The organism is Streptomyces flaveus, assembly GCF_014647675.1.
Classification (GTDB): Bacteria; Actinomycetota; Actinomycetes; order Streptomycetales; family Streptomycetaceae; genus Streptomyces; species Streptomyces flaveus.
This window is the reverse complement of the sequence record NZ_BMPQ01000003.1, coordinates 493,438-585,268: the sequence shown is the minus strand read 5'-3', so window position 1 is coordinate 585,268 and position 91,831 is coordinate 493,438. Positions and strand designations below refer to the sequence as shown.

Genomic DNA, 91,831 nt, shown 5'->3' with positions numbered 1-91,831 from the left:
GCGCCCCGCACGGTCTCGCGCTGACCCGTCAGGGCGTACCGACGTACGAGCCCAACGAGGAGGCCGCGCGCGGCGGTTATGTGCTCTTCGACGCCGAGGGCGTCGAGCCGCAGGTCGTGCTCATCGCGACCGGTTCCGAGGTGCACGTCGCCGTCGAGGCGCGCGAGCAGCTGCAAGCCGCCGGGGTGCCGACGCGGGTGGTGTCCATGCCGTCCGTGGAGTGGTTCGAGGAGCAGGACCAGGGGTACCGGGACAGCGTCCTGCCGCCGTCCGTCAAGGCGCGTGTCGCGGTCGAGGCCGGGATCGGTCTGACTTGGCACAAGTACGTGGGGGACGCCGGACGCATCGTTTCCCTGGAGCACTTCGGTGCTTCGGCCGACGGCAAGGTCCTCTTCCGCGAGTTCGGCTTCACTGCCGAGAACGTCGCATCCGCCGCCCGGGAATCGATCGCCGCAGCCCAGCGCTGACGCTGACATACGACACGTAGGAGATGCATTTTCCATGACAGACGCACTGAAGCGCCTCTCCGAAGAAGGCGTCGCGATCTGGCTGGACGACCTGTCGCGCAAGCGGATCACGTCCGGCAACCTCGCCGAACTGATCGACCAGCAGCACGTAGTGGGCGTCACGACCAATCCGTCGATCTTCCAGAAGGCCATTTCGAGCGGTGACGGTTACGAGCAGCAGGTCGCCGACCTCGCCGCCCGTGAGGTCACCGTCGAAGAGGCCATCCGCATGATCACGACGGCGGACGTCCGCGACGCCGCCGACATCCTGCGCCCGGTCTTCGACGCCACCGGCGGCCAGGACGGCCGGGTCTCGATCGAGGTCGACCCGCGCCTCGCGCACAACACGCGGGCGACGGTCGCCGAGGCCAAGCAGCTCGCCTGGCTGGTGGACCGTCCGAACACGCTCATCAAGATCCCTGCCACCCGGGCGGGCCTCCCGGCGATCACCGAGACGATCGGCAACGGCATCAGCGTCAACGTCACGCTGATCTTCTCGCTGGAGCGCTACCGCGAGGTCATGGACGCGTACGTGAGCGGACTGGAGAAGGCCAAGGCCAAGGGCCTGGACCTGTCCAAGATCCACTCCGTGGCGTCCTTCTTCGTGTCCCGCGTGGACACCGAGATCGACAAGCGGATCGACGCCCTGGGCACCGACGAGGCCAAGGCCGCCCGCGGCAAGGCGGGCGTCGCCAACGCCCGGCTCGCCTACCAGGCGTACGAGGAGGTCTTCTCCTCGGCTCGCTGGCAGGAGCTGGACAAGGCGCAGGCCAACAAGCAGCGTCCGCTGTGGGCCTCGACCGGCGTCAAGGACCCGGCCTACAAGGACACTCTGTACGTCGACGACCTGGTCGCGCCGAACACGGTGAACACCATGCCGGAGGCGACCCTCTTCGCCGCCGAGGACCACGGACAGATCACCGGCAACACCATCGCCGGTACTTACGAGCAGGCCCGTGCCGAGCTCGACGCGGTCGAGAAGCTCGGGATCTCGTACGACGAGGTGGTCCAGCTTCTGGAAGACGAGGGCGTCGAGAAGTTCGAGGCGTCCTGGAACGACCTGCTCAAGTCGACCGAGGCGGAGCTCAAGCGCCTCGCCCCCTCGGAAGGCTGAGATCTTGACTCCTTCTCCCGGCACCGGAGCGAATCCGCTTCGTGACGCCGCAGACCGACGGCTCCCGCGTATCGCGGGGCCGTCGGGCCTCGTCATCTTCGGCGTCACGGGCGATTTGTCCCGTAAGAAGCTGATGCCCGCTGTCTACGACCTCGCCAACCGCGGCCTGCTGCCGCCGGGTTTCTCACTCGTCGGCTTCGCCCGCCGCGAGTGGGCGAACGAGGACTTCGCTCAGGAGGTCCACGACGCCGTCAAGGAGCACGCCCGCACCCCCTTCCGCGAGGAGGTCTGGCAGCAGCTCATCCAGGGGATGCGGTTCGTCCAGGGCACCTTCGACGACGACGACGCGTTCGAGCGGCTGCGCGAGACGATCGGGGAGCTGGACAAGGCGCAGGGCACGGGCGGCAACTTCGCCTTCTACCTCTCCGTACCGCCGTCCGCCTTCCCCGTGGTCATCCAGCAGCTGAAGAAGCACGGTCTGGCCGACCAGTCGAGCGGTTCCTGGCGGCGCGCGGTCATCGAGAAGCCGTTCGGCCACGACCTCAAGTCCGCCGAGGAGCTCAACGCGACCGTCGAGGAGGTCTTCGCCCCGGACCAGGTCTTCCGTATCGACCACTACCTGGGCAAGGAGACCGTCCAGAACATTCTGGCGCTGCGCTTCGCCAACCAGATGTTCGAGCCGATCTGGACCCGTTCGTTCGTCGACCACGTACAGATCACGATGGCCGAGGACATCGGCATCGGTGGCCGTGCCGGCTACTACGACGGAATCGGCGCCGCCCGCGACGTCATCCAGAACCATCTACTCCAGCTGCTCGCGCTGACCGCGATGGAGGAGCCCGCCTCCTTCGACGCGGACGCGCTGGCCGCCGAGAAGACCAAGGTGCTGGGCGCGGTGAAGCTGCCCAAGGACCTCGGCCGCGACACGGTGTTCGCGCAGTACGCGGCCGGCTGGCAGGGCGGCCAGAAAGTCATCGGCTACCTCGAAGAGGACGGCATCGACGCCAAGTCGAAGACCGACACCTACGCGGCCGTCAAGCTGGAGGTGGACAACCGGCGTTGGGCGGGCGTCCCCTTCTATCTGCGCACGGGCAAGCGCCTGGGCCGCCGCGTCACCGAGATCGCGGTCGTCTTCCAGCGCGCCCCGCACTCCCCCTTCGACCACACGGCGACGGAGGAGCTGGGCCAGAACGCGCTGGTCATCCGCGTCCAGCCGGACGAGGGCGTCACGGTCCGCTTCGGCTCCAAGGTGCCCGGCACCTCCATGGAGGTACGGGACGTGTCGATGGACTTCGCGTACGGCGAGTCCTTCACGGAGTCCAGCCCGGAGGCGTACGAGCGGCTGATCCTCGACGTCCTGCTCGGCGACGCCAACCTCTTCCCGCGCACCGAGGAGGTCGAGCTGTCCTGGAAGATCCTCGACCCGATCGAGGAGTACTGGGACAAGCACGGCAAGCCCGCGCAGTACCCGTCGGGCACCTGGGGCCCGGCCGAGGCTGACGAAATGCTCGAACGAGATGGACGGAGCTGGCGCCGGCCATGAAAATCGACCTCACGGACACCACGGCCAGCAAGATCAACAAGGCGCTGGTGCAGGGCCGCCGGGACATCGGCACCCCCGCCGTCGGCATGGTGCTCACCCTCGTCATCGTCACCGACGAGGAGAACGCCTACGACGCGCTGAAGGCCGCCTCCGACGCGTCCCGCGAGCATCCCTCGCGCACCCTCGTGGTCATCAAGCGCATCTCCCGCTCGCCCCGCGACCGCACCGCATCCCGGCTCGACGCCGAGGTACGGGTCGGCGCGGACGCGGGCACCGGTGAGACGGTGGTGCTGCGGCTGTACGGCGAGGTGGTCGACCACGCTCAGTCGGTGGTCCTCCCCCTGCTGCTGCCGGACGCGCCGGTCGTCGTCTGGTGGCCGGTGAACGCGCCGCTCGACCCGGCCAAGGACCCGCTGGGCGCCCTGGCGCAGCGCCGCGTCACCGACACGTACGCCGCCGAGCAGCCCGTACGGGAACTCGGCGCCCGCGCCGACGCCTACACCCCCGGCGACACGGACCTGTCGTGGACCCGCATCACGCCCTGGCGTTCGATGCTGGCCGCGGCCCTGGACCAGGTCACCTGCGAGGTCACCTCGGTCGAGGTGGAGGGCGAGGAGTTCAACCCGAGCTGCGAGCTGCTCGCCATGTGGCTCGCGGACCGGCTCGACGTCCCGGTCAAGCGCTCGCTGTCCTCCGGGCCAGGTCTCACCTCCGTCCGGATGGCCACCAGCTCCGGACCGATCGTCCTGGACCGCGCCGACGGTTCCCTGGCGACGCTGTCCATCCAGGGCCAGCCCGACCGTGCGGTGGCACTGAACCGCCGCGACACGGCCGAGCTGATAGCGGAGGAACTGCGACGACTGGACCCGGACGACACGTACGCGTCGGCGCTGCGGTTCGGCGTGGAGCGGCTGGGCAGCGGGGGCTTCAAGTCCGGTTCGCTCGCGGGGGGTTCCGCGGGCGGATGGGCTGAGGGCTCCGGGAGCGCGGCTGCTACGGCGGCGGGCTCCCGGGCTGCGGCCTTCCGGGCCGGGGTCTCCGGATCCGGTGCTTCCGAGGCTGACGCTTCCGGGACCGTGGATTCCGCGAGTTCTGCGGATTCTGCGGCGAGGACTTCCGAAGCTGGAGGTTCCGATGCCGGGGCTTCCGCTGCGGAGTCGTCGCCCGAGGCGTCCGCCAAGGAGTCGGCGAAGGAAACCGACAAAGCTCCGGCCACACCCGCCGACCTGGCCAAGAGGGTGGCGTCCAAGTGAGCACCGCGCCGCAGCTCGTCGTCCACCACGACAAGGACCTGATGGCCCAGGCCGCCGCGGCCCGGCTCATCACGAAGATCGTGGACGCGCAGGCCTCCCGGGGCTACGCCTCGGTGGTGCTCACGGGCGGGCGCAACGGCAACGGCCTCCTCGCGGCGCTGAGTTCGGCCCCCGCGCGGGATGCCATCGACTGGGGCCGCCTGGACCTGTGGTGGGGTGACGAGCGGTTCCTGCCCGAGGGCGACCCGGAGCGCAATGTCACCCAGGCCCGCGAGGCGCTCCTGGACTCGGTACCGCTGGATCCGCACCGCGTGCACGCCATGCCCGCGTCGGACGGCCCGTACGGCAAGGACGCCGACGCGGCGGCGGAGGCGTACGCCGCCGAACTGGCCAAGGCCTCGGGCCCCGAGAACCACGGCCCCGTCCCCACCTTCGACGTCCTGATGCTGGGCGTCGGCCCGGACACGCACGTGGCGTCACTCTTCCCTGAGCTGCCCGCCGTACGGGAAACCGAGCGCATGGTGGTCGGCGTACACGGCGCGCCCAAGCCCCCGCCGACCCGTATCTCGCTGACCCTGCCCGCTATCCGGGCGGCTCGCGAGGTGTGGCTGCTGGCCGCGGGCGAGGACAAGGCGAAGGCCGTGACCATCGCCCTCTCGGGCGCGGGCGAGATCCAGGCCCCAGCCGCGGGCGCGTACGGCCGCTCCCGCACCCTGTGGCTGCTGGACGCGGCAGCGGCATCCCAGCTGCCCCGCTCTCTGTATCCGCCGGCGTCGCCCTGAACACCCGTTCCGCACACGTCGTAGCTCCGCCGGATGACATCCGGCGGAGCTACGACTGCCCACGGCTTAGAAACCCGCACCCCGACGAACCCCACACCCTCCCTCCGGCGGGAGGGGTCGTGGGCCGGTGCGTCGTATGCCCGTCGCGTAGCTCCGGTCTCGGAGAACCCGCACCCTGTACCAGCCCAGAGCCGTACGCCCACCCTGCGACGGGCTGACGCACCGGCCCACGACCCCGACCCACCACGCACCTAAGGGGCGCGGGGAACGGCGCGACCAGCCACAACGAACCCGCAGCTTCAAACCGCACCCAGCGGAGCGCTCAGGCGGCCGCCACGCGATAGACGCTGCCGTCCCGCTCACGTACGAGCAACCCGTTCTCCACGCAATAGCGGCGCAACGCCGACGTGTCGTCGTGCACGGTGCGGAACGCCTCGTTGACCTCACGCTCGGAGTAGCTGCGCTCGGTCTCGAAGAGGGTGCCGGTGAGATGAGTGAGCAGCTCACGGCGTACGGCAGGGCGCACCGGAATCGCGGTCAGCCGCCCTTGCGCGAAGAACCCCACGAGGCGACGGGGCACACCGGGGTGCGCCTCCTCCGCCACGGGCCGGGCACGGCGAAACACGGCGGGATCGGCCCGCAGGGACCCATCCGCCGTCCGCTCGACGAGCCCCGCGGCGACCAGGCGCCCCAGGTGCTTGCGCATCAGGGCGGAGTCCTGCTCGCGCGGGGGCAGTTGGTCCAGCACGATGCGGGCGTACAGCTTCTGGCGTTCGGGATCCGCGAGTGCGGCGAGCAGCTGGTCCATGACATCCTCCCGGCGGGTGACAGCGCCGGAGCAGTGTCACCCGCCGAGCGGGGGCCGCGCATCCGATTAACGGTGCCGCGACCCGAGGCCCCTGCCTGAGCCGCCTGGGCTCAACGCCCGCGCAGCTCCCGGTACTTGGCGACCAGCGCCTTCGTCGACTCGTCAAGGCCCGGCACCTCGGCCCCCTCGGTCAGCGCCGGCTCGACGCGCTTGGCGAGCACCTTGCCCAGCTCGACGCCCCACTGGTCGAAGGAGTCGATGTTCCACACGGCACCCTGCACGAACACCTTGTGCTCGTAGAGCGCAATCAGCTGGCCGAGCACCGACGGAGTGAGCTCGCGGGCGAGGATCGTGGTCGTCGGATGGTTGCCCTGGAACGTCTTGTGCGGCACCAGTTCCTCGGCCGCCCCCTCCGCGCGCACCTCGTCCGGCGTCTTCCCGAAGGCCAGCGCCTGTGTCTGCGCGAAGAAGTTGGCCATCAGCAGATCATGCTGGCCCACAAGACCCGGCAGCAGATCCGCGACCGGCTCGGCGAACCCGATGAAGTCGGCCGGGATCAACTTCGTACCCTGGTGGATGAGTTGGTAGTACGCGTGCTGCCCGTTGGTCCCCGGCGTACCCCACACGACGGGCCCGGTCTGCCACTGAACGGGCTCGCCGTCCCGGCCCACGGACTTGCCGTTGGACTCCATGTCCAGCTGCTGCAGGTACGCCGTGAACTTGGACAGGTAGTGCGAGTACGGCAGCACCGCGTGCGACTGCGCGTCATGGAAGTTGCCGTACCAGATGCCCAACAGGCCGAGCAGCAGCGGCACGTTGGACTCGGCGGGCGCGGTACGGAAGTGCTCGTCGACCAGCCGGAAACCGTCCAGCATCTCGCGGAACCGGTCCGGACCGATCGCGATCATCAGCGAAAGGCCGATCGCCGAGTCGTACGAGTACCGGCCGCCGACCCAGTCCCAGAACTCGAACATGTTGGCCGTGTCGATACCGAAGTCCGACACCTTCTCGGAGTTCGTCGACAAAGCCACGAAGTGCTTTGCGACCGCGTCCTGGTCCGCCTTCAGCTCGGTCAGCAGCCAGTTGCGCGCCGAGGTCGCGTTGGTGATCGTCTCGATGGTGGTGAAGGTCTTCGAGGCGATGATGAACAGCGTCTCGGCCGGGTCCAGGTCCCGTACCGCCTCGTGCAGATCGGCCCCGTCCACGTTCGACACGAAGCGGACCGTCAGCTCGCGATCGGTGAAGGCCCGCAGCGCTTCGTACGCCATCGCCGGACCCAGATCCGAGCCGCCGATGCCGATGTTGACGACAGTGCGGATGCGTTTGCCGGTGTGCCCCGTCCACTCGCCCGAGCGGACGCGGTCGGCGAAGCCGGCCATCTTGTCGAGCACCGCGTGCACACCCGGCACGACGTTCTCACCGTCGACCTCGATGACCGCGTCGCGTGACGCGCGCAGCGCGGTGTGCAGCACGGCGCGGTCCTCGGTCGTGTTGATCTTCTCGCCGCGGAACATGGCGTCCCGCAGCTCGAACACATCGGCCGCGGCGGCCAGTTCACGCAGCAGCCGCAGCGTCTCGTCGGTGACCAGATGCTTGGAGTAGTCGACGTGCAGATCGCCGACCTGAAGTGTGTATCCGGCGCCGCGCCCCGGGTCCGCGGCGAACAGCTCACGCAGCCGCACCTCGCCGAGTTCCTCGCGGTGCTTGGCCAGAGCGGTCCACTCGGGCTTCTGGTTGAGCCGGGTACGGCTATCTGCGTTCATCTCGGACTTCAGCCTTCTTTCGTACCTGTCCTGCTGCGTACGTTGCCCCGCTGCCGGTCCCAACTTAATTGATCAGGGCTCGACGTGAGCCGTCGTCCCACCGTCATCCGGCCCAACAACAAATGCGTCTCAACAACAGATACGTCCGACGTGCGCACAGGTATCAGGTCCCGAAGCCCGAAAGGCCACGAAGCACACGAAACAGCTCCGGCCGCACACCTGTGAGTGCCCGGCCGGTTTTCAAGTCCTAGATTTCGCCTCGCAGTTTGGCGAGCGCCTCGGCGAGAATCGCCTCGCCGTCCTCGTCGCTGCGCCGCTCCCGTACATACGCGAGGTGCGTTTTGTACGGTTCGGTGCGCGGCGGGTCCGGCGGGTTGTCCCGGTCCTGTCCGGCCGGAAAGCCGCAACGCGGGCAGTCCCAGGTTTCGGGAACCTGCGCGTCGCTGGCGAAGCTCGGCTGCGTCTCGTGCCCGTTGGAGCACCAGAAGGAGATGCGCAGCCGCGGCGCGGACTCGCCGCGCTCGGCCTCGCCCATCGGCCCCGCCCCGACCCGGCTTCCACGGATCGCGTTGCCACTTGCCACGGTCGTAACTCCCTGCCTAATGGTGCCGCGAAGCGAGTCGGCATGACGCTTCGCTGCGAGCGCCTCAGTCTACGTAAGGCCCAACGCGCGTCCAGTGATTGGAGTTACACCCCGCCCAAAGACGCAAGCCCCATGATAGGCCGCGCCCGCGGGCGCGTACCGGACATGGGGCTTTATGCGAAAGATGCGCTGTCGTACCGACGTCAGCCGCTGGTCAGTTGGTGACCTTCATCAGGATGCCGAGCACGACAATGCACGCGAACCACAGCAGACCGACCACGACGGTGATGCGGTCGAGGTTGCGCTCGGCGACCGAGGAGCCGCCGACGGACGACTGCATGCCGCCACCGAACATGTCGGAGAGGCCGCCGCCCTTCCCCTTGTGCATCAGCACCAGCAGCATCATCAGCAGGCTGAAGACGATCAGGGCGATCGAGAACCCCATAACCACGGCTGGACCAACTTCCTCGGATCTGGATGACGACGGGGGTTCAGCGGGTATCCGCTGAACCCCCGCAAGGGTACGACGTATCGCCGCTACCGCATACTTACTGGTCGCGGAACCGGTACCTACTGGTCACGGAACCGGACGATCTTGACGAACTCGTCGGCGTCCAGCGAGGCGCCGCCGACCAGAGCGCCGTCGATGTCGGGCTTCGCCATGATCTCGGCGACGTTCCCGGCCTTCACGGAGCCGCCGTACTGGATACGGATCTTGTCGGCCACGTCCTGCGAGTACAGCTCGGCGAGCTTGCCACGGATCGCCGCGCAGACCTCCTGGGCGTCGTCGGCGCCGCAGACCTTGCCGGTGCCGATGGCCCAGACCGGCTCGTACGCGACCACGATGGACTCGACCTGCTCGGCCGGGACGTCCTTGAGGGCGCCCTCGACCTGGGCGAGCGTGTGCGTGACGTGGTTGCCCGCCTCGCGGACCTCCAGTTCCTCACCGACGCACAGGATCGGCGTGAGGCCGTGCTTGAAGGCGGTCTTGACCTTGGCGTTGCAGAGCTCGTCGCTCTCCTTGTGGTACTGCCGGCGCTCGGAGTGGCCCACCGTCACGTAGGTGCACTTCAGCTTGGCCAGCATCGGGGCGGAGATCTCGCCGGTGTAGGCACCGGAGTCGTGCGCCGAGACATCCTGGGCGCCGTACTTGATCTTGAGCTTGTCGCCGTCGACCAGGGTCTGCACGGAGCGCAGGTCGGTGAAGGGCGCCAGGACGGCGACCTCGACGGCCTCGTAGTCCTTGTCGGCCAGGGCGAAGGCGAGCTTCTGGACGTGGGCGATGGCCTCGAGGTGGTTGAGGTTCATCTTCCAGTTGCCCGCCATCAGCGGCGTACGAGTGGTCATACGGGGTCAGTCCTCCAGTGCGGCGAGGCCGGGGAGCGTCTTGCCCTCGAGGTACTCGAGGGAGGCGCCGCCGCCGGTCGAGATGTGGCCGAATGCCGTCTCGTCGAAGCCCAGGATGCGAACGGCCGCGGCGGAGTCGCCGCCGCCGACGACCGTGAAGGCCGGGGAGTCGAGAAGGGCCTGGGCGACCGCCTTGGTGCCCTCGGCGTAGTCGGGGTGCTCGAAGACGCCCATGGGACCGTTCCAGAAGACGGTGGCGGCGTCGGCGAGCTTCGAGGCGTACAGCTTGCGGGACTCAGGGCCGATGTCGAGGCCCATCTGGTCGGCCGGGATGGCGTCCGCGGCGACGGTGGTGGGATTGGCCGGGGCCTTGGTCTTCAGGTCCGGGAACTCGGACCCGACCAGTGCGTCGACGGGCAGGACCAGCTCGACACCAGACTTCTCGGCGCGCTCGATGTACTCGATGACGACCGGGATCTGGTCCTCCTGAAGGAGGGAGCTGCCGATCTCGTACCCCTTGGCCTTGAGGAAGGTGTACGCCATGCCGCCGCCGATCAGCAGCCGGTCGGCCTTGCCCAGGAGCTGGTCGATGACGGCGAGCTTGTCGGAGACCTTGGCGCCGCCGAGCGCGACGACATAGGGGCGCTTGACGTCCTCGGTGAGCTTCTTCAGGACACCGACTTCGGTGGCGATGAGGTGGCCCGCGTAGTGCGGAAGGCGTGCCGGAAGGTCGTACACGGAGGCGTGCTTGCGGTGCACCGCACCGAAACCGTCGCCTACGTAGACATCGGCCAGGGCCGCGAGCTGGTCCGCGAACTCGCCGCGCTCGGTGTCGTCCTTCGATGTCTCACCGGCGTTAAAGCGCAGGTTCTCGATGACCGCGACCTGGCCGGGCTGCAGGCCGCTCACGGCGTCGTGGGCGGCGGGGCCGACGGTGTCCTGGGCGAACGCGACGGGCGCGCCGAGGAGTTCACCGAGCCGCTCGGCGGCGGGCAGCAGCGAGAACGCCGGGTCCGGGGCGCCCTTGGGGCGGCCCAGATGCGAGGCGACAACCACCTTGGCGCCCGCCTCTGTGAGGGCCTTGACGGTGGGCAGGACGGCGCGGATGCGACCGTCGTCGGTGATGCGGCCGTCGGCCAGCGGCACGTTCAGGTCGGCGCGCACGAGGACCCGCTTGCCGTTCACGCCTTCGGAGAGGAGTTCGTCGATCGTTTTCATTGAGTGACTCCTGAGTGGGACTCTGAAGTATTTCCCCGCGAATAGATCAGCCATCAATTGAGGAACCACGACGGCGAGCAACCAGGTCCGCGAGAGCGGCGCCGGTTTAGGCGCAAAAGAGCCGGCCCGGGCAGCGCGGCGTCGCGCTGCCCGGGCCCTGTGCTCACATCGAGGTGCCTTGCTCTGGGACTTAGAGCTGGCCGCCGACGAAGACCGTGAGGTCCACGAGGCGGTTGGAGTAGCCCCACTCGTTGTCGTACCAGCCGAGGATCTTCACCGAGTTGCCCTCCTGGACCATGGTCAGGGAGGAGTCGAAGGTGCAGGAGGCCGGGTCGCCGACGATGTCCGAGGAGACGATCGGGTCCTCGGTGTAGGTCAGGTAGCCCTTGAGGTCGCCGTCGTCGGAGGCCTTCTTGAACGCGGCGTTGACCTCGTCCTTGGTGACCTCGCGCTGCAGCGTCACGACCAGGTCGGTGGCCGAGCCGGTCGGGACCGGGACTCGCATCGCGATGCCGTCGAGCTTGCCCTTGAGCTGCGGGAGCACCAGCGCGGTGGCCTTCGCGGCACCAGTGGTGGTCGGGATGATGTTCTCGGCGGCGGCGCGGGCGCGGCGCAGGTCCGAGTGCGGGAAGTCCAGGATGCGCTGGTCGTTCGTGTACGCGTGCACCGTCGTCATCAGGCCCTTGACGATGCCGAAGTTCTCGTCGAGAACCTTGGCCATCGGGGCCACACAGTTGGTGGTGCAGGAGGCGTTCGAGATGACGTGGTGGTTGGCCGCGTCGTACTTGTCCTGGTTGACGCCCATCACGATGGTGATGTCCTCGTCCTTGGCCGGAGCCGAGATGAGGACCTTCTTGGCGCCGCCGGCGATGTGCTTCTCGGCGTCGGCCTTCTTCGTGAAGATGCCGGTCGACTCGATGACGATGTCGACGCCCAGCTCGCCCCAGGGGATGTCGGCGGGGTTGCGCTCGGACAGCACCTTGATGGTGCGGCCGTCCACGGTGATGGTGTTCTCCGTGTGGGACACCTCGGCCTTCAGGCGGCCCAGGATGGTGTCGTATTTCAGCAGGTGAGCGGTGGTCGCGGTGTCACCCAGGTCGTTGACAGCCACGATCTCGATGTCTGCACCCTGCTCCAGCAGCGCGCGGAAGTAGTTACGACCGATGCGGCCAAAGCCGTTGATGCCTACGCGGATCGTCACGAACCGATCTCCTCGTTGGTACGCCGGCTTTCGATGCCGGCGAGTTGTATGGGATGTCCCCGACCGCCTACGACCCTACCCCCCTTGAGGCCCCCAGAGTGACATCCAGAGGGCCCGTACACGGCACCACGGTCCATACCCACCAGTAGGGGTACGGACCGGCCCATGCACCGAGGTCCGTAGGGGTGTGACGGGCGGAGCGGTCAGCCGACGAGGTTGTCGGCCAGTTCTTCGGAGAAGCTGGACTCCGTTCCCGGGATGCCCAGGTCCTGGGCCCGCTTGTCCGCCATGGCGAGCAGCCGGCGGATGCGGCCGGCTACGGCGTCCTTGGTCAGCGGCGGGTCGGCGAGCGCGCCCAGCTCCTCCAGGGAGGCCTGCTTGTGCTCCATGCGCAGGCGTCCGGCGGCGGCGAGGTGTTCGGGGACCTCGTCACCGAGAATCTCCAGGGCACGCTGCACGCGGGCTCCGGCGGCGACGGCGGCGCGGGCGGAGCGGCGCAGGTTGGCGTCGTCGAAGTTGGCGAGACGGTTGGCGGTGGCGCGCACCTCCCGCCGCATCCGGCGTTCCTCCCAGGCCAGCACGGCTTCGTGGGCGCCGAGGCGGGTCAACAGGGCGCTGATCGCGTCACCGTCACGGACGACCACCTTGTCCACGCCCCGCGCCTCACGGGCCTTGCTGGCGATCTGGAGCCGCCGGGCCGCGCCGACCAGCGCGAGCGCCGCCTCGGGTCCCGGGCAGGTCACCTCCAGCGAGGACGAGCGGCCCGGCTCGGTCAGCGAGCCGTGCGCCAGGAACGCCCCGCGCCAGGCCGCCTCGGCGTCACAGGTGGCACCCGAGACCACTTGCGGGGGCAGCCCGCGGATCGGTCGGCCCCGGCCGTCGACAAGCCCCGTCTGACGGGCCAGCTGGTCGCCGCCCGCGACCACACGGACGACATAGCGGGAGCCGCGGCGCAGGCCCCCGGGAGCCATCACGATCAGCTCGGAGCTGTGGCCGAAGATCTCCAGGATGTCCCGCTTGAGGCGGCGCGCCGCCATCGCCGTGTCCAGCTCCGCCTCGATCACGATGCGGCCGCTCACCAGGTGGAGGCCGCCGGCGAACCGCAGAAGGGAGGAGACCTCCGCCTTTCTGCAGCAGGTCCGGGTGACGGGGAGCCGGGAGATCTCATCCTTCACCGCTGCCGTCATCGCCATGGGCCGATCCTTCCATGCATCCGAAAAATACGGTCGTACGCGGCCGCCAACAGCTCCGGGTCGTGCCTCGGAGTTCCGTCGGTGCGGGCCACCGGCGCCAGCTCGACCGCGGCCCCGAACCGCTGGGCGGCTTCGGTGAGCAAATCGCGGTCGGGCACGGCGGCCTCGTCGGCGAGTACCACGTCCAAGGCGAGTTTAGGGGCGTGTCGTCCCAAAACCTCCAAATGACGCTGCGGGGAGAAGCCCTCGGTTTCTCCCGGCTGCGGGACGAGGTTCAGCGAGAGCACCCGGCGCGCCTTCGTCTCCGTGAGGGCGTCGAGCAGCTCGGGTACGAGGAGATGCGGGATCACCGAGGAGAACCAGGAGCCGGGGCCGAGGACCACCCAGTCCGCGTCGAGGACCGCTGCCACGGCCTCGGGGACGGCGGGCGGATCGTGCGGCACGAGGTGCACCGACTGCACCTCGCCGCACGTGAGGGCGACGGTGGCCTGGCCGCGCACCGTTTCGATGCCCTCGGGCCGCTCCGGATCGTGGCCCTTGACGAGGGCCTGGAGCTCCAGTGGCACGGCGGACATGGGCAGCACGCGTCCGTGCGCGCCCAGGAGCTTGCCGACCAGGTCGAGGGCCTGGACATGGTCGCCGAGCTGCTCCCAGAGGGCGACGATCAGCAGATTGCCGACCGCGTGCTCGTGCAGTTCGCCCTGGGACTGGAAGCGGTGCTGGATGACGCGGGCCCAGGTCTGGCCCCAGTCGTCGTCGCCGCACAGCGCGGCGAGGGCCTTGCGCAGATCGCCGGGCGGGAGTACGCCCAGCTCGTCCCGGAGGCGGCCGCTGGAGCCGCCGTCGTCGGCGACCGTGACGACCGCGGTGAGGTCACCGGTGATACGGCGCAGGGCGGTGAGCGAGGCGGACAGACCCATGCCGCCGCCGAGCGCGACGACCTTGGGCTGCGTGCCGCGGCGGCGTGGCTTGCCGCCGCGCGCCTCGGCGGGCCTGCCGCCCTGGCCTTCGGTGCCGACCCGGCGCAGCCTGCTCAGTCGCAGCGTACGACCCGTCATTCGCGGCCCATGTCCCGGTGGACGACGACCGTCTCCACTCCCTCGGACACCAGACGGGCGGCGAGCTTCTCCGACATCGCGACGGAGCGGTGCTTGCCTCCGGTGCAGCCGACGGCGATGGTCACATAGCGCTTGCCCTCGCGGCGGTAGCCGGCCTGGACGAGGCGGAGCAGCTCGGCGTACCGGTCGAGGAACTCCTTGGCGCCGGGCTGGTTGAAGACGTACGCCGCGACCTCCTCGTTGAGGCCGGTGTACTGGCGCAGCTCCGGGACCCAGTGCGGATTGGGCAGGAACCGCATGTCCACGACCAGGTCGGCGTCGACCGGCAGGCCGTACTTGAAGCCGAAGGACATCACGGTGGCCCTCAGCTCGGGCTCCTCCTCGCCGGCGAACTGGGCGTCCATCTTGGCGCGCAGCTCGTGCACGTTCAGGCTGGAGGTGTCTATCACCAGGTCGGCGTCGCCGCGCAGTTCACGCAGCAGCTCGCGCTCGGCGTCAATGCCGTCGACGATGCGGCCGTCGCCCTGGAGGGGGTGCGGGCGGCGTACGGACTCGAAGCGGCGCACCAGGGCGTCGTCGGAGGACTCCAGGAAGACGATCCGCCGGGTGACGCTCTTGGCCTCCAGGTCGGCGAGGGACTCGCGGAGGTTGTCGAAGAAGCGGCGGCCCCGTACGTCGACGACGACCGCGATCCTGGCGACATTGCCCTGGGAGCGGGCGCCGAGCTCCACCATGGTGGGGATCAGCGCGGGCGGGAGGTTGTCGACGACGAACCAGCCGAGGTCCTCCAGACACTTGGCGGCGGTCGACCGGCCCGCGCCGGACATACCGGAGATGATCACCAGCTCGGGGATGGCCGCCTCGGGGACCCCGGCTGTTTCGATGCCCGTACTCACTTCTGCTCCGTCTTGCCGGCCCGCTTCGGACGGCGACTGGTCTTTGCTCGCCGTCTTCGGCTGTTTCTTGTGTTCCGCCGTGCGCCCGGCTTCCTGTCCGGCTGTGCGCTCGGTGTCTTGTCCGTCCTGCTCGTTCATGGTTCCTGCCCCCGTCGCTCGTTCGAGGCGCCCGCGGATACGGGCTCCTCCGTGGAGCCCGCCGTCGTCTCGGGCGCCGCTTCTTCCTCGTCTTCCATGATCTCTCCAGTCGCCGTGTTCACGGCGGGTGCGGCCGGGGTCGCCTGGGCGAGGGCCACAGCGATCACCTCGGCCGTCTTTCGGCCTATGCCGGGGACCTCACAGATCTGCTCGATGGTCGCGGATCGCAGTTTCTTCACCGAACCGAAGTGCTTGATCAGCGCCTGTTTGCGCGTCTCGCCGAGGCCCGGCACATCGTCCAGCGGGCTCGACCTGAAACGCCTGGCCCGCTTGGTGCGCTGGTAGGTGATCGCGAAGCGGTGCGCTTCGTCGCGTACACGCTGAAGAAGATAGAGCCCTTCGCTGGTGCGCGGGAGCACCACCGGGTCGTCATCGCCGGGCAGCCAGACCTCTTCGAGGCGCTTGGCCAGGCCGCACACGGCGATGTCGTCGATACCGAGCTCGTCCAGGGCCTTCTGGGCGGCCGCGACCTGAGGCTGCCCGCCGTCGACGACGACCAGCTGCGGCGGGTACGCGAACCGCTTGGGCCGGCCGTCGTCCTCGGTGAACGTGTTCTCCCCGTCCGCCCACTCGCCGGTCTTCTCCTTCTCGGCGAGGTAGCGCTTGAAGCGGCGGGTGATCACCTCGTGCATGGAGCGGACGTCGTCCTGCCCCTCGAAGCCCTTGATCTGGAAGCGGCGGTACTCGCTCTTGCGCTGAAGGCCGTCCTCGAAGACCACCATGGAGGCCACGACGTCGTCCCCCTGGAGGTGCGAGATGTCGTAGCACTCGATCCGCAGGGGCGCGCTGTCCAGGTCGAGGGCCTCGGCGATCTCCTCCAGGGCGCGCGAGCGCGTGGTCAGGTCGGAGGCGCGCTTGGTCTTGTGCAGCACGAGCGCCTGCTGGGCGTTGCGCTCCACGGTCTCCATGAGGGCCTTCTTGTCGCCGCGCTGCGGGATGCGCAGAGAGACGTTGGAGCCCCGGCGCGTGGTGAGCCACTCCTGGACAGGCTCGACGGGATCGGGCAATGCCGGGACGAGCACCTCCTTGGGCACGGAGTCGCCTCTCTCCTCGCCGTACAACTGCTGGAGGGCATGCTCGACGAGATCCCCCGTGGTGACGGCCTCCACCTTGTCCGTCACCCAGCCGCGCTGACCGCGCACCCGACCGCCCCGTACGTGGAAGATCTGCACGGCGGCTTCCAGCTCGTCCTCGGCGACCGCCATCAGGTCGGCGTCGGTCGCGTCGGCGAGCACGACCGCGTTCTTCTCCATGGCCTTCTTGAGGGCCTCGATGTCGTCGCGGAGGCGGGCCGCCCGCTCGTACTCCATCTCCTCGGCTGCGTCCTTCATCTGCCGCTCCAGACGACGGATGTACGTCCCTGTGCGGCCGGCCATGAAGTCGCAGAATTCCTCGGCCAGCTGACGGTGGTCCTCGGCGGAGATCCGCTCGACGCAGGGGGCCGAACACTTGCCGATGTAGCCGAGCAGGCAGGGGCGGCCCGTGCGCTCGGCGTTCTTGAAGACGCCGGCGGAGCAGGTGCGGACAGGAAAGACGCGCAGCAGGAGGTCCACGGTGTCGCGGATCGCCCACGCGTGCCCGTACGGGCCGAAGTAGCGCACGCCCTTGCGCTTCTGGCCGCGCAGCACCTGCACGCGCGGGAACTGCTCGTTCATCGTCACCGCGAGGTACGGGTAGCTCTTGTCGTCGCGGTACTTGACGTTGAACCGGGGGTCGTACTCCTTGATCCAGGAGTACTCCAGCTGCAGCGCCTCGACCTCCGTGGACACCACCGTCCACTCCACCGACGCGGCTGTCGTCACCATGGTGCGCGTACGCGGGTGGAGGCCCGCCAGGTCCTGGAAGTAGCTGGCCAGGCGCTGGCGCAGGCTCTTCGCCTTTCCGACGTAGATCACCCGGCGGTGCTCGTCGCGGAACCTGTAGACCCCCGGCGAGTCGGGGATCTGCCCCGGCTTGGGGCGGTAGCTGGAGGGGTCGGCCATGCCTCACACCCTACTGGCGCGGTGTGACACCGCGGCGGCCCTGTGGACGGAGCCCCCGCGCCCCTGTGGACAGGACTCTGCCGGGAGTTGCCGAGTTTTGACCGCTGGGCGCCAAGTGTTGCCCGGCCATGATCAACACGCTTCAATGCGGGGTGACTTGGGGCCGTAAACCTCGGCATTCACAGAAGGGCTCCTGCATGCGGCACGGCATACAGCACGCGGACGTCGCCACGGCCGAACTGGAGACCGCCCTGCGGGACGGCCCCTTCCATGCGGCCCTGCGCGCCGCGATCACCGCCCGGGGACTGCCACTGCAGCGCGTCCAGCACCATCTGTCGCGGTACGGGGTCAAGGTCGGCGTGACGAGCCTGAGCTACTGGCAGCAGGGCGCCCGCCGCCCGCAGCGCCCCGAGTCGCTGCGGGCCGTACGCGCCTTGGAGGAGATCCTCCAGCTGCCCGACGAGTCGCTGGTACGACTGCTCGCCCAGGCCGAGGAGCGCCCCGGTCCGGCACACCCCGCGGCCCGTTCATACCGCTCCCGGGTGGAGGCGTCCGGCGCCCTGGAGAAGCTGCTCGCCGAGCTGGGAGCGTCGCTCGACGGCGGGCTGCACACGCTCAGCCACCACGAGAGGGTGCGGATCGGCTCGCGCCGGGAGCTGTCGGGGCGTGACTCGCAGTACATCGTGCGCGCCCACAAGGACGGCATCGACCGTTATGTGGCCGTTCACCACGGCGACCCTGAGTGCGCACCGGAACGCATGACGGTGCACGCCCTGGAGAATTGCCGTACGGGACGCGTGCGGTGGCACCACGACACCGGGGTGCTCGTGACGGAGCTGCTCTTCGACACACGGTTGCGGATCGGCGACACCTGCCTGTTCCGCTACGGCGTCGAGGACGGCACGGCCGGCGCGTCCAGGGAGTACGTCCGCGACTTCGGCTCCCCGGGCGGGCAGTACGCCCTCGAGGTGCGGTTCGCCGAGGACGCGCTGCCCGTGCGCTGCCACCGGTTCACCCAGCACTCGGCGGCGGCGCCGCGCAGCGGCCGTCAGGAACTGACGCTGAGCGGGCGCCATCGGTCGGTGCACATGGTCGAGCCACGGGTGCGGTCGGGGCTCGTGGGGATCGGGTGGGACTGGGAGTCCTGACGGTGAGGGGCTGAGGCGGGGCTTGGAGCGGGTGGCGTAGGGCTGGACGTAAACGCCGACGTTAAACGATTGCGTAAGCGCTCGCGTAAAGGCTTGCGCAAACGCTTACGTAATCGTTTGCGCAAGCGTTTACGTCTGCCGTCCCGTGAGGTACGGTCCGTCCAGACAGCGCCCGGCCGGTCGGCCGGAGCGAGGGCGAGGGGAGGAACCGCATGGCGACCATGGTCGACGTGGCCCGCAGCGCGGGCGTTTCCGTCGCGACGGTCTCGCACGTCCTCAACAACACCCGCACAGTGCGGCCGGCCACCCGCCAGGCCGTGCTCGACGCCATGGACGAGCTCGGCTACACGCCCAACTCGCTGGCGAGATCCCTGGTCACGGCGCGTACCCGGTCCATCGGGCTCGCGGTGTCGGCGATCAGCAATCCGTACTTCACGGAGATCCTGCAGGGTGTCGAGGCCGGTGCCCTGGAGCAGGGGTACAGCCTGCTGATCGCGGACCCCCACGACGATCCGGAGCACGAGCGCAAGGTGGTCCAACTGCTGCACGAGCGGCGGGTGGACGGCATGATCGTCGCGCCGTCGGTGCGTCCGGGCGAGCTCATCGGCTACCTCGGGCGGCATGACGTACCGACGGTGTTCCTGGACCGGCTGGTCGACGAGTCCGCGGCGCCCGGCTTCACGTTCGACCAAGTCTGCGCGGAGAACGCCGAGCCCGTCAGGCATCTTGTGACCCATCTCGCCGAGCTGGGCCACAAGAGGATCGGCCTGGTCGGCGGTCTGCCGGGGCTCAGCACCACGAGTGAGCGGATCTCGGGTTACCGGCACGGGCTCGCGTACGCGGGGCTCCCGTTCGACGAACGTCTCGTGGTCTGTGGCAGCTCGGAGGCGGAGGGCGCCGAGCGCGCGACCGGCGACCTGCTGTCCCTCCCGGCGCCGCCGACGGCACTCGTCACCGCGAACAACGCCATGACCATCGGTGCGCTGCGAGCCCTGCGGGAGCGGGGTCTGTCCGTGCCCGGTGACGTGGCCCTGTGCTGTTTCGACGACTTCTCCTGGGCGGACCTCTTCTCGCCCCGGCTCACCGCGATCTCCCAGCCCAGCAAGGAGATCGGGGCCCAGGCCGTACAACTGCTCCTGGAACGGCTGGCCTCCCCCGACCGTCCGGCCCGTACGCTCCGGCTGCCCTCCGCCTTCGTTCACCGCACCTCGTGCGGCTGCCCCGAGAAAGGACCCGACTCGTGATCGTCGTCGCCGGTGAGGCCCTGATCGACCTGGTGCCGCAGGAGGCGGGCGCGCTCGCGGGACTCGATCCGCGCCGCGGCGGCGGCCCGTACAACACGGCGGTGGCGCTGGGCCGCCTCGGCTCCCCCGCCGCCTTCTGCTCCCGGGTGTCGTCCGACGCCTTCGGCGAGGCCCTGCTCGGCGGGCTGCGCGAGGCGAATGTCGATGTGTCGTCCGTGCAGCGGGGCGCGGAGCCGACGACCCTCGCGGTCGCGTCGATCGGCACGGACGGCTCGGCCCGTTACTCGTTCTACGTCGAAGGCACGGCTGACCGGCTGTTCTCGGCTCCGGACCAACTCCCGCCCGGGACAAGGGCGGTGTCCTTCGGTACCTGTTCGCTGGTGCTGGAACCGGGCGCGAGTGCGTACGAGGAGCTGATGCGGGTCGCGTCCGCGCAAGGTGTGTTCACCGCGCTCGACCCGAACATCCGCTCGGTGCTGATCTCCGACGCGGACGCCTACCGGGCCCGGTTCAAGAGCTGGCTGCCGTCGGTGTCGCTGCTCAAGCTGTCCGAGGAGGACGCGGACTGGCTCGGCGGCACCCCACGCGAGTGGCTGGCGTCGGGCCCGGCGGCTGTCGTGATCACGCGCGGCGGCGACGGCCTGACCGTCTTCACCCGCGACGGCGCGGAGTACGCCGTGCCGGGCGAACGGGTCGACGTGGTGGACACGATCGGCGCCGGCGACACGGTGAACGCGGCCCTGCTGCACGGCCTCGCCGCCCGCGACGCCCTGTCTACGACGGCACTGGCCGGCCTGGGCGCCGACGGCTGGGGCGAGTTGCTGCGGTTCGCGGCACGCGCGGCGGCGATCACCTGCTCACGGGCGGGCGCTGAGCCGCCGTACGCCTATGAGGTGGGCGACTTCTAGGGCGACCTGTGCGGCCACCGGCGGGCGTCAGCTGTTGACGGCGCGCAGCGCGCCGGGCCGGCGGCCGTTGAGCCGGTCGAGCGCGTCGGCCGTGGCGTCGTCGGCGGGCAGGTGCACGATCAGGCGCTGGCCGTCGTTCGGCAGGGCGAGCGTCTCGTGGGCGAGGCGCAGCCGGCCGACTTCGGGATGGGCGACGAGGTCGGCCCCGGCCGACCGGGGCATGACGGGCACGGCGGCCATACGGTCGGCGAACGGGGCTCCGGCCGTGATGGTCAACTCGTCGATCAGCGCGGCCACATGAGGATCGCTGGACGGCGCCTCGTGCCGGAAGGCAGCGACCTGCTCGTCGGCCACGCGGTCCCAGTCCGGGTAGGCGGTGCGGGCCCTCTCGTCGGTGAACACGTAGCGGAGGATGCTGGGATGCGCGCCGTCGAGCAGCCCCAAGGGAGCCGCGAGCCGTTCATAACCGGTGGTGTACGCGAGGATGTCGCCGAGCCAGTTCAGCAGGACGGCGGGGGTGGGCTCCAGCCGGTCCAGCAGGGCCCGCGCGGTGGGGCGCACCGTACGGGTCGGAGTCATCCCGCCGCTGCAGAGCACGGAATCGTCGCCCGACTCCTTCGCCAGGCGGCGCAACAGGATCCGGTCGTGCACGGCCAACCGCAGCGCGTCCGCCAGGGCGCCGAGCACCTGGGACGACGGATTGTGGTCACGGCCCTGTTCGAGCCTGGTCAGGTACTCGACACTGATGCCGGCCAGTGTGGCCAGCTCGGCGCGGCGCAGCCCCGGAGTGCGACGACGGGGTCCGGTGGGCAGCCCCACCTCGGCGGGTGTGACCGCCTCACGGCACGTACGCAAGAAGGTGCCCAACTCGTTGTCGCTCACCCAAGGAACGTATCAACGCACGAGCACTGGAGGGTGGCCCTGTCACTACCATCCTCAGCCGGGTCTCCCTCCCGTCCGGCACCTCTCGCAGAGTGGCCGCATGGCTAACGACAACACCTCGACCGCAGTGACCGCTTCCGCTCTCCCGCTGCTCCCCGGCGACTGGGAGCTCGACCCCCTCCATTCCGCCGTGAACTTCACCATCCGCCACCTCGGCATCGCCAAGGTGCGGGGCCGCTTCAGCGAGGTGAAGGCCGAGCTGTACGTGGGTGAGTCGGCCGACGACATCAGGGTGAGCGCCGAGATCGCGCTGGCCTCCATCGACACCGGCAACGCCGACCGTGACGCGCACACCCGCTCCCCCGAGCTGCTCGACGTGGCGAGCCGCCCGACGATGACGTACCGATCCACTCGTGTGTCCGGAAAGGGCGAGGAGTGGTCGATGGAGGGCGAGTTGACGATCGGCGGGGTGGCCCGTCCGGTGACGTTCGCCGTGGAGTTCGGGGGCGTGGTGGACTCCGTCATCGACAACCGTAGGCACGCCGGCTTCGAGGCGACCGGCGAGATCCGGCGCAGCGACTTCGGCCTGGATTTCGCCCCCGGGCTGCTCGGCGATGTGGTCAAGATTCAGTTGGACATGCAGTTCGTCGAGCCGCAGGGGCAGGGTGGCTGACTGTCCAACGCGCCGCGCCCCACGGGGAGTTCCCGTGGGGCGCGGCGCGTTCGTGCGAGCTGGACGTACGCGTACGAACCCGGCTCAGGCCTTCCGGGCCCCCGCCGTCTTCTTCGCCGGAGTCGCCTTCTTGGTGGCGGTGCTGCCGGCGGTCCTGGCCGTCGCCGCCGTCCTCGTCGTCGACTTGGCGGCCACCGTCTTCCTGGCCGCCGCCTTGCGCGGGGCCTTCACCGGTTCGGCGTCGCTGATGCGCTCGGCGTCCAGCACCTCACGCAAGAACTTGCCCGTGTGGCTGGCCGGTACTCCGGCGACCTGCTCGGGCGTGCCCTCGGCGATGACGAGGCCGCCGCCGCTGCCGCCTTCGGGACCCATGTCGACGACCCAGTCCGCGGTCTTGATGACGTCGAGGTTGTGCTCGATGACGATGACCGTGTTGCCCTTGTCAACCAGGTCCGACAGGACCGAGATCAGCTTGCTGATGTCCTCGAAGTGCAGACCGGTGGTCGGCTCGTCGAGTACGTAGACCGTGCGTCCTGCCGACCGCTTCTGGAGTTCGGAGGCCAGCTTCACGCGCTGGGCCTCGCCGCCGGAGAGGGTCGGCGCGGGCTGGCCGAGCCGCACATAGCCGAGACCGACGTCGTTGAGGGTCTTCAGGTGGCGGGCGATCGCGGGCACTGCCTCGAAGAAGCCGTGGGCCTCCTCGATGGGCATGTCCAGGACCTCGGAGATGGACTTGCCCTTGTAGTGGACTTCGAGGGTCTCCCGGTTGTAGCGCGCCCCGTGGCAGACCTCGCAGGGGACGTACACGTCCGGCAGGAAGTTCATCTCGATCTTGATGGTGCCGTCGCCGGAGCAGTTCTCGCAGCGGCCGCCCTTGACGTTGAAGGAGAAGCGCCCCGGCATATAGCCGCGGACCTTCGCCTCGGTCGTCTCGGCGAACAGCTTGCGGACGTGGTCGAAGACTCCGGTGTACGTCGCCGGGTTCGACCGGGGTGTGCGGCCGATGGGCGACTGGTCGACGTGTACGACCTTGTCGACGAGGTCGTCGCCGTCCACGCGCGTGTGCCGCCCGGGAACGTTCCGGGCTCCGTTCAGCTCGCGGGCCAGGTGGGTGTAGAGGATGTCGTTGACGAGTGTCGACTTTCCGGAGCCCGAGACGCCCGTGACGGCCGTGAGGACGCCCAGGGGGAAGGACACGTCGATGTCCTGGAGGTTGTTCTCGCGGGCACCGTGCACGGTGAGCTTGCGGATCGGGTCGGCGGGGCGGCGGATCTCCGGGAGTGCGATCTCCTTCTTGCCCGCCAGGTACTGCCCGGTGATCGACTCGGGGTTGGCCAGCAGCTCCTTCAGGGGGCCGCTGTGCACGACCTTGCCGCCGTGCTCGCCCGCGCCGGGGCCGATGTCCACGATCCAGTCGGCGACCTTGATGGTGTCCTCGTCGTGCTCGACGACGATGAGCGTGTTGCCCATGTCCCGTAGCCGGACGAGGGTCTCGATGAGGCGGTGGTTGTCGCGCTGGTGCAGGCCGATGGAGGGCTCGTCCAGCACGTACAGGACTCCTACGAGGCCGGAGCCGATCTGGGTGGCCAGGCGGATGCGCTGGGCCTCACCGCCGGAGAGGGTGCCCGCCGCGCGGTTCAGCGAGAGGTAGTCGAGGCCGACGTCCACGAGGAATCGCAGGCGTTCGTTGACCTCCTTCAGGACGCGCTCGGCGATCTTCTTGTCGCGCGCGTTGAGCTTCATCTCGCCCAGGAACTCCGCGCAGTCGCTGATGGACATCGCGGAGACCTCGGCGATCGACTTCCCCAGGATGGTGACCGCGAGGATGAGGGGCTTGAGGCGTGTGCCCTCACAGGTGGGGCAGTGCACCTCGCGCATATAGCCCTCGAAGCGCTCGCGGCTCGCGTCGCTCTCGGCCTCGCCGTGCCGCCGCTTCACGAAGGGGACGGCCCCTTCGAAGGGCGTGGTGTAGACGCGCTCGCGACCGTAGCGGTTTCTGTACCGCACCTCGATCTGCGTCTTGTGCCCGTACAGGAGGGCCTTCCTGGCGCGCTGCGGGAGGCCCGCGAAGGGGATGTCGGTCCGGAATCCCAACGCGTTGGCGAGGGCTCCGATGAGGCGTCCGAAGTAGTCCTTGGTGTGGCCGTGCGACCAGGGGTGGATGGCGCCCTCGTCGAGGGACTTCTCCTCGTCGGGGACGATCAGCTCGGGGTCGACCTCCATGCGCGTGCCGATACCCGTGCACTCCGGGCAGGCGCCGAAGGGCGAGTTGAAGGAGAAGGAGCGGGGCTCCAGCTCCTCGAAGGACAGGTCGTCGTACGGGCAGTAGAGGTGCTCCGAGTACATGCGCTCGCGCTCGGGGTCGTCCTGGGGGAGGTCGACGAAGTCGAGGACGACCATGCCGCCGGACAGGCCGAGCGCGGTCTCCACGGAGTCCGTGAGGCGGCGCTTGGCGCCCTCCTTCACCGTGAGGCGGTCGACGACCACCTCGATGGTGTGCTTCTCCTGCTTCTTCAACTTCGGCGGTTCGGAGAGCTGGATCGTCTCTCCGTCGACCCGGGCCCGGCTGTATCCCTTGGTCTGGAGATCACCGAAGAGGTCGACGAACTCGCCCTTGCGCTCACGCACCAGCGGCGACAGAACCTGGAATCGGCTCCCCTCGGGCAGCTCCAGGACCTTGTCGACGATGGCCTGCGGCGACTGACGCGAGATGGGACGGCCGCACTCGGGGCAGTGCGGCTTGCCGATACGCGCGAAGAGCAGGCGCAGGTAGTCGTAGACCTCGGTGATGGTGCCGACCGTCGAGCGCGGGTTGCGCGAGGTCGACTTCTGGTCGATGGAGACAGCCGGCGACAGGCCCTCGATGAAGTCGACGTCCGGCTTGTCCATCTGCCCGAGGAACTGCCGGGCGTACGAGGACAGCGACTCGACGTACCTCCGCTGTCCCTCGGCGAAGATCGTGTCGAACGCGAGCGAGGACTTGCCCGACCCGGACAGACCCGTGAAGACGATGAGCGAGTCGCGTGGGAGGTCGAGCGAGACATTCTTGAGGTTGTGCTCGCGCGCCCCACGGACGATGAGACGGTCGGCCACGCCGGTCCGCACCTTTCTTGAGAGAAGTGACAGGGGCGGGGCCCCCGTCATTTTTCAGACTAGGGGGAGCCACTGACAGCGCCGGTTGGTTTCCCCGGTTGGTAACAATCCCGGGCCATCCAGCATGCCCGACGCCGCGCCTGAGCCTATAGCACGCGCATTCGATTTGCAGGGGTGGTCCACCACCTTCACCCGAACGTGTGGCGAAGCTAGGGTCGTTGACATGAACGATCATGTGCGCGACCTGGCGTCAGTACGTGACGCGACCGAACGGCTGCTCACCGCAGCGACCAAACTCGACAACGCCTCCGTGGCCGAGCCGTCACGGCTGCCCGGCTGGAGCCGCGGCCATGTCCTGGCCCACCTCGCCCGCAACGCGGACGCTCTCGTCAACGTCCTCGAAGGGCGCCCCATGTACGCCTCCGCGGACGCCCGCGACACCGACATCGAGCGGGACGCGCCACGGCCGCTGGACGTCCAGCTGGCCGACGTACGCAAAAGCGCGGCCCGCTTCCAGGCGACGGGCGCCGCGCCCGCGGACTGGTCCCGCACGGTGGAACTGCGCAACGGGGTCACCGACGCGGCATCCCGGGTGCCGTTCCGGCGATGGGTCGAGGTGGAGCTGCATCACGTGGATCTGGGGATCGGGTACGAGCTGGAGGACCTTTCCGAGGAATTCACTCAGCGGGAGATCAACTTCCTCGCCGAGCGCTTCCGGGGCCACTCCGACGTACCGGCCCTGTTGATCAAGCAGGACGACGGCCGCATGATTCCCACCGGAGCCGTCGAGTCCGTCTCCCAGGAGCAGATCCAGAGCGGCTACATGCCACCCCTTCCCGGGCTCACGGTCAGCGGCCGTCAGGCGGACCTCCTCGGCTGGCTCTGCGGCCGCCGCGACGGTTCCGCACTGAGCACCGACGGCGGACCGCTCCCCGCACTCCCCCCGCTATAGGCTGAGGAACATGACGTACAGCGGAACGGTGAAGGTCGGCGGCCCTGCGGATGTGCACGAGTTGCAGGACCTGATGATCTCCAAGGTCGCGGTCGGCCCGATGGACAACAACGCCTATCTGCTGCGCTGCCGGGCCACGGACGAGCAACTGCTGATCGACGCGGCCAACGACGCCGGGACGCTGCTCACGCTGATCGGCGCCGACGGCATCGCATCCGTGGTAACCACCCACCAGCACGGCGACCATTGGCAGGCGCTCGCGGAGGTCGTGGCGGCCACGGGCGCGCGTACGTACGCGGGTCGGGACGACGCCGAGGGCATTCCCGTACCGACCGATGTCCTGGTCGACGACGGCGACACGATCCGGGTGGGGCGCGTGGAGCTGACCGCGCGCCATCTGGTGGGACACACGCCCGGCTCGATCGCGCTCGTCTACGACGATCCGCATGGGCATCCTCATGTGTTCACGGGTGACTGTCTTTTCCCGGGTGGTGTCGGCAACACCCGTAAGGATCCAAAGGCGTTCGCCAGTCTGATCCACGATGTCGAGACGAAGATCTTCGATGCGCTCCCGGACGAGACGTGGGTCTACCCGGGGCACGGCAACGACACGACGCTGGGCGCGGAGCGGCCGCATCTGCCGGAGTGGCACGCACGGGGCTGGTGAACTGTGCGGCGTCGACAGTGAGTTGGTGAACTGCTCAGCGCCAGGCGTGGGTTGGCGAACCGTCTGACGCCGGGCGCGCGTTGGCGTTGGTGGCACGGCGGACGAGGACGCGCGTTTCGCGGGCGCGCGCCGTCGCGCGCCCCGTGTGAACCGAACGCACGCGCCGGTGTCACGCACGCGCTCCCGGCGCACGAGACCGCGCGGTCCACTGGAAGCAGCCCGCGCAGGAAGACGGCTCCTGAGCGGAGGGGCCGCCGGCCAACCGATCCCCGCCCTCGGGCCGGCGGCCCACCACGGCGGCGGCCGGTCGACGTCCGGCGGCCGGCCACCACCGTGGCGTCCGCCGACTCCGGTGCTCAGCGAGTCCAGAGGTCACGCGTCCGCTTGCCCCGCGCCCGCCAGCGCCGCGACCCGCTCCACCCCGAACACGTATCCCTGCACGCCGCAGCCCGCGATGACCCCGTCGGCGCGGAGCGAGACGTACGAGTGGTGCCGGAACTCCTCGCGCTTGTGGATGTTGGAGATGTGGACCTCCAACACGGGCATGCCGTCACAGGTGTTGAGGGCGTCCAGGATCGCGACGGAGGTGTGCGAGTAGGCACCGGGGTTGATCACAATGCCGACATGGTTCTGGCGTGCCACGTGGATCCAGTCGACCAGTTCGCCCTCGTGGTTGGACTGGCGGAAGTCCACGGTGCCGCCGTACGTGGCTGCCGCCTTGGCGCACATTCCCTCGACGTCGGCGAGCGTGTCGGAGCCGTAGATCTCCGGCTGGCGCTGCCCCAGGAGGTTCAGGTTGGGGCCGTTGAGGATCATGATCGGGGCGTTGGCGAGGGTGCGGGGCACTGTTCCTCCGGTCCTGTCGGCTGAGCCGTCGCCCGAGGGCGCCGTTCAGGTCTGCTGCTCAGACTCGGTTTATCACGGTGCGCCGGGGCGGGGACGGCTCGTACGCTCCGGTCATGACGCCCCTTACCTATCCGCCCAAGCCGTCGCCCGGCGACCGGATCGCCGTCATCTCACCGTCCGCGGGACTCCCGGGCCTCTTCCCACTCCCCTACGAGCTGGGCCTGGAGCGGCTGCGCAAGGAGTACGGCCTCGAACCGGTCGAGTACCCGGCCACCCGCACGATGGACGCGACACCTCAGGCGCGGGCCGACGACATCCACGCGGCGTTCGCCGATCCGACGGTCAAGGCGGTCATCGCGTCGATCGGCGGCGACGACCAGATCACCGTGCTGCCGCTGCTGGACCGGGAGTTGATCCGCGCGAACCCGAAGCCGTTCTTCGGCATGAGCGACAACACGAACCTGCTCGCGTATCTGCACCACACCGGGATCGTCGCCTATCACGGCGCGAGCGTGATGTGCGAACTCGGCCGGCCGGGCGCCATGCACCCACTGACCGCGGAGTCGCTGCGGGCCGCGCTCTTCACCTCCGGCGAGTACGAGCTCAAGCCCGCCGAGCGTTTCCGTGACATCGACCTGCCATGGGACTCCCCGGAGACCTTCATCTCCGAACCGCCGACCGAGCCCGGTGGCGGCTGGGCCTGGCACCGCCCGGAGCGGGTGGTCGAGGCGCGCTCCTGGGGCGGCAACATCGAGATCCTGTCCTGGCTGCTGATGGCGGACCGCGAGATCGCCCGCGATCCCTCCGTGTACGACGGCTGTGTGCTGCTTCTGGAGACCTCCGAGGACATGCCGAGTGCCAACGACGTCTTCTGGATCCTGCGGAGCATGGGCGAGCGCGGACTGCTCGGCCGCTTCCCCGCGCTCCTGATGGGTCGCCCCAAGACATGGTCCTTCGAGAAGCCCAACGCCCCGGAGGCGAAGGCCCGTTACGCGCGCGAGCAGCGCGAGGCGGTGCTCCGGGCGGTGGACATGTACGCCCAGGACATGATGGTCGTCCTCGATGTGGACTTCGGTCACACCGATCCGCAACTGGTCATTCCCTACGGGGGCGTGATCCGCGTGGACGGCCCGGCTCGGCGTATCACTGTGGTGTATTGAGCATCGCTGTGGTGTATTGACGCTGCATGAGCCCCCGCACGCCCCCGTAACCACTCGTCACGGTGGGTAGTTGACGCGGCATGCACGAAGTACGCTCCGTAAGGACACCCTCCATGCTGCGGCTCGCGGCTGCCTCGCTCGCCGGGACCGCGATCGAGTTCTACGACTTCTTCATCTACGGGACGGCGGCCGCGCTCGTCCTGGGCCCTCTGTTCTTCCCGACGTTCTCGCCGGTGGCGGGCACGCTCGCGGCCTTCGCGACCTTCGGCGTCGGCTTCGTGGCGCGGCCCCTGGGATCGGTGCTGTTCGGACACATCGGGGACCGGCACGGACGGCGGCCCGTTCTCGTCGTCTCCTTGTTGCTGACGGGCGCCGCGACTGTCGCGGTCGGCTGCGTACCGACGTACGACGCGATCGGTGTGACCGCTCCGGTGCTCCTTCTTGTGCTGCGTTTTCTGCAGGGGCTCGGGCTCGGCGGGGAATGGGGTGGAGCGGTGCTGCTGACTGCGGAGCACGCGCCCGCCGAGCGGCGCGGGCTGTGGTCGAGTTTCCCGCAGATCGGTCCGGCGGTGGGGTTCGTGCTGGCCAACGGGGTGGTGCTGGTGCTGTCGGCGACGCTGTCGGAAGCGCAGTTCGCGGCCTGGGGGTGGCGGGTGCCGTTCTGGGCGGCGGGGGTGCTGGCCGTGGCGGGGCTGTGGCTGCGCTCCTCGCTCGCCGAGAGCCCTCAGTTCCTCGGTATCGACGACCACGCGCGCGTGCCGCTCGCCGAAGTGCTGCGCGGTCATTGGCGGCTGTTGCTGCTGACGGCGGGGGCGCTCGCCATCGGGTACGCCGTGTTCTACGCGGTGACGACCTGGTCCCTCGCCTACGCGACCGAACGGCTCGGGGTGAGCCGTACCGTCATGCTCGCCTGCATCATGGCCGCCGTGATCGTGAAGGGCGCGCTGACGCCCGTGGTCGCGCTCCTCGGCGACCGCTACGGCCGACGGCCGCTGTGCCTGATCGGCTGCGCGGCCGCCGCGCTCTGGATGTTCCCGATGGTCGCCCTCCTGTCGACCGGCGAACCCCTGCTGATGTTCCTCGGCTTCCTGGTGGCGATGCTCGCGTTCATCACCATGTTCGCGGTGGTCGCCGCGTATCTCCCGGAGTTGTACGAGCCCCGCGTGCGCTGCACGGGCGCCGCCGTGGGCTACAACCTCGGCGGGGTGCTCGGCGGCGCGCTCACGCCGATCGTGGCGACGGCGGCGGCCCAAGGTGAACGCGTTCCCTGGGGCGTGGCCGCGTATCTGACGGGAATCGCACTGCTGAGCCTGGGGTGCTTCGCACTGCTGCCGGAGACACGACCGGTGCGCGTGGTCGCGGCCGAGGCCACCGCGGGCTGAAAGCCGCGGGATGACAACGCCGGGAGCGGTGGTCGGCAATGCGCCGAACGCCGCTCCCGGTGCTGGTTGTTCCTGCGTCCGCGGCTGTCAGGCCTCGATGCTGTCCTTCGAAGTGCCTTCGGTCTCCTTCTGCGCCGCCTCGGCCGCCGCCTGCTTCTTGGAGGCCATCAGGCTGGTGATCGTGGTGACGATCAGGACCGCGCAGATCACACCGAGGGAGACCGGGATGGAGATCTCCGGGACGTGGACCCCGGACTCGTGCAGCGCGTGCAGCACCAGCTTCACGCCGATGAAGCCGAGGATGACCGACAGGCCGTAGCTGAGGTGGACCAGCTTCTTGAGCAGACCGCCGATGAGGAAGTACAGCTGTCGCAGACCCATCAGCGCGAACGCGTTGGCCGTGAACACGATGTACGGATCCTGGGTCAGGCCGAAGATCGCAGGGATCGAGTCGAGGGCGAAGAGAACGTCCGTGGTGCCGATCGCCAGCATGACGACGAGCATCGGCGTCATGACCCGCTTGCCGTTCTGCTCGATCCACAGCTTGGTGCCGTGGTAGCGGTCGGCGACACCGAAGCGCTTCTCGACGGCCTTGAGCAGCCTGTTCTCCTCGTACTCTTCCTCGGGCTCGTCGGCCCTGGCCTCCTGGATCAGCTTCCAGGCGGTGTAGATCAGGAAGGCGCCGAAGATGTAGAAGACCCAGGCGAAGCTGGAGAGGATCGCGGCGCCCGCGGCGATGAAGATCGCACGGAGCACGAGGGCTATCAGCACACCGACCATCAGCACCCGCTGCTGGTACTGCGAGGGCACCGAGAACTTCGCCATGATCAGGACGAAGACGAAGAGGTTGTCGACGCTTAGCGATTTCTCGGTGATGTAGCCCGCGAAGAACTCGCCTGACGGCTGTCCGCCGCCGAAGACGAGCAGTCCGAGTCCGAACAGTACGGCCAGGACGATCCAGACGATGGTCCAGATTCCGGCTTCCTTGATCGATACGTCGTGGGGTTTACGGCCGATGAAGAAGTCGACCGCGATGAGGGCGACAAGGCCCACGATGGTCAGGACCCAAAGGGTCGTCGAAACATCCACTGCGCCTCCGGCAGTACGTAACGGCAAATGTCAGCGTCGTCGCTGCCGGAGGTCTCTTCCACCCGGACCCCTGGGGCGCATGAGACGCCTGGAGCCTTCGGGCCGACGCCCCGGGATCTGGCCAGATCCGTATTGACGGGTACGCCGCAGTAGGTAGGGAGTACTCCCCTCCGCACGAACTACGGTACCCCAATCACCAAGGATTGGTAAAGAGATTGGCAAAGGAAAGGCCAAATACCCTGGTCAGATGGGTTGACGAAGTCTTGGGACGACGCGTGAGACGGCATACGACGGGCAGGCGACGGACTCCGCGGAGCGTCAGCGCTTCCAGGCGCGGCGGGCTGCCGCGACCTGAGTGAGGACGTGCTGGAGCACCTGGCTGCCGGGCGGTACGAGTGAGGGCTCGTACGTCCACGCGTGCCCGACCCAGGGATCGGCGAGGTGGTCGTCGGGCACCGGGGTGAGGCGCAGGAGGGAGCGCCAGAGCGGGTCGAGCAGCGGTCCGTAGGCGGCGGCGTCCTCCCGGTCGGCGACCAGCATGAGGTGGACGCCGACGGCCGGGCCTTCGTCCGCGAGGTAGCGCAGCTGGGTCACCGCGCGGTCGTCGAAACCGTGCGGGAAGTCGTTGACGATCAGCAGCTGCTCGGCCGTGTCGAGGTCGGGCGGGAGTGAGTCGGCCGCGCCTGCGCGGATCGCCATCTGCACCAGGTCGACGCGCTGGGTGAGCCTGGCCAGGACGTCGTTCACGCCCGCGGCGCCGACGGCGGGCGGAGTGTGGAGCACACCGGTCTGCACGAGCGGCGTGAGCGCCGAGGCGCCGGAACCCGCCGGGTCGATGACGTGCACCGTGTACTCGCCCGCCGGGTAGACGGCGAGCAGCCGGGCGGCATGCGCCACTGCTGTGTCCATGGCGAGGCGGCGCAGCTCGTCGGAGTCGGCGAGCGAGCCGTCGAGGGATCCGGCGCGGCCGCTGTCGATCCACAAGCCGCGCTCCAGCGGCAGTCGCACCAGCATCGGGATGCTCAGGCCGGAGCTCTCGGGCAGCTGGAGGTCGCCCAGGCGCAGGGCCATGGGGATCTCCATAGGCACGCGGTAACCCTGCCAGACGGGGCTGTCCCAGCGCGCGAACGCCGGAGGCAGCGCAGGCTCGACGACCTCGGATTCGGCGCTGAGCTGGGCGAGGTCACGGTCGAGCGCGGCCCTGGCCTGATCGACGAGCTGGGAGTGCTTGGCGCGGGCCGTCTCGCGCGCGGCATCCGCCTGTCCGCCTATGCGGCTGCGCGGGTCGGACAGGACCTTGTCGAGCTCCTGTTCCATACGCGAGTCGGCGAAGTCGACGGCGCTGCGATAGGCGGCCATGGTGCGGGCCAGATCCTCGAACATGCCCCACACCTGGTTGTAGAGCCGCTCCTCCATGGACCAGCCGGTCGCGTCACCCGCGACGGGCTGCGCGGGCTGTCCGGGCTGGGCCGGTGGCGCGGTCGGCGGGGGCGACGGAGGCGCGGCGGCCTGTCGGCCGGGGTGACTGTAGTTGACCGGACCACCGGCTCCCGGCATGGAAGGCTGCGTGGTGGCGGACGGATCTGTCTGAGCGGGTCCTTCGGGATAGCCGGCCTGCGGCGGTACGTGACTGGTGGCGCCCTGAGGGATGGGCCCACCCTGGTCGGAACCCAGCGCCGATGTCGCGGCGTGCCGGGAGCGGTCGCCGTCGGCCGGGCGCGGCGGAGGCGCGGCCACCGAACGTGCCAGGCCCTGAACCACCGCCTCGTTGATGTCGTGCGCGAGCTGGGGTGCCTGGACCAGGCCCTGGTCGGCGAGGAGTTCGGCGAGGCCGCCCGCGTACCCCTGGCCGACCGCGCGCACCTTCCAGGCACCCTGCCTGCGGTACAGCTCGAGAGCGACGACGGCCGCCTCGGCGTCGAGACCCGTGATCGTGTAGCTGGCGATCTCGGAACCGTCGAGTCCGGTGACCGCCACGAAAGGAGCGGCGACGGAACCGAACTGGACCGGGCCCCCGACTCCGGACGGCAGTGCGAGCAGCACACTGACCCGGTGCACGGCCTCTGTCAGGGCGTCCAGGTCGAAGGCGAGACGGTGGTCGGCCGCCGCCTGCTTGGAGACCTCGAGGCCGGGCAGAGTGGGCGAGCCCGGGTGGGCCACCCACTCGACGCCTTGCACCTTGCCGTTCTCGTCGCTGAGCGTGGCTCCCGCCACGATCGGCTTGCCGGCCGACACCCGGATCTCGAGTCGGGCTTGGGGCAGCGGATGGTTCTGTCCCCGCACCAGCTCGGCCGTCATCGCCTTCTCCCCCTCGTTCTCGTTTCGTCTGCGCCGGGCTGCCTACAGATGCGGCAGGATCGCCGGCATCAGGTCCTGGAAGGTACGACCGTTGGCCGGCGTACCGAGAGCGGTCATCTGCCAGCCCGGGCCCGCGCGGTGCACCTTCGCCATGATCTGTGCCGTGTACTGGCCGCCGCCCGCCAGTGTGTAGCGGGCGAGTTCCTGGCCGTTGGTCTCGTCGACCAGTCGGCAGAACGCGTCCTGCACCTCCTGGAACGTCTGGCCCGTGAAGGAGTTCACGGTGAAGACGATCTGGTCGATGTGGACCGGGATACGCGCGAGGTCGACGAGGATCGCCTCGTCGTCGCCGCCCTGGCCGACACCGCCGACGAGGTTGTCTCCGGTGTGCCGCACGGAGCCGTCGTCGCTGACGAGGTGACGGAAGAACACCACGTCGACCGGCTGCTTGTCCGCGAAGAGCACGGCCGAGGCGTCGAGGTCGATCTCCCGGGTGCGCGAGCCGAACAGGCCGCGGCGCGGGGCCGCCTGCCAGCCGAGCCCCATGCGCACCGCGGTCAGGGTGCCTCCGTCGTTCTTCTGCAGACTGATGGCCTGACCCTTGGTCATGTTGACCGTCACGCGCTGTTCCCCTCTCGAACGTCCCCTGTTGCCGCAGAATCCTGCGGTTGACCAGCAACCCTACGCAGGGGCACCGACAGTGCCTAAGCCTGGCCCACACTTTGTGTCGGTCTTGCAACACAGCGCGCCATTCGCGGTGGTCAGGCGATGCCCGCCTCCTTCATCTGGCGTAGTTCCTTCTTCATTTCCGAGACTTCGTCGCGCAGCCGGGCGGCGATCTCGAACTGCAGGTCGGCGGCGGCCGCGCGCATCCGCTCCGTCATCTCCTCGATCTGTCCGGCGAGTTCGGCCGCGGGGCGGTCGGTGGGCACGGTCTCCTTGGCCTTGCCCTTGGAGGGCTTGGCTCCCTTGGCGGCCTGCGAACCGAGCGCGGGCACCGGGGCCTTGGCACCCTTGCCGTCCTTCAGGTTGCGATAGCCCGTGCCGAGCAGCTGCTCCGTGTCGACGTCCTCGCGGGCGATCTGCGCCACGATGTCGTTGATCTTCTTCCGGAGGGGCTGCGGATCGAGGCCCCTCTCCTTGTTGTAAGCGACCTGCTTCTCCCGGCGGCGGTTGGTCTCCTCGATGGCTTTCTCCATGCCCTGGGTGATCTTGTCGGCATACATGTGGACCTGACCGGACACGTTGCGCGCCGCGCGGCCGATGGTCTGGATCAGTGAGGTGCCGGAACGCAGGAAGCCCTCCTTGTCGGCGTCGAGGATCGACACCAGGGAGACCTCGGGCAGGTCGAGCCCCTCCCTCAGGAGGTTGATGCCGACCAGGACGTCGAACTCTCCGGCACGGAGTTCCCGCAGCAGCTCGACACGGCGCAGCGTGTCGACGTCGCTGTGCAAGTAGCGCACCTGGATGCCCAGTTCGAGGAAGTAGTCGGTGAGGTCCTCGGCCATCTTCTTGGTGAGCGTGGTGACCAGGATGCGCTCGTCCTTCTCGGTGCGCTTGCGGATCTCGTGCACCAGGTCGTCGATCTGCCCCTCGGTCGGCTTGACCACGACCTCCGGGTCGACGAGGCCGGTGGGGCGGATGATCTGCTCGACGAAGCCGTCCCCGCGCGAGAGCTCGTACTTGCCCGGAGTTGCGGACAGGTAGACGGCCTGGCCGATGCGCTCCTGGAACTCCTCCCACTTCAGGGGGCGGTTGTCCAGGGCGGAGGGCAGCCGGAAGCCGTGGTCGACGAGGGTGCGCTTTCGGGAAGCGTCGCCTTCGTACATGGCGCCGATCTGCGGCACCGTGACGTGCGACTCGTCGATGACCAGCAGGAAGTCGTCCGGGAAGTAGTCGAGGAGGGTGTTGGGCGGGGAGCCGGGATCACGGTCGTCGAAGTGCATCGAGTAGTTCTCGACGCCGGAGCAGGAGCCGATCTGGCGGAGCATCTCCAGGTCGTACGTGGTTCGCATGCGCAACCGCTGGGCCTCCAGGAGCTTGCTCTGCTTCTCCAGCTCGGTGAGGCGCTCTTCGAGCTCCTTCTCGATGCCGTTGACGGCCTTCTCCAGGCGCTCCGGGCCCGCCACGTAGTGCGATGCCGGGAAGACGTACAGCTGCTCGTCGTCGCTGATGACCTCGCCGGTGAGCGGATGCAGCGTGGAGAGAGCCTCGATCTCGTCGCCGAACATCTCGATGCGGACGGCCAATTCTTCGTAGACCGGGAAGATCTCGATCGTGTCCCCGCGGACCCGGAAGGTGCCCCGCGCGAAGGCCATGTCGTTGCGCGTGTACTGGATGTCGACGAAGCGGCGCAACAGGTCGTCCCGGTCGATCTCGTCGCCGACCTTGAGGGCGACCATCCGGTCCACGTACTCCTGCGGTGTGCCGAGGCCGTAGATGCAGGAGACCGAGGCGACCACGACGACGTCACGGCGGGTGAGCAGCGAGTTGGTCGCGGAGTGGCGCAGGCGCTCGACCTCCTCGTTGATCGAGGAGTCCTTCTCGATGTAGGTGTCCGACTGCGGGACGTACGCCTCGGGCTGGTAGTAGTCGTAGTACGAGACGAAGTATTCGACCGCGTTGTTCGGCAGCAGCTCGCGGAACTCGTTGGCCAGCTGGGCGGCCAGGGTCTTGTTCGGCGCCATCACGAGGGTGGGGCGCTGGAGCTTCTCGATCATCCACGCGGTGGTCGCGGACTTGCCGGTGCCGGTCGCGCCGAGGAGGACGACATCCTTCTCACCTGCGCGGATGCGTCGTTCGAGCTCGGCGATGGCAGCGGGCTGGTCGCCGCTGGGCGAATAGGGACTGACGACCTCGAAGGGCGCCACCGTGCGTTCGATCTTGGATACGGGCCGCATGAATCAACCGTACGACTCCCCACTGACAACGGGGCCGGATCACTACCTCTGCGGGGTCCGGGAGCCGGGGCGGTCGGGGCGGCGGCGCGGGCGGGACGTGGGACGGCGGCCGGTGTGACGGATCATGTGGGCCGGGATGCCGGGCTTCTGCTGGGCCGGGCTCCAGTCGGCTTTGCCCATGACCATCAGCGGGTCGAACATCATGACGACGCCGGCCAGGAACAGGAAGGCGAGGGGGCCGATCAGCATGGGGGCCAGCAGGCTCGCGGGCGAGTCACCGGAGGTGACGTCGGTGGTGCCGTGCAGATGGACGCTGAGCGCGGCCATGCCCGTGTAGTGCATGCCGCTGACGGCGAGGCCCATGACGAGGCTCGCTCCCACGCTCCACAGGAAGCCGCGGACCTGGCCCGCCGCCCAGAGTGCCGCAGTCGCGGCCGCGACGGCTATGACGACTGAGGCGGCCACGGTGAAGGTGTTGTACTCGAGCTTTCCGTTGAGCTGCATTCCGGCCATGCCCAGGTAGTGCATCGAGGCGATGCCCAGGCCGGTGATGGTGCCTCCGGTGAACAGGGCCGTTCCGGAAGCCCCCTTGTAGCCGACGATGAAGATCCCGATGCCGACCATGAGGATGGCGACGCCGAGGCTCGCGAACGTGATCGGTTTGTCGTAGCGGATCGGGGTCTCCTGGACGGAGAAACCCATCATCGCGATGAAGTGCATGGTCCAGATTCCGGAGCCGATCGCCGCGGAGCCCAGCGCGAGCCAGCCGGGCCTCCAGGAGTGGGCGACCAGCATCGATCTGGTGGTGCAGCGCAGGCCCAGCGCGCCGCCGAGGCAGGCCATGAGGTATCCCACCAGCGGTGTGACGAGTCCGTAGCTGAATCCGTCGACCGTGCCCTGCATGCGCGGTTGCCCTTCCGCCCTGTTGCGTCCCGGAATTTCCTGCAATGCCCCCGTCCCAGGACCGCCATGGCGGCCGGGGTTGACGCAGAGAGTATGACCCCCACTAGAGCGCTCGAACGATTTTCCGGCAAAGAAACACGCTCTTACCTCAGTTGTGCGGCACCAGTGATTGCCGCCGGGCAACTCCGTTCAACCTGTGGCCATCCTGTACCTCCCTCCTGTTGACACTCCGCTGTCACCATGGAGCGGCCCGTGACCACAGACGCAAGGAGTACGCATGCACGCGCGCGCTGCCGCCGGCACGACCACAGCACTCCTGGGAGCCGCCGCCCTTGTTCTGCCCCTCTCCCCCGCTCACGCCGCGGTGGGCGACGACCAGCCGCTGGTCGTCGCCCACCGCGGTGCTTCCGCCTACGCTCCCGAGAACACCCTGGCCGCCATAGACAAGGCGGCGGAGCTGGGTTTCCGCTGGGTCGAGAACGACGTCCAGCGCACCAAGGACGGCGAGCTCGTGGTGATCCACGACGACAACCTGGCGCGTACGACCAATGTCGAGGAGGTCTTCCCCAACCGGGCTCCGTGGATGGTCAAGGACTTCACCGCGGCGGAGATCGCACGCCTGGACGCGGGCAGCTGGTTCAGTCCCGAGTACGCGGGCGCGCGCGTGCCGACGCTGAAGCAGTACATGAACCGGGTCTCCCGCAACCATCAGAAGCTCGTGCTGGAGATCAAGAAGCCCGAGCTCTACCCGGGCATCGAGAAGGAGACCCTCAAGGTCCTCAGCAACGAGGGCTGGCTGGGTCCGCAAGCCGTACGGAGCAAGCTGGTCATCCAGAGTTTCAGCGCGGACAGTGTACGGACCGTGCACGGGCTGCGGCCCGCCATCAAGACGGGCTTCCTGGGTACGCCGGCGGTCGCGGAGCTGCCCGCGTACGCGAAGTTCGCCGATCAGATCAACTCGACGCACACGTCCATCTCGGCCGACTACGTCGCCTCGATCCACGCGCTCGAGGGACCGCACGGCAAGCAGCTGGAGATCTTCGCATGGACCGTCGACACCGCGGACGGTGCTCGACGCGTCGCGGACTTCGGTGTGGACGGCATCATCACGAACAAGCCGGACGTGGTCCGGGCGGCGCTGAACGAGCTCTGAGGTTCTCGACCGGAGCGCTCACCGGTGGCGCGGACGCCTCACGCGTCCGCGCCACCGGCGTTGTCAGTGGTGCGCCGTACGGTGGGGCGCATGAACAGCCATGGGCAGAACGAGCAGCGGGTGGTGTGGGCCGTCGCCGGCAGCGACATCGGTCCGCTGCTGCTGGCCGCGACCGGCGAAGGTCTGGTCAACGTCGTCTTCCACGCCACGGACACGGTGCGCGACAAAGCGCTCGACCGGCTGCGGTCCCGGCTCGGCGCCGAGCCCGTCGAGGCACCCGACTCCCCACTGCTGGCCGAGGCGATACGCCAGATTCAGGCGTACTTCGCGGGCGACCGGCACGACTTCGAGCTGCCGCTGGACTGGTCCCTGATCTCCGGCTTCAACCGCCAGGTGCTGCACGAGCTGGCGTCCGGCGTTCCGTACGGGAAGGTCGTGGGGTACGGCGACCTGGCAGGCCGGGTGGGGCAGCCGGGCGCGGCTCAGGCCGTGGGCATGGCCATGGGCGCTAATCCACTCCCGGTCATCGTGCCGTGTCACCGGGTCGTCGAGAGCGACGGCGGGATCGGCGGCTTCGGGGGCGGCCTGGAGACGAAGCGGAAGCTGCTGGCGCTGGAAGGGGTGCTGCCGGAGCCGTTGTTCTGAGGGTGTCCCGAGTTCGGGAGAGGGGGGAGACTGCGCCGGTGACCACATCCTTCATGCGTGCGCACACATCCGACGCGGCTGGTTCGCCATGAGCGCCGTCGAGCGGCAGACCGCCGTGCCCGCCGACGCGGACGGGCTGTCGGCTCTGCGGCGCCGTACCTCCGCTGTGCTCATCGCCAGTCAGATCCTGGGCGGACTGGGCGTCGCCATCGGTATCGCGCTCGCCGTCGTGCTGGCCGAGGACATCAGCGGTACGGAGTCGCTGGCGGGACTCGCGCCCACCGCGACGGTCACGGGGACGGCGGTGCTCTCTGTGCCGCTGGCCGCGCTGATGACCGCGCGCGGTCGCCGCCCGGGACTCGTCCTGGCCTATCTCATCGGTGCCCTCGGCGCGGGCCTCGTCGTAGTCGCGGCGGTCGTCGGCAGCTTTCCGCTGCTGTTGCTGGGCATGGCGGCTTTCGGCGCGGCCTCGTCGGCGAATCTGCAGGCACGCTTCGCGGCCGCCGACCTCGCCGAGCCCCAGCGACGGGCCCGGGCGATCTCGAACGTCGTGTGGGCGACCACGATCGGTGCGGTCCTCGGTCCCAACATCGCCGCGCCCGCGGGGCGCAGCGTCTCCGGGCTCGGCATACCGGAGGCGGCGGGCCCCTTCCTGTGGGCGGCCGGGGTCTTCCTCCTCTCGGCGCTTCTGGTCGCCGTGCTGCTGCGGCCCGACCCGTTGCTGACCGCCCGCGCGCTCGCGCCGGTCGAGGAGCAGTCCGCTGAGGCGCGCTCCATACGGGCCGGGCTGGCCGCGGTGCGGGCCTCGGCGCGCGCCCGTCTCGCCCTGGTGACGGTGGCCGTCTCGCACACCGCGATGGTCTCGGTCATGTCGATGACACCGGTCGATCTCGATCACCACGGCGCGAGCATCGATCTGATCGGGCTGGTCATCAGCGGCCATATCGCGGGCATGTACGCCTTCTCGCCGATCATGGGGCGGCTCTCGGACCGGCTCGGGCGCCTCTCGGTGATAGGCCTCGCCGTGGGGCTGCTGGCCTGTGCGGCGCTGCTCGCGGGCACGGCGGGCGGCAGCCACTGGCAGAGCGCCGCCGGACTCTTCCTGCTGGGCCTCGGCTGGTCGGCCGGCCTCGTCTCGGGCTCCGCCCTCCTCACGGACTCCGTGCCCCAGCCCGCGCGCGCCGCCGCACAGGGGCTGTCAGACCTGACCATGAACACCTCGGCGGGCGTCGGCGGCGCGGCAGCGGGCCTCATCGTCGCGCAGGCGGGCTACGGATGGCTCAACCTCATCGCCGCCTGCCTGCTGCTGCCGCTCGGCGCGCTGGCACTGTTCACCCGGGGCAGACGCAAGGCGGACACGGCGATATCCGAAATACCTCGAACACCTCGCGACACCGACGGCTGAGGGGTGTCCACGCGCGCGTGGACACCCCCTTTTCCCTACCTGAGATACCTGAGCTACTCGTAGTGCCGTGCCTCGAAGATGTTTCCGTCCGGGTCCCGGAAGTAGAAGCTGCGCTTGGCCATTCCGCGGGCGCCGAACGCGTCGTACGAGAAGTCCGAGACGGGCACGGACCGCTCCTCGAGACGAGTACGGAGCGCGTCGAAGTCCTCACCAGGGAGGGACAGACATACGTGGTTGACCGGGTGGCCGGCACTTTCTGCCGCCCCGGGGACAGCGTCCATACGCGCGGCCAACGGCAGGGGCGCGAGGTCGAAGATGGTCTCCTCGTTGAGGCGTACGGAAGGGAACGATGCCGTCCCCGCGGCGTATTCGGTGACCCTGAGGGGCTCCATGCCGAGCGTCTTCTCGTAGAAGTCGGCCGAGGCGACGGGGTCGCGCACCCAGAGGACGACGTGGTCGAGACGTATCGAGTTGTCCGTCATGCCCCCAGGCTGCTGCCCCCTTCCGGGCCGCCGCAAGGGTTTGGCCACACGTGCCGCCCGCCAGGAATGATGGGGAGAGCCGACAGACAGGAGGCACGCGCGTGCTGGTGGTGTCCGAAGAGGTACGGGAGGCGCTCGCCGCGCACCGGCCGGTGGTGGCCCTGGAGTCCACGATCATCGCCCATGGGCTGCCGCGCCCACGCAATCTCCAGGTGGCGCTGGAGCTGGAGGAGGCCGTACGCCAGGAGGGGGCCGTTCCCGCGACGATCGCCGTCCTGGACGGACAGCCCCATGTGGGCCTCGACAAGGAGCAGTTGGAGCGGGTCGCGAACGAGAACGGCATCCGCAAGCTCGGCCATCGCGATCTGCCGCTCGCCGTCGCCACGGGAGCGAGCGGGGCGACCACGGTGTCCGCGACGGCATTGCTGGCCGCGCGGGCAGGCGTCCGGGTGTTCGCGACGGGTGGGCTCGGTGGCGTGCACCGGGAGTGGACGGTCACCCAGGACGAGTCCGCCGACCTGGGGCTTCTGGCACGTACCCGGATCACGGTGGTGTGCGCGGGCGTGAAGTCCATCCTGGACGTGCCGGCGACCCTGCAGCGCCTGGAGACACTGGGCGTCGCGGTCGCCGGGTACGCGACGGTGCGCTTTCCCGGCTTCTATCTGTCCGACTCGGGGCATCCGGTGGACTGGACGCTTCAGTCACCTGCCGAGGTCGCGGCCGTCATGCGCGCACAGGACACGCTCGACGGGCCCGAGTCGGCCCTGATCGTCGCGAATCCCGTGCGCGAGGCGGAGCAGCTCGATCCCGAGCTCCACGCGCGCGTGCTGGCCGACGCTCTGCAGGCGTGTGAGGCGGAGGGCGTGACAGGCCAGGCGGTCACGCCGTTCCTGCTCGACTATCTGGTCCGGCACACGGACGGGGCGTCGCTGAGCGCCAATCTGGCGGCCGTACGCGGCAACGTACGGCTCGCGGGGCGGATCGCGGCGGCCTGGGCAGGGGCGTGACCGGGGCGGGCGAACCCGTGATCGGGGCCGACGGGAGTATGAGGGAGCCGGGCTGGGACGCGACGAGCCCGTATCGTCGTGACCATCGCGACGGAGCCCTTCTTGTCGTCGGCGACGTCGTCACGGACGTCGTCGCCCAGTACCGCGGACCGCTCGCCTCCGGCACCGATACGGCCGCCGCCGTCCGGACCGTGCCGGGCGGCGCGGGCGCCAATGTCGCATGCTGGGCGGCCCATTGGGGCTGTGCTCAGGTGCGGCTCCTCGGCCGGGTGGGCGCCGACGCCGCCGCGTGGCACGAACGGGAGCTGACCGCTTCAGGGGTGCGTCCTCACCTGGTCGTAGATCCCGCGGCGCCGACAGGCACGGTGATCTGCCTGGTGGACACAGGCGCCTCGGCGGAGCGTACGTTCCTCACGGACAGCGGCGCCGCCCTGCGTCTCGACCCCGGCGACTGGTCGCCGTCGCTGCTCGACGGTGTCGCGTGGCTGCACCTGTCGGGCTACCTGTTCTTCTCCGAGTCGTGCCGGGCGCTGGTGGCGGTGGCATTGGAGTCGGCACGCGCGCGTGGCGTGCCGGTGAGTGTGGATCCCGCCTCGGCGGGGTTCCTCACGGAGCTGGGCGTGGATCGTTTCCTCGCGCTCGCCGAGGGGATCGACGTACTGCTGCCGAGCCGGGACGAGGCCTGCCTGCTCACCGGGCTGCCCGATCCGGCGGACGCGGCGGCCAAGTTGAGCCGCCACGCCCCGCTGGTGGTGGTCAAGCAGGGCGGCGCCGGGGCTCTGGTGGCCGAGTCGGGCACCGTACGGGATCTCGTCCCGGCGACGCCCGCGGCTCCCGTGGACACAACGGGAGCAGGGGACGCTTTCACCGGCGCTTTCCTGGCCGCCCTGCTCTCGGGCAGCCGGCCCGGGGAAGCGGCGGCGGAGGGGTGCCGGGCGGGGGCGCTTGCGGTGGAGCGGGTGGGCGGGAGGCCTCATCGGGAGACCTCATAGGGACATATGGCGGCCGCTCCCGCCAACTCCCGCCCCGGGGTTACGCCTTGCGCCCCCACGCCGAGATCAGCGGTGCCGTGGCCAGGTCCATGGCGCTCGCCGTCACGTTCGCCAGGTGGCGGTCGATGTCCTGGTCCGTGACTTGGCCCGCCGCGACGAGCTGGGCGCGGACCTGGCGGATCGTCGCCGATTCCAGGGCGGCGCAGGCGGGCGAGGTGATGGGGAAGTACGCGTCGGCCTCCACCTGTCGCAGTCCGGCCTCGCGGAGCAGTCGCGGGAGCCGACGACCGTACGCGAGGTCGGCGCCGCGCTCGGCGAGCAGCTGGCGGAAGGCGTGGCGCAGCCGGTTGGCCAGCTGCTGCTGGGTGCCGCGCTCGTCGGGCCAGAGCAGGGGTTGCAGTGCGGGATCGGCGTCCTCGACCAGGAGCCGTCCGCCCGGCCGCAGGGCCTTGATCATTGACCGCAACGCCCGTTCCCTGTCCGGTACATGGGACAGTACGAGCCGGGCGTGCACGAGATCGAAGCCGTCGCCCGGCGGCTCGTCCGCGCCCACGTCGTGCACGTGCACCTCGATCGGCGGCCGGGTGGCCGAGGCCGCCCACGAGGTGTCGATGTCGGTCGCGACGACCCGTCCGGTGGGGCCGACCTTCTTGGCCAGCCAGGACACCACGGATATGCCGCCCGCGCCGACCTCCCAGCAGCGCCAGCCGGATCCGATGCCGAACTGCTCGATGTGGCGGAACGTCGTGGAGTCGAAGAGTGCGGCGAGGGCGTCGAAGCGCTGCCCCGCCTCGGTCTGCCGGTTGTCGAGGAGATACCCGTCGGTTCGCGTCATGCGGCAATCATCCCAATTGTCCGACGTATCCGCGATGGGTGATGCTTCCTTCGGCGACATGCCGGAACTCCCGGAGCGGAATGTTCCGTTCCCACAGGCTTCCCCCGCCGTCGAAGCAGCCTGGCAGACTGGCCGCGGCAAGGCGCAGAGTGCGGCGCAAGGAGATCCACGCGAGGAGATTCCAGATGTCGATGGCAGGGAATCTGCGGAAGGTCACGGGCCTGGGCAGGGGCGGCGGCCTTCGCAGGGTGGCGCGGTTGGCACGGCGGCGTCCCCGTGTGGACCTGAGTCACCCGGCCCGGTCCCCGCTGGGCTCCGCGGTGGTGAACTGCGTGGCGTACGAGGACGGGACGAGAGTGCCCGGCGGTCGCGATCTCGTCGAGACGGTGGAGCAGATCAGCAAGGCCGGCGACGGCTTCGTCTGGCTCGGGCTGCACGAGCCGACGGAGGCGGAGTTCGCGGGCATCGCCGAACTCTTCGACCTGCACCCGCTGGCGGTCGAGGACGCGGTGGACGCCCATCAGCGCCCGAAGCTGGAGCGGTACGGCGAGACGCTGTTCGCGGTGTTCAAGACGGTCTGCTACGTCGAACACACCGAACTGACCGCGACCAGCGAGGTGGTGAACACAGGCGAGATCATGGTGTTCGTCGGTCACCACTTCGTGATCACCGTGCGGCACGGCCGACACGGTTCGCTCGGCCCGCTGCGCGAGGAACTGGAGGCCGATCCCCAGCAGCTCGCCAAGGGACCGGCCGCGGTGCTGCACGCGATCGCGGACCATGTGGTCGACGACTATCTGAACGTCACCGACTCGGTGCAGGCGGACATCGACCAGGTCGAGACGGATGTCTTCTCGGCGAACGGCGCGCGGGCCGACCCCGGGCGCATCTACCAGCTCAAGCGTGAACTCCTCGAGCTGAAGCGGGCGGTGGCGCCCCTGAACCGCCCGCTCATGGATCTCGCCACCCGGCCGATACGGGTGGTCGATCCGGAGATACAGGCGTACTTCCGGGACGTCTCCGACCATCTGCTGCGGGCGACCGAGCAGATAGCCGCGTTCGACGAGCTGCTCAACTCGATTCTGCAGGCGCATCTCGCGCAGGTCAGCGTCGCGCAGAACGAGGACATGCGGAAGATCACGGCATGGGCGGCGCTGATCGCCGTGCCGACGATGGTCTGCGGTGTCTACGGCATGAACTTCGAGCACATGCCGGAGCTGCACTGGAAGTTGGGTTACCCCATGACGCTCGGTGTGATCGCCACTGCCTGCTTCGTCCTGTACCGGGGCTTCAAGCGCAACGGCTGGCTGTGACACCGACCGTGACGCACCTCGTCCGACACGGCCGGCCGGACGAGAGCGCGTTCCCGGTGGCGACGGGATCCCGGCGTCAGCGTGTGGCGGTCCTCGCGTAGACGCTCTCGGCCCAGTGCGCGAGCTGGTCATCCGTCAGATGCGCGGCCAGATCGGCCTCGCTGATCATTCCGACCAGACGCTTGTTCTCGATGACAGGAAGGCGGCGGATCTGGTGCCCCTGCATTTCGCCGAGCACTTCGCTGACATCGGCGTTCGCGTCGATCCAGCGCGGTGTGCCCTTGGCCATCTCGCCCGCGGTGACGCGTGCCGGGTCGTGGCCCATGGCCACACAGCCGACCACGATGTCGCGGTCCGTGAGGATGCCGCAGAGCCGTTCGTTCTTGTCGCTGATGGGCAGCGCGCCCACATTGAGCTCGCGCATCAGCTGGGCGGCGCGGTCCAGGGTCTCGTGGGCGGGGATCCACTGGGCACCGCGGTGCATGATGTCTCCGGCAGTGGTCATGAAGTACCTCCCGATGCCGGCGGGCCGGCGCGGCGCGGGGACGCACCGCTAGGGCGCCGCTGATGGATCTCCGTGGAAGAAGGAGCGACGTCCGGTGCGTGCGATCGGCGTGCGGTGTGAAGGGTCATGTGGCGGAGCCACCTGTCCCTTCGCGCCGTGCGGCGAGCGTGCGTGCTGGGCGCCGCGACGCCGCGGAGATCCATCAGCGGCGCCCTAGTCCCGGCGCCCTACATTCTCGTCGGGCGGGAGACGATACGCACCCGCAAGTGCCCGGATTCCGACGGCCCGGTCCTTGCACAAGTGGTCCGGAACCGCTCGCCGAAGTCAGGGTCAGCCGTTCCATGCCGGGCGACGCGGGTCGTCCGCGCGTACCAGGATGTCGGCTGTGTCGCCCGGGGCCACCTCGCTCTCGTAACGCTCGTACGCGGGAAGCGTCCAGTGCTCGCTTTCAGGGGTGCGTCGGCGCAGGGCGCCCGGGGAGAGGCGTACATGGACGGTGAAGTCGAACGGGAACCAGTGGCGTAGAAGCAGCGGACCATGCAGCAACAGCAGGGCGCCGGGCGGTAGTTGGACGTAGGGGCTGCGGGTGGCGCGGTCGGCGGCCGGGTCCCAGAGGTCGGGCAGGACGCGGCCGTCACCGCCGGGGTCCAGCGGGCCGAAGACCTCGCGCCACAGGGCGCCCGTGTCGAACCAGCCGTCGTAGTACGCCTCCACGTCCTGATGACCGTGCTCGAACCGGAGCGACGCGGGGCGCAGGAAGCCCTCCGTGCCGACGACGAGGGCGGACCGGCCGCGCAGGCGCAGCGCTTCGGCCACGCGTTCGGCGAGCTCGCCGGGGTGGGCGGCCGGTGCTCCGTCGAAGGCGATACGCGGCCAGGGGCTGCCGTCGTCCGGTTTCAGGTCGAGGAACCGCTCGGCGAGGAGGTCGCCGAGCCGTTCCCAAGTGATCGCTTCGAGTCGCACAGGGCCATGATGCCGCGCGGACGAATGGACACCGCCCCGAGCCCCAAGCCGAGCGGCTCGCGTATGCCCCCGAGCCTCTCACCCATGGTGACCCTGGTCGTACCGGACTTCACTTGTGGTGACAGGGAGCGCCAGGCAGGATCTTTCAACATGCGGGAGTTGCCATGATCGATGGACCGTACTTCGTGCTGACGGTGCTGGGTGTGCTCGGTACGGGGTTGGTTGCCGGAGTCTTCTTCGGGTTCTCGACCTTCGTCATGAGGGGACTTGCCGCGCTGCCGCCGGCGCAGGGCGTGGCCGCGATGAAGTCGATCAATGTGACGGTGTTGGCGCCGGCTTTCATGATCGCGTTCGTCGGGTCGGCCGTGCTGTGCGCGGTGCTCGCGGTGGTCACGTTCGTACTGTGGCCCGACGAGGGCACGGTGGAGCTGCTGCTCGGCAGCGCGCTGTATCTGTTCGGCTGCTTCGGAGTCACGATGGTCGCGAACGTCCCGCGCAACGAGAAGCTGGCCACGATGGACCCCGGCACCCGGGAGGCCGCCGCGTACTGGTCCTCGTACGTGAGCGAGTGGACGACGTGGAACCACGTCCGCACGGCCGCGTCCGCCGCCGCGGCGATCTCGTACGTGCTCGCACTCGCCTGAGGCGCTGAGGCAGAGGCGCATGCGCCGGCGCGCACCTTGAGGCGTGCGCGCCGCGGGCGACGTATCGTGGCGGAAAGAGTCTGCCGCAAGGCCCTACGCGTCCGCCCCCGGCCCGCCGCCCCGGCCCGGAGACCGGATGCCGTACGGGTCCCGTTCGCGTATGTAAGGGAAGACGGCCATGGCCGATCCCAAGGGTTTCCTCAACGCCTCCCGCGAGGACTGGCCGCGCCGCCCTGTCGAGGAGCGGGTCCGTGACTGGGACGAGATGTACGTCCCCGGCGCGCTGCTGCCCATCATCCGCACGCAGGCCGACCGCTGTATGGACTGCGGCATTCCCTTCTGCCACGAGGCCTGTCCGCTGGGCAATCTGATCCCCGACTGGAACGACCTGGTCTCGCGCGACGACTGGCGCGCGGCGAGCGACCGACTGCACGCCACGAACAACTTCCCCGAGTTCACCGGGCGGTTGTGCCCCGCGCCCTGCGAGGCGGGCTGCGTGCTGGCGATCAACCAGCCCGCGGTCACCATCAAGAACGTCGAGGTCGCCATCGCCGACCGGGCCTGGGAGGAGGGCTTCGCGCCGCCACGACCGCCGGACCGGCTCTCCGGGCGTACGGTCGCGGTGGTCGGCTCGGGGCCCACCGGCCTTGCCGCGGCACAGCAGTTGACGCGGGCCGGGCACACCGTCGCCGTGTACGAGCGGGACGACCGGCTCGGCGGGCTGATGCGATACGGGATACCCGAGTTCAAGATGGAGAAGCGGCATCTGGAGCGGCGGCTCGAGCAGATGCGGGCGGAGGGAACCAAGTTCCGTACGTCGACGGCCGTCGGCCGGGACATCGATGCCGCCGGGCTACGGGCCCGTTACGACGCCGTCGTGCTCGCCGTGGGCGCCACGGCCTGGCGTGAACTTCCCGTGCCGGGGCGGGAGTTGGACGGCATACACCAGGCGATGGAGTATCTGCCGTTGGCCAACCGGGTTCGCGAGGGGGACATGGAGGCCTCTCCACTGTCCGCGGCCGGGAAGCATGTCGTGATCGTCGGCGGCGGTGACACGGGCGCCGACTGCCTGGGCACGGCGATACGCGAGGGCGCCGCGTCCGTGACCCAGCTCGACATCTATACGCAGCCGGGCACGGAACGCGACGAGGACGCCGAGCCATGGCCGACGTACCCGAAGATCTACCGGCTGTCGGCCGCGCACGAGGAGGCCCGCGAGCTGCGGACGGCGCCCTCGGCGGACGCCGACGCACGGCTCTTCGCAGCGTCCACGCTCCGCTTCACCGGCGATGCGAGCGGGCACGTACGCGCGCTGCACCTGGTCGAGGTCGACGCCGAGCGCCGACCCGTCCCCGGCACCGGACGCCGACTCCCCGCCGACCTCGTCCTGCTCGCCCTCGGCTTCTCGGGCCCCGACCGCTCCGACGGCCTCGTAGACCAGCTCGGCCTCGGCCTCGACCCCCGCGGCACGATCACCCGCGACGCCGACTTCGCGACCAACGTCCCCGGCGTGTACGCCGCCGGGGACGCCGCGCGCGGCCAGTCCCTGATCGTGTGGGCCATCGCCGAGGGCCGAGCGGTGGCAGCGGCGGTCGACCGCCAACTGACGGGGAGCTCACGGCTTCCGGCGCCGATAGGGCCGTACGACCGGCCGATGACGGCGTGAGACGCCAGGCACACCAGGGACAGGAACACCGAGGTCAGCGCTCGTCCGTGCCCGCCACCTTCCCCGTCGACAGCGCGATCCGGTTCCATGTGTTGATCGCGAAGATCAGCGCCAGGACCTGGGCAAGTTCCTGCTCGTCGAACTGGGCGGCGGCCTGCGCATAGACGTCGTCCGGGACGCCGCGGTCGGCCACCAGTGTCACCGCCTCCGTCAGGGCGAGCGCCGCCTGTTCCCGCTCCGTGAAGAAGTGGCGGGCCTCGCGCCACACCGCGACCATGTGCAGTCGGTCCTCACTCTCGCCCGCCTTGCGCGCGTCGTTGGTGTGCATGTGGAGGCAGTACGCGCAGTGGTTGAGGTGCGAGGCGCGGATCTGGATCAGCTCGACGAGGGCCGGGTCGAGCCCCTCGCGGGCGGCGGCGTCGAAGCCGATGAGGGCGCGAAAGGCTTTCCGGGCGGACTTCGCGAAGTTGAGGCGAACGTTTTCGGCCACCGTGACCCCGTTCGCCACCTTCGTTGCACTCACCGTGTTCGCCGCGTTCACCATGTCTGCCTCGTTCGTCGTGTTCGTCGTCATGACTACGAAACTACGGCTCGGAAAGACCCTCTGTAGAGTTCATTTCCATGGCGGAATCATGGGTCAATTCGGCGGAGCGCATCGGCGCCGACCTGCACCTGGAACTGTCGGGCCAGGGCGGCCGTCGCGCCGCCCTCATCCACGCCCTGCGCGAGGCCGTACGGAGTGGCCGTCTCGCCCCAGGCACCCGCCTCCCCCCGTACCGCTCGCTGGCCGCCGATCTCGGCGTGGCCCGCAACACGGTCGCCGACGCGTACGCCGAACTCGTCGCCGAGGGCTGGCTGACCGCGCGCCAGGGCTCGGGCACCCAAGTTGCCGAGCGCGCCGAACCGTTGGGCACCCACGCGCGCGTACCCAAAAAGGCACCTCCACGCGCGCATGGACCACGACACGACTTGCGGCAGGGCACCCCGGACGTGTCGGCGTTCCCGCGCACGGCCTGGCTCGCCTCGTACCGGCGGGCCTTGCAGCAGGCGCCCAACGAGGCGTTCGGACCGGGAGACCCAGCCGGCCGTCGCGAACTACGGGAGGCGCTCACGGAGTACCTGGCACGCGCGCGTGGCGTACGCACCGAGCCGGGCCGGATCGTGATCTGCTCCGGTTTCGCACACGCGCTGCGGCTCCTCTTCGGTGGCTCCGGAGGCGGGGTGCTCCAGGGCCCGCTGGCCGTTGAGGCGTACGGGCTGCCCTTCCACCGCGAGTTGCTGGCAGCGGCAGGCGTACGGACGCTCCCGTTGCCCCTCGACGAACACGGCGCCCAAGTCGAGAAGTTGGGCAACGAGAAGTTGGGCAGGGAGCGGGCTGTACTGCTCACACCGGCGCACCAGTTCCCGACCGGCGGGCCCCTGCATCCCTCGCGCCGCGCCGCCGTGATCGACTGGGCACGCGCGCGTGGCGGGGTGATTCTGGAGGACGACTACGACGGGGAGTTCCGCTACGACCGCAAGCCCGTGGGCGCCGTGCAGGGTCTGGACCCGGAGCGGGTCATCCACATCGGCTCGGTCAGCAAGAGCCTGTCGCCCGCGCTGCGGCTGGGCTGGATGGTCCTTCCGGAGCGGTACGTCGATGCCGTACTGGAGGCGAAGGGTGAGCGTGAGGCGTGGGCGAGTGTCCTCGATCAGCTGACGCTCGCGGACTTCATCGTCTCCGGGTCGTACGACCGTCATGTGCGGCGCATGCGGCAGCGGTACCGGACGCGACGGAACCGTCTCGTCGTCGCGCTGGCCGCGCACGCACCGCACATCGAGGTCACCGGGATCGCGGCCGGGCTGCACGCGGTGCTACGGCTGCCGCCCGGCAGCGAAGAGGCCGCCGTCAGGGCCGCCCACTGGCAGGGGCTGGCCCTGGACGGGCTCGACGTTTTCCGGCACCCGGAAGCGCCCACTTCCGCGCCGGACGGACCGGACGGCCTGGTCGTCGGCTATGCGACGCCTCCGGAGCATGCGTACGGGGCCGCGCTGGACGCGTTGTGCGCGGCGTTGCCGCCCGGACGATTGGCCGAAAAGTGAGCAGATCCAGTGAATTCCAAGATAGGGAAACACTCTGAACAACGAACAAAGGGACAGCCGGCAAGGGAGTTGATGAACAAGAGCCTCAAGACAGCAGGAAGTCCGCCTCCCCCGCCTTGGCGCCCTGAATGAACGCGGTCATCTCGCCGGGGGTGTAGATGAGGGCGGGTCCGTCCGGATCCGCGGACTGACGGACCGCGATACGGCCGTCGGCGAGTTTCATCGCCTCCAGGCAGTTGCCGCCGTTGCCGCCGCTCCAGGGCTTGTGCCAGCCTTCGCTGCCCAGCTCCCGTGCGGGCATGCCGTTGTAGATCCGCCCGTTGTGAACCCGGGCCTTGATGCGATTCATTCACAGCTCCTTGCGGAGATCCAGGAGGATCTCGTTCGTGCGATGTGCTGTGGCGGCCTGCGCCGCCATGCGGTCCATGACCTCGAGATAGGTGGACACCTCGGCACGCGCGTCCAGGTAGACGGCGCCGGTCAGGTACTCGCTGTAGACCATGTCCGGAAGTTCGGGCACGGCGAATCGGAAGAGCACGAAGGGCCCGTACGTACCCGCGTGCGGCCCCGAGGAGAACGGAGCTATCTGCAGGGTCACGTTCGGCAGTTTCGTGATCTCGAGGAGCTTGTCGATCTGGGCGCGCATCACCTCGGGGCCGCTGACGGGCCGGCGCAGGGCCGTCTCGTCCATCACGACCCAGAACCGTGGCGCGTCCTCACGCGTGAGCAGCTCCTGGCGATGCATGCGCAGCGCCACATGACGCTCTATGTCCTCGGGTCTCGTCTGGCCGATGGCGCCGGATTCCATGACGCCACGGGCGTACTCCTCGGTCTGCATCAGTCCGGGCACGAAGTGGGGTTCGTAAGAGCGGATGAGGCCGGCCGCGCCCTCCAGGCTGACGTACATCGAGAACCAGCCCGGCAGGATGTCGTGGAACCGCTGCCACCAGCCGGGTTGGTTGGCCTCCTCGGCGAGGGCGACGAAGGCGTCGGACTCCTCCTCGGAGACGCCGTACGCCTTCAGCAGAAGCTGGAGATACGGGATCTTGAGGGCGACCTCGGCCATCTCCATGCGGCGGACGGTGGCGGCCGTGACGCGCAGTATGCGCGCCGCCTCCTCGCGCTTGAGCCCCGCGCGCTCCCTCAGGTCCAGCAGGCGCCGTCCGAGGACGACCTGCCCGACCGTCGGCGCGGACCGTGGCTCACTCACGTCCACCTCCACATAGTCCTGAACAGCCCGGGCGGCGCCCGGTGGCTACCCGGCGGGTACCCAACAGACGCCGCGTCACGTGCTGTTGCGTTGCAGTGTGCCATGGTCCCCTCGACACGGAACACTGCACTCTGCAATTTTCAGAGTGACTCTTGCCAAGTGTTCACGGCGGGGAGATAGTGGCAAGCGTGACTCCGCCTTCGTCGTTAAGAGCAGACGCCGCCGATGCCGCCGGGAGCCGGTTCGGTCTCGGCGCCGCCGATGCGGCTGCCGAGCGCCGGTTCCGTTTCGAGCTGGCCGCTCATCCGGGTTCCGCCGCGCAGGCCAGGCGCCTTACGCGCGCCCGGCTTTCGGGGTGGGCCGTCTGTGAGGACATCTGCGACACGGCGGAGCTGGTCGTCTCCGAGCTGGTCACCAACGCGGTCGTGCACACGGCGAGCCGCCAGGTGGTGTGCGAACTGCACGACGGCGACGACCGGGTGCGAATAGCCGTACGCGATGAGGGGTGTGCGACGGGTGAACCCCACCCTTCGCCACAGCGCCCCGAGGAGGAGCACGGGAGGGGACTGCTTCTCGTCGCTGCGGTGTGCAGTGCCTGGGGCGCCCAGGATTCCGGACCCGGACTGCTGGTCTGGGCGGACCTTCCGCGATCGGCGAACAACGGCGCCGAGCCGCGGTCGGACCTGGGCTGGAGTGCGAGGAGCCGGCCGGCCCCAGCCGGCTCCTCGCGAACCGGCACGGACGGGCTCTCCGCCGGGCACGAGTGGTTCTGAATCGCTTCGACAACTCGAGAACGGACGGGGCTGGCTGAATGGGTGTGAGGGCTACGTCGGCCGGGGTGCCTCGGGTGCTTCACCTGGACACGCTGGTTCGTCTGCGGCATTCACTGCGGACCCCCTCCGGGGCCGAGGCGCTGCGACGTCTCACCGTCCCGGAGGGCATGCGCGCGCCGCTCGGCTGCGACGCGGTGGCGATGCCCGCGCGGTTCGGCCCCCTGCTGATGTCCCGGCTGCCTCGCGTCGGCTGTGTGTACGCCGACGATTCGCAGTGGTGGTGGCTGGTCCCCTCCGACTCCGACGTCTCCCTGGAGTGGCCCTCGCCCACGCACTACGCGACGGGGGCGGTGGTCCCGGGCCCATCCACGCTTCCTCTCCCGGACCTGATCCACAAGCCGGACAGCACGCTTCCGTACACGCCGCCGATACCGCTGTATCTGGCGCTGTGCCGGGTTACGGGGACGGCGCCGGTGTGGTCGAAGGTGGTTCGCGCCTGACCTGGTCAGGCGCGAACCACCTTCGACCACACCACCCCCGTAGGCACCCCGCCCCACCGCCGGTGGTACCCGCTCAGCCGCCGGAGGTGTCGGATACGACCACCAGGAAGGCGTCGGAGGTCAGGTCCATAACGACCTCGGCCTGCTGCCCTTCCAGGCGGCAAGCCTGCGCGAACTCCTCCGCCGGCCACGAACCACGCGGCCCACCGGCCGGAAAGCGCCCAAGCACTGTTCGCCCGTTCACTTTGCACCTCCATGTAGCGCTGCTCCCGTAGAAGCGCTGTTCTCCTAGAGTTAATAAACGCCAACCATGGGGGAAACGGATCGCTGAGTGACCGTACTGAGACGTAGCTGACACTCGGTTACTGCCTCGGTGTGAGTGATCTCTCAGCTTTCGTGACGTTTCGTGTCAGTCTTCGTACTCGTAGTGATATCGGGCCTCTTCCACTCCCGCCCCACGCCCACCGCTCTCAGGCGTCGTACTCCTGGATCTTCCTGCCATGGCTCCGGTCGAGCAGCGACGGCATCCGTTCCCCCAGCTCACCCACGATCCCCGGCACATCGAGCGTCAACAGCTCGCGGTCGCGCATGAGGACCCGGCCGTCGACGATCGTCGTGCGTACGTCGCTGGAGCGGGCGCTGTGGACCAAGGTGGCGGGGAGGTCGTGAACGGGCTGGGTGTGCGGGCCGGTCAGGTCGACGAGGATGATGTCGGCCTTGCGTCCCGGGGCGAGGCTGCCGATCTGCTCGCCGAGTCCGACCGCCCGCGCGCTCTGCAGCGTCGCGTGGTGCAGGGCTTGCCGTGAGGTCAGCCAGCGCGCGTCACGCTCCGTGAACTTCTGCACCAGCGCGGTGAGGGCCATGGCGTCCCACACGTCCAGAGAACCGTTCGAGGCGGCCCCGTCCGTGGCGAGCCCGACGGGGATGCCGAGTTCCCGCAGGGCGCGTACCGGCGTGGTGGTGGGCCAGGCGAACTTGAGGTAGCCGCGCGGCGCGCCGGCCACGGCGACCCGTCCCGTGGCTCCGGCGAGGACGGGCAGGTCACGCTCCACGATGCCCGTGCCGTGGGCGATGAGCAGGTCGGCGTCGAGGAGCCCGGCGCCCTGAAGGATCTCGATCGGCGTGCGGCCGTGCCGGGCCAGGCTGGTGTCGGTCTGATCGCGGTTCTCGGAGGCGTGGATGTGCACCAACAGGCCGTGTTCGCAGGCGAGTTGGGCGGTGGCGGCGAGGTCGGCGTCGACGACGGTGTACGGGGCGTGCGGGGCGAGCGAGGTGGTGATGCGGCCGTCGGCTGCGCCCCGCTGTCGTAGCGCGAAGTCCAGTGACCGCTCACGGCCTTCGGTCCCCTGCGAGGAGAAGTAGGCCTCTCCGAGGTTGGCGCGCATCCCGCAGTCGGCCACCACGGCGGCGACCGTGTCCATGGAGAAGTAGTGGTCCGCGAAGCAGGTGACGCCGCCCCGGATCATCTCCGCGCAGGCGAGCCGTGCGCCCAACTCCACGTCTTTGTCGGTGAGGTTGGACTCGATGGGCCAGATGACGTCGTTGAACCATTCCTCGAGGGGCAGGTCCTCGGCGATACCGCGCAGGGTGACCATCGGTGCGTGCGTATGGCAGTTGACCAGGCCGGGCATCGCGATCTGGCCGTGCGCGTCGATGCGTTCGGTCGCAGGGGTGTCAGCGGGGGTGTCATCCGGGTCGTCGGTGGTCACGGTCTCGATGAGCCCGTCCCGTACGACGATGGTGGCGTCCTCGACGAAGTCGATCTGTTCATGATCGTCGTGCACGAGGGCGGTGCATCCGGTGATGATGAGATCGGCGGCGTTCTTCGCGTCGGGCGATGTCATCACGCCACGGTACGACGAGGTCGTACGGCCGGGTGACGTGAACCGTGCATCCGGTCCTCGCCCTGTCGCCGCAAGGGTTCGGCGCGCACTCTGGCGTCACCGATCCACGTCACCGTCCCATGAGACCTTCGACCGGCAGTGCTCCCCGGAAGGAGCCCGGCATGCTTCTCGGCACCTGGAATCTGGAGAACCTGTATCGGCCCGGCGGCCGGTTCGGACCGAGGAACGAGGCCGCGTACAAGGCGAAGCTCACCGCCCTGGCCTCGATGATCACGGATCTCGACCCCACACTGCTCGGTGTGCAGGAGGTCGGCGACCCGGCAGCGCTGCGGGATCTGGCCGACATGCTGGACGGCGACTGGCACATCGCGCTCTCGGAGCATCCGGACGGCCGCGGCATCAGGGTCGGCTTCCTCAGCCGCCCCGTCCTGCGGGTTCGGGCCGACACGAACGCCTTCCCCGCACCACTGCGGCCCGTGCAGGGTGACGACGACGGTGAGCCGGTGGACCGTACGGGCCGCGGTCTGCTGGCGGTGGAGATCGCCATGGGGGCGATGACCCTGACGGTGGCGGTGGGCCACCTGAAGTCGAAGCTGCTGACGTATCCGGGCGGACGGTTCCAGCCGCGGGACGAGGGCGAGCGGGCGCGCTATGGCGCGTACGCCCTCTGCCGGCGGGCCGCCGAGGCCACGACACTGCGTGCGCTCGCCGACCAGTTCCTCGACGGCAAGGGCAGGGAGCGGAACGTGGCCGTCCTCGGCGACCTGAACGACGAGGTCGCCGCCGCCACGACCCAGATCCTCCAGGGCCCGCCGGGTTCCGAGATCAAGACCCCCGGCTTCGAACGCCCCGACAAGGGCGACGCGTCCCGCCTCTGGAACATCGCCCCTCTGATGGACGAGAAGCAACGATTCTCCCGCGTGCACGCCGGCCGCCCTGAGCTGATCGACCACATACTGGTCAGCCGCCTCCTCCTCGACCATGTGACCGGTGCGGGGACCGGGGCTCCGGCCCAGGAGGTCGCCACGCTGCCGTCGGTGGGCGACGATCCGAGTGTGCGCCGGGACGAGGCGGGGTCGGATCATGCTCCGGTGTGGGCACGAATACGGGTGTGAAGCTACGGGTGTGAGGGCGACTTCCTCGGATCAGGCACACAGGTTCATCAGGCACACAGGTTCATCAGGCGCTCAGGTTCAGTGGGTTCCCCGACCGGCCGTCCTCCGAGGTGAGCCCCGCCCGCTCCCGCTGCTCGACGAGTTCGTCGAGCAGGGTGGCGAGGCGTTCGGTGTGCTGGGGAGTGAGCCGTCCCGTGTCGTCGAGGTGGACGGCGCATGCGGTGGTCGTGTCCACGAGGCGTTCGAGTGTGGCCGCCACCTCGTCGGTGCCTTCCGTGTGCCGTGCCAGGGTGGGGAGTTCGGCGGAGGCGCGGTCGATCGCGGCGCGGGCATCGGCCAGCGTCCGATAGGCCTCGCGGCGCAGGGCCCAGCGCGCCGCCCGGTCGTCGGCCCCGCTCAGCACATGCGCCAGGTACGCGTGCGCCGCGTCGGCCGCCTGCCCCAGCCGGGCCCGTACGTTCCCGCCGCGCTGCCCCGGCGCCGGCAGGTGCCCGACGAGCAGCACGATCGCGCAGGCCAGCAACGTCTCGCCGATCCGGCTCCAGGAGGCCTGCGGTTCGCCGCCGACCATGACGAGCGAGAGCACCAGGACGGTGACGACGGCGGTCTGGGCGGCGAAGTGCCGGGTGGCGATGGGGATCAGGGCACCGCTGATCGCCACGACCGCCACAAGCCCTCCCGGCTGAGGCAGCAGGGCCGCGAGCCCCGCGAAGAGGACGGCACCGAAGACGGTGCCCGCCGCCCGGTTCAGTACGCGCGAGACGAGCGGACCGAGGTCGGGCTTGACGAGGAAGACGGCGGTGGCCGGAAGCCAGTACCAGTGCACATGGTGCAGCGCCTGCGCGACGGCGGCACTCGCACCGAAGCTCAGCGCCACCCGGAGCCCGTACTCGCGGCCTCCGGCGCCGGTGACCGTACGCAGGAGGGCCCTGGCGCGGAGGGGACGTAGGTGCAGACCATGGCGCGCGGTCTGCTGGGCACCGAGGTCGATGGGCCCGCCGGCACCCTTGGGGGCGCTCTTCCCGCCGCCCCGGTCGAAGGCCTCGGCCGCGTGCAGCAGCGCGTCGTCGAGGGCCCGCAGCCCCGGTACGGAACGGGCGGGCGCGGGCAGCGGCCCACAGGCCTCCCCCGTCCGTACGGCGGCAGCGAGCCGTCGCGGCCCCTCCGCCGCGCGCGCGGGCAATGCGTCCCCGGCCCAGGCGAGCGCGGTCGCGGCCTCGGCGAGGGGCAGCGCGGCGGCGTACTGTGCCCGCAGCCGCCGCTCGGCCGCGGAACTGGCGTACCGCCGCAGCCGCGGCCCCCCGAGCGCGTCCTGCGCGTGATCGAGCGCAGCGGTCAGCGCGGCGCGCCGGGCCATGGCCTCCTCACCGCCCACGGCGGCGAGCAGCGCGGCGACGGCGTCGTACACGGAGGCGACGGCTTTCCGTTCCCCGTCGAAGCGGAAGTCACTGACCAGGGCCCCGGGCGTCGGCAGCACAAGCCGCAGCACAATGAGCCAGAGCGCACCGCCGAGGAAGAACAACGCACGCTGCCACCCCGCTTCGGGCAACGGCATCCCGGCCCCCACGGCAGCCGCGACCAGCAACTGCGTCCCGGCTCCTGAAGCCACCGGCCCCACAGCGCTGACGGCCCCGCCCACCAGACCGAGCCCGGTCAGCCCCAGGGTCAGCAGCACCGCTCCGGCCTGCTCCCCGAGGTACGTCCCCAGGTACAGTCCCGCGGCTCCGGCGAGCGCCGGCACCCCGAGCCGCCTGATCGACGACCTCCGGCTCCCGGGCCGGTCGTTGATCCCGGCGAGCATGGCGCCGAGGGCGGCCACGACCCCGATGGAGGGACGGTCGACGAGGACGGTCACGAGCAGCAAAGGACCGGCGGCCAGCGCTCCCCGTACGACCGCGCTCCACGGCACGGGTCCCCGCTGGGCGCGCAGCGCATGGGTGAGCCAGGGAGGCAGAGCAAGGGCAGGGCGGGACACGGGGCTCCTGTCAGTACGAGGGCGGGGGTGTGCCTTCGGGCGACGTCGGCCGGGCGGTGGTGTGGTGCCCACGGTAGGCCGCGATCCTGGAGCAAATGCAACTCTCGCATTTCAGCGAGGTGAAGGACGGCGGGGAGGTCGCGTTCTTTATGAACGCAATGCGGATGAACGCAATGCGGGTTTACGGGTCTCGGGGCGGGTCTACGAGTCTTGGGGCGGGCCTCCGGATTGCGGACGGCGTACCCACCTGAGACGTCCGCAAAAAGGAGCGGACCCGGGGGCGTAGCCGGCCCCCGAGCCCTGTGATGCCGCCCATGTCGCACGCCAGCACGCTTGAGGACCCAGGTCAGTATGAAGTCGCCGCGTCCTGCCTTTGGACCACCGCACATCGAGCTGTGCGGGCCGGACTTGAACCGGCATTTCGACGTCCGGGGCCTGGGCCCGGTTGATCCGGCGATCGGCGGCGAATGCTGAGTCTGGAGCAATAGTCTGAGATTGAATCGCGGTCCCTGATCCGGGACCGCGCAGTCACGACAAGGCTCAGCTTCAGCTTTGCGCTCCTCGCGCACCCCGGCCGAGGTGGCTGATGGCCGGGGAGTTTCTGAGGCTACCCGAACAGGTAGCCGAACACGGCGTCACCGACTCGCTGGTCGACGACGTCGACGCCGTTCGCCTCTTCCCGCGCGAACTTGACGGCCTGCTGCAACTTCTCGACCCGGTCGAGCAGTTCGTTCACGCGCCGGGCGGGAAGGGCACCGGAGAACTTGACGGTCGTCCAGTAACCGACAGGTATGTCCTCGTAGTACACCTCGACCTGCGCCGGATGCTTCTCGGTGGCTTCGGCCTTCACATGGTTCCGAGGCACCTTCTTCGTACGAAGCGTCCGGACCGGCTCGGTCTTCCAGGCGTCGGTGGACGGGTCCTGCACCCACGACTCGGAGGCGTCGAGCACCGGCAGCTTCCGCACAAAAGTGTTGAGATCGGTGAGCTGCTTCTCCAGGAAGAGCAGATAGGACACCGGCACATCGGCGACGAGCACCCGCCCGTCGACGGTGATGTCCGCCCTGGCCGAGGTGTTGGCCCAGTCCTTGGTGGCGGTCACATCGAACAGCCGCGTAAGGACCGCCGCGGTGTCCCGCAGCACGTCCTCGGCCTTCACCTGCACCCGAGTCGACTCGGGCGGCAACTGCTCACCCTCCTCGTCCTTCGGCTGGTACGTACGCGAGATGCCGGCCAGCAACGCGGGCTTCTGCAGCCCGTGGTGAGCGGACGTCAGGTCCTGATGGGACTTGGCCTTGACGCCCTTCTCGACTGCGATGATCTGATTGAGTTTCGCCACGTCGGAGACGGTAGCAGTAACAACTGGGCCTATACGAAGGAGTATTCGACGAGGTTCCTTGTCAGCGACGGCGTCGAGGGTCTCGTCCCACGGGAGCCCGAAGCCCGGGCGGGCCGAGCGCGTGGCTTCCGCTGTGGGAGGTCACCGGCCGGCGGGCCGGAAGTAGTGCCTCAGTGCCCAGCGGGAGACTGCGCGGCCCAGCTGGTTGCCGTCGGTCGTCGCCTTACGGAAGTGGATGCCCAGCCAGATCCGGGCATTCTTCGTCTCCTGGTTCAGCGCGTCCGCGGTGGCATAGTGCCGGGTCGTGCCGGTGACGGCGGAGTCCACCGTCAGGTCGATGTTCCGCGCCCCGAACAGATGGCTGAGGCCGGCCGTGGTGGCGCCGGTGAGGCAGGCGTGTCCGCTCGGGTAGTCCGGGTAGGGCGGGTTCGCAACCAGCGGGCTCCACGCCGGGTCGGGTGCGGTGGCCGGGTTGGAGTCGGTGTCGGCGAGCTGGATCGCGGTGCTCGGACGCCAGTAGGCGTGGTCGTACTTGCCGCGCCAGCAGGCGATGGCCGCGTCCGCGGTGGTCGTGTTGAGGAGGGCGAACATCCGCGCGCTGTCGGCGATGTCCAGATGCCTGCGGGCGGCCTGGTCACGGAACGCGGTCTGGAACTGGCGGGGCAGGTTGTCGTTCCAGAACCTGGCGGTCTCGGTCTGCGCCGGCGTACGACTGCCGCCGGAAGCCACGCCGACTGCCTTCACCTCGTTGAAGTCCCGGGTGTAGGCGGTGCTGTTCAGCGCGTCAGGGCCGGCCAGGGGTATCTGGCTCGGGGACTTGAGCAGCAGCGGCCGGACGAACCCGAGCCAGGGAGCCAGCATCGGCGCGAACGCGGGCGGCGCCGGCCGCCACACCCCCGGCGCCGGGGTCACGTCCAGCGTCACGTCGGCGCCGCGGCCATCACCCGTACGCAGCCGCACCAGGGTAGCGGCGGCCGCCTTTCCCGCCCGGATGCCGTGCGTCTTGCCGACACCCTCGCGGATCTTCGCCAGCGACGCGGCGTAATCGGAGCTCAACGCCTGCTGGGACGCCGGGAAGTAGTGACTGAGCACCTTGTACGCGGCCGTCGCCGCGGCGGCCTGCGAGGAGGCGTGCGGGCGGGGGCGCGGCTGCTTGGCGTACGGTACGTACCTGCCGTCGATGGCCGCCACCGCGTCGTACACGGCGGTCGAGACGAAACCCAAGTACAACTGCGCCACCGGCGGGGGCTGCTGCCCCTCCGCGAAGATGGTGCGCACGGCGATGGCGTTCCAGTCCGTGATCACCGCGGGGTCCGCGGCGGCGCGCGGGGCCGCCTGCGCGGTGGACACGAGCGCGGTCGGCGTCGCGACCGCCATCGCCGTGGCGCATCCGACGGCCAGCCGTAAGAACGTCCTGACAGGCATGATCCCCCCAACCGGAGCGGTCGGCGGGACCAGGAGGCGGGGTCCACCCGTGTCGTCGTCGGCTCGGTCCCGCCAATCTCCTCGCGCCACCGACCCTCGTCAAGGTCCCTGACGTCCCGGCGGCGAAGGCGACGCTCGGCAGGTCATGCGGACAGCGCGTCCATCGCCTCTCGCAGGGCTTCGGCGACAGCGAGCACATCAGCAGCGGAGCCGATTGCGGCGAAAGGACAACGTGAAGTACCGATACCAGTTCGAGAGCAACTCCTCCGTGACGGCTTACACCGCTGACTGACCCCCTGCCGCCCTGCACTTCGGCTCCGGCCTGCGCCTCCTCAGGGTGGCCGGTGGCCGAGGGATACGCGGCGCGTCAGCCCACCGGCCGCACGTACTCTTTCGGCTCGCCCTGCGGACAACGCTGAAGCGCAGGGAAGAAGTGATGGGAAGGGCGGCGCACACGGCAGTGCCGGGCCAGTTGGCGGGCCTCACCGTTTCAGGCTGACGATGATGACCTTGTACGCGGGGTCGCTGCTCGCCGATGCCACGGAGCCGACTCCGAGGATCTTGTCGGTGCCCGGGACCGCCGTGATGGCGTTCAGCCGGAACCATGCCTTTCCCTTGATGCCGTAGCTGCTCGGCGGCTCCGGGTCCGCGATGCGTTCGCAACTGCCGTCCGCGGTGAGGTACTTGCGGGCGCTGAGGACCTCCCCGCGCTCGCCGTCGCGGACCGCGTGGCCGCGGTCGGCGCATGCTCCCTCGGTGTTCGGCAGTTTGGTCCAGCGGGTGCCGTTCCAGCGCAGGTGGATGTGCTCCGCCGGTGGGTCGGGTTCGTCGTCCTCGCTGACGGAGGTGAGCTCGCCGTAGGCGTGTACGTCGCCGTCCAGCGCGACGACCTGAGTGAGGAGCACCGTCTGCTCGGGGGCCGGGACCGTGTAGTGGTACTCCGGCGTCGGTACGAGCTTCCAGGCGCGGCCGTCCCAGTGCACGGCGGCGGGCTGGCCGCCAGGCAACCCCGGGCCCTCGTCGGGCCCCTTTCCGTAGCGGCTGCCGACCGCCCACAGGTCGTCGGACGCGACGCCGTCGAGTGCGGCGACGGTGGTGGGCAGGTCCATGGCCGTCCAGCGGGTGCCGTCCCAGTGGTACGCCCTGGTCCCGCCGTCGAGGACCCAGATGTCGTCCGGGGCGAGGGCCTTGATGTCGGCGGCCCGGGGATCGCCGGGGAGCTCGGGCAGTGCCGTCCAGCGGGTGCCGTCCCAGTGAGCCATCCGCAGCGAGTTCAGGTCCAGGCTCGCTGTCAGCAGGAGTCCGCCGGAGTCCACGGCGTCGAAGCGCGCGTCGTAGACGCTGGTGCCGAACGACGCCGGCAGGGGGCGGCGCTGCCAGTGGGTGCCGTCGTGGTGCAGGAGGAAGCCGTCGTCGGCCGACTCGTCTCCTGGTTGGCCGATGGTGGGGGTGGACTGGCCCGCCGCCCAGATGTCGTCGGCGGCGGTCGCCCTCACGTCGGACAGCACGGTCGTGCCGTTGGCCCTCTGGTCGAATGCCTCGTCGTAGTTCCAGGTCATGTCGGAGTCGCTGTTCCGGGTCACGCCAGAGTCGCTTGTGGCACGTAAGGCCACCACGGCAACGACCAGAAGCAGGACCACAGCGATCGCCACGTTGATCTTGACCGCGCGCGTGTTCACGTACGTGTTCCCCATCTCGTACTCACCCCCAGTCCCAGGCCCGGGGCCGCAGAGCATACGTTCCGGCTCCTGGTCCGGAGCCACTCGAACCGTGCCCTTGCCGGATGGGCATCCCGGTGCGACGAGACATGACCTTGTGCATGTGGGTCTAGATCAGCCGGGCAGCCGCAAGGTTGCCTACCTTCACCCTTTCTGCACCGCTGCCTTCGCGCATCCGCTCTTCAGCAGGCGAATGTTGTGCTGGGCACGGCCGCGTCGGCCTCCCTGTTCAGCCAGTCCTCGGCGTGCTCCACGTAGAACGGGTCGACGAAGATCCGCAGCACCAGGTCGCGGGTGCCTCCGTCCCGCGTACCGACGGTCAGCCGCCGCATTTCGGCAGTGATGCCGCCGTGCAGCGCCTCGGTTCTGACGATCCGTTCACCGACCTCCAGGTGCCGACTCACCCAAGCCAGGGTCAACGGTCGGACAGCCACCACCTCATCGTGGTTGGTCACTGTGCCACCGCATCATCCGGACGGCGGCACGCGTAAAACTTTTGTTGGAGCAGATCCGTGCGCGACCGATGAGATCGGCGCCGCGGTCCGGTCGTACCGAATGACGACCCCAGCGCGAAGGGAACTGCGACCATGAAACTGACGACCGTCACGAACGTCTCCGTCGACGGAGTGACGCAGGGACATCGACGGATTGATGCAGGGACCCGGCGCGAAGCCGACGCGCCGGACGAGGATGGCAGCGGCGGATTCGAGCGCTTCGGATGGGCCCCGCCACTGCTCGACGACGAGGCCTCGACGTTCATCAGCCTGGCCTTCCAGCGCGCCGACGCGTTCCTGTTCGGCCGGCGGACCTACGAGATCTTCGCCGGCTCCTGGGGAGCAGGCATGGATCCGGGAAACCCCGTCGGAGAGGCGTTGAACACGCGGCCCAAGTACGTCGCCTCGACCACACTGACCGACCCGCAATGGGCGGACACGACCGTCCTGTCCGGTGACGTCGCGGGCGCCATCGGTGAGCTGAGAGCCGAGCCGGGCGGTGAGCTGCAAGTGTGGGGCAGTGGCACCCTGATCCGCTGGCTGCTCAACCACCGGCTGGTCGACGAGATCGTACTGCTCACCTATCCCGTGATCGTCGGCCAGGGCACGCGGCTCTTCCCCGCCACCGGCTCGGACACAGGACTCGAGCTGGTCGACTTGCAGTCCACCCCGAAGGGGCTGACGATCCAGACCTACCGCACCACCGGTCGCCCGCAGTACGAGACGGCCACCGCCTGAAGCAGGCGACATAGGTCCGCTGTAGACGAGGAGCACTCGGCGTCTTCCGAATCATCGCCTTCCGGATCACCGCGGCCTCCGACCTCGCCGCCGCGCTCAACCACCCCCGCCCGGACGGAGGGGAGGGTGGCCAAGTGGTCGAGGAAAGCGGAGCCGTTCAACTCTCGTACGGGTCACACCTCACGAGCAGTTCAATGATTGACGTCCTCAGGAGCGGCTACTGAGAAACTGCCCGGTTGAAGAGCGTCTCGGCCTCCGCGACCGCTCGGACGAGGGCCGTCGGGTCCGAGGTCAAGTTCCCCACCAGCACGTCGACTTCACGCAACCCGGCCCGCTCCAACAACCGCTTCTCATTGGTGACCCACTCCCCCCGCGCCGCCAGCACCGCATGCGCCGTCTGCGTCGCCGCGACGGCCATCGCGCCCGCGACCTGAGTGAGGGCGCCCTTCGGGGCGTGGCCGGCCTTCGCGTAGGCGAGGGTGGCGGTGGCCATGTCGTGCCAGCGGTCGGGGGCGGTCTTGCGCAAGGCCTGCGGATAGGCGGAAGGGCGGCGCAGTTCACCCCGTAGCACCTGGTTGATCGCGAGTTCGGCGACGAGCAGGTACGTCGGGATTCCCGCGAGGTGGAACATCAGGGGTTCGATGCGGAAGCGGCCCTCCTCGACCTCCGCGTACACGTGCTCGACGACGTCCAGGTCCCGGTAATGGACGTCCACGCGCCGCCCCTCGATCGTCAGCCACGCGCCGCCGTTGAAGACTCCGCCGCCCCAGCCGCCGATCTCCGAGACCTCGCCCTCCCAGCCGACGGCTCGCAGATCCTCGGGGTCGAAGGCGCCGCGGTAGTACACCGCCAAATCCCAGTCACTGTCCGGGCGGTGGGTGCCCTGGGCCCGGGACCCGCCGAGGGCCACCGCCTGGACAGCGGGGAGGGCGGCCAGGCGGTCGGCGACTGGGTCGATGAAGGCGGATTCGTCGTTCACTGCGGGTCACTCCACGAAGGTCGCGAGGGGTGTACGGCCGCAGTCGGCGCGGTCAACTCGGCGTCCATGGGGCCCCTTCGTCGCCGTACGCAATGCGCGTGATGCGGAGCCTCCACCGTAATCTCTCCGACTGACAATCCTCGCGGACTGACAGCTCTCCGCCGGCCGCCAGGGGATGCCGGCACGTTCGGCCTGGCATCCCCTGGCGGGCTGATCGGGCTGGTCGAGCTGGGCTTCAGGGTCCCCCGTCCCCCGTCCCTAGGTGCCACCGAGCCCCCGGAGGGGTCAGCGACCCGCGGCCACCGCGTCGCGCAGGGTGGCCAGTTCGTCGTACATCACCTGGCCGGGGCACTCGGTCGCCATCCAGTCGCGGTGACCGCTGATTTCCGGTACGTCCCTGGTGGTGCCGTTGATCGGGTTGGTGTACGTGACCTGGGCCTTGGGGTCGACTCCGTGGAGGCGGACCAGGATACGGGTCAGGCGGGTGAGTGCCGCGCGGGCGGCTTCGGTCGGGCCCTGGGTGGTCAGGGTGCCGAGGAGGGCGATGCCGAGGTTGCCGGAGTTGAAGCCGGCGGCGTGGAAGGCGGTGACGAGGTTGCCGTCGCCGTCGTGGGCGGGGATGCCGTCGTCGCCGGAGAAGCGGCCCTCGTAGATGGTGCCCGCCTCGTCTATGAGGAAGTGGTAGCCGATGTCGCCCCAGTCGTTGGTGACCGCGTGGAGCTCGTAGATCGCACGCATCGTGGCGGCCGGGTCGGGGTCGGCGTTGACGGTGGCGGTGTGGTGGACCGTGAGGGTCTGGAACGGGAAGTACGCGGTCGGCGTGTTCTCCGAGCCGTCCGGCTTGAAGCGCAGCGACTCGTCCGCGCCCCAGGCCGCGCGCGTCAGGTAGGCGACGCCGCGCACCCGGGTCGTGTCGGCCGGGACGGCCACCTTGCGCGCCGGGCCCTGCTTGGTGTCGATGGCACAGGAACGCAGGTCGGTGGCGCCGTTCGGGGCCTTCACCTCGTAACCGGACGCCTGGCCTGCGGAGACGAGCAGGACACCGCCGTTGCTGTCCGAACAGCCGCTGGCGCTCAGGTCTTTCCAGGCGCCCTGGCTGCCGTCGGCGTCGGTCAGCCGGATGCCGCCGCCTGCGGCTTCGCGCGTGCCTGCCCAGCGGAGGCCCACGTAGGCGATGGGAAAGGCGGCCTCGACGGGTGTTTCGCCGGTGGCCGCCTTGGTGCGGGTCTTGGGGAACTCCTCCGGTGTCGTACCGGGTTCGGCGGCCGTGGTGTCGGCGTCGGTGGAATCCGCGTCGGCGGAGTCCGAGTTGGTGGTCGCCATCACGGCGGGGGTGATCACGGCACCTGCCGCGACCGCGCCTGCCGCGCCGATCAACCCACGCCGGGTGACGCGGGATTTGGGGCGATGAGAAGTGGGGGGAACAGTCATCGGGGGGATCCTTACAGGGTTCCGTGGTCGTTCCTGACGGCTACAAGGGCATACGGGCCCCGCGCGCCAGCCGTACTTGAAGACGCAAGGGATCATACGGTTCCGGGATAACGTTTCGGCCGCCACCCCCTGGGAAATTGGCGGGAGTTGACCTACTCCGCAGTAGGTCCGGCTCGCCTCACGAGACGAGACGAGACGAGGCGAGCCGGGGCAGAGCGGGACAGAGCCGCTGCCCACCCCGTCCCGTCTCCCGCCCGAATACTCGGATGCGCGACCACCCCCGCCACCCGCACGATCGACAGGTCATCTCTCGTCAAGTCGCCGGAAGCCAAGCCAAGTCACCGGAAATCACCGCTTGACGAGACCTCGCCGAACCCGGGAGACCCCATGCTCAAGCGCGTCACCGTCCCCACCCTCTTCCCGCCCCCGGCCTACTCCCACGCCTCCGTGGTCGAAACGGGCACGCGTCTCGCCTTCCTCGCCGGATCCGTCCCCCTCGACGCCGGCGGAAAGCTCGTCGGCGAAGGCGATCCCGTACGGCAGGCCGAGCAGGTCATCGCCAATCTGGGCGAGCAACTGCACGCGGTCGGCAGCGACTTGGTACACGTCGCGTACACCGACGTGTACGTCGTGACGAACGACCCCGCCGTGCTCTCGCAGGTCTGGGACGTCGTCGAGGCCTCCGGTCTCAGCGTCGGCCCGCACTCGTCGACCCTCCTCGGCGTCGCCTGCCTCGGCTACCCGGGCCAGCTCGTGGAGATCACGGCGACGGCCGTCGTGCCCGAGTCCGGCGCCACCCCCTAACGAACCTCCTTCGGCCCCCAACTCCGGCTCTTCGGCAGCGGCTTCGCGTAACTCCCGGCGCGGCTCGTCGTCAGCCCCAGGCTCACCAGCGACTCGGCGAGCTTCACGGCAGCGGCCACTCCGTCGACGACCGGCAGCCCCAGCTTGTCGCCGACCACCCGTTGAAGTCCCGTCATCCCGGCGCAGCCGAGCACCAGTACCTCGGCGCCGGCGTCGCGGGCCTGTTCGGCGGCGGTCACGAAGGCCTCCTCCGTGCGGAGCAAGTCGCCGAGGTCGAGGACGCCGAGGCCCGTGCCCACGACGGCGGCGCAGTTCTGGGCGACCCCGGCCGCGTACAGGCTGTCCTCGATCTGCCCGCGCGAGCGCTCCAGCGTGGTGACGACGCCGTAGCGCCGGCCCAGGAGACACGCGAGGTGGGCGGCCGCTTCGGTGATGTCGACGACGGGTACGTCCACGAGTTCCCGTACGCCCTCACGCCCGTGTTCCCCGAAGCCCGCCATGACGATGGCGTCGTACGCCTCGTCGTACGTCCGCAACGTGTCGAGGACGGCCGCCGCCGAGAGGTAGCTGTCGAGCCAGCCCTCGACGGACTCGGGCCCCCATGCGGGGGTCAGACCGGTCACGGTGGTACCCGGGCCCGCGGCGGCCCGGGCACCTCGTACGATCTCCGCGGTCATCTCCTGCGTCGTGTTGCAGTTGGTGACGACGATCCGCACGTTCAGCCCTCCACAGTGGCGGGCTCGGAGGCGGCGGCTTCACCGGCGGCGCGCTCGGTGCGGCAGAGCAGGGCGTACAGCCCGGCGGCCATCGCCGTTCCGATGAACCACGAGTACGGGGCCACGTTGCTGAAGTCCTTCACCAGCGCGAGCACCGCCGACACCGCCGCCGCGGGCAAGAACGCCCACAGGGCCTTGGGGTTGACGCCCTTGCGGTAGTAGTAGCGGGACCCGGGTGTGGCGTTGAAGAGCGCGTCGACGTCGATACGGCCGCGCTTGACCCAGAAGTAGTCGAGCATGATCACACCGAACAGCGGGCCCAGGAAGGCGCCGAGGCCGCCGAGGAAGTACTGGACGACCGTGGGGTTGGAGAAGAGGTTCCACGGGGTCACGACCAGCGCGGCCACCGTGCTGATCATGCCGCCGACCTTGAAGGTGATCTTCTGCGGCCAGACGTTCGCCAGGTCGTATGCCGGTGAGACGAAGTTGGCGACGATGTTGACGCCCATGGTGGCGATGGCGAAGGTGAGCGCGGCCAGTACCAGCACCCAGGTGTTGCCGACCTTGGCGACGAGTTCCGCCGGGTCGGTGATGGCCTCGCCGAACACCTCGAGCGATCCGGCCGTGACGATGACCGACACGACGACGAAGGCCGTCGAGTTGATGGGCAGGCCCCAGAAGTTGCCGCGCTTGACCGTCTTGTAGGTGGGCGCGAAGCGCGAGAAGTCGCAGAAGTTGAGCATCAGCGTGCCGTACGTGGCGAGAATGAGCCCGATCGCGCCGAACCACTGCCGCCACTGCTCGCCCGTCGAGACCGGGTGCGGGGTGTCGGTGAGCGAGATGGTCCAGCCGGCCTTGGCGAGGATCCACACGGCGAGCGCGATCATCACGACCCAGATCGCCGGACCGCAGAAGTCCTGGAACTTGCGCACCGACTCCATGCCCTGGCTGATGATCAGCGCCTGGATGATCCAGAGGGCGAGGAAGGAGATCCAGCCGAGCGCGTGCAGACCCAGGAAGTCGCTGTGCGTCCAGGACTCCAGTCCGGGCCAGGCCGCGAGCAGCATGACGTTGACGGCGACGGAGGCCAGGTAGGTCTGGATTCCGTACCACATGATCGCGATGACGGCCCTGATCAGGGCGGGGATGTTGGCGCCCCAGACGCCGAAGCTGATGCGGCTGACGACCGGGAAGGGCACGCCGTGGCGCTGTCCGATCCTCCCCATCCAGTTCATGCCGATGTAGATGATGACGAAGCCGACGAGCAGGGACGTGAACACCTGCCACACGTTCATACCGAGGACCAGAAGGCCTGCCGCGAACGTGTAGTTGCCGAGGTTGTGGACGTCTGACATCCACATGGCGAAGAGATCGAAGACCTTCCAGTTCCGCTTCTTCGCGGGCGCGAGGTCTTCGTTGGTGAGCCTGGGATCGGGGACGAACTCGGTGGCGCTCTGGGCTGCGGCCGGATCGGCGAGGGACACGGAGCCTCCAGGGGGAGAGCGGAGAGCAGGGAGTGGGGGGCGGGGACGAGCGTGAGCGGCGGGGTGATCGCTCGCGTTCGTGAGCGGAGGGTGGTCACCTCGCTCGCGATTTTGGTATACCAAACTTGCATTATGGTCCCGCCGCCAACGGCACTCGGCAATGTCCGTGCGGTTACGGCTCGGTAAAACAGCCCCCGGTTCGGTGAAGATGGAGCCATGACAACGGTGGAACCGCTGGGGGCGGTGCGCGAGCGAGTCCTCGCCACGCTGCGGCAGGAGATCATCACCGGACGGCTGCGGCCCGGCGACCGGCTGGTCGAGCGCGAGCTGGCCGACCGCTTCGGGGTCTCCCGCGTCCCCGTCCGCGAGGCGATCCGCGCCCTGGTCGCGGAGGGCTTCGTCCACTTCGAGACCCCGCGCCGCACCGTCGTACGCCCACTGACCCCGACGGACGTCAAGGAACTCTTCGAACTCCGCGAGGCCCTCGAGGTGTACGCCACCGGACTCGCCGCGCAGCGCGCCACCCGGGCCGACCTCGCCGAACTGGAAGAACTGCTCGACCGCGCGGAGACCGCCACTCGCACCCAGGACGCGACGGCGATCCCCGAGATCAACACCCGTTTCCACGACCGCATCCTGACGATGGCCGGCAACGGCCTGCTGGTCTCGGTCATGGAACCGGTCGCCGGCCGCGTGCGCTGGCTCACCCACCAGAACGAGGAGTGGCCCCAACTCCTCATCGAACACCGCGAGTTGTACGCCGCCATCGCCTCCGGCGACCCGGAACGCGCCCGCGCCCACGCCCTCGCACACGTCCAGGCCAACTACCGCTCGACGGTGCGGCAGCTCTTCGGCGACACCGAGGCCGGCTCCGGCGGATCCGGCACGGACGGCTCCGGCCCCGACGGCTCCGGGACCGGGGCCGGGGCCGGGGCCGGGGCCAACAAGTGAACGGGCTCGGCGCTAGCGAGCCGCCGCGTACTTGTCCGTAGCCGCGATCAACGCGTCCACGACATCCGCCGCCCCCGCGTTGTGCCCCACGTCGTCGATCATGACCAGCTCACTCCCGGGCCAGGCCTGCTGGAGACGCCAGACGGTGCCGAGAAGGTTGCCGAAGTCGAGGCTGCCCTGGACGAGGGTGCCGGGGATGTCCTTGAGGAGCGGGGCGTCGCGGAGGACCACTCCCTCCTCGTTGCCCTCGCCGAGGAAGTGGTCGTTGCCCCAGTAGTGCGTGACCGTGCGGGCGAAGCCCATGCGGAACACCGGATCCTCGTAGCGGGGGATCGAACGCGGCGGGGCGGGAGTCATGGCCGTCTCCCAGTCCGTCCAGGCCCGTGCCGCCCGCGCCCGCACCTCGGGGTCGGGCGACTCGATCAGCCGGTTGTACGCCACCGCCAGATTCCCTTCGCGCTCGTCCTCGGGCAGCTCCGCGAGGAACCGCTCGAAGGCCTCGGGGAAGAACTGTCCGAGCCCTCTGGTCATCAGGGCCACTTCCCGGTTGGCCGCGGTCGCGACGGCTGTCAGCACCAGCTCGGAGACGGCGCCGGGGTGCGTCTGCGCATACCGCAGCCCGAGCACCGACCCCCACGACACGCCCCACACCAGCCACCGCTCGATCCCCAGGTGCCGCCGCAGCCGCTCCAGGTCGGCGATGATGTGCGCCGTCGTGTTGACGCTCATGTCGGTGTCGTACGCGCTCGCGTGCGGTGTGGACTGTCCACAGCCGCGCTGGTCGAGGACGACGATGCGGTACGCGGCCGGGTCGAAGTACCGCCGGAAGAAGGGGCTGCTCCCGGAACCGGGCCCGCCGTGCAGCACCACCGCGGGCTTGCCGCGCGGGTTGCCGCACACCTCCCAGTAGACGTGGTTGCCGTCGCCGACGTCGAGCATGCCGTGGTCGTACGGTTCGATCTCCGGATAAAGAGGCATCGGGCGACCCTAACCGGCATACGGGCGGGTCGGTAGGCCTGCCGTCGCGGCGGCCGTACACAGCACGTTCCGCAACATTTCGGGCGTGAGGCGCCCGGTGAAGGTGTTGCGCTGGCTCACGTGGAAGCATCCGAAGAGCTCCAGCGGGCTGTTCGGCGGAGTGTCAGTCGGGCTGTCGGTCAGGCTCTCCAGTACGACCTGCGCGCCGTGGGAGAACACCGGCCGGGGCCGGGGCACGGTCCACCCCGCCTCGGCGAACGCGGGCAGCGCGGCCTGCCACCCGAAAGCCCCGAGCACCACGACCGCCCGGAGGGTGGGTTTGAGCAGCTTCAGCTCGCTCACGAGCCAGGGGCGGCAGGTGTCGCGCTCCTCGGGGGTCGGTTTGTTGGCGGGCGGCGCGCAGTGCACGGGCGAGGTGACGCGTACGCCGTACAGGGCCAGCCCGTCGTCCACGCTCACGGACGTGGGCTGCGAGGCCAGCCCCACCTCGTGCAACGCCGCGTACAGCACGTCCCCGGAACGGTCCCCGGTGAACATCCGTCCGGTCCGGTTCCCGCCGTGCGCCGCGGGTGCGAGCCCGATGACCAGCAGCGGCGCGTCCGGCGGTCCGAACCCCGGCACCGGGCGGCCCCAGTACGTCCACTCCGCGAAGGCCGCGCGTTTTGTACGGGCCACCTCCTCTCGCCAGTCGACCAGCCGCGGGCAGGCCCGGCAGCCGGCGACCCGCGCGTCCAGCTCGGCCAAGCTGTTGTCCATGCCCACAACGGTATGCCTGCGATGTATGCCCGGGATGCGGGTGTGAGGCGGGGTGCAAAAGGGCTCCGGCTACTCGCTTCCCGAGGACTAAGGTCGAAGCATGGCTTCAGGGACTCAGGGGAACGGCACGGACAGTGCGGGTGGCGCGGGCGCGGGCGAGCGCGAGGCCGGCTCGGCCGAGGCGGTGGCCGCCGCGAAGGCTGCCGCCCCCGCGAACGGTGAGACCGTCCGCGCCGACAGCTGGATCTGGTCCGTACGTCTCGTCAAGACCCGCTCGATGGGCGCCACCGCCTGTCGCGGTGGCCACGTCCGCGTGAACGGTGAACGCGTCAAGCCCGCACACGCGCTCCGCGTCGGCGACGAGGTCCGCCTGCGCCAGGGCATCCGCGAACGAGTCGTCGTCGTCAAGCGCCTGATCCGCAAGCGGGTCGGAGCCCCAGTCGCCGCCGAGTGCTACATCGACAACTCCCCACCACCCCCGCCCCGCGAGGCCGTCGCCCCCGCAGGCATCCGCGACCGAGGCACCGGCCGCCCCACCAAACGCGACCGCCGCGAACTGGAACGACTGCGGGGGTTGGCGGGGCCTGGCCCCGCCACGGGCCCCGGCCCCGGAGCCAGCCCACGTTGATCACGCTGCCCGGCGCAAGCACCCGGACGCTGTTGGTGAGGCGGTCCAGCGCGGGGTCGCGGCACCGCAGGGTGGGCGTGCTAGCCGGACTTGCCGAAGTCCACGCCCCTTAAGAGGGGCGCGGGGCTGTATCGATGTGCGGCTCCGCCGCGATGGGGGTCCCCCCAGGTCCTTAAGGCACCGGGGGAGGAGCCGAGAGTGGGGGAGCGACCAACCACAACGAACCCGCAGCTCCGAACCGCATCCCCAGCGGAGCGCCCCGCGCGGTCCCCTCCCCCGCGCCGGGAGCCGTCCGACTGGGGGAGGTCACGACCGTCGTCGTATGAGCTCCAACAGCTCGGCGTTGTGACTCCGGCGTGCGTAGGCGATCAGGGCGAGCGGGACTATCAGGATGAGCGGAGTCGCGGCGTACTCCCCGTCGAAGACGGCGAGTTGCGTGATGAATGCCCCCACCATCAGCGCGCTCAGCGAAACCGCCGCCACCGACGACAGCAGCGGGATCAACAGCGCGACGCCACCGAGGAGTTCGAGCACGCCGATGCTGTACATGCCCGCGCTGCCCCAACCGATCTTGTCGAAGGACTCGACGGCCGACTCGTGCGCGATCAGCTTGGGCAGCGCGCTCGCGAAGCCGAAGAAAAGGGCGAGCACAACCTGCAGACCACGCAGGGCGATACGGGCACGGCGGCCACGAGCGGTCGCGGATTCGGCGACGACAGTGCCGGACGTTACGGAAGCGGCGGTCTCGGACATGAGGCTCTCCTGCGTGAAGCGGTTCGCGTTGCTGTCACAGAGGTAGACCGGTCCGCCTTCCGAAACTCATCGCTCGGCAACCGGAGTTCTCCGTCGAACCACGAAACCCATCGCCCCCGAGCCAAGCTCACGCCCCCACCGGAACCGCCCGCACCCAGACCCCGTCTCCCGTCAGATACCGGTCGACCTTCAACCCCGCCTCTGCCAGCACCCCCTCGAACTCCTCCTTCGTGAGCGGTCGTGCAAGAAATGTCTGGGTCCATATCGCGTCCGGGAAGACATACTCCGCGTGCACCGAGTTCACCCCGTCCCCCACCGGCTCCGCAGACAGCATCCGCACCGTGAACCCGCTCGGTTCCTCACTCTTCCAGCCTTCGGCCGGGAGGACCCCCATCTCGCTTCGCTCGCGCGGCAGATTCGTGTGGTAGTCCTCCCCCTCGCGCTGGATCAACACGCACCCGTCGTCCGCGACATGGCTCCGGCACACGTCCAGCATCCCGCGCCGTACCTCGACGTCGCCGGTGTGCACCAGGAACGACGCGAGCATCACCACGTCGAACTTCTCCCTCAGGGCGAGCGTCTCGATGGGACTGCATATCGTGCGCGCCCCACGCACCCGCTCCAGCATCTCCGCCGACTCGTCCACCGCCGTGACCGTGAACCCCCGCTCCAGAAGCGGATGCGTCACCCGCCCCACCCCGCAGCCCAGTTCGAGGATGTGCGCCTCCGCGGGCACGGCCGCGCTGATGATGTCCGGCTCGTCCCGGACGGGCAGCCGCGCATACAGCTCCACCGCGCAGCCGTCCGGCGTAATCGCTCCGGGCCCGGTCCCCTCGTATCCCGCACGCATCTCGATCGTCATACCCGTCAAACGGCCCGTGCCCGCCGCCCCGTTCCCCCTCCCCGCCGCTTCACCCGTTCGAGTTACAGCGCGAACCAGCCATGCCCGCCGTACCAGTGACCGCCCGCCCGCAGATGATCCCCGACCGCCCGCTCCACACTCGTACGCCGAGGCAGCCGCTTCACCGGCAGTTCCGGATCACCGAAGACGAAGCCCACCGCGCTCTTGTCGTCCGCTTTCGTCTCCTCGTACGCGAGCTGAAACCGCTCCTGGAAACGGACGATGTTGGACTCCGCCGGCAAGTACCGCTTCAACTGCGGGTCGAGCAGCCAGGAATGGCAGACAGCCACCTCGTACCGCTCGTCCGGGTAGTGGCGGGCGAAGAACTCCCGTGCCAGGCCCAGCGATTGGTCACACGCGTGCGGTGACAGGGGCCCACGGAAGTCGGCGATGTGCAGGCTCAGGCAGAGGCCGCCGGGGCCGGTGTCGAGACCCGCGGCCGCGGCCGCCTGACCCGTGCGCCCGCCGAGCCGCGTGCGCTGGAACTGCAGCCGCCCCAGCTGGTACAGCTCCCCGTGGAAGTGCAGGGCGAGCCACCACGGCGCCAGGAGCCCGCAGGTACCGAGCCGCCGACGGTGCACGGCCATGTGCCGCCCCAGATCGGCGAGGCTGCGCCGGGACACGGCCTCCGGGATGCCCCGGTCCCGGTGGTACGCGCGTACGTACGGCAGTGCGGCGACGAACACGAACACGTGGAAGCTTCGGCCGAGCGGTCCCGTGGACTCGGGGAAGGCCGGCGGCTCCCACCCTTTGCCGATCTCCCCCATGTCACGTACGAACCGGCCGACGCACCGTCGCAGCAGCGCTGTCGCCTCCGGATCCGCCGCCAACCTCTCCCGCTGCGCGACGAGTTCGTTGACGCACTCATGCGGCACGGACAGATCGAGGAGTACGTCCGGCAGTACGACGGCGTCCGGAAGAACGGCCTCCACGCACGGGACGGCCTCGCTCTCCAGATCCCTCAGCCATTCCGCGAGCCTCTCGTCGGCCCGCAGCGCCTCCAGCAGCACAGCCGCTCCCCGTTCGTCCGCCTCTTGGTGAACGTGCACCACGAAGAGTACGTTTCCGAGTAGGAGTAGTGATCCGGATGCGTACGGGCAGTGAACCGACGACTGCGCGCAGTGCGCTACGAGCGCGCATGTGGCTCAGCGCGTGGGGTCTGGTCTGGGCGATTGCGGGAACCGCGGCCTTCGCCCTCGCCGGGCGGCCCGGGTGGGCGATCGCCTGCGGGGTGCTGTGGCTGATCATCACCGTCGACCTGGCGATGATCCTCCGGCACATCCGCCAAGGTCCCCACTACCAGCCGGGCCCCGACATCCCGCCCTACCCGCCGCCGAACAAACGCCCCTGAGCGCTCCGCCGGCAATGCGGTTCGAAGCCGCTGGGGCGTCGTGGCTGGTCGCTCCCCCACTCTCGAATTCTCCCCCAGTGCCTTAAGGGCCTGGGGGGACCCCCAGAGCTGGGGGACCCCCATCGCGGTGGAGCCGCACATCGACACAGCCCCGCGCCCCCACGGGGCGCGGTAGCAATCGAACCAGCAGTCAGGTGTCAAAGCGGGCCGCGGCCACATACTCCGGCTGCGGATCCAGTGCCGCCGCGAGCCGGAAGTGGCGTATGGCCTGCTCGGGACGGCCCGAGCGCTCGTACGTACGCGCCAGCGCGAAGTGCGCGAACGCGTTGTCCGGCTCGCGCTCCAGCACGATCGTGAACTCCAGCTCGGCGGGCCGCAGTTGAGCTGCCGCGAAGAAGGCACGCGCGCGCAGCAGCCGTGCCGCCGTGTTCTCCGGGTGTGCGGCGATGACCTTGTCGAGCAGCTTCACCGCGCCCCGCGGATCACGCGCGGCCAGCAGCTGCTCGGCGGCGCGGAAGTCGATGACATGCGTCTCCGGAGTAGGTCCGGTGGAACCACTGAACTCAGGCACGCCCCACTCCTTCCCTCACTGCCCAGCTTCAACGCCCCGGACGGGGCCTGCTATTCCAAGGTCGTTTTCTGGTGTGCCCGCCGCACAAGATCCGCCCACACCTCCCGGACGCGCCGCTCCAGCTCCTCCAGCGGTACGTCGTTGTCGATGACGATGTCCGCTGTTTCCAGGCGCTTCTCGCGGGTGGCCTGGGCGGCCATGCGGGCGCGGGCGTCCTCCTCGGTCATGCCGCGCAGCCGTATGAGCCGGTCGAGCTGGGTCTCGGGGGCGACGTCGACGACCACCACGACGTCGTACAGCGGCGCGAGGCCGTTCTCGGCGAGCAGCGGGACGTCGTGCACGATGACGGCGTCCTGGGAGGCGGCGGTTTCGAGCTCGCGGGAGCGGGCGCCCACAAGGGGGTGCACGATCGAGTTCAGCAGAGCGAGCTTCTCCGGGTCCGTGAAGACGATCGCGCCCAGCTTCGGCCGGTCGAGGCTGCCGTCCGGGGTGAGTATGTCCTCTCCGAAGGCGTCGACGACCGCTGCGAGGCCGGGAGTTCCGGGCTCGACGACCTCCCGTGCGATCTTGTCGGCGTCGATCAGCACGGCGCCGCACTCCACGAGCAGCCGCGACACCTCGCTCTTGCCGGCGCCGATCCCGCCGGTCAGGCCCACTGTCAGCATGCTCGAAAGCTTAGGACCTGCCTCTGACAACGCCATCGACAGGCCTCGTTGGCCCTCCGCCGCTGCGCTATGCGTCGCCTTCCCGCTCCGCCAGGAACCGCTCGAACTCGAGCCCGATCTCGTCCGCCGACGGGATGTCCAGGGGTTCGGCGAGCATGTTGCCCCGTGTCTCGGCGCCCGCGGCGGCGTCGTACTGATGCTCAAGGCCCTGGACGAGCGCGACGAGTTCCTCGTCGCCCTCCTGGATCTGCCGGTCGATCTCGGTCTGCGTACGGTGCGCGTCGGTGCGCAGGGCATGTGCGATACCCGGCAGAACCAGGCCGGTCGCTCCGGTGATCGCCTCCAGTACGGTCAGCGAGGCGTCCGGGTACGGGGAACGGGCGATGTAGTGCGGCACGTGCGCGGCGACACCCAGGACGTCATGTCCGGCCGCCATGAGGCGGTACTCGACGAGCGACTCGGCGCTGCCGGGGACCTGGGCCTCTTCGAAGGGGCTGCTGTGGCCGGGCACCAGTTCGTTGCGGTTGCCGTGCGGAGTGAGGCCCACGGGACGGGTGTGCGGAACACCCATGGGGATGCCGTGGAAGTTCACGGCCAGGCGGACGCCGAGCCGCTCCACGATCTGCTGGACGGCCACGGCGAAGCGCTCCCACTCGACGTCCGGCTCCGGGCCGGAGAGGAGCAGGAAGGGGGCACCCGTCGCGTCCTGGACGAGCCGGACGTCGAGCGTGGGCTCTTCGTAGTCGGCCCAGTGGTCGCGCTTGAACGTCAGCAGCGGGCGACGGGCGCGGTAGTCCACGAGCCGGTCGTGGTCGAACCGGGCGACGACCTGGTGGGGCAGCGAGCCGAGGAGCCGGTCGACGATCTGGTCGCCGGTCTCACCCGCGTCGATGTATCCGTCGAAGTGGTAGAGCATGACAAGGCCCGCCGACTCCTGGGCGAGCGCCATGTCGACGACGGCCAGGCCCTTCGGCTCCCATGCGTACAAACCCTGCGGATCAAGCACTGTGACCGCTCCTCCTCGTGTTCGTACTTCACAACGAGTCCTGGAACGCGGGCATTCCCGAAGCGCGCCCCTTCCTGACCCTCTTATCGCCTTCTCATCCGCTACGGCGTCATCGGTACGCGCGCGTGGAGGGCAGAGGGGGGCACGCGCGCGTAGAGGTAGAGGGCGATTAACCGCCTCGCGGGCGGCCAAAGGGCGGACGAGCCCTCGGCGGGGAGCGCGGGCAGCCCCCTGCGGGGGCAAAGGCACTGGGCCCGCACCCCCAACAGGGGTGCGGGCCCAGTTACTACCTACTCGGACTGGCGCCGACGATCAGCTCTGGCCGCCGGCCAGCTTCTCGCGGAGGGCAGCCAGGGCCTCGTCCGACGCCAGGGCGCCGGAGTTGTCGTCCGACTCCGAGGAGTACGAACCGCCACCGCCACCGGAGGCAGCCGGAGCCGCACCCGGGGTGCCGCCGCCGGCAGCACCCTCGGCCTCGGCCTGGGCGTCCGCCTCGCGGGACTTGATGACCTGCGCCTGGTGCTGCTCGAAGCGCGCCTGCGCCTCGGCGTACTGGCCCTCCCAGGCCTCGCGCTGCTTCTCGTAACCCTCGAGCCAGTCGTTGGTCTCGGGGTCGAAGCCCTCGGGGTAGATGTAGTTGCCCTGGTCGTCGTACGACGCGGCCATGCCGTACAGCGTGGGGTCGAACTCCACCGAGGCCGGGTCGGCACCGAAGGCCTCGTTGGCCTGCTTCAGCGAGAGGCTGATGCGACGGCGCTCGAGGTCGATGTCGATGACCTTGACGAAGATCTCGTCGTTGACCTGGACGACCTGCTCCGGGATCTCCACGTGGCGCTCGGCCAGCTCGGAGATGTGGACCAGACCCTCGATGCCCTCGTCCACGCGGACGAACGCACCGAACGGAACCAGCTTCGTGACCTTGCCGGGCACGACCTGGCCGATCTGGTGGGTGCGGGCGAACTGCTGCCACGGGTCTTCCTGGGTCGCCTTCAGCGACAGGGAGACGCGCTCGCGGTCCATGTCGACGTCCAGGACCTCGACCGTGACCTCCTGGCCGACCTCGACGACCTCGGAGGGGTGGTCGATGTGCTTCCAGGACAGCTCGGAGACGTGAACCAGACCGTCGACGCCACCCAGGTCCACGAAGGCACCGAAGTTGACGATCGAGGAGACCACGCCGGAGCGGACCTGACCCTTCTGGAGGGTCGTGAGGAAGGTCTGGCGGACCTCGGACTGGGTCTGCTCCAGCCAGGCACGGCGGGACAGGACCACGTTGTTGCGGTTCTTGTCCAGCTCGATGATCTTGGCCTCGAGCTCCTTGCCCACGTAGGGCTGGAGGTCGCGAACGCGGCGCATCTCGACCAGGGAGGCCGGGAGGAAGCCACGGAGGCCGATGTCGAGGATGAGACCACCCTTGACGACCTCGATGACGGTACCGGTGACGATGCCGTCCTCTTCCTTGATCTTCTCGATGGTGCCCCAGGCACGCTCGTACTGGGCACGCTTCTTCGAGAGGATCAGGCGGCCTTCCTTGTCCTCCTTCTGGAGAACAAGGGCCTCGATCTCGTCACCGACGGCGACGACCTCATTGGGGTCGACGTCGTGCTTGATCGAGAGCTCGCGGCTCGGGATAACACCTTCGGTCTTGTAACCGATGTCGAGCAGGACCTCGTCCCTGTCGACCTTCACGATGACGCCGTCGACGATGTCGCCGTCGTTGAAGTACTTGATCGTCTCGTCGATCGCGGCGAGGAAGGCTTCCTCGTTACCGATGTCGTTGACCGCAACCTGCGGGGTGGTGGCGGTGGTCTCGGTGCTGCTCGTCATGTGGGAAAGGGCTCCGGTACGGACATTGAAGTCGTAGGTACTGCTCACGCCGGGAGCCCGTTTCGCTCTGCAGAAGCCGGACAGCCAAGGAAGCGCCGAAATCCGATGACCGGGGCGCCTCGACAACCGAGGGGACATACATACAGATGCGAGCGCAGCCTGCTACGTCTGAGGAGCGCAGGCCCGCAGCGCAACTTGTAGCATACGGGGGCAGCCGGACACGGTCAATGCGCGAAGGCGCACACCCGGGGCGGATCGCCCCATACCCGGCACAAGACCACTCGCGGCCGAGCCGCGTATCAGACACCGTCTGGAGTCACACAGGCCCAAACGCCCCTTCCGTGACACCACCGGGACGGGTCGGACGGACGAGGCCGCAGACTAATACGAGGGAGCCGATCATCCAAGAGCCCGAAGAGCCCCAACCGCTCGAGCCGGAGGCGACACGACGCCCGGCGGACGTCGCGGAGACCTCCCGCGCCAGTCGAGGGTGGTGGGACCGGAACGCGGACGAGTACCAGGTCGAGCACGGCACGTTCCTCGGTGACGACCGCTTCGTATGGGGGCCCGAGGGGCTCGACGAGGTGGAGGCCGAGCTGCTGGGACCGGCCGAGGAGCTGAAGGGCAAGGACGTCCTGGAGATCGGCGCGGGGGCGGCACAGTGTTCGCGCTGGCTGGCGGCCCAAGGGGCCCGCCCGGTCGCTCTGGACCTCTCGCACCGGCAGCTTCAGCACGCTCTGCGGATCGGCACCCAGGGCGTGGCCCTCGTGGAGGCGGACGCCGGGGCGCTGCCCTTCGGGGACAGCACGTTCGACCTGGCGTGCTCGGCGTACGGGGCGCTGCCGTTCGTCGCCGATCCGGTGCGGGTCCTTCGGGAGGTACGCCGCGTGCTGCGGCCCGGCGGCCGGTTCGTCTTCTCCGTCACGCATCCGATCCGCTGGGCCTTCCCCGACGAGCCGGGGCCCGAGGGCTTGAGCGTGTCCGCCTCGTACTTCGACCGCACGCCGTACGTGGAGCAGGACGAGAAGGGTCGCGCGGTGTACGTCGAGCACCACAGGACGGTCGGCGACCGGATCCGGGACGTGGTGGCGGCGGGCTTCCGGCTGGTGGACCTGGTCGAACCGGAATGGCCATCCTGGAACAGCCAGGAGTGGGGCGGCTGGTCGCCGCTGCGCGGAAACCTGATCCCTGGGACGGCGATTTTCGTGTGCGTGCGGGACGAGCGGGACGAATAACCGAACGGGCACGCGCGCGCGTGCGGGTGATTGCGGGGGCACGCGCGCGTGCGGGGCGTTTTGGCTGTCGTACGACACTGGGGGCGTGATCCGTACCGACGCTCTGGACCGGTTGCCCGTTCGTTCCGTCGTGCCCGCGTTGCGGGATGCCCTGGAGGGGCATGGCACGGCTGTGCTGTGTGCGCCGCCCGGGACGGGCAAGACGACGCTGGTTCCCCTGGAACTGGCCGGGCTGCTGGGCCCGGCCTCGGGTGCGGACGCGGATCGTCCGGTCGTACGTCGTGTCGTCGTCGCCGAGCCGCGGCGGATCGCCGCCCGGGCCGCCGCTCGGCGGATGGCGTGGCTGCTCGGTGAGAAGGTCGGCGGGCGCGTCGGCTACACGGTGCGCGGTGAGCGGGTGGTGGGGCCACGCGCGCGCGTGGAGGTCGTGACGACCGGTGTCCTGTTGCAGCGATTGCAGCGGGACCAGGAACTCGCCGGTGTCGACGTGGTCGTGCTCGACGAGTGCCATGAGCGGCATCTGGACGCCGATACGGTGGCGGCCTTCCTGTGGGACGTACGGGCCGCTCTCCGCCCCGAGCTGCGGCTGGTGGCCGCTTCCGCGACGACGGACGCGGAGGGGTGGGCGCGGCTGCTGGGCCATGCCCCCGTGATCACGTCAAAGGACGCCTCGTATCCCGTCGAGGTGGTGTGGGCGCCGCCCGCGCGGCCGGTGCGGCCGCCGCACGGGATGCGGGTGGATCCGGCGCTGCTGACGCATGTGGCGTCGGTGGTGCGGCGGGCACTGTCCGAGCGCGCGGGGGACGTGCTGTGCTTTCTGCCCGGCGTCGGGGAAATCGCCCGTGTCGCCGGGCAGTTGGGGGATCTGAGCGGGATCGAGGTGCTCCAGGTGCACGGACGGGCGCCCGCAGCCGTCCAGGACGCGGTGCTCTCGCCCGGTGCACGGCGTCGGGTGGTGCTCGCGACGTCCGTGGCCGAGTCGTCCCTCACGGTGCCCGGCGTACGGGTCGTCGTGGACGCCGGGCTGGCCCGGGAGCCGCGCGTCGATCACGCGCGGGGGCTGAGTGCGCTGACGACCGTACGGGCGTCACAGGCGGCCGGACGGCAGCGTGCGGGGCGGGCCGGGCGTGAGGCGCCCGGGGCGGTGTACCGGTGCTGGGCGGAGGCGGAGGACGCCCGTCTGCCGCGTTTCCCCGCGCCGGAGATCAAGGTGGCCGACCTGACGGCGTTCGCCTTGCAGACGGCGTGCTGGGGCGATCCGGACGCGTCCGGGCTCGCGCTGCTGGACCCGCCGCCGAGCGGCGCGCTCGCCGCTGCACGCACCGTCCTGACGGCCATCGGGGCGGTGGACTCCGCGGGGCGGGCCACGGAGCGGGGGGGTACGCATGTCCCGGCTGGGGTTGCATCCCCGGCTGGCCCGCGCCCTGCTGGACGCGGCACCCGAGGTCGGCGCCGACCGGGCAGCCGAGGTGGTCGCCCTGCTGAGCGAGGAGCCACCACGCGAGTACGGCGACGACCTCGCCGCTGCCTGGCGTACCGCCCGGCGAGGGGGCGACGCGTATGCGCGCCGCTGGCGCGCGGAGGCGCGGCGGCTCCGTGCCGCGACGGCACCCGCTCCGCTCAGTGGCGGGGCGACCGGCGCGCACGCTCCCGGCGCCGACGAACCCGTCTTCAACAGCGCCGCAGCGCCCGCACCCCCTCATGCCGGACGTCCCGGTCAAGGACCCGACCGCGCCGACCGGCCCGCGCAGTCGGCCGGCAACGTAAACAGCACCCCGCCGGAAGCCACCGCCAACGCCGTGCCCGCCCGATCACGCGCCGAAGCCTCACCGCCATCCGGACCCGCCAGGCCCGGCGCGCGTGCGCGGGAAACCTTCGGCGACGACCACGTCGCAGGCCTCGTCGCCGCTCTCGCGTTCCCGGAGCGGGTTGCTCGTGCGCAGGGCGGCTCGTATCTCATGGTGTCCGGTACGAGGGCCGAGCTCGGCGGAGGGACGGGGTTGCGGGGAGCCGGCTGGCTCGCTGTCGCCGTCGCGGATCGGCCGGTGGGAGCGGGGCACGCGCGCGTGCGGCTCGGGGCCGTGGTCGATGAGGAGACCGCGCGGCGGGCCGCCGGGGCACTGCACGGCGAGGGCGAGGAGGTGCGCTGGGCGGAGGGGGACGTGGTCGCCCGGCGTGTCGAGCGGTTGGGGGCCGTGGAGTTGGCGGTGCGGCCGATCAGGAACGCCGACTCCGGGCTCGTACGACAGGCGCTGCTGGACGGGTTGCGGGAGGAGGGTCTTGGGCTGTTGCGATGGTCGCGGGATGCCGAGGTGCTGCGGCAGCGGCTCGGGTTTCTGCGTCGCCATCTGAGGGCTCCCTGGCCCGATGTGTCGGACGACGCCCTGCACGCGCGCGTGGACGACTGGCTGGAGCCAGAGCTGAGCCGGGCGCGGCGGCGGGCCGATCTGGCACGGATCGACGCAGGGCAGGCCCTCGGGCGGCTGTTGCCGTGGGCCTCCGGGGAGGCGGCGCGGTTCGAGGAGTTGGCGCCCGAGCGGATCGAGGTGCCCAGTGGGTCCAGAATCCGAATCGACTACGCGGATCCCGAACGGCCCGTGCTCGCTGTGAAGTTGCAGGAGATGTTCGGGCTGCAGGAGTCCCCGGCCGTCGCCGGTGTGCCCGTACTCGTGCATCTGCTGTCGCCCGCGGGACGGCCCGCCGCCGTCACCGCCGACCTCGCCTCGTTCTGGCGGGACGGATACCGGGGCGTACGGGCCGAGTTGCGTGGGAGGTATCCGAAGCATCCGTGGCCCGAGGATCCCGCGACGGCGGAGCCGACCCGGTACACGAACGCGCGACTCAGGCGCTGACGGGCTCCGGTTCGTGCGTCTGGGTGGACGAAGGGTCCGCGGGGCGGCGGCTGCGGGCCTCCAGGTACAGGGACAGCGACAGCAGCCCGGCGCCCAGGATCAGGAAACCCCAGGGCAGGTACGAGGTCAGCAACATGATGAGTACGCGCTGGGACTTGACCAGGTCGACCGTCGACTCGATGTAGTCCTCGCGCATTTTGACGTGCCCGGAGAACGCGGTCACCTTGTCGCGGTCCCCCAGGAGCGTGCCGCCGCGCAGTTCCTCCTTGTGGATCTCCTCGCCGTAGACGGGCGCTCCGGTGGCGGGTTCGACCCAGAACTTGCGGACGGTGGTGTACCAGCGGGTGGTGCCCGTCTTGGCGACCGACTCCGGAGTGATGCCTTTGACCGGCATGGTCTTGGGGAAGGGCACTTTGGTCCAGGGGATGGTCTGCTCGAAGTAGTAAACGTTTACGCCCCGGAAGTCCTGCTCGCCCTTGTAGTGGATGGGCGCGGTGACGCGGGCCTGCGCGTCGAAGTACTCGTAGTCCCGTTTCTCGGTCAGGAAGGGCCACTTGAACTCGATGCCCTCGCGCCTGACGGCGTCGCCGTCGACCATCTCGCCGGTGGCGTGGACGGGTTCCTGGGTGTGCGCGTCGAAGATGTAGCGCTCGGGGATCTTGGAGACCATCTTGCCGTCCGGGCCCTGGACATAGGACAGGCCGTCCCATACGACGACGTCGCGGCCCGCTGTCTTCTCGATCTTTTCGGAGGCCTCGACGTTGCCCTTGAGGGTCTGCACGATGCTGACCTTGTCGACTTTCCTGGACTGCATGGTCCCGTAGTCGAGGAGGGTGGCGTCCTTCGCCTCCAGGACCATGTCCTGGTACTGGTGGGCCGGGATCTTGGCGAGGCGGGGGAAGGCGTACCAGCGCAGCAGCGGGGACAGCGCCGTGCAGAACACGGCGAGGGCGAGGAGGATCAGGCTGGCCTTGCGGCGCATCTGGGCGGCCCTCCCTAGGGGTTACGGGTGCTCGGGGATGGTGGTCAGCAGCGGTTTCGGTGAGGTCTTGCCGGCCGGCGAGCCGATAGCCGTGATCGTGAGGACCAGCGCGAGCGCGACGGCGAGACCGGTCGCGGCGGCGATCAGGGCACGCATGCGGGGCCTCCCCAGTGAGCTGATGGAGCGTCAGGGCTGGGGCACCGTAGCAACGGCAGAGCGAGATGAGAACACGTTGCACACACAGACAGCGGCGCCCCCTCCGTACGGCCGTACGGAGGGGGCGCCGCTGATCCGGAGGACCTACGAGGCGGAGGGGCTCGGCGAGGCGGTCGCCGCCGCCACCTCCAGTTCGACCGTCAGTGTCGCGCCGCCGGTGGTGGAGATGCGCAGCAGGAACGTGCCGGTCGTGTCGTCCGCGTACAGCTTCGGCAGCTTGAGCAGGCCGTTCGCGTCCGTCTCGAGGCCCTTCAGGGTGCGTACGGTCTTGCCGTCGGCGTCCTTGAAGTAAGGGCCCTTGTCGTTCACGGTCGCGTCGTCCGCCGACGTGATGAGCGTGGCGGTGGCCGCGACACCGTCGGCGGCGGCGCCCTTGTACGTGGCCTTCACCTCGACCTGGTCTGCGAACTCGTCGCCCGGGGCACAGGTCAGCGCGGTGTCGCTGGTGCGTGCGAGGGCGTCGGCCTGGCGGGCGGTGACCGTCGCCGTGTAGTCGAGGCCGGGCACGCTGCGGCCGACGACGGTGGCGCGGACCGTGAACTCGCCCGTCTTCTCACCGGCCTTGAGCGCGGGCGCGGTGGCCACGCCCGCACTGTTGGTGACGACCGTGGCGACGCTTTCGCCGCCGCTGAAGGTGGCGTCCGTGTCACCGACGATCGTGAAGCGGACCCGGACCTTCGGCACGGCCCTGCCGGCCTTGGTCTCGGTGCGCGCGGCGATCTTCTCGGTGAAGGCGTCGCCCGCGGTCGCGGTGAGCTTGCCGGTGCCCGCGTCCTCCAGGTGGTCGACCGTGTCGGTGCCGGTGGGGGGCGGGGTGGTGCTCGGGGGCGGCGAGCTGGGCGGGGGCGGGCTGGGAGACCCAGGAGGCGTGGGACTCGTGGACCCGCCACGCGGAGGCGTGGGACTGGTGGAGTCGCCGCCGTCAGGCGTGGAGTTGGAGTTCGGCGGCCTCGATGTGGCCGGAGGGGTCGGCGACGGGTTGTTGGGGCTCGCCCCGCTGTTGTTGTCGTCGCTGCGACCGGAAGGCAGTGTGCCCGTGCCGTCCGGCACCTCGTGGGTGCCCTTGCGGTAGTACTCGAGCCACGACAGGACCAGGTTCAGGTATTCCGTCGATGGGTTGTAGCTGAGGATCGCGCGGTTCAGTTCCTTCTGGACGTTCATGTCGCGGTCCAGCCGGCAGAGGTAGTGGCCGGCGGCGAGGGCCGCGTCGTAGATGTTGTTGGGGTTCTTCGTGCCGTCGCCGTTGCCGTCCCGGCCCGCCCAGGCCCAGGTGGAGGGGATGAACTGCATGGGGCCGACGGCGCGGTCGTGCGTCGTGTCCCCGTCGAAGGAACCGCCGTCCGTGTCGGAGATGTTCGCGAAGCCGTTGCCGTTGAGAACAGGGCCGAGAATCGGGGTGATCGTGGTGCCGTCGGCATCGACGCGACCACCGCGGGCCTGGCCGGACTCGACCTTGCCGATGGCGGCGAGGAGTTCCCAGGGGAGGTTGCAGCCGGGCTTGGACTCCCGCAGTGCCGCCTCGGCCTTCTTGTAGGCGTCGAGGACGGTCGCGGGAATGCCGGCCTCGGCGTCGCCCGCGGCGATGGGGCCCTCGGTGCCGGGAGTCGGGCTCGGGGTCGGGCTGTTGAGCGGCGGGAGGTCCGTGTAGTACGGCGAGTTACCGGTCGCGCTCTCTTCGGGGTTGACCTCGGTCGAGGGCTGCGAACCGGCGTTCTGGCGGTCTTGCGTGTTGTCGGTCACGCCCGGGGCCTGGGACGCGGACAGGGCCGCCACCGCGGCCGCGGCCACAGCGGTCGTTACCGCCCCTTTGGCAAGCCTTCTGCCGAATTGCGCCGCCATCGCGTGAATCCCTCCCGTCGTCGACTGCCCGCGCTGCGCGCGCCGCCCTGCCATCCGGCCGCGCTCCCCAGCGCGGCAACTCAGGTGACCCTACGACAACTTCCGGCGCGTATACACCTGTCCGTGCCCGAAGTTCACCGGTTGGCCAGATCCGTTTTCTGCTGCCCGCGTACGCCAGAAGCATGCGGCGCTCGTCCCGCATACTGGCGTACTCGATCAAGGAAGCGTTCAGGGCCATCAAGTTCGGTCAACGTCGTCAACATGGAGCCCAGTTGCCGTTCACTCTCAGCCATGCCGCGGCCGTCCTGCCCGTCGTACGCATGGACGGAACCGGCCGGGGCCCGCTGGTCCCCGCGGTGCTCGTTGCGGGGTCGTTCGCACCCGACTTGACCTATTACGTGGCGAGTGCGCTGCCTGAGGCGATGGAGTTCGGCGAGTTCACGCACTCCTTCACCGGCGTGTTCACGATTGACGTCCTCATCGCCTGGGCATTTGTGGGCGTTTGGCTGTTGCTGCGGGAACCGCTGGTGGCGCTGCTGCCGCCGCGCAGGCAGGGGCGTACGGCGGCTCTGCTGCGATGTGGCGCGCCACATGCGCCGTTCCGGCCGGCGCGTGCGCTGTGGTGGTACGTGTCCGCGGTGCTGGGCGCACTGACGCATGTCGTGCTGGACGCGTTCACGCATCTGGACCGGTGGGGGATGCGGGTCTTTCCCGTACTGGGGCGGGAGTTGGCGGGTTCGCCGCTGTACTGGTACCTGCAGTACGGAGGTTCGGCCGTCCTGGCGGTGGTGATCGCGGTCTTCGTGGCGGTCGCTCTGCGGCGACTGCCCGCCGCGGAACCCGTGGGGGTGCCGGTTCTGTCCGTACGGGACCGGTGGCTTGCCGCTCTCGTGATCGGTGGCTGTGCGGTGGTGGCCGCTGTGCAGCGGGCGTCTCGGTGGTGGGCCTACTGGGGGTCGCGTGCGGAGCCCTGGGAGCTGATTCCCACCGTGTGCTTCGGGGCGGGCGCCGGGCTGGCCGTCGGTCTGCTCCTGTACGGCTTCGGGGTCAGGGTGTGGCGTCCGGCTCCGGTTCGTCCCAGCCCGGCAGCGGACCGTACGGAGCCGAGCCGTCCGGCTCCTCGCTGAGCCGTTTCAGGCCGTACGCGCGGGTGCGCAGGAAAACGCCGGTGTTCGTCAGTACGTCCAGCAGTCGCACCCGGTCGGCGGCCGTGGTGCGGGCCGAGTCCTACTGTCACGCGCTCGCGAACGCGCAGGTCCAACCGCTTTTATCGGCCCCTGTCACGGCGATGGGGGTGTGGAAGGAGCGGCAGGGGGCGCTGGGGACGGGTGCGGTGACAGGCGCTCCCCCTTGTGGGCGCCCACCCCCGGCCCGCCGGAGACTAATGCGCCGCCGACTCCCAGTCGTCGCCCGAGCCGACCGAGACGTCCAGCGGGGCTCGCAGGTGGACCGCGTTGGCCATTTCGTGGCGGACGAGGGCCTCGGTCGACTCCCGCTCGCCGGGGGCGATTTCGAGGACGATTTCGTCGTGCACCTGGAGCAGGATGCGGGACTTGAGGTTCGCTTCGGTGAGGGCACGGTCGACGTTCAGCATGGCGATCTTGACGATGTCGGCGGCGGTGCCCTGAATGGGCGCGTTCAGAGCCATCCGCTCGGCCGCCTCGCGGCGCTGGCGATTGTCGCTGTTGAGGTCGGGGAGGTAGCGGCGGCGACCGAACAGCGTCGCCGTGTAGCCCGTCGCCCGCGCCTCGTCCACGGCTCGGCGCAGGAAGTCGCGGACGCCTCCGAAGCGCTCGAAGTACGTGTCCATCAGCACCCGCGCCTCCCCCGCGTCGATGTTCAGCTGCTGGGACAGGCCGAACGCCGACAGGCCGTACGCCAGGCCGTACGACATCGCCTTGATCTTGCGCCGCATCTCCGCGTCGACCGCGGAGCGCTCCACGGAGAACACCTGTGAGGCGACCGTCGTGTGCAGGTCCTCCCCCGAGGTGAACGCCTCGATGAGGCCCTCGTCCCCGGAGAGGTGGGCCATGACGCGCAGCTCGATCTGGCTGTAGTCGGCGGTCATGAGGGACTCGAAGCCTTCGCCGACCACGAAGCCGCGGCGGATCGCGCGACCCTCGTCGGTGCGCACCGGGATGTTCTGGAGGTTGGGGTCCGTGGAGGAGAGGCGGCCCGTGGCGGCGACCGTCTGGTTGAACGTGGTGTGGATACGGCCGTCCGCGGCGATCGACTTGATGAGGCCTTCGACGGTCACACGCAGCTTGGCCTGCTCTCGGTGGCGGAGCATGATGACCGGCAGTTCGTTGTCGGTCTGGGTGGCCAGCCAGGCGAGGGCGTCCGCGTCCGTGGTGTAACCCGTCTTTGTGCGCTTGGTCTTGGGCAGGGCCAGTTCTCCGAAGAGGACTTCCTGGAGCTGCTTGGGCGAGCCCAGGTTGAACTCGTGCCCGGCCGCCGCGTGCGCCTCCTTTATGGCCTGCTGCACGGCGCCCGCGAACAACTGCTCCATGGCTTCGAGGTGTGCGCGGTCCGCGGCGATGCCGTGCCGCTCCATGCGGGCGAGCAGCGCAGAGGTCGGCAGCTCCATGTCGCCCAGCAGATCGGCCGCGCCGACCTCCTTCAGCCGGTCCCCGAAAGCTTCGCCCAGGTCGAGTACGGCGCGGGCCTGCACCATCAGCGTCTCCGCCTCGGCGGCCTCGTCTGCGCCGAAGGCGAGCTGCCCGTCGGCCGCGGCAGCGGGTGCCAGCTCCCGGCCGAGGTATTCCAGGGACAGCGCGTCCAGGTCGAAGGAGCGGCGTCCGGGCTTGACGAGGTAGGCGGCGAGCGCGGTGTCCATGGAGACGCCGGCGATGCTCCAGCCGTGCTCGGCGAAGACGCGCATGGCGCCCTTGGCGTTGTGGAACACCTTGGGCTTCTTCGGGTCGGCGAGCCACTGCGCGAACGCGTTCTCGTCGGCCTCGTCCAGCTGCGTCGGGTCGAACCAGGCGGCTGCTCCTGCCGCCGCGGCGAGCGCGACCTCGGCCACCGCGCCCGTACCGAGCGCCCAGGTGTCGACCGTGGCGACACCGAGGACCGCCTTGCCGTGCTCGGCGAGCCACGGCTTCAGCTCGCCCGCGCCGAGCACCGCACCGTCCAGTGCCACACCCTCGGCGATCACCGGTGAGGTGTCGGCCTCTTCGGCTCCGGGGTCGACGGCCAGCAGCCGCTCGCGCAGCGAGGGGTTACGGATCTCCAGGGTGTCCAGGACCGTCGCGACGGCCTTGCGGTCGTACGCGGCGCGCTCCAGGTCGGTGACCGTCCTGGGCAGCTCCATGTGCCGCTCCAGCTCGGTCAGCCGGCGGTTGAGCTTGACGGCCTCCAGGTGGTCGCGGAGGTTCTGTCCCGCCTTGCCCTTGACCTCCTCGACGCGCTCGACCAGCTCGGCGAACGATCCGAACTGGTTGATCCACTTCGCGGCGGTCTTCTCGCCGACGCCGGGGATGCCCGGCAGGTTGTCGGACGGGTCGCCGCGCAGGGCCGCGAAGTCGGGGTACTGGGCCGGCGTCAGCCCGTACTTCTCGAAGACCTTCTCCGGGGTGAACCGCGTCAGCTCGGAGACGCCCTTCGTCGGATACAGCACCGTCGTGTTCTCGGAGACCAGCTGGAAGGAGTCGCGGTCACCGGTGACGATCAGCACCTCGAAGCCCTCGGCCTCGGCCTGGGTGGCGAGGGTGGCGATGACGTCGTCCGCCTCGAAGCCCTCGACCGCGAACCGCTCGGCGTTCATGGCGTCGAGCAGCTCGCCGATGAGCTCGACCTGGCCCTTGAACTCGTCCGGGGTCTTGGAACGGTTCGCCTTGTAGTCCGTGAACTCCTCGGAGCGCCAGGTCTTGCGGGAGACGTCGAACGCCACCGCGAAGTGCGTGGGCTCCTCGTCGCGCAGGGTGTTGGCCAACATCGACGCGAAGCCGTAGATCGCGTTCGTCGGCTGTCCCGTCGCCGTCGTGAAGTTCTCCGCGGGCAGCGCGAAGAACGCTCGGTACGCCAGCGAGTGCCCGTCCATGAGCATCAGTCGCGGGCGCCCGTCGGCGGAGGTCTTCTCGGTCTTCTTCGATGCTGTTTCTGCCACGACCCCGATCCTGCCACGAGCCACTGACAACACGGCCCCCTCGGCCCGGCCACGGTTGTTGTCACCGGCGCGTGGCAGGATCAAAGACGTACCTCACACATGCGCTCGATCGAGGAGGCCGAGATGGCCGGCAAGCCGCCCCAGGGTGATCCGGTTCAGGACGCGCCGCAGGTCGCCGGGCCGAAGCACGCGGCGGCCGGTCTGCCCGCCATCGGCCACACGCTGCGCGTCGCCCAGCAGCAGATGGGAGTGCGGCGTACGGCGCTGACGCTGCTGCGGGTCAATCAGAAGGACGGTTTCGACTGTCCGGGCTGCGCCTGGCCGGAGCCAGAACACCGGCACAAGGCGGAGTTCTGTGAGAACGGCGCGAAGGCGGTCGCCGAGG

82 protein-coding genes and 2 pseudogenes (1 of these 84 cut by a window edge) are annotated in these 91,831 nt (G+C 69.6%); 34 read left to right on the top strand and 50 right to left on the bottom strand.

The genetic code is table 11. The features are described 5' to 3' along the window. From IEZ21_RS09375 to pgl, 5 genes are all read left to right on the top strand, one after another. On the top strand, positions 1–467 hold a 467-nt coding region (locus tag IEZ21_RS09375), incomplete at its 5' end, for a transketolase-like TK C-terminal-containing protein (RefSeq protein ID WP_281399408.1). A gap of 34 nt (positions 468–501) precedes the next feature. After that, entirely contained in the window at positions 502–1,620 is a 1,119-nt protein-coding gene (gene tal, locus IEZ21_RS09370; RefSeq protein ID WP_189321377.1) for a transaldolase, read from the top strand. A gap of 4 nt (positions 1,621–1,624) precedes the next feature. Continuing rightward, on the top strand, positions 1,625–3,163 hold the full coding sequence (gene zwf, locus IEZ21_RS09365; RefSeq protein WP_189321376.1) for a glucose-6-phosphate dehydrogenase: 1,539 nt from the start codon (positions 1,625–1,627) through the stop codon (positions 3,161–3,163). Further along, the gene (gene opcA / locus IEZ21_RS09360; RefSeq protein ID WP_246567441.1) at positions 3,160–4,416 is read left to right on the top strand and encodes a glucose-6-phosphate dehydrogenase assembly protein OpcA; all 1,257 of its coding nucleotides are present in this window, start codon (positions 3,160–3,162) and stop codon (positions 4,414–4,416) included. Before zwf ends, opcA begins: the two co-directional genes overlap by 4 nt. Then, positions 4,413–5,198 (top strand): 6-phosphogluconolactonase, encoded by a 786-nt coding sequence (gene pgl, locus IEZ21_RS09355; RefSeq protein WP_189321375.1) that lies wholly within the window; start codon positions 4,413–4,415, stop codon positions 5,196–5,198. The genes opcA and pgl overlap by 4 nt, the downstream gene beginning before the upstream one ends. 322 nt (positions 5,199–5,520) lie before the next feature. Here pgl and IEZ21_RS48765 read toward each other — a convergent pair whose 3' ends face one another. The 11 genes from IEZ21_RS48765 to uvrC all read right to left on the bottom strand — a co-directional run bounded on the left by IEZ21_RS48765 (position 5,521) and on the right by uvrC (position 17,445). Beyond that, on the bottom strand, positions 5,521–6,006 hold the full coding sequence (locus tag IEZ21_RS48765; RefSeq protein ID WP_373302197.1) for a DUF2087 domain-containing protein: 486 nt from the start codon (positions 6,004–6,006) through the stop codon (positions 5,521–5,523). Positions 6,007–6,116: 110 nt separating this feature from the next. Then, on the bottom strand, positions 6,117–7,769 hold the full coding sequence (gene pgi, locus IEZ21_RS09345) for a glucose-6-phosphate isomerase (protein ID WP_189321374.1): 1,653 nt from the start codon (positions 7,767–7,769) through the stop codon (positions 6,117–6,119). Positions 7,770–8,016: 247 nt separating this feature from the next. Continuing rightward, positions 8,017–8,352, bottom strand: coding sequence for an RNA polymerase-binding protein RbpA (locus IEZ21_RS09340; RefSeq protein ID WP_078491545.1), 336 nt, complete (start codon positions 8,350–8,352; stop codon positions 8,017–8,019). A 214-nt stretch (positions 8,353–8,566) separates the two neighbouring features. Further along, a complete protein-coding gene (secG, locus tag IEZ21_RS09335; protein ID WP_033317921.1) occupies positions 8,567–8,797 on the bottom strand; it encodes a preprotein translocase subunit SecG in 231 nt (76 codons plus the stop codon). Between the two features lie 125 nt (positions 8,798–8,922). Then, complete coding sequence (tpiA, locus tag IEZ21_RS09330) at positions 8,923–9,699, bottom strand: triose-phosphate isomerase (protein ID WP_189321373.1); 777 nt, start codon at positions 9,697–9,699, stop codon at positions 8,923–8,925. A gap of 6 nt (positions 9,700–9,705) precedes the next feature. Beyond that, positions 9,706–10,917, bottom strand: a complete 1,212-nt coding sequence (locus IEZ21_RS09325) for a phosphoglycerate kinase (RefSeq protein ID WP_189321372.1) — start codon at positions 10,915–10,917, stop codon at positions 9,706–9,708. A 190-nt stretch (positions 10,918–11,107) separates the two neighbouring features. Then, positions 11,108–12,118 (bottom strand): type I glyceraldehyde-3-phosphate dehydrogenase, encoded by a 1,011-nt coding sequence (gap, locus tag IEZ21_RS09320; protein ID WP_033317924.1) that lies wholly within the window; start codon positions 12,116–12,118, stop codon positions 11,108–11,110. Positions 12,119–12,321: 203 nt separating this feature from the next. Then, a complete protein-coding gene (whiA, locus tag IEZ21_RS09315; RefSeq protein ID WP_033317925.1) occupies positions 12,322–13,311 on the bottom strand; it encodes a DNA-binding protein WhiA in 990 nt (329 codons plus the stop codon). After that, the gene (locus IEZ21_RS09310; protein ID WP_189321371.1) at positions 13,302–14,369 is read right to left on the bottom strand and encodes a gluconeogenesis factor YvcK family protein; all 1,068 of its coding nucleotides are present in this window, start codon (positions 14,367–14,369) and stop codon (positions 13,302–13,304) included. The genes whiA and IEZ21_RS09310 overlap by 10 nt, the downstream gene beginning before the upstream one ends. Next, positions 14,366–15,403 carry an RNase adapter RapZ gene (rapZ, locus tag IEZ21_RS09305; protein WP_189321370.1) on the bottom strand — a complete coding sequence of 346 codons (1,038 nt, stop codon included), beginning with the start codon at positions 15,401–15,403 and terminating at the stop codon, positions 14,366–14,368. Before rapZ ends, IEZ21_RS09310 begins: the two co-directional genes overlap by 4 nt. Next, positions 15,400–17,445 (bottom strand): excinuclease ABC subunit UvrC, encoded by a 2,046-nt coding sequence (uvrC, locus tag IEZ21_RS09300; protein ID WP_189321369.1) that lies wholly within the window; start codon positions 17,443–17,445, stop codon positions 15,400–15,402. Before uvrC ends, rapZ begins: the two co-directional genes overlap by 4 nt. 197 nt (positions 17,446–17,642) lie before the next feature. Here uvrC and IEZ21_RS09295 point away from each other — a divergent pair, with 197 nt between their 5' ends. The 3 genes from IEZ21_RS09295 to IEZ21_RS09285 all read left to right on the top strand — a co-directional run bounded on the left by IEZ21_RS09295 (position 17,643) and on the right by IEZ21_RS09285 (position 20,745). After that, positions 17,643–18,593: a hypothetical protein gene (locus IEZ21_RS09295; RefSeq protein WP_189321368.1), complete on the top strand. Its 951-nt coding sequence runs from the start codon at positions 17,643–17,645 to the stop codon at positions 18,591–18,593. Positions 18,594–18,805: 212 nt separating this feature from the next. Beyond that, positions 18,806–19,837 carry a LacI family DNA-binding transcriptional regulator gene (locus IEZ21_RS09290; RefSeq protein WP_189321367.1) on the top strand — a complete coding sequence of 344 codons (1,032 nt, stop codon included), beginning with the start codon at positions 18,806–18,808 and terminating at the stop codon, positions 19,835–19,837. Next, entirely contained in the window at positions 19,834–20,745 is a 912-nt protein-coding gene (locus tag IEZ21_RS09285) for a carbohydrate kinase family protein (protein WP_189321366.1), read from the top strand. The genes IEZ21_RS09290 and IEZ21_RS09285 overlap by 4 nt, the downstream gene beginning before the upstream one ends. Before the next feature lie 27 nt (positions 20,746–20,772). Here the strand turns inward: IEZ21_RS09285 and IEZ21_RS09280 are convergent, their stop codons facing one another. Further along, complete coding sequence (locus tag IEZ21_RS09280; RefSeq protein ID WP_189321365.1) at positions 20,773–21,627, bottom strand: helix-turn-helix domain-containing protein; 855 nt, start codon at positions 21,625–21,627, stop codon at positions 20,773–20,775. 100 nt (positions 21,628–21,727) lie between these two features. Between IEZ21_RS09280 and IEZ21_RS09275 the strand changes: the two genes are divergently transcribed. Then, positions 21,728–22,300: a YceI family protein gene (locus tag IEZ21_RS09275; RefSeq protein WP_189321364.1), complete on the top strand. Its 573-nt coding sequence runs from the start codon at positions 21,728–21,730 to the stop codon at positions 22,298–22,300. Positions 22,301–22,384: 84 nt separating this feature from the next. Here the strand turns inward: IEZ21_RS09275 and uvrA are convergent, their stop codons facing one another. After that, positions 22,385–25,393 (bottom strand): excinuclease ABC subunit UvrA, encoded by a 3,009-nt coding sequence (gene uvrA / locus IEZ21_RS09270; RefSeq protein WP_189321363.1) that lies wholly within the window; start codon positions 25,391–25,393, stop codon positions 22,385–22,387. Between the two features lie 223 nt (positions 25,394–25,616). Here uvrA and IEZ21_RS09265 point away from each other — a divergent pair, with 223 nt between their 5' ends. Both IEZ21_RS09265 and IEZ21_RS09260 read left to right on the top strand, forming a co-directional pair. Further along, on the top strand, positions 25,617–26,345 hold the full coding sequence (locus IEZ21_RS09265; RefSeq protein ID WP_189321362.1) for a maleylpyruvate isomerase family mycothiol-dependent enzyme: 729 nt from the start codon (positions 25,617–25,619) through the stop codon (positions 26,343–26,345). Positions 26,346–26,355: 10 nt separating this feature from the next. After that, the gene (locus IEZ21_RS09260; protein WP_189321361.1) at positions 26,356–27,012 is read left to right on the top strand and encodes an MBL fold metallo-hydrolase; all 657 of its coding nucleotides are present in this window, start codon (positions 26,356–26,358) and stop codon (positions 27,010–27,012) included. 372 nt (positions 27,013–27,384) lie between these two features. Here the strand turns inward: IEZ21_RS09260 and aroQ are convergent, their stop codons facing one another. After that, positions 27,385–27,858: a type II 3-dehydroquinate dehydratase gene (gene aroQ, locus IEZ21_RS09255; protein ID WP_189321360.1), complete on the bottom strand. Its 474-nt coding sequence runs from the start codon at positions 27,856–27,858 to the stop codon at positions 27,385–27,387. A 113-nt stretch (positions 27,859–27,971) separates the two neighbouring features. Between aroQ and IEZ21_RS09250 the strand changes: the two genes are divergently transcribed. Both IEZ21_RS09250 and IEZ21_RS09245 read left to right on the top strand, forming a co-directional pair. Further along, entirely contained in the window at positions 27,972–29,018 is a 1,047-nt protein-coding gene (locus IEZ21_RS09250) for a S66 family peptidase (RefSeq protein WP_189321359.1), read from the top strand. Between the two features lie 113 nt (positions 29,019–29,131). Beyond that, positions 29,132–30,400 (top strand): MFS transporter, encoded by a 1,269-nt coding sequence (locus tag IEZ21_RS09245; RefSeq protein ID WP_246567438.1) that lies wholly within the window; start codon positions 29,132–29,134, stop codon positions 30,398–30,400. 87 nt (positions 30,401–30,487) lie between these two features. On the opposite strand, the gene IEZ21_RS09240 is transcribed toward IEZ21_RS09245, so the two are convergent. The 5 genes from IEZ21_RS09240 to IEZ21_RS09220 all read right to left on the bottom strand — a co-directional run bounded on the left by IEZ21_RS09240 (position 30,488) and on the right by IEZ21_RS09220 (position 37,590). Continuing rightward, entirely contained in the window at positions 30,488–31,489 is a 1,002-nt protein-coding gene (locus IEZ21_RS09240; RefSeq protein WP_189321357.1) for a TerC/Alx family metal homeostasis membrane protein, read from the bottom strand. 318 nt (positions 31,490–31,807) lie between these two features. Beyond that, entirely contained in the window at positions 31,808–33,787 is a 1,980-nt protein-coding gene (locus IEZ21_RS09235; protein ID WP_189321356.1) for a TerD family protein, read from the bottom strand. Between the two features lie 42 nt (positions 33,788–33,829). Then, positions 33,830–34,408, bottom strand: a complete 579-nt coding sequence (locus IEZ21_RS09230; protein ID WP_033317940.1) for a TerD family protein — start codon at positions 34,406–34,408, stop codon at positions 33,830–33,832. Positions 34,409–34,548: 140 nt separating this feature from the next. Then, positions 34,549–36,687 (bottom strand): excinuclease ABC subunit UvrB, encoded by a 2,139-nt coding sequence (gene uvrB, locus IEZ21_RS09225; protein WP_189321355.1) that lies wholly within the window; start codon positions 36,685–36,687, stop codon positions 34,549–34,551. 42 nt (positions 36,688–36,729) lie between these two features. After that, positions 36,730–37,590, bottom strand: a complete 861-nt coding sequence (locus tag IEZ21_RS09220) for an MHYT domain-containing protein (RefSeq protein WP_189321354.1) — start codon at positions 37,588–37,590, stop codon at positions 36,730–36,732. Positions 37,591–37,867: 277 nt separating this feature from the next. On the opposite strand from IEZ21_RS09220, the gene IEZ21_RS09215 reads away from it, so the two are divergent. From IEZ21_RS09215 to IEZ21_RS09205, 3 genes are all read left to right on the top strand, one after another. Further along, on the top strand, positions 37,868–38,743 hold the full coding sequence (locus tag IEZ21_RS09215; protein WP_189321353.1) for a glycerophosphodiester phosphodiesterase: 876 nt from the start codon (positions 37,868–37,870) through the stop codon (positions 38,741–38,743). Between the two features lie 90 nt (positions 38,744–38,833). Continuing rightward, a complete protein-coding gene (locus IEZ21_RS09210) occupies positions 38,834–39,388 on the top strand; it encodes a methylated-DNA--[protein]-cysteine S-methyltransferase (RefSeq protein WP_189321352.1) in 555 nt (184 codons plus the stop codon). Positions 39,389–39,476: 88 nt separating this feature from the next. Continuing rightward, positions 39,477–40,793 carry an MFS transporter gene (locus IEZ21_RS09205; RefSeq protein ID WP_189321351.1) on the top strand — a complete coding sequence of 439 codons (1,317 nt, stop codon included), beginning with the start codon at positions 39,477–39,479 and terminating at the stop codon, positions 40,791–40,793. 53 nt (positions 40,794–40,846) lie between these two features. Here the strand turns inward: IEZ21_RS09205 and IEZ21_RS09200 are convergent, their stop codons facing one another. Continuing rightward, positions 40,847–41,275: a VOC family protein gene (locus IEZ21_RS09200; protein WP_189321350.1), complete on the bottom strand. Its 429-nt coding sequence runs from the start codon at positions 41,273–41,275 to the stop codon at positions 40,847–40,849. 101 nt (positions 41,276–41,376) lie between these two features. Here IEZ21_RS09200 and IEZ21_RS09195 point away from each other — a divergent pair, with 101 nt between their 5' ends. Together IEZ21_RS09195 and IEZ21_RS09190 are read left to right on the top strand one after the other, a co-directional pair. After that, the gene (locus IEZ21_RS09195) at positions 41,377–42,282 is read left to right on the top strand and encodes a pseudouridine-5'-phosphate glycosidase (protein WP_189321349.1); all 906 of its coding nucleotides are present in this window, start codon (positions 41,377–41,379) and stop codon (positions 42,280–42,282) included. A 38-nt stretch (positions 42,283–42,320) separates the two neighbouring features. Further along, on the top strand, positions 42,321–43,274 hold the full coding sequence (locus IEZ21_RS09190; protein WP_189321348.1) for a carbohydrate kinase family protein: 954 nt from the start codon (positions 42,321–42,323) through the stop codon (positions 43,272–43,274). 40 nt (positions 43,275–43,314) lie between these two features. Here the strand turns inward: IEZ21_RS09190 and IEZ21_RS09185 are convergent, their stop codons facing one another. After that, positions 43,315–44,109 (bottom strand): methyltransferase domain-containing protein, encoded by a 795-nt coding sequence (locus IEZ21_RS09185; RefSeq protein WP_189321347.1) that lies wholly within the window; start codon positions 44,107–44,109, stop codon positions 43,315–43,317. 185 nt (positions 44,110–44,294) lie between these two features. Here IEZ21_RS09185 and IEZ21_RS09180 point away from each other — a divergent pair, with 185 nt between their 5' ends. Further along, positions 44,295–45,422, top strand: a complete 1,128-nt coding sequence (locus IEZ21_RS09180; protein ID WP_189321346.1) for a magnesium and cobalt transport protein CorA — start codon at positions 44,295–44,297, stop codon at positions 45,420–45,422. A gap of 76 nt (positions 45,423–45,498) precedes the next feature. Here the strand turns inward: IEZ21_RS09180 and IEZ21_RS09175 are convergent, their stop codons facing one another. Next, complete coding sequence (locus IEZ21_RS09175) at positions 45,499–45,927, bottom strand: CBS domain-containing protein (protein WP_033317950.1); 429 nt, start codon at positions 45,925–45,927, stop codon at positions 45,499–45,501. A gap of 330 nt (positions 45,928–46,257) precedes the next feature. Then, on the bottom strand, positions 46,258–46,890 hold the full coding sequence (locus IEZ21_RS09170) for a nucleoside/nucleotide kinase family protein (RefSeq protein ID WP_189321345.1): 633 nt from the start codon (positions 46,888–46,890) through the stop codon (positions 46,258–46,260). Between the two features lie 164 nt (positions 46,891–47,054). Between IEZ21_RS09170 and IEZ21_RS09165 the strand changes: the two genes are divergently transcribed. Both IEZ21_RS09165 and IEZ21_RS09160 read left to right on the top strand, forming a co-directional pair. Next, positions 47,055–47,534, top strand: a complete 480-nt coding sequence (locus IEZ21_RS09165; protein ID WP_189321344.1) for an anthrone oxygenase family protein — start codon at positions 47,055–47,057, stop codon at positions 47,532–47,534. Positions 47,535–47,712: 178 nt separating this feature from the next. Then, the gene (locus IEZ21_RS09160; RefSeq protein WP_189321343.1) at positions 47,713–49,200 is read left to right on the top strand and encodes a glutamate synthase subunit beta; all 1,488 of its coding nucleotides are present in this window, start codon (positions 47,713–47,715) and stop codon (positions 49,198–49,200) included. A 34-nt stretch (positions 49,201–49,234) separates the two neighbouring features. Here IEZ21_RS09160 and IEZ21_RS09155 read toward each other — a convergent pair whose 3' ends face one another. Beyond that, a complete protein-coding gene (locus IEZ21_RS09155) occupies positions 49,235–49,774 on the bottom strand; it encodes a carboxymuconolactone decarboxylase family protein (RefSeq protein WP_246567435.1) in 540 nt (179 codons plus the stop codon). A 47-nt stretch (positions 49,775–49,821) separates the two neighbouring features. Between IEZ21_RS09155 and pdxR the strand changes: the two genes are divergently transcribed. After that, positions 49,822–51,282, top strand: a complete 1,461-nt coding sequence (gene pdxR, locus IEZ21_RS09150; protein WP_189321342.1) for a MocR-like pyridoxine biosynthesis transcription factor PdxR — start codon at positions 49,822–49,824, stop codon at positions 51,280–51,282. An 85-nt stretch (positions 51,283–51,367) separates the two neighbouring features. On the opposite strand, the gene IEZ21_RS09145 is transcribed toward pdxR, so the two are convergent. Continuing rightward, a complete protein-coding gene (locus tag IEZ21_RS09145) occupies positions 51,368–51,631 on the bottom strand; it encodes a DUF397 domain-containing protein (RefSeq protein ID WP_189321341.1) in 264 nt (87 codons plus the stop codon). Then, positions 51,632–52,492 (bottom strand): Sco1979 family transcriptional regulator, encoded by an 861-nt coding sequence (locus IEZ21_RS09140; RefSeq protein ID WP_189321340.1) that lies wholly within the window; start codon positions 52,490–52,492, stop codon positions 51,632–51,634. A 179-nt stretch (positions 52,493–52,671) separates the two neighbouring features. Between IEZ21_RS09140 and IEZ21_RS09135 the strand changes: the two genes are divergently transcribed. Both IEZ21_RS09135 and IEZ21_RS09130 read left to right on the top strand, forming a co-directional pair. Further along, a complete protein-coding gene (locus tag IEZ21_RS09135) occupies positions 52,672–53,265 on the top strand; it encodes an ATP-binding protein (RefSeq protein WP_189321339.1) in 594 nt (197 codons plus the stop codon). 38 nt (positions 53,266–53,303) lie between these two features. Further along, positions 53,304–53,765, top strand: a complete 462-nt coding sequence (locus tag IEZ21_RS09130) for a hypothetical protein (protein WP_189321338.1) — start codon at positions 53,304–53,306, stop codon at positions 53,763–53,765. Between the two features lie 73 nt (positions 53,766–53,838). On the opposite strand, the gene IEZ21_RS09125 is transcribed toward IEZ21_RS09130, so the two are convergent. Together IEZ21_RS09125 and IEZ21_RS09120 are read right to left on the bottom strand one after the other, a co-directional pair. Continuing rightward, positions 53,839–54,009, bottom strand: a complete 171-nt coding sequence (locus IEZ21_RS09125; protein ID WP_106972262.1) for a DUF8839 family protein — start codon at positions 54,007–54,009, stop codon at positions 53,839–53,841. Between the two features lie 226 nt (positions 54,010–54,235). Beyond that, positions 54,236–55,609 carry an amidohydrolase gene (locus tag IEZ21_RS09120; RefSeq protein ID WP_189321337.1) on the bottom strand — a complete coding sequence of 458 codons (1,374 nt, stop codon included), beginning with the start codon at positions 55,607–55,609 and terminating at the stop codon, positions 54,236–54,238. A 161-nt stretch (positions 55,610–55,770) separates the two neighbouring features. Here IEZ21_RS09120 and IEZ21_RS09115 point away from each other — a divergent pair, with 161 nt between their 5' ends. Next, positions 55,771–56,724: an endonuclease/exonuclease/phosphatase family protein gene (locus IEZ21_RS09115; RefSeq protein WP_189321336.1), complete on the top strand. Its 954-nt coding sequence runs from the start codon at positions 55,771–55,773 to the stop codon at positions 56,722–56,724. A 64-nt stretch (positions 56,725–56,788) separates the two neighbouring features. On the opposite strand, the gene IEZ21_RS09110 is transcribed toward IEZ21_RS09115, so the two are convergent. From IEZ21_RS09110 to IEZ21_RS09090, 5 genes and pseudogenes are all read right to left on the bottom strand, one after another. Further along, positions 56,789–58,699 (bottom strand): FUSC family protein, encoded by a 1,911-nt coding sequence (locus tag IEZ21_RS09110; protein ID WP_189321335.1) that lies wholly within the window; start codon positions 58,697–58,699, stop codon positions 56,789–56,791. A 607-nt stretch (positions 58,700–59,306) separates the two neighbouring features. Then, positions 59,307–60,038: a DUF7873 family protein gene (locus tag IEZ21_RS09105; protein WP_189321334.1), complete on the bottom strand. Its 732-nt coding sequence runs from the start codon at positions 60,036–60,038 to the stop codon at positions 59,307–59,309. Between the two features lie 141 nt (positions 60,039–60,179). Next, positions 60,180–61,463: a vanadium-dependent haloperoxidase gene (locus IEZ21_RS09100; protein WP_189321333.1), complete on the bottom strand. Its 1,284-nt coding sequence runs from the start codon at positions 61,461–61,463 to the stop codon at positions 60,180–60,182. 482 nt (positions 61,464–61,945) lie between these two features. Then, positions 61,946–63,157 (bottom strand): hypothetical protein, encoded by a 1,212-nt coding sequence (locus tag IEZ21_RS09095; RefSeq protein WP_189321332.1) that lies wholly within the window; start codon positions 63,155–63,157, stop codon positions 61,946–61,948. A gap of 236 nt (positions 63,158–63,393) precedes the next feature. Beyond that, positions 63,394–63,636: pseudogene (locus IEZ21_RS09090) on the bottom strand (aminoglycoside phosphotransferase family protein); the annotation flags it as partial. Between the two features lie 132 nt (positions 63,637–63,768). Between IEZ21_RS09090 and IEZ21_RS09085 the strand changes: the two are divergent. After that, complete coding sequence (locus IEZ21_RS09085) at positions 63,769–64,413, top strand: dihydrofolate reductase family protein (protein WP_189321331.1); 645 nt, start codon at positions 63,769–63,771, stop codon at positions 64,411–64,413. Positions 64,414–64,630: 217 nt separating this feature from the next. Here IEZ21_RS09085 and IEZ21_RS09080 read toward each other — a convergent pair whose 3' ends face one another. Continuing rightward, positions 64,631–65,392, bottom strand: a complete 762-nt coding sequence (locus tag IEZ21_RS09080) for a nucleotidyltransferase domain-containing protein (RefSeq protein ID WP_189321330.1) — start codon at positions 65,390–65,392, stop codon at positions 64,631–64,633. Between the two features lie 285 nt (positions 65,393–65,677). Further along, entirely contained in the window at positions 65,678–66,823 is a 1,146-nt protein-coding gene (locus IEZ21_RS09075) for a peptidoglycan recognition protein family protein (RefSeq protein WP_189321329.1), read from the bottom strand. A 387-nt stretch (positions 66,824–67,210) separates the two neighbouring features. Between IEZ21_RS09075 and IEZ21_RS09070 the strand changes: the two genes are divergently transcribed. After that, positions 67,211–67,627, top strand: a complete 417-nt coding sequence (locus IEZ21_RS09070; RefSeq protein ID WP_189321328.1) for a RidA family protein — start codon at positions 67,211–67,213, stop codon at positions 67,625–67,627. Here the strand turns inward: IEZ21_RS09070 and IEZ21_RS09065 are convergent. Then, positions 67,624–68,343, bottom strand: a complete 720-nt coding sequence (locus IEZ21_RS09065) for an aspartate/glutamate racemase family protein (protein ID WP_189321327.1) — start codon at positions 68,341–68,343, stop codon at positions 67,624–67,626. The two genes, IEZ21_RS09070 and IEZ21_RS09065, sit on opposite strands and share 4 nt — an antisense overlap. A gap of 2 nt (positions 68,344–68,345) precedes the next feature. Beyond that, complete coding sequence (locus tag IEZ21_RS09060; protein WP_189321326.1) at positions 68,346–69,827, bottom strand: NCS1 family nucleobase:cation symporter-1; 1,482 nt, start codon at positions 69,825–69,827, stop codon at positions 68,346–68,348. Positions 69,828–70,043: 216 nt separating this feature from the next. On the opposite strand from IEZ21_RS09060, the gene IEZ21_RS09055 reads away from it, so the two are divergent. Further along, positions 70,044–70,778, top strand: a complete 735-nt coding sequence (locus IEZ21_RS09055; protein WP_189321325.1) for a GntR family transcriptional regulator — start codon at positions 70,044–70,046, stop codon at positions 70,776–70,778. Between the two features lie 12 nt (positions 70,779–70,790). On the opposite strand, the gene pip is transcribed toward IEZ21_RS09055, so the two are convergent. After that, entirely contained in the window at positions 70,791–71,756 is a 966-nt protein-coding gene (pip, locus tag IEZ21_RS09050; RefSeq protein WP_189321324.1) for a prolyl aminopeptidase, read from the bottom strand. A 9-nt stretch (positions 71,757–71,765) separates the two neighbouring features. Further along, positions 71,766–72,512, bottom strand: a complete 747-nt coding sequence (locus IEZ21_RS09045; protein ID WP_189321323.1) for a uracil-DNA glycosylase — start codon at positions 72,510–72,512, stop codon at positions 71,766–71,768. A gap of 100 nt (positions 72,513–72,612) precedes the next feature. Here IEZ21_RS09045 and IEZ21_RS09040 point away from each other — a divergent pair, with 100 nt between their 5' ends. Next, positions 72,613–73,140 carry an RNA-binding S4 domain-containing protein gene (locus tag IEZ21_RS09040; protein WP_189321322.1) on the top strand — a complete coding sequence of 176 codons (528 nt, stop codon included), beginning with the start codon at positions 72,613–72,615 and terminating at the stop codon, positions 73,138–73,140. A gap of 306 nt (positions 73,141–73,446) precedes the next feature. On the opposite strand, the gene IEZ21_RS09035 is transcribed toward IEZ21_RS09040, so the two are convergent. From IEZ21_RS09035 to IEZ21_RS09025, 3 genes are all read right to left on the bottom strand, one after another. Next, positions 73,447–73,893: a DoxX family protein gene (locus tag IEZ21_RS09035; RefSeq protein WP_189321321.1), complete on the bottom strand. Its 447-nt coding sequence runs from the start codon at positions 73,891–73,893 to the stop codon at positions 73,447–73,449. A gap of 127 nt (positions 73,894–74,020) precedes the next feature. Beyond that, complete coding sequence (locus IEZ21_RS09030; RefSeq protein ID WP_373302194.1) at positions 74,021–74,743, bottom strand: class I SAM-dependent methyltransferase; 723 nt, start codon at positions 74,741–74,743, stop codon at positions 74,021–74,023. Positions 74,744–74,817: 74 nt separating this feature from the next. Further along, on the bottom strand, positions 74,818–75,846 hold the full coding sequence (locus tag IEZ21_RS09025) for an acyltransferase domain-containing protein (protein ID WP_373302193.1): 1,029 nt from the start codon (positions 75,844–75,846) through the stop codon (positions 74,818–74,820). Positions 75,847–75,881: 35 nt separating this feature from the next. Here IEZ21_RS09025 and IEZ21_RS09020 point away from each other — a divergent pair, with 35 nt between their 5' ends. Further along, entirely contained in the window at positions 75,882–76,145 is a 264-nt protein-coding gene (locus IEZ21_RS09020; RefSeq protein ID WP_189321319.1) for a DUF6343 family protein, read from the top strand. A 190-nt stretch (positions 76,146–76,335) separates the two neighbouring features. Here IEZ21_RS09020 and IEZ21_RS09015 read toward each other — a convergent pair whose 3' ends face one another. The 4 genes from IEZ21_RS09015 to rpsA form a co-directional block, all read right to left on the bottom strand. Then, entirely contained in the window at positions 76,336–76,716 is a 381-nt protein-coding gene (locus tag IEZ21_RS09015) for a tetratricopeptide repeat protein (protein ID WP_033317991.1), read from the bottom strand. A 50-nt stretch (positions 76,717–76,766) separates the two neighbouring features. Further along, a complete protein-coding gene (gene coaE / locus IEZ21_RS09010) occupies positions 76,767–77,381 on the bottom strand; it encodes a dephospho-CoA kinase (RefSeq protein WP_033317992.1) in 615 nt (204 codons plus the stop codon). 67 nt (positions 77,382–77,448) lie between these two features. Then, positions 77,449–78,387, bottom strand: a complete 939-nt coding sequence (locus IEZ21_RS09005) for a PAC2 family protein (protein WP_189321318.1) — start codon at positions 78,385–78,387, stop codon at positions 77,449–77,451. Between the two features lie 312 nt (positions 78,388–78,699). Then, on the bottom strand, positions 78,700–80,214 hold the full coding sequence (gene rpsA, locus IEZ21_RS09000; RefSeq protein WP_033317994.1) for a 30S ribosomal protein S1: 1,515 nt from the start codon (positions 80,212–80,214) through the stop codon (positions 78,700–78,702). Between the two features lie 341 nt (positions 80,215–80,555). On the opposite strand from rpsA, the gene IEZ21_RS08995 reads away from it, so the two are divergent. Together IEZ21_RS08995 and IEZ21_RS08990 are read left to right on the top strand one after the other, a co-directional pair. Next, positions 80,556–81,449: a class I SAM-dependent methyltransferase gene (locus IEZ21_RS08995; RefSeq protein ID WP_246567432.1), complete on the top strand. Its 894-nt coding sequence runs from the start codon at positions 80,556–80,558 to the stop codon at positions 81,447–81,449. 85 nt (positions 81,450–81,534) lie between these two features. Further along, positions 81,535–84,301: pseudogene (locus IEZ21_RS08990) on the top strand (ATP-dependent RNA helicase). On the opposite strand, the gene pgfA reads toward IEZ21_RS08990, so the two are convergent. The 3 genes from pgfA to IEZ21_RS08975 form a co-directional block, all read right to left on the bottom strand. Continuing rightward, positions 84,291–85,283, bottom strand: a complete 993-nt coding sequence (pgfA, locus tag IEZ21_RS08985; RefSeq protein WP_189321316.1) for a cell envelope lipid trafficking protein PgfA — start codon at positions 85,281–85,283, stop codon at positions 84,291–84,293. The pseudogene IEZ21_RS08990 and the gene pgfA overlap by 11 nt on opposite strands. Positions 85,284–85,304: 21 nt before the next feature. Continuing rightward, complete coding sequence (locus tag IEZ21_RS08980) at positions 85,305–85,439, bottom strand: SPW_0924 family protein (RefSeq protein WP_106972263.1); 135 nt, start codon at positions 85,437–85,439, stop codon at positions 85,305–85,307. A gap of 144 nt (positions 85,440–85,583) precedes the next feature. Continuing rightward, positions 85,584–87,338, bottom strand: coding sequence for a lytic transglycosylase domain-containing protein (locus IEZ21_RS08975; protein ID WP_189321315.1), 1,755 nt, complete (start codon positions 87,336–87,338; stop codon positions 85,584–85,586). 272 nt (positions 87,339–87,610) lie between these two features. Here IEZ21_RS08975 and IEZ21_RS08970 point away from each other — a divergent pair, with 272 nt between their 5' ends. Next, entirely contained in the window at positions 87,611–88,465 is an 855-nt protein-coding gene (locus IEZ21_RS08970) for a DUF4184 family protein (protein WP_189321314.1), read from the top strand. A 254-nt stretch (positions 88,466–88,719) separates the two neighbouring features. Here the strand turns inward: IEZ21_RS08970 and polA are convergent, their stop codons facing one another. Next, positions 88,720–91,446 carry a DNA polymerase I gene (gene polA / locus IEZ21_RS08965; protein ID WP_189321313.1) on the bottom strand — a complete coding sequence of 909 codons (2,727 nt, stop codon included), beginning with the start codon at positions 91,444–91,446 and terminating at the stop codon, positions 88,720–88,722. A 123-nt stretch (positions 91,447–91,569) separates the two neighbouring features. Here polA and IEZ21_RS08960 point away from each other — a divergent pair, with 123 nt between their 5' ends. After that, positions 91,570–91,831, top strand: partial view of an FdhF/YdeP family oxidoreductase gene (locus IEZ21_RS08960; RefSeq protein WP_189321409.1) — the beginning only. It continues 2,018 nt past the right edge of the window; only the first 262 of its 2,280 coding nucleotides appear in the window; the start codon lies at positions 91,570–91,572; its stop codon lies off the right edge, out of view.

What these genes read in the sequence shown, in the direction of transcription:
- tal (WP_189321377.1), top strand. Translation starts at nt 502, where the DNA reads ATGACAGACGCACTGAAGCGCCTCTCCGAAGAAGGCGTCGCGATCTGG.
- opcA (WP_246567441.1), top strand. Translation starts at nt 3,160, where the DNA reads ATGAAAATCGACCTCACGGACACCACGGCCAGCAAGATCAACAAGGCG.
- IEZ21_RS48765 (WP_373302197.1), bottom strand. Translation starts at nt 6,006, where the DNA reads ATGGACCAGCTGCTCGCCGCACTCGCGGATCCCGAACGCCAGAAGCTG.
- pgi (WP_189321374.1), bottom strand. Translation starts at nt 7,769, where the DNA reads ATGAACGCAGATAGCCGTACCCGGCTCAACCAGAAGCCCGAGTGGACC.
- secG (WP_033317921.1), bottom strand. Translation starts at nt 8,797, where the DNA reads ATGGGGTTCTCGATCGCCCTGATCGTCTTCAGCCTGCTGATGATGCTG.
- tpiA (WP_189321373.1), bottom strand. Translation starts at nt 9,699, where the DNA reads ATGACCACTCGTACGCCGCTGATGGCGGGCAACTGGAAGATGAACCTC.
- IEZ21_RS09325 (WP_189321372.1), bottom strand. Translation starts at nt 10,917, where the DNA reads ATGAAAACGATCGACGAACTCCTCTCCGAAGGCGTGAACGGCAAGCGG.
- whiA (WP_033317925.1), bottom strand. Translation starts at nt 13,311, where the DNA reads ATGGCGATGACGGCAGCGGTGAAGGATGAGATCTCCCGGCTCCCCGTC.
- IEZ21_RS09310 (WP_189321371.1), bottom strand. Translation starts at nt 14,369, where the DNA reads ATGACGGGTCGTACGCTGCGACTGAGCAGGCTGCGCCGGGTCGGCACC.
- rapZ (WP_189321370.1), bottom strand. Translation starts at nt 15,403, where the DNA reads ATGAACGAGCAGGACGGACAAGACACCGAGCGCACAGCCGGACAGGAA.
- uvrC (WP_189321369.1), bottom strand. Translation starts at nt 17,445, where the DNA reads ATGGCCGACCCCTCCAGCTACCGCCCCAAGCCGGGGCAGATCCCCGAC.
- IEZ21_RS09295 (WP_189321368.1), top strand. Translation starts at nt 17,643, where the DNA reads ATGCGGCACGGCATACAGCACGCGGACGTCGCCACGGCCGAACTGGAG.
- IEZ21_RS09290 (WP_189321367.1), top strand. Translation starts at nt 18,806, where the DNA reads ATGGCGACCATGGTCGACGTGGCCCGCAGCGCGGGCGTTTCCGTCGCG.
- IEZ21_RS09275 (WP_189321364.1), top strand. Translation starts at nt 21,728, where the DNA reads ATGGCTAACGACAACACCTCGACCGCAGTGACCGCTTCCGCTCTCCCG.
- IEZ21_RS09265 (WP_189321362.1), top strand. Translation starts at nt 25,617, where the DNA reads ATGAACGATCATGTGCGCGACCTGGCGTCAGTACGTGACGCGACCGAA.
- IEZ21_RS09260 (WP_189321361.1), top strand. Translation starts at nt 26,356, where the DNA reads ATGACGTACAGCGGAACGGTGAAGGTCGGCGGCCCTGCGGATGTGCAC.
- IEZ21_RS09250 (WP_189321359.1), top strand. Translation starts at nt 27,972, where the DNA reads ATGACGCCCCTTACCTATCCGCCCAAGCCGTCGCCCGGCGACCGGATC.
- IEZ21_RS09245 (WP_246567438.1), top strand. Translation starts at nt 29,132, where the DNA reads ATGCTGCGGCTCGCGGCTGCCTCGCTCGCCGGGACCGCGATCGAGTTC.
- IEZ21_RS09235 (WP_189321356.1), bottom strand. Translation starts at nt 33,787, where the DNA reads ATGACGGCCGAGCTGGTGCGGGGACAGAACCATCCGCTGCCCCAAGCC.
- uvrB (WP_189321355.1), bottom strand. Translation starts at nt 36,687, where the DNA reads ATGCGGCCCGTATCCAAGATCGAACGCACGGTGGCGCCCTTCGAGGTC.
- IEZ21_RS09220 (WP_189321354.1), bottom strand. Translation starts at nt 37,590, where the DNA reads ATGCAGGGCACGGTCGACGGATTCAGCTACGGACTCGTCACACCGCTG.
- IEZ21_RS09215 (WP_189321353.1), top strand. Translation starts at nt 37,868, where the DNA reads ATGCACGCGCGCGCTGCCGCCGGCACGACCACAGCACTCCTGGGAGCC.
- IEZ21_RS09210 (WP_189321352.1), top strand. Translation starts at nt 38,834, where the DNA reads ATGAACAGCCATGGGCAGAACGAGCAGCGGGTGGTGTGGGCCGTCGCC.
- IEZ21_RS09205 (WP_189321351.1), top strand. Translation starts at nt 39,477, where the DNA reads ATGAGCGCCGTCGAGCGGCAGACCGCCGTGCCCGCCGACGCGGACGGG.
- IEZ21_RS09200 (WP_189321350.1), bottom strand. Translation starts at nt 41,275, where the DNA reads ATGACGGACAACTCGATACGTCTCGACCACGTCGTCCTCTGGGTGCGC.
- IEZ21_RS09190 (WP_189321348.1), top strand. Translation starts at nt 42,321, where the DNA reads ATGAGGGAGCCGGGCTGGGACGCGACGAGCCCGTATCGTCGTGACCAT.
- IEZ21_RS09185 (WP_189321347.1), bottom strand. Translation starts at nt 44,109, where the DNA reads ATGACGCGAACCGACGGGTATCTCCTCGACAACCGGCAGACCGAGGCG.
- IEZ21_RS09180 (WP_189321346.1), top strand. Translation starts at nt 44,295, where the DNA reads ATGTCGATGGCAGGGAATCTGCGGAAGGTCACGGGCCTGGGCAGGGGC.
- IEZ21_RS09175 (WP_033317950.1), bottom strand. Translation starts at nt 45,927, where the DNA reads ATGACCACTGCCGGAGACATCATGCACCGCGGTGCCCAGTGGATCCCC.
- IEZ21_RS09165 (WP_189321344.1), top strand. Translation starts at nt 47,055, where the DNA reads ATGATCGATGGACCGTACTTCGTGCTGACGGTGCTGGGTGTGCTCGGT.
- IEZ21_RS09160 (WP_189321343.1), top strand. Translation starts at nt 47,713, where the DNA reads ATGGCCGATCCCAAGGGTTTCCTCAACGCCTCCCGCGAGGACTGGCCG.
- IEZ21_RS09155 (WP_246567435.1), bottom strand. Translation starts at nt 49,774, where the DNA reads ATGACGACGAACACGACGAACGAGGCAGACATGGTGAACGCGGCGAAC.
- pdxR (WP_189321342.1), top strand. Translation starts at nt 49,822, where the DNA reads ATGGCGGAATCATGGGTCAATTCGGCGGAGCGCATCGGCGCCGACCTG.
- IEZ21_RS09145 (WP_189321341.1), bottom strand. Translation starts at nt 51,631, where the DNA reads ATGAATCGCATCAAGGCCCGGGTTCACAACGGGCGGATCTACAACGGC.
- IEZ21_RS09130 (WP_189321338.1), top strand. Translation starts at nt 53,304, where the DNA reads ATGGGTGTGAGGGCTACGTCGGCCGGGGTGCCTCGGGTGCTTCACCTG.
- IEZ21_RS09120 (WP_189321337.1), bottom strand. Translation starts at nt 55,609, where the DNA reads ATGACATCGCCCGACGCGAAGAACGCCGCCGATCTCATCATCACCGGA.
- IEZ21_RS09115 (WP_189321336.1), top strand. Translation starts at nt 55,771, where the DNA reads ATGCTTCTCGGCACCTGGAATCTGGAGAACCTGTATCGGCCCGGCGGC.
- IEZ21_RS09100 (WP_189321333.1), bottom strand. Translation starts at nt 61,463, where the DNA reads ATGCCTGTCAGGACGTTCTTACGGCTGGCCGTCGGATGCGCCACGGCG.
- IEZ21_RS09095 (WP_189321332.1), bottom strand. Translation starts at nt 63,157, where the DNA reads ATGGGGAACACGTACGTGAACACGCGCGCGGTCAAGATCAACGTGGCG.
- IEZ21_RS09085 (WP_189321331.1), top strand. Translation starts at nt 63,769, where the DNA reads ATGAAACTGACGACCGTCACGAACGTCTCCGTCGACGGAGTGACGCAG.
- IEZ21_RS09075 (WP_189321329.1), bottom strand. Translation starts at nt 66,823, where the DNA reads ATGACTGTTCCCCCCACTTCTCATCGCCCCAAATCCCGCGTCACCCGG.
- IEZ21_RS09070 (WP_189321328.1), top strand. Translation starts at nt 67,211, where the DNA reads ATGCTCAAGCGCGTCACCGTCCCCACCCTCTTCCCGCCCCCGGCCTAC.
- IEZ21_RS09055 (WP_189321325.1), top strand. Translation starts at nt 70,044, where the DNA reads ATGACAACGGTGGAACCGCTGGGGGCGGTGCGCGAGCGAGTCCTCGCC.
- pip (WP_189321324.1), bottom strand. Translation starts at nt 71,756, where the DNA reads ATGCCTCTTTATCCGGAGATCGAACCGTACGACCACGGCATGCTCGAC.
- IEZ21_RS09045 (WP_189321323.1), bottom strand. Translation starts at nt 72,512, where the DNA reads ATGGACAACAGCTTGGCCGAGCTGGACGCGCGGGTCGCCGGCTGCCGG.
- IEZ21_RS09040 (WP_189321322.1), top strand. Translation starts at nt 72,613, where the DNA reads ATGGCTTCAGGGACTCAGGGGAACGGCACGGACAGTGCGGGTGGCGCG.
- IEZ21_RS09035 (WP_189321321.1), bottom strand. Translation starts at nt 73,893, where the DNA reads ATGTCCGAGACCGCCGCTTCCGTAACGTCCGGCACTGTCGTCGCCGAA.
- IEZ21_RS09030 (WP_373302194.1), bottom strand. Translation starts at nt 74,743, where the DNA reads ATGCGTGCGGGATACGAGGGGACCGGGCCCGGAGCGATTACGCCGGAC.
- IEZ21_RS09020 (WP_189321319.1), top strand. Translation starts at nt 75,882, where the DNA reads ATGCGTACGGGCAGTGAACCGACGACTGCGCGCAGTGCGCTACGAGCG.
- coaE (WP_033317992.1), bottom strand. Translation starts at nt 77,381, where the DNA reads ATGCTGACAGTGGGCCTGACCGGCGGGATCGGCGCCGGCAAGAGCGAG.
- rpsA (WP_033317994.1), bottom strand. Translation starts at nt 80,214, where the DNA reads ATGACGAGCAGCACCGAGACCACCGCCACCACCCCGCAGGTTGCGGTC.
- pgfA (WP_189321316.1), bottom strand. Translation starts at nt 85,283, where the DNA reads ATGCGCCGCAAGGCCAGCCTGATCCTCCTCGCCCTCGCCGTGTTCTGC.
- IEZ21_RS08980 (WP_106972263.1), bottom strand. Translation starts at nt 85,439, where the DNA reads ATGCGTGCCCTGATCGCCGCCGCGACCGGTCTCGCCGTCGCGCTCGCG.
- IEZ21_RS08975 (WP_189321315.1), bottom strand. Translation starts at nt 87,338, where the DNA reads ATGGCGGCGCAATTCGGCAGAAGGCTTGCCAAAGGGGCGGTAACGACC.